This window comes from Pseudomonas sp. GW822-FHT01E03, assembly GCF_058802985.1.
This window is the reverse complement of the sequence record NZ_JBXAOQ010000007.1, coordinates 56,576-170,627: the sequence shown is the minus strand read 5'-3', so window position 1 is coordinate 170,627 and position 114,052 is coordinate 56,576. Positions and strand designations below refer to the sequence as shown.

General features: G+C 60.1%; 105 protein-coding genes and 1 pseudogene (2 of these 106 cut by a window edge). 57 read left to right on the top strand and 49 right to left on the bottom strand.

All coding sequences use genetic code 11. The features are described from left to right. On the top strand, positions 1-451 hold the end of the coding sequence (locus AC1RP7_RS16030; protein WP_349736873.1) for an NAD(P)/FAD-dependent oxidoreductase. The gene continues 833 nt to the left of window position 1, outside the view; the window shows 451 of its 1,284 coding nt (coding positions 834-1,284); its start codon lies beyond the left edge, outside the window; it ends in the stop codon at positions 449-451. A gap of 171 nt (positions 452-622) precedes the next feature. On the opposite strand, the gene AC1RP7_RS16025 is transcribed toward AC1RP7_RS16030, so the two are convergent. Then, positions 623-1,405: a DeoR/GlpR family DNA-binding transcription regulator gene (locus tag AC1RP7_RS16025; RefSeq protein WP_090456143.1), complete on the bottom strand. Its 783-nt coding sequence runs from the start codon at positions 1,403-1,405 to the stop codon at positions 623-625. Between the two features lie 442 nt (positions 1,406-1,847). Here AC1RP7_RS16025 and speF point away from each other — a divergent pair, with 442 nt between their 5' ends. After that, positions 1,848-4,031, top strand: coding sequence for an ornithine decarboxylase SpeF (gene speF, locus AC1RP7_RS16020; protein WP_090456145.1), 2,184 nt, complete (start codon positions 1,848-1,850; stop codon positions 4,029-4,031). A gap of 49 nt (positions 4,032-4,080) precedes the next feature. Here speF and ppk2 read toward each other — a convergent pair whose 3' ends face one another. Beyond that, the gene (gene ppk2, locus AC1RP7_RS16015) at positions 4,081-4,899 is read right to left on the bottom strand and encodes a polyphosphate kinase 2 (protein WP_150814409.1); all 819 of its coding nucleotides are present in this window, start codon (positions 4,897-4,899) and stop codon (positions 4,081-4,083) included. A 22-nt stretch (positions 4,900-4,921) separates the two neighbouring features. Continuing rightward, positions 4,922-6,679: a SulP family inorganic anion transporter gene (locus tag AC1RP7_RS16010; RefSeq protein WP_493182647.1), complete on the bottom strand. Its 1,758-nt coding sequence runs from the start codon at positions 6,677-6,679 to the stop codon at positions 4,922-4,924. 382 nt (positions 6,680-7,061) lie between these two features. Here AC1RP7_RS16010 and AC1RP7_RS16005 point away from each other — a divergent pair, with 382 nt between their 5' ends. Next, the gene (locus AC1RP7_RS16005; RefSeq protein WP_090456151.1) at positions 7,062-7,514 is read left to right on the top strand and encodes a hypothetical protein; all 453 of its coding nucleotides are present in this window, start codon (positions 7,062-7,064) and stop codon (positions 7,512-7,514) included. Between the two features lie 280 nt (positions 7,515-7,794). After that, positions 7,795-8,742 (top strand): helix-turn-helix transcriptional regulator, encoded by a 948-nt coding sequence (locus AC1RP7_RS16000; protein WP_256353532.1) that lies wholly within the window; start codon positions 7,795-7,797, stop codon positions 8,740-8,742. Between the two features lie 248 nt (positions 8,743-8,990). Here AC1RP7_RS16000 and AC1RP7_RS15995 read toward each other — a convergent pair whose 3' ends face one another. The 3 genes from AC1RP7_RS15995 to AC1RP7_RS15985 form a co-directional block, all read right to left on the bottom strand. Next, the gene (locus AC1RP7_RS15995) at positions 8,991-10,910 is read right to left on the bottom strand and encodes a tyrosine-protein phosphatase (RefSeq protein ID WP_493182644.1); all 1,920 of its coding nucleotides are present in this window, start codon (positions 10,908-10,910) and stop codon (positions 8,991-8,993) included. Between the two features lie 277 nt (positions 10,911-11,187). Continuing rightward, the gene (locus AC1RP7_RS15990; RefSeq protein WP_191622236.1) at positions 11,188-11,691 is read right to left on the bottom strand and encodes a hypothetical protein; all 504 of its coding nucleotides are present in this window, start codon (positions 11,689-11,691) and stop codon (positions 11,188-11,190) included. A 117-nt stretch (positions 11,692-11,808) separates the two neighbouring features. After that, positions 11,809-12,255, bottom strand: coding sequence for an anti-virulence regulator CigR family protein (locus AC1RP7_RS15985; RefSeq protein ID WP_349736859.1), 447 nt, complete (start codon positions 12,253-12,255; stop codon positions 11,809-11,811). Between the two features lie 341 nt (positions 12,256-12,596). Here AC1RP7_RS15985 and AC1RP7_RS15980 point away from each other — a divergent pair, with 341 nt between their 5' ends. Both AC1RP7_RS15980 and AC1RP7_RS15975 read left to right on the top strand, forming a co-directional pair. Further along, positions 12,597-12,833 carry a hypothetical protein gene (locus AC1RP7_RS15980; RefSeq protein WP_090456158.1) on the top strand — a complete coding sequence of 79 codons (237 nt, stop codon included), beginning with the start codon at positions 12,597-12,599 and terminating at the stop codon, positions 12,831-12,833. Between the two features lie 190 nt (positions 12,834-13,023). Then, positions 13,024-13,761, top strand: coding sequence for a hypothetical protein (locus tag AC1RP7_RS15975; protein ID WP_090456159.1), 738 nt, complete (start codon positions 13,024-13,026; stop codon positions 13,759-13,761). Between the two features lie 33 nt (positions 13,762-13,794). On the opposite strand, the gene AC1RP7_RS15970 is transcribed toward AC1RP7_RS15975, so the two are convergent. Then, positions 13,795-14,598, bottom strand: a complete 804-nt coding sequence (locus AC1RP7_RS15970) for a hypothetical protein (protein WP_150814403.1) — start codon at positions 14,596-14,598, stop codon at positions 13,795-13,797. A gap of 648 nt (positions 14,599-15,246) precedes the next feature. Here AC1RP7_RS15970 and AC1RP7_RS15965 point away from each other — a divergent pair. Beyond that, positions 15,247-15,540: a fructose-bisphosphate aldolase gene (locus AC1RP7_RS15965; RefSeq protein ID WP_493182642.1), complete on the top strand. Its 294-nt coding sequence runs from the start codon at positions 15,247-15,249 to the stop codon at positions 15,538-15,540. Between the two features lie 210 nt (positions 15,541-15,750). Then, positions 15,751-16,458, top strand: a complete 708-nt coding sequence (locus AC1RP7_RS15960) for a CatB-related O-acetyltransferase (protein WP_492624317.1) — start codon at positions 15,751-15,753, stop codon at positions 16,456-16,458. Between the two features lie 128 nt (positions 16,459-16,586). Here AC1RP7_RS15960 and AC1RP7_RS15955 read toward each other — a convergent pair whose 3' ends face one another. The 4 genes from AC1RP7_RS15955 to AC1RP7_RS15940 form a co-directional block, all read right to left on the bottom strand. After that, positions 16,587-17,135, bottom strand: a complete 549-nt coding sequence (locus AC1RP7_RS15955) for a cupin domain-containing protein (RefSeq protein WP_007975263.1) — start codon at positions 17,133-17,135, stop codon at positions 16,587-16,589. Between the two features lie 436 nt (positions 17,136-17,571). Continuing rightward, on the bottom strand, positions 17,572-18,855 hold the full coding sequence (locus tag AC1RP7_RS15950; protein ID WP_493182640.1) for an NAD(P)/FAD-dependent oxidoreductase: 1,284 nt from the start codon (positions 18,853-18,855) through the stop codon (positions 17,572-17,574). Positions 18,856-18,906: 51 nt separating this feature from the next. Next, entirely contained in the window at positions 18,907-20,397 is a 1,491-nt protein-coding gene (locus AC1RP7_RS15945; protein ID WP_493182638.1) for an aldehyde dehydrogenase, read from the bottom strand. Between the two features lie 184 nt (positions 20,398-20,581). Continuing rightward, positions 20,582-21,958 carry a glutamine synthetase family protein gene (locus AC1RP7_RS15940; RefSeq protein WP_090456168.1) on the bottom strand — a complete coding sequence of 459 codons (1,377 nt, stop codon included), beginning with the start codon at positions 21,956-21,958 and terminating at the stop codon, positions 20,582-20,584. Between the two features lie 284 nt (positions 21,959-22,242). Between AC1RP7_RS15940 and AC1RP7_RS15935 the strand changes: the two genes are divergently transcribed. From AC1RP7_RS15935 to AC1RP7_RS15915, 5 genes are all read left to right on the top strand, one after another. Further along, the gene (locus AC1RP7_RS15935) at positions 22,243-23,004 is read left to right on the top strand and encodes a gamma-glutamyl-gamma-aminobutyrate hydrolase family protein (RefSeq protein WP_090456170.1); all 762 of its coding nucleotides are present in this window, start codon (positions 22,243-22,245) and stop codon (positions 23,002-23,004) included. A gap of 366 nt (positions 23,005-23,370) precedes the next feature. Continuing rightward, the gene (potA, locus tag AC1RP7_RS15930) at positions 23,371-24,513 is read left to right on the top strand and encodes a polyamine ABC transporter ATP-binding protein (protein WP_102672777.1); all 1,143 of its coding nucleotides are present in this window, start codon (positions 23,371-23,373) and stop codon (positions 24,511-24,513) included. Beyond that, entirely contained in the window at positions 24,510-25,424 is a 915-nt protein-coding gene (locus AC1RP7_RS15925; RefSeq protein ID WP_150814396.1) for an ABC transporter permease subunit, read from the top strand. The genes potA and AC1RP7_RS15925 overlap by 4 nt, the downstream gene beginning before the upstream one ends. Beyond that, on the top strand, positions 25,421-26,305 hold the full coding sequence (locus AC1RP7_RS15920; protein WP_340316946.1) for an ABC transporter permease subunit: 885 nt from the start codon (positions 25,421-25,423) through the stop codon (positions 26,303-26,305). Before AC1RP7_RS15925 ends, AC1RP7_RS15920 begins: the two co-directional genes overlap by 4 nt. Before the next feature lie 204 nt (positions 26,306-26,509). Then, positions 26,510-27,607, top strand: coding sequence for a polyamine ABC transporter substrate-binding protein (locus AC1RP7_RS15915; RefSeq protein WP_493182636.1), 1,098 nt, complete (start codon positions 26,510-26,512; stop codon positions 27,605-27,607). Positions 27,608-27,876: 269 nt separating this feature from the next. Here the strand turns inward: AC1RP7_RS15915 and thpR are convergent, their stop codons facing one another. Next, entirely contained in the window at positions 27,877-28,419 is a 543-nt protein-coding gene (thpR, locus tag AC1RP7_RS15910; protein WP_493182634.1) for an RNA 2',3'-cyclic phosphodiesterase, read from the bottom strand. A gap of 122 nt (positions 28,420-28,541) precedes the next feature. On the opposite strand from thpR, the gene AC1RP7_RS15905 reads away from it, so the two are divergent. Further along, positions 28,542-28,736 carry a hypothetical protein gene (locus AC1RP7_RS15905; RefSeq protein ID WP_056727280.1) on the top strand — a complete coding sequence of 65 codons (195 nt, stop codon included), beginning with the start codon at positions 28,542-28,544 and terminating at the stop codon, positions 28,734-28,736. A gap of 14 nt (positions 28,737-28,750) precedes the next feature. Here AC1RP7_RS15905 and AC1RP7_RS15900 read toward each other — a convergent pair whose 3' ends face one another. Both AC1RP7_RS15900 and AC1RP7_RS15895 read right to left on the bottom strand, forming a co-directional pair. Further along, positions 28,751-29,104 (bottom strand): DUF1428 domain-containing protein, encoded by a 354-nt coding sequence (locus AC1RP7_RS15900; RefSeq protein WP_102671872.1) that lies wholly within the window; start codon positions 29,102-29,104, stop codon positions 28,751-28,753. 17 nt (positions 29,105-29,121) lie between these two features. Continuing rightward, on the bottom strand, positions 29,122-30,186 hold the full coding sequence (locus AC1RP7_RS15895) for a hypothetical protein (protein WP_493182632.1): 1,065 nt from the start codon (positions 30,184-30,186) through the stop codon (positions 29,122-29,124). Between the two features lie 383 nt (positions 30,187-30,569). On the opposite strand from AC1RP7_RS15895, the gene AC1RP7_RS15890 reads away from it, so the two are divergent. Beyond that, on the top strand, positions 30,570-30,830 hold the full coding sequence (locus AC1RP7_RS15890; protein WP_493182630.1) for a hypothetical protein: 261 nt from the start codon (positions 30,570-30,572) through the stop codon (positions 30,828-30,830). Positions 30,831-30,868: 38 nt separating this feature from the next. On the opposite strand, the gene AC1RP7_RS15885 is transcribed toward AC1RP7_RS15890, so the two are convergent. After that, on the bottom strand, positions 30,869-31,105 hold the full coding sequence (locus tag AC1RP7_RS15885) for a hypothetical protein (protein WP_090456183.1): 237 nt from the start codon (positions 31,103-31,105) through the stop codon (positions 30,869-30,871). Positions 31,106-31,284: 179 nt separating this feature from the next. On the opposite strand from AC1RP7_RS15885, the gene AC1RP7_RS15880 reads away from it, so the two are divergent. From AC1RP7_RS15880 to yghX, 6 genes are all read left to right on the top strand, one after another. Further along, entirely contained in the window at positions 31,285-33,048 is a 1,764-nt protein-coding gene (locus AC1RP7_RS15880) for an L-lactate permease (RefSeq protein WP_493182629.1), read from the top strand. A gap of 220 nt (positions 33,049-33,268) precedes the next feature. Continuing rightward, complete coding sequence (gene glcD, locus AC1RP7_RS15875; protein ID WP_218497694.1) at positions 33,269-34,768, top strand: glycolate oxidase subunit GlcD; 1,500 nt, start codon at positions 33,269-33,271, stop codon at positions 34,766-34,768. Continuing rightward, positions 34,768-35,832 carry a glycolate oxidase subunit GlcE gene (gene glcE / locus AC1RP7_RS15870; RefSeq protein WP_493182628.1) on the top strand — a complete coding sequence of 355 codons (1,065 nt, stop codon included), beginning with the start codon at positions 34,768-34,770 and terminating at the stop codon, positions 35,830-35,832. Before glcD ends, glcE begins: the two co-directional genes overlap by 1 nt. Positions 35,833-35,835: 3 nt before the next feature. After that, complete coding sequence (glcF, locus tag AC1RP7_RS15865; protein ID WP_493182627.1) at positions 35,836-37,053, top strand: glycolate oxidase subunit GlcF; 1,218 nt, start codon at positions 35,836-35,838, stop codon at positions 37,051-37,053. Positions 37,054-37,072: 19 nt separating this feature from the next. Then, entirely contained in the window at positions 37,073-37,474 is a 402-nt protein-coding gene (locus AC1RP7_RS15860; protein WP_218497701.1) for a heme-binding protein, read from the top strand. Between the two features lie 150 nt (positions 37,475-37,624). Continuing rightward, positions 37,625-38,512 carry a YghX family hydrolase gene (yghX, locus tag AC1RP7_RS15855; RefSeq protein WP_493182625.1) on the top strand — a complete coding sequence of 296 codons (888 nt, stop codon included), beginning with the start codon at positions 37,625-37,627 and terminating at the stop codon, positions 38,510-38,512. 140 nt (positions 38,513-38,652) lie between these two features. Here yghX and AC1RP7_RS15850 read toward each other — a convergent pair whose 3' ends face one another. Together AC1RP7_RS15850 and AC1RP7_RS15845 are read right to left on the bottom strand one after the other, a co-directional pair. Beyond that, positions 38,653-39,306 (bottom strand): peroxiredoxin, encoded by a 654-nt coding sequence (locus AC1RP7_RS15850; protein WP_056727305.1) that lies wholly within the window; start codon positions 39,304-39,306, stop codon positions 38,653-38,655. Between the two features lie 123 nt (positions 39,307-39,429). Then, entirely contained in the window at positions 39,430-40,368 is a 939-nt protein-coding gene (locus AC1RP7_RS15845; protein ID WP_493182623.1) for an aldo/keto reductase, read from the bottom strand. 129 nt (positions 40,369-40,497) lie between these two features. Here AC1RP7_RS15845 and AC1RP7_RS15840 point away from each other — a divergent pair, with 129 nt between their 5' ends. The 5 genes from AC1RP7_RS15840 to AC1RP7_RS15820 all read left to right on the top strand — a co-directional run bounded on the left by AC1RP7_RS15840 (position 40,498) and on the right by AC1RP7_RS15820 (position 44,560). Beyond that, positions 40,498-41,286: an alpha/beta hydrolase gene (locus AC1RP7_RS15840; protein ID WP_493182621.1), complete on the top strand. Its 789-nt coding sequence runs from the start codon at positions 40,498-40,500 to the stop codon at positions 41,284-41,286. Positions 41,287-41,419: 133 nt separating this feature from the next. Next, positions 41,420-42,049 carry a hypothetical protein gene (locus AC1RP7_RS15835; RefSeq protein ID WP_150814595.1) on the top strand — a complete coding sequence of 210 codons (630 nt, stop codon included), beginning with the start codon at positions 41,420-41,422 and terminating at the stop codon, positions 42,047-42,049. A gap of 19 nt (positions 42,050-42,068) precedes the next feature. After that, positions 42,069-42,734 (top strand): helix-turn-helix transcriptional regulator, encoded by a 666-nt coding sequence (locus tag AC1RP7_RS15830; protein ID WP_429521484.1) that lies wholly within the window; start codon positions 42,069-42,071, stop codon positions 42,732-42,734. Positions 42,735-42,909: 175 nt separating this feature from the next. After that, positions 42,910-43,770, top strand: a complete 861-nt coding sequence (locus tag AC1RP7_RS15825) for a CAP domain-containing protein (protein WP_150814604.1) — start codon at positions 42,910-42,912, stop codon at positions 43,768-43,770. Between the two features lie 388 nt (positions 43,771-44,158). Next, entirely contained in the window at positions 44,159-44,560 is a 402-nt protein-coding gene (locus AC1RP7_RS15820; RefSeq protein ID WP_493182618.1) for a GFA family protein, read from the top strand. A gap of 253 nt (positions 44,561-44,813) precedes the next feature. Here the strand turns inward: AC1RP7_RS15820 and AC1RP7_RS15815 are convergent, their stop codons facing one another. After that, entirely contained in the window at positions 44,814-45,446 is a 633-nt protein-coding gene (locus tag AC1RP7_RS15815; protein WP_090457930.1) for a Vgb family protein, read from the bottom strand. A gap of 34 nt (positions 45,447-45,480) precedes the next feature. Beyond that, on the bottom strand, positions 45,481-46,701 hold the full coding sequence (locus AC1RP7_RS15810) for a helix-turn-helix domain-containing protein (RefSeq protein ID WP_493182616.1): 1,221 nt from the start codon (positions 46,699-46,701) through the stop codon (positions 45,481-45,483). An 84-nt stretch (positions 46,702-46,785) separates the two neighbouring features. Between AC1RP7_RS15810 and AC1RP7_RS15805 the strand changes: the two genes are divergently transcribed. Beyond that, complete coding sequence (locus tag AC1RP7_RS15805; protein WP_493182614.1) at positions 46,786-47,544, top strand: DUF899 domain-containing protein; 759 nt, start codon at positions 46,786-46,788, stop codon at positions 47,542-47,544. A 1,605-nt stretch (positions 47,545-49,149) separates the two neighbouring features. Continuing rightward, complete coding sequence (locus tag AC1RP7_RS15800) at positions 49,150-49,587, top strand: hypothetical protein (RefSeq protein ID WP_493182612.1); 438 nt, start codon at positions 49,150-49,152, stop codon at positions 49,585-49,587. Between the two features lie 183 nt (positions 49,588-49,770). Here AC1RP7_RS15800 and AC1RP7_RS15795 read toward each other — a convergent pair whose 3' ends face one another. From AC1RP7_RS15795 to AC1RP7_RS15785, 3 genes are all read right to left on the bottom strand, one after another. After that, positions 49,771-49,965 (bottom strand): response regulator transcription factor, encoded by a 195-nt coding sequence (locus AC1RP7_RS15795; RefSeq protein WP_493182610.1) that lies wholly within the window; start codon positions 49,963-49,965, stop codon positions 49,771-49,773. Between the two features lie 625 nt (positions 49,966-50,590). Further along, the gene (locus tag AC1RP7_RS15790) at positions 50,591-51,673 is read right to left on the bottom strand and encodes a sterol desaturase family protein (RefSeq protein WP_493182608.1); all 1,083 of its coding nucleotides are present in this window, start codon (positions 51,671-51,673) and stop codon (positions 50,591-50,593) included. Positions 51,674-51,750: 77 nt separating this feature from the next. Further along, entirely contained in the window at positions 51,751-52,413 is a 663-nt protein-coding gene (locus AC1RP7_RS15785) for a hypothetical protein (RefSeq protein WP_493182606.1), read from the bottom strand. A 151-nt stretch (positions 52,414-52,564) separates the two neighbouring features. On the opposite strand from AC1RP7_RS15785, the gene AC1RP7_RS15780 reads away from it, so the two are divergent. The 3 genes from AC1RP7_RS15780 (at position 52,565) to AC1RP7_RS15770 (ending at position 55,257) form a co-directional block, all read left to right on the top strand. Beyond that, positions 52,565-52,936, top strand: a complete 372-nt coding sequence (locus AC1RP7_RS15780) for a DUF3302 domain-containing protein (RefSeq protein WP_090456221.1) — start codon at positions 52,565-52,567, stop codon at positions 52,934-52,936. A 3-nt stretch (positions 52,937-52,939) separates the two neighbouring features. Beyond that, positions 52,940-53,899 (top strand): HlyD family secretion protein, encoded by a 960-nt coding sequence (locus AC1RP7_RS15775; protein WP_150814616.1) that lies wholly within the window; start codon positions 52,940-52,942, stop codon positions 53,897-53,899. Positions 53,900-54,687: 788 nt separating this feature from the next. After that, positions 54,688-55,257: a DJ-1/PfpI family protein gene (locus AC1RP7_RS15770; protein WP_090456228.1), complete on the top strand. Its 570-nt coding sequence runs from the start codon at positions 54,688-54,690 to the stop codon at positions 55,255-55,257. A 70-nt stretch (positions 55,258-55,327) separates the two neighbouring features. Here AC1RP7_RS15770 and AC1RP7_RS15765 read toward each other — a convergent pair whose 3' ends face one another. Further along, a complete protein-coding gene (locus tag AC1RP7_RS15765) occupies positions 55,328-56,143 on the bottom strand; it encodes a lytic transglycosylase domain-containing protein (protein WP_090456229.1) in 816 nt (271 codons plus the stop codon). 415 nt (positions 56,144-56,558) lie between these two features. Between AC1RP7_RS15765 and AC1RP7_RS15760 the strand changes: the two genes are divergently transcribed. Beyond that, the gene (locus AC1RP7_RS15760; RefSeq protein WP_090456231.1) at positions 56,559-58,460 is read left to right on the top strand and encodes a potassium transporter Kup; all 1,902 of its coding nucleotides are present in this window, start codon (positions 56,559-56,561) and stop codon (positions 58,458-58,460) included. A 285-nt stretch (positions 58,461-58,745) separates the two neighbouring features. Beyond that, on the top strand, positions 58,746-60,041 hold the full coding sequence (cls, locus tag AC1RP7_RS15755) for a cardiolipin synthase (protein ID WP_223503007.1): 1,296 nt from the start codon (positions 58,746-58,748) through the stop codon (positions 60,039-60,041). A 118-nt stretch (positions 60,042-60,159) separates the two neighbouring features. Here cls and AC1RP7_RS15750 read toward each other — a convergent pair whose 3' ends face one another. The 7 genes from AC1RP7_RS15750 to AC1RP7_RS15720 form a co-directional block, all read right to left on the bottom strand. Beyond that, positions 60,160-61,224, bottom strand: coding sequence for a GGDEF domain-containing protein (locus AC1RP7_RS15750; protein ID WP_492585915.1), 1,065 nt, complete (start codon positions 61,222-61,224; stop codon positions 60,160-60,162). A 124-nt stretch (positions 61,225-61,348) separates the two neighbouring features. After that, positions 61,349-62,764 (bottom strand): purine-cytosine permease family protein, encoded by a 1,416-nt coding sequence (locus tag AC1RP7_RS15745; RefSeq protein WP_492624206.1) that lies wholly within the window; start codon positions 62,762-62,764, stop codon positions 61,349-61,351. 512 nt (positions 62,765-63,276) lie between these two features. Then, positions 63,277-64,317, bottom strand: coding sequence for an ABC transporter substrate-binding protein (locus AC1RP7_RS15740; RefSeq protein WP_090456239.1), 1,041 nt, complete (start codon positions 64,315-64,317; stop codon positions 63,277-63,279). A 35-nt stretch (positions 64,318-64,352) separates the two neighbouring features. Then, positions 64,353-65,522, bottom strand: a complete 1,170-nt coding sequence (argE, locus tag AC1RP7_RS15735; protein ID WP_493182603.1) for an acetylornithine deacetylase — start codon at positions 65,520-65,522, stop codon at positions 64,353-64,355. Beyond that, a complete protein-coding gene (locus tag AC1RP7_RS15730) occupies positions 65,515-66,189 on the bottom strand; it encodes a DUF1028 domain-containing protein (protein WP_493182602.1) in 675 nt (224 codons plus the stop codon). Before AC1RP7_RS15730 ends, argE begins: the two co-directional genes overlap by 8 nt. A 10-nt stretch (positions 66,190-66,199) precedes the next feature. After that, positions 66,200-66,610 carry a RidA family protein gene (locus tag AC1RP7_RS15725; protein ID WP_003201555.1) on the bottom strand — a complete coding sequence of 137 codons (411 nt, stop codon included), beginning with the start codon at positions 66,608-66,610 and terminating at the stop codon, positions 66,200-66,202. Next, the gene (locus tag AC1RP7_RS15720; RefSeq protein WP_191625446.1) at positions 66,610-67,971 is read right to left on the bottom strand and encodes a flavin-containing monooxygenase; all 1,362 of its coding nucleotides are present in this window, start codon (positions 67,969-67,971) and stop codon (positions 66,610-66,612) included. The genes AC1RP7_RS15725 and AC1RP7_RS15720 overlap by 1 nt, the downstream gene beginning before the upstream one ends. A gap of 276 nt (positions 67,972-68,247) precedes the next feature. On the opposite strand from AC1RP7_RS15720, the gene AC1RP7_RS15715 reads away from it, so the two are divergent. The 7 genes from AC1RP7_RS15715 to AC1RP7_RS15685 all read left to right on the top strand — a co-directional run bounded on the left by AC1RP7_RS15715 (position 68,248) and on the right by AC1RP7_RS15685 (position 78,047). Further along, positions 68,248-69,624: a pyridoxal-phosphate dependent enzyme gene (locus tag AC1RP7_RS15715; RefSeq protein WP_090456244.1), complete on the top strand. Its 1,377-nt coding sequence runs from the start codon at positions 68,248-68,250 to the stop codon at positions 69,622-69,624. Next, complete coding sequence (locus AC1RP7_RS15710; RefSeq protein WP_493182600.1) at positions 69,621-70,799, top strand: trans-sulfuration enzyme family protein; 1,179 nt, start codon at positions 69,621-69,623, stop codon at positions 70,797-70,799. The genes AC1RP7_RS15715 and AC1RP7_RS15710 overlap by 4 nt, the downstream gene beginning before the upstream one ends. A 286-nt stretch (positions 70,800-71,085) precedes the next feature. Continuing rightward, entirely contained in the window at positions 71,086-71,937 is an 852-nt protein-coding gene (locus tag AC1RP7_RS15705; RefSeq protein WP_090456250.1) for a putative selenate ABC transporter substrate-binding protein, read from the top strand. Continuing rightward, entirely contained in the window at positions 71,934-72,731 is a 798-nt protein-coding gene (locus AC1RP7_RS15700) for a phosphonate ABC transporter ATP-binding protein (RefSeq protein ID WP_349736748.1), read from the top strand. The genes AC1RP7_RS15705 and AC1RP7_RS15700 overlap by 4 nt, the downstream gene beginning before the upstream one ends. Further along, positions 72,725-73,552, top strand: coding sequence for a PhnE/PtxC family ABC transporter permease (locus AC1RP7_RS15695; RefSeq protein WP_154947371.1), 828 nt, complete (start codon positions 72,725-72,727; stop codon positions 73,550-73,552). The genes AC1RP7_RS15700 and AC1RP7_RS15695 overlap by 7 nt, the downstream gene beginning before the upstream one ends. Next, positions 73,549-74,316: a phosphonate ABC transporter, permease protein PhnE gene (phnE, locus tag AC1RP7_RS15690; RefSeq protein WP_493182598.1), complete on the top strand. Its 768-nt coding sequence runs from the start codon at positions 73,549-73,551 to the stop codon at positions 74,314-74,316. Before AC1RP7_RS15695 ends, phnE begins: the two co-directional genes overlap by 4 nt. A gap of 398 nt (positions 74,317-74,714) precedes the next feature. After that, positions 74,715-78,047 carry a P-loop NTPase fold protein gene (locus tag AC1RP7_RS15685; protein WP_493182596.1) on the top strand — a complete coding sequence of 1,111 codons (3,333 nt, stop codon included), beginning with the start codon at positions 74,715-74,717 and terminating at the stop codon, positions 78,045-78,047. Positions 78,048-78,153: 106 nt separating this feature from the next. Here AC1RP7_RS15685 and AC1RP7_RS15680 read toward each other — a convergent pair whose 3' ends face one another. Next, complete coding sequence (locus AC1RP7_RS15680; RefSeq protein WP_493182595.1) at positions 78,154-78,354, bottom strand: hypothetical protein; 201 nt, start codon at positions 78,352-78,354, stop codon at positions 78,154-78,156. Positions 78,355-78,537: 183 nt separating this feature from the next. On the opposite strand from AC1RP7_RS15680, the gene AC1RP7_RS15675 reads away from it, so the two are divergent. Continuing rightward, the gene (locus AC1RP7_RS15675) at positions 78,538-78,951 is read left to right on the top strand and encodes a MerR family transcriptional regulator (RefSeq protein WP_349736743.1); all 414 of its coding nucleotides are present in this window, start codon (positions 78,538-78,540) and stop codon (positions 78,949-78,951) included. Here AC1RP7_RS15675 and AC1RP7_RS15670 read toward each other — a convergent pair. Both AC1RP7_RS15670 and AC1RP7_RS15665 read right to left on the bottom strand, forming a co-directional pair. After that, complete coding sequence (locus tag AC1RP7_RS15670; protein ID WP_349736741.1) at positions 78,917-79,897, bottom strand: NAD-dependent epimerase/dehydratase family protein; 981 nt, start codon at positions 79,895-79,897, stop codon at positions 78,917-78,919. The genes AC1RP7_RS15675 and AC1RP7_RS15670 overlap by 35 nt on opposite strands. A gap of 72 nt (positions 79,898-79,969) precedes the next feature. Beyond that, positions 79,970-80,899 carry a LysR family transcriptional regulator gene (locus tag AC1RP7_RS15665; protein ID WP_349736739.1) on the bottom strand — a complete coding sequence of 310 codons (930 nt, stop codon included), beginning with the start codon at positions 80,897-80,899 and terminating at the stop codon, positions 79,970-79,972. A 238-nt stretch (positions 80,900-81,137) separates the two neighbouring features. On the opposite strand from AC1RP7_RS15665, the gene AC1RP7_RS15660 reads away from it, so the two are divergent. Then, positions 81,138-81,563: an ester cyclase gene (locus AC1RP7_RS15660; RefSeq protein ID WP_493182593.1), complete on the top strand. Its 426-nt coding sequence runs from the start codon at positions 81,138-81,140 to the stop codon at positions 81,561-81,563. A 257-nt stretch (positions 81,564-81,820) separates the two neighbouring features. Here the strand turns inward: AC1RP7_RS15660 and AC1RP7_RS15655 are convergent, their stop codons facing one another. Further along, positions 81,821-83,956 carry a calcium-binding protein gene (locus AC1RP7_RS15655; RefSeq protein ID WP_493182591.1) on the bottom strand — a complete coding sequence of 712 codons (2,136 nt, stop codon included), beginning with the start codon at positions 83,954-83,956 and terminating at the stop codon, positions 81,821-81,823. Positions 83,957-84,319: 363 nt separating this feature from the next. Next, a complete protein-coding gene (locus AC1RP7_RS15650) occupies positions 84,320-84,781 on the bottom strand; it encodes an HvfA family oxazolone/thioamide-modified RiPP metallophore (RefSeq protein WP_407516486.1) in 462 nt (153 codons plus the stop codon). Positions 84,782-85,044: 263 nt separating this feature from the next. On the opposite strand from AC1RP7_RS15650, the gene AC1RP7_RS15645 reads away from it, so the two are divergent. Then, entirely contained in the window at positions 85,045-85,413 is a 369-nt protein-coding gene (locus tag AC1RP7_RS15645; protein WP_493182589.1) for a type 1 fimbrial protein, read from the top strand. A gap of 105 nt (positions 85,414-85,518) precedes the next feature. On the opposite strand, the gene AC1RP7_RS15640 is transcribed toward AC1RP7_RS15645, so the two are convergent. After that, the gene (locus AC1RP7_RS15640; RefSeq protein WP_493182587.1) at positions 85,519-86,535 is read right to left on the bottom strand and encodes a M14 family zinc carboxypeptidase; all 1,017 of its coding nucleotides are present in this window, start codon (positions 86,533-86,535) and stop codon (positions 85,519-85,521) included. A gap of 167 nt (positions 86,536-86,702) precedes the next feature. On the opposite strand from AC1RP7_RS15640, the pseudogene AC1RP7_RS15635 reads away from it, so the two are divergent. Beyond that, a pseudogene (locus AC1RP7_RS15635) lies at positions 86,703-87,188 on the top strand (TetR family transcriptional regulator C-terminal domain-containing protein); the annotation flags it as partial. Here the strand turns inward: AC1RP7_RS15635 and AC1RP7_RS15630 are convergent. From AC1RP7_RS15630 to AC1RP7_RS15605, 6 genes are all read right to left on the bottom strand, one after another. Then, a complete protein-coding gene (locus AC1RP7_RS15630) occupies positions 87,144-88,148 on the bottom strand; it encodes a DMT family transporter (RefSeq protein ID WP_489338722.1) in 1,005 nt (334 codons plus the stop codon). The pseudogene AC1RP7_RS15635 and the gene AC1RP7_RS15630 overlap by 45 nt on opposite strands. Then, positions 88,148-88,846, bottom strand: a complete 699-nt coding sequence (locus AC1RP7_RS15625) for an ABC transporter permease subunit (protein ID WP_154908666.1) — start codon at positions 88,844-88,846, stop codon at positions 88,148-88,150. The genes AC1RP7_RS15630 and AC1RP7_RS15625 overlap by 1 nt, the downstream gene beginning before the upstream one ends. Positions 88,847-88,851: 5 nt before the next feature. Further along, entirely contained in the window at positions 88,852-89,565 is a 714-nt protein-coding gene (locus AC1RP7_RS15620; protein ID WP_150814382.1) for an ABC transporter permease, read from the bottom strand. 170 nt (positions 89,566-89,735) lie between these two features. Then, positions 89,736-90,518, bottom strand: coding sequence for a transporter substrate-binding domain-containing protein (locus AC1RP7_RS15615; RefSeq protein ID WP_090456270.1), 783 nt, complete (start codon positions 90,516-90,518; stop codon positions 89,736-89,738). Positions 90,519-90,545: 27 nt separating this feature from the next. Further along, positions 90,546-92,549, bottom strand: coding sequence for an aminotransferase class I/II-fold pyridoxal phosphate-dependent enzyme (locus AC1RP7_RS15610; RefSeq protein WP_493182585.1), 2,004 nt, complete (start codon positions 92,547-92,549; stop codon positions 90,546-90,548). Positions 92,550-92,706: 157 nt separating this feature from the next. Continuing rightward, positions 92,707-94,125 carry an MFS transporter gene (locus tag AC1RP7_RS15605; RefSeq protein ID WP_493182584.1) on the bottom strand — a complete coding sequence of 473 codons (1,419 nt, stop codon included), beginning with the start codon at positions 94,123-94,125 and terminating at the stop codon, positions 92,707-92,709. 244 nt (positions 94,126-94,369) lie between these two features. Here AC1RP7_RS15605 and AC1RP7_RS15600 point away from each other — a divergent pair, with 244 nt between their 5' ends. Further along, complete coding sequence (locus AC1RP7_RS15600; RefSeq protein WP_493182583.1) at positions 94,370-95,254, top strand: LysR family transcriptional regulator; 885 nt, start codon at positions 94,370-94,372, stop codon at positions 95,252-95,254. 232 nt (positions 95,255-95,486) lie between these two features. After that, positions 95,487-95,906 carry an organic hydroperoxide resistance protein gene (locus AC1RP7_RS15595; RefSeq protein WP_340317038.1) on the top strand — a complete coding sequence of 140 codons (420 nt, stop codon included), beginning with the start codon at positions 95,487-95,489 and terminating at the stop codon, positions 95,904-95,906. A 173-nt stretch (positions 95,907-96,079) separates the two neighbouring features. Here AC1RP7_RS15595 and AC1RP7_RS15590 read toward each other — a convergent pair whose 3' ends face one another. Then, positions 96,080-96,532, bottom strand: a complete 453-nt coding sequence (locus AC1RP7_RS15590; protein ID WP_223531989.1) for a cupin domain-containing protein — start codon at positions 96,530-96,532, stop codon at positions 96,080-96,082. Between the two features lie 183 nt (positions 96,533-96,715). Then, entirely contained in the window at positions 96,716-97,231 is a 516-nt protein-coding gene (locus AC1RP7_RS15585) for a winged helix-turn-helix transcriptional regulator (RefSeq protein ID WP_340317040.1), read from the bottom strand. A gap of 99 nt (positions 97,232-97,330) precedes the next feature. Between AC1RP7_RS15585 and AC1RP7_RS15580 the strand changes: the two genes are divergently transcribed. Next, positions 97,331-97,963 (top strand): cysteine hydrolase family protein, encoded by a 633-nt coding sequence (locus AC1RP7_RS15580; RefSeq protein ID WP_090456283.1) that lies wholly within the window; start codon positions 97,331-97,333, stop codon positions 97,961-97,963. Between the two features lie 270 nt (positions 97,964-98,233). Continuing rightward, positions 98,234-98,647: a DoxX family protein gene (locus tag AC1RP7_RS15575; RefSeq protein ID WP_218496475.1), complete on the top strand. Its 414-nt coding sequence runs from the start codon at positions 98,234-98,236 to the stop codon at positions 98,645-98,647. A 71-nt stretch (positions 98,648-98,718) separates the two neighbouring features. Here the strand turns inward: AC1RP7_RS15575 and AC1RP7_RS15570 are convergent, their stop codons facing one another. Both AC1RP7_RS15570 and AC1RP7_RS15565 read right to left on the bottom strand, forming a co-directional pair. Beyond that, a complete protein-coding gene (locus AC1RP7_RS15570; RefSeq protein ID WP_407516494.1) occupies positions 98,719-98,886 on the bottom strand; it encodes a hypothetical protein in 168 nt (55 codons plus the stop codon). Further along, complete coding sequence (locus tag AC1RP7_RS15565; protein ID WP_090456285.1) at positions 98,870-99,103, bottom strand: hypothetical protein; 234 nt, start codon at positions 99,101-99,103, stop codon at positions 98,870-98,872. The genes AC1RP7_RS15570 and AC1RP7_RS15565 overlap by 17 nt, the downstream gene beginning before the upstream one ends. Before the next feature lie 337 nt (positions 99,104-99,440). On the opposite strand from AC1RP7_RS15565, the gene alr reads away from it, so the two are divergent. Next, on the top strand, positions 99,441-100,670 hold the full coding sequence (alr, locus tag AC1RP7_RS15560; RefSeq protein WP_090456287.1) for an alanine racemase: 1,230 nt from the start codon (positions 99,441-99,443) through the stop codon (positions 100,668-100,670). 409 nt (positions 100,671-101,079) lie between these two features. Here the strand turns inward: alr and katG are convergent, their stop codons facing one another. From katG to AC1RP7_RS15545, 3 genes are all read right to left on the bottom strand, one after another. After that, positions 101,080-103,293, bottom strand: a complete 2,214-nt coding sequence (katG, locus tag AC1RP7_RS15555; RefSeq protein WP_090456289.1) for a catalase/peroxidase HPI — start codon at positions 103,291-103,293, stop codon at positions 101,080-101,082. 313 nt (positions 103,294-103,606) lie between these two features. Continuing rightward, entirely contained in the window at positions 103,607-103,804 is a 198-nt protein-coding gene (locus tag AC1RP7_RS15550; RefSeq protein WP_007976534.1) for a YbdD/YjiX family protein, read from the bottom strand. A gap of 2 nt (positions 103,805-103,806) precedes the next feature. Further along, positions 103,807-105,864, bottom strand: a complete 2,058-nt coding sequence (locus AC1RP7_RS15545; protein ID WP_090456291.1) for a carbon starvation CstA family protein — start codon at positions 105,862-105,864, stop codon at positions 103,807-103,809. 406 nt (positions 105,865-106,270) lie between these two features. Here AC1RP7_RS15545 and AC1RP7_RS15540 point away from each other — a divergent pair, with 406 nt between their 5' ends. The 8 genes from AC1RP7_RS15540 to AC1RP7_RS15505 all read left to right on the top strand — a co-directional run. Continuing rightward, positions 106,271-107,629 (top strand): cache domain-containing protein, encoded by a 1,359-nt coding sequence (locus AC1RP7_RS15540; protein WP_349736726.1) that lies wholly within the window; start codon positions 106,271-106,273, stop codon positions 107,627-107,629. Between the two features lie 39 nt (positions 107,630-107,668). Next, positions 107,669-108,301, top strand: a complete 633-nt coding sequence (locus AC1RP7_RS15535) for a response regulator (protein WP_090456295.1) — start codon at positions 107,669-107,671, stop codon at positions 108,299-108,301. Positions 108,302-108,438: 137 nt separating this feature from the next. Beyond that, positions 108,439-108,801, top strand: a complete 363-nt coding sequence (locus AC1RP7_RS15530) for a hypothetical protein (RefSeq protein ID WP_492624221.1) — start codon at positions 108,439-108,441, stop codon at positions 108,799-108,801. Positions 108,802-109,014: 213 nt separating this feature from the next. Next, positions 109,015-109,605 (top strand): amino acid synthesis family protein, encoded by a 591-nt coding sequence (locus AC1RP7_RS15525; RefSeq protein ID WP_007978708.1) that lies wholly within the window; start codon positions 109,015-109,017, stop codon positions 109,603-109,605. 44 nt (positions 109,606-109,649) lie between these two features. Continuing rightward, positions 109,650-110,483 (top strand): alpha/beta fold hydrolase, encoded by an 834-nt coding sequence (locus tag AC1RP7_RS15520; RefSeq protein ID WP_090456298.1) that lies wholly within the window; start codon positions 109,650-109,652, stop codon positions 110,481-110,483. After that, a complete protein-coding gene (locus AC1RP7_RS15515; protein ID WP_090456300.1) occupies positions 110,480-111,961 on the top strand; it encodes an aldehyde dehydrogenase in 1,482 nt (493 codons plus the stop codon). The genes AC1RP7_RS15520 and AC1RP7_RS15515 overlap by 4 nt, the downstream gene beginning before the upstream one ends. Before the next feature lie 12 nt (positions 111,962-111,973). Continuing rightward, on the top strand, positions 111,974-112,459 hold the full coding sequence (locus AC1RP7_RS15510; RefSeq protein ID WP_218496465.1) for a flavin reductase family protein: 486 nt from the start codon (positions 111,974-111,976) through the stop codon (positions 112,457-112,459). 147 nt (positions 112,460-112,606) lie between these two features. Continuing rightward, positions 112,607-114,052 carry the 5' portion of an NAD-dependent succinate-semialdehyde dehydrogenase gene (locus AC1RP7_RS15505; protein WP_407516565.1) on the top strand. 6 nt of this gene lie beyond the right edge of the window, so only the first 1,446 of its 1,452 coding nucleotides appear in the window; its start codon is at positions 112,607-112,609; the stop codon falls past the right edge of the window.

Here is a 114,052-nt window from a genome sequence, read left to right as displayed (position 1 = left end):
GGCGGTCTATGACTGCCGCTTCGTGCTCGATTACTACCGCCTCACCGCTGACGGTCGCCTGTTGTTCGGGGGCGGCGCCAACTACAGCGGCAAGGATTCGCGGGACATCGCCGCCGAGCTGCGTCCGTGCATCGAGCAGACCTTCCCGGCGCTCAAAGGCGTGGCCATCGATTACCAGTGGAGCTGCGCGATGGGCATCGTGATCAACCGCATCCCACAACTGGGCAAGCTGTCGGACAACGTCTGGTATTGCCAGGGCTACTCCGGCCACGGCATCGCCACCACCCACATCATGGGCGAAATCATGGGCCGTGCGATCACAGGAAAACTGGAACAGTTCGACACCTTCGCCGCCTGCCAGCACATCCGCGTGCCCATGGGCGACCTGCTCGGCAACCCGATGCTCGCCGCCGGCATGTGGTACTACCAGATGCTTGAGCGACTGCGCTGAGGTTACTGGCCAATACATTCAACATGGATGTTGTTTGTGCTGGCCTGGAGATTTGTGGTCGACATCGATTCCTGTAGGAGCGAGCCTGCTCGCGATGGCGGTGTCTCATTCAGCAGTGATGTCGGCTGAAAGTACGCCATCGCGAGCAAGCTCGCTCCCACAAAGACCCACTCAAGCCTGCACCACCTCGATCCCCAGCGCCCGGTAATCTTCAACATTGCCAGACGCCACATGCCGTTCGGTGATCAGCGTGTGCACGCGGTTGCAAGGCGCGACGACAAAGGGTTCCACCGCCCCGAGTTTGTCCGCCGTGGTGACGGCAATCACGTGAGAGGCACAGTCGAGCATCGCCTGTTTCACCGGCACTTCATCAAAATGCAGTGAGCTCAAGCCCACCTGCGGGTGAATCGCGCAAACCCCGGTAAACAGCAGATCGGCCTTGATGCCCGCCAGCAACCGCAGGGTTTCGTGACCGCTGGCCGACATCGTCGCCGGGTTGAGCTGGCCGCCCGCCAGAATCACCTTGATGCCTTTGTATTCGGACAAGGTGATGGCGGTCATCGGCGACGCGGTGATCGCGGTAATGGCGATGTCCGCCGGCAGCGAACGCGCGATCTGCAAGGTGGTAGTGCCGGAGTCGAACACTACGATCTGACCGTCTTGCACCCGTCGCGCAGCCAGTTGCGCCAGATGGGTTTTCACCTCATCGGTTTCACTGATCCGGGTGAAATAGTCCTTGCCCGTGTCCTTGGGACGCGGCAACGCCCCGCCATGCACCCGCTGCACCAGGCCGACACTGGCCAGTTCCGCCAGATCCCGGCGGATGGTGTCTTCGGACACCGCGAAATGCTGGCTCAACTCCGAGGCCATGACCTTGCCGTCACGTTCGAGGATCAACAGGATTTTTTGCCGGCGTACGGATGGAAGTTCGGCAGCGGAATGGTTGTCGTGCATGTTTTTGCCCGTTTATGCGTGAAATTGCGCTCTTCGGCGAGATTAGCCAAAGCACGGGACAAACACAAACGGGCGGCCGGGCAAACACCTCCAAGTATCATTTTTTTCGATCTTTCAAATCATTACGCCGAATTTTTTATTTTGCTGTGACCTGTTCAAGATGGCGCCGTCACTCATGTTTCGGATGGAAACCTCATGAATATCAATTTTGCTTTTGCGTGCATGATCGTGGTCTCGTTCACGATTGCGCTGGTACACGCCTGATCGACAGGTCGTGAGACGTCAAGTTGTGCAAGGTCGCGGTAAAACGCCTGACAGATCAGAAATATGCTCTATAACCAGTGGTGACATGATTTCCGATCAGGGGAACTGGAAGGCTCCCTCGGAAGTTGCTCTCTAAAAAAGCCGCGGACAAATGAGTGCCCGCCAGGAGACACCACCCATGAAAGCTCTGAAAATCGCCGCCAGTGATGGCGCCTCCGAATGTTTCCTGAACGCCCGGGAGGTAGTCCCGCTCAGTCAAACCGACTTCACCGACGTCGCCGTGGCCGTGGTGTCGGTCAATGATGTGTTGGCTGGAGCGTTGGACGTCATTCAGCGCACCGGTTTTGATGTGCCGATTTTCCTGGTGCCTTCCCCCGGCACCAGCACCCGCCCCCGGGAAGTCTACAAACACCTCAATGACGTGCTGCTGCAAGTGAACGGCATCTTCGACCTGTCCCCCAGTAACGTCGAATACCATGGCAACCAACTGGAGACAGCGGCCAAAGCCTATGAAGAAAGCCTGCTGCCGCCCTTCTTCGATTCGCTCAAACGGTACACCGAGGCGGCCAACGCGACCTTTGCCTGCCCCGGCCACCAGGGCGGCCAGTTCTTTCGCAAGCATCCGGCGGGGCGGCAGTTTTTCGATTTCTTCGGCGAGACGCTGTTTCGCGCCGACATGTGCAACGCCGACGTCAAGCTCGGCGACCTGCTGATCCACGAAGGCCCGGCGCTGCTGGCGCAGAAACATGCCGCGCAGGTGTTCAACGCCGACAAGACCTACTTCGTGCTCAACGGCACCTCGGCGTCGAACAAGGTGGTGACCAACGCCCTGTTGACCCCCGGCGATCTGGTGCTGTTCGACCGCAACAACCACAAATCCAACCACCAGGGCGCGCTGTTGCAGGCCGGCGCCACACCGGTGTATCTGGAAACCGCGCGCAACCCCTACGGCTTCATCGGCGGCATCGACGCCCACTGTTTCGACGAAGACTATCTGCGCGAACTGATCGCCGAAGTCGCCCCGGACAAGGCGCAACTGCCACGGCCGTTCCGCTTGGCGATCATTCAATTGGGCACCTATGACGGCACCGTCTACAACGCCCGGCAAGTCGTCGACCGCATCGGCAAGCTGTGTGACTACATCCTGTTCGACTCGGCGTGGGTCGGCTACGAGCAGTTCATCCCGATGATGAAAGACTGCTCGCCGCTGTTGCTCGACCTCAACGAGAACGACCCGGGCATCTTCGTCACCCAGTCGGTGCACAAACAGCAGGCCGGTTTTTCCCAGGCCTCCCAGGTGCACAAGAAGGACCGCCACATCAAAGGCCAGGCGCGCTATTGCAACCATCACCGGCTCAACAACGCGTTCATGGCCCAGGCGTCCACCAGCCCCTTCTACCCGCTGTTCGCTTCGCTGGATGTGAATGCGCGCATTCACTCGGGCCGCAGCGGCCTGCGCCTGTGGGAAGACTGCGTGAAGTTCGGCATCGAAGCGCGCAAGTTGATCCTCGAAGCCTGCACCATGGTCCGCCCGTTCGTGCCGGATACCATTGAAGGGCGCGCCTGGGAAGACTATCCAACCGAAGACATTGCCAATGACATCCGCTTCTTCGAGTTCCATCCCAAGGACCGCTGGCACGCCTTTGCCGGCTACGCCGAGAAGCAGTACTTCATCGACCCGTGCAAGTTGCTGTTCACCACGCCGGGCATCGACCCGGTGGATGGCAGCTACACCGACTTCGGCATTCACGCCGGCATCCTGGCCAACTTCCTGCGCGAGAACGGCATCGTTCCGGAAAAATGCGACCTCAACTCCATCCTGTTCCTGCTCACCCCGGCCGAAGACTGGGCGAAGATGACCCACCTGGCCGCGCAGATCGCCCGCTTCGAGCGCTTCATCAGCGATGACGCACCGATGAGCCGGGTGCTGCCGGCCATCTACGCGCAGCATCAGGAGCGCTATCGCAACTACACCATTCGCCAGCTCTGCCAGGAAATGCACGACCTGTACCGCCACCACAATGTGCAGCAGTTGCAGAAGGACATGTTCCGCAAGGAACACTTCCCGAAAAAGGCCATGAACCCGCAGCAAGCGCAAATCGAGTACATCCGCGGCAACGTCGAACTGGTGGCGCTGGCGGATGCCGACGGACGCATTGCGGCCGAGGGTGCGTTGCCTTATCCGCCGGGGGTGCTGTGCGTGGTGCCGGGTGAAATCTGGGGCGGCGCGGTGCTCAAGTACTTCCTGGCGTTGGAGGAAGGCATCAACCGCTTGCCCGGGTTCACACCGGAGCTGCAGGGCGTGTACCTGAAGCAGGAAGGCGGTCGTACCCGAGCGTATGGGTACGTGATCAAGGCCTGATGGCATGCAGCAGGAGCTGGCGTGGGCCGGCTCCTGCCCAATGCATCGATCAGAATTTTTCCGGGATGTACTTGAACGGATAGTTCGGATCCCGATAGTTTCCGGGACTTTGGCGTTTGGGCAGTTTCACTTTTGCCCGCGGTATTTCTTCATAAGGAATACTGTTCAGCACATCACTGATGATGTTCAGTCGCGCCCGTCGCTTGTCATTCGAGTTGGCGACCCGCCACGGGGCGAATTCGGTGTCGGTGAATTTGAACATGTCGTCCCGGGCACGGGAGTAGTCGTACCAGCGGTTATAGGACTTGAGGTCCATGGGTGACAGCTTCCAGATCTTGCGCCCGTCGGTGATACGCGACTTGAGGCGTCGGGTCTGCTCCTCCTGGCTCACTTCAAGCCAGTACTTGATCAGGATGATTCCCGATTCGACCAGTGCCTGCTCGACGCGCGGCACCCCGGTGAGAAAGGTGTGCACCTGCTCGTCGCTGCAGAACCCCATGACCCGCTCGACACCGGCGCGGTTGTACCAGCTGCGATCGAAGATCACCACTTCACCGGCCGCCGGCAGGTGCGGCAGATAACGTTGCACATACATCTGGCTTTTTTCCCGCTCGGTCGGTGCCGGCAGCGCCATCACCCGGAACACCCGCGGACTGACCCGTTCGGTCAACGCCTTGATTGTCCCGCCCTTGCCGGCGCCATCACGGCCCTCAAAGACGATGCAGACCTTAGCGCCCGAGTGCTGCACCCACTCCTGCAGCTTGACCAGCTCGACATGCAGCCGCGCCAGTTCCTCGAGATAATCCTTGTTCTTGAGCTTGCCGCTTTCGATCGGTTTGCTTTTGGTTGCCGCCTTCTTCTTTGCCATGCCCGTTACCTCCTTCAATGCGTCACATAGCGTCCGGAGTGCCCCCGGCCGCGTTCATTGCGCGTCGACTGCGCTGATAATATTCAACCGCCTGTTCCAGGTTCAGGAACATGCGCGCCTCGCCCAGCACATGGCCCAGGGGTGCCTTGATGACCATGTCCCATACGCCCGGACTCATGCCCACCAGCCACAGTGAAATGCCTTTCTCACTCATGCGCTGCTCCGCGCCGGTGAGCATTTTCAGCGCGGTGTATTCCAGGTCGAACACACTGCGCAGGTCCAGGACCACGACCTTGGGATTCGCCACGTCAATCAGCGGCCGGATCTTGTCGGCGATGCGCTCGGCATTGGCGAAGAACACCCGTCCTTCGGGCCTGAGCAACAGCAATCCGTCAAAGTGTTCGTCGTCTTCGTTGTCGGTGGCCTGCGGACGATAGACGTTGGTACCGGGCTTGCGTCCAAGTACGTGCACGGGCGGGTCGGAGACCTGGTAGGCCAGGGCCAGCAACGAGACGATAATCGCCACGACGATTCCTTGCAGCGTGCCCAGCAGCATCACGCCGATCATGGCCACCACGGCCCAGGCAAATTCGGTACGGCGAACCGACAGGATTTCGCGAAATTGCGCCGGTTCGATCAGGCCCACCGAATACACGATCACTACGGCGGCGAGCGTGGCGTTGGGCATCAGGCCAATGAGCGGTGCCAGCAGCAGGCAAGTGCCCAGCGCCAGTGCGGCGGTGACCAGTGCGGCCAGTTGCGAACGGGCGCCGGCCAGGCGGTTCACTGCCGTCTGGGTGGTCCCGCCACCGGCGACCATGGCCCCGAGAAACGCGCCACCGATGTTGGCAACGCCTGTGGCCAGCAGTTCCCGATTCGGTTGTGGCGCGGGCTCGTCACTGCGAGCGAAAGCGCGCCCCGCCGCGATGGTTTCGGTGAAACTCATCAGCGCGATACCCATCGCCGAGGACCACAGGGTTTCGGCCATCGACCAAACCGGCAGGGTCGGTGCGGGCAATCCGATCGGCACCACGCCCACGGCGGACACACCAAAGCGCTCCAGACCAAACAGGCTCATGCCGATGATGCCAAGCGCCACCGCAATCAAAGGTGCGGGCAGCCGGGGCGTAAAACGCTTCATGCCCACCAGCAGCAGGACCATGAACACACCGACCGCCACGGTCGGCAGCGAGGCATGGCCGACGCTCTGGACCGTGGCCACCAGATTGTGCAGGAAGCCGCCTTTGTCGATGTGCGTGCCCAACAGCTTGGGCAACTGGTCGAGCACGATGACCACGCCGATGCCGGCCTTGAAACCCACCAGTACCGGCTCGGAAATAAAATTGGCGACGAAACCCAGGCGCAGCAGCCCCGCGACAATCAGGATCGCGCCCACCATCAGGGCCAGCGTGGCGGAACCGGCGAGCAAGGTCGCCGCATCGCCTTCGGGGCTGATCTCGCCCAACGCGGAGCCGGCAAGAATGGCCAGGGTGGTCGTGGTGCTGACGCTAAGCGGGCGCGACGTGCCGAGCACGGCATAGATCACCATCGGTACCAGCGCCGTGTACAGCCCGACCTGCACCGGCAGGCCGGCAATGGTGGCGTACGCCAGCGCCTTGGGAATGACCACGGCCGCTGCCGTCAGCCCGGCGACCACATCGCTGCGCAGCCAGTCTGGCCGGTAGCTGCCGAGCCACTCCGGGATCAACAGGCTGCGCAAGGTTCTCCGCTGTGGAGTGCCTGGAATCCGCTCTTGCGGATGGCTGCCTTGTTGATTCATCGGTCACTCCAGTGGCAAATCTTCCATGCGGATGATGAGTGGGCTCGACAGACCGCACAATCCTTTAACTGCACGCGCAACCATTGCAAACCCTCAAAGGCATCGAAGCGCGTGTGCCGGCGGGCAATCAGCTCAGGTTGAGGAAATTCCAAGGGTGGGGCATGGGTTGAATACACCGGCAAACGTCCGGGCAATCGGGCTCGGTAGATTACAAATGTAGCCGGTTTGCGCGGCGATGAAGGGATTCGTTGATTGAGCCCGAATACCTCCAACACGTCCTTCCTGAAAGTGGAAGCCTCGTATGGACGACGTCATGAAAGCGATAAATGAGCTATACCCGCTAATTCTCCCCATTGCAGTTCTTCAACTCAGGAGTTTGGCAATGAAGCTCAAAACCTCACTGGCAGCACTCGTGGTTGCGGCAAGCCTTTTCGGCTGCACCACTTCTTCGACCCACGGCGTGAACGTTAACCTGGTCGCCACCCGGCAAAACGCCGGTCAGATCGGCACCGTCACCTTGACCGACTGGGACAAGAAAACGGGGCTCAGTTTCTTCATCAGCGGTGCTCCAATGGGGGTTACGCTGCCCCTGCGTCTTTACTCTTTCATCAATAACGGCACCTGCCAGCAACCCGGGTCTGTCGCCTACGCGATGAACGACACCGTCAACACCGAACGCCAACCCGTACGCGGCTGGTCTTTTACCAGAACCGCGCCTGTGCCGTTGCAAACCCTGCTTGACGGCAAGTATTCGGTGGTCGTGCGAACGGCTTCGACCGATGGCAACGTCGATATTTTTTGCGGGGATATCAAGGCAACAGAACCGGTGAAATAGCCGCGGCCATTGCAGGCCGCCCACGCCCCGGTACCGCTCGTGCCACCCGTTGTCCGGTGCGAGCGGTGGCGTCGGGTGAACGGAGCCGGCGGCGACAGTGGCAACAACCGGTAACAAACCTGTCATTAGTCACTGATAACGTCCTAGCGCTTTCCCGAACCGCATCCGTTCGAACTCCGATCGGCAGTTCCCCGTACCGGGCTTTGCCCAACCGCTCAAGGTGACACTACAGGTGTACTCAAGCACGACGCGCAAGCAAATCATCATCAGGTCCAACGACATGAGCTGTGACGACTTTGGCGCGTTGTTCTTGAACCTGTTCGGCAACCTTTACTCCGACTCTGCGCCGCCGCCAAAAAGCATCAGCATCGGCGGGGTCTACGGCAGACACGAAGGTGTCAGCTTTCGTCGCATGCACTTTCACGGTGACTTCACGGTGGCATTTCCCGCCCCCCTTGATGAAATCACGTTCGTCATTCCCACCGCCGGCAAGATCATCTTCAACCACGTCACCGAGTCGGTTGGCTTCGCCCAGATCGGCCTGGCCATCGACAAGGCCGAGGTCCGCTCGGCGCGCTTTGTCGACAATCATGCGCAGCACGGGATTTCGATCAGTCGGGCGCTGATCACCGAACGACTGTCGATGTTGCTCGGCAAGCCGATCCTGCAAAAAATCTGTTTTGAGCCCGTGGTGGATCTGAGCGTCACCGCCTTGCAGGGCATCAAGGCGCTGGTGGACCTGGCCACCGGAACCGAGTTCGACCTGCTGATCAATACGGGCTCGCTGATGCCCTCACGCCTTCGCGAAATGCTGGTCGACGCGGTGCTCGAAACCTGGCCGCACAACTTCACCGAGGCCCTTCAGCGCCCCTCCCCACTGATAGCGCCGCGACATGTGAAACTGGCCGTCGAGTACATTCAGGCGCATCCCGACCGACTGGCCAGCGGTACCGAACTGGCGCAATTGACCAACGTCAGCCTGCGCGCATTGCAGGAGGGTTTTCAGCGTTTCATGGGCACCTCGATCGTTGCCTATCAGCGCCAGGTACGCCTGGAACGCGCCTTTGCCGCGCTGTCCCAGGGTGTGTCGCCTTCGGTCACGGACGTGGCCTTGCAACACGGTTTCAGCAATGTCGGTCGGTTTTGCCAGTATTTCCAGAGTGCCTACGGCATCAGTCCCGCAGACGTGAGAAAAGGCCGGAGAACGCGACCCATGGCGACCAATTGAGGATGTGTGGGAGCGAGCCTGCTCGCGATGGCGTAGTGACATTCAACATCCATGTCGACTGACACGGCCTCTTCGCGAGCAAGCTCGCTCCCACCATTGATCGGTGTCGAACACAAATCCCACGTACGACAAAAAACCACTGTGGGAGCGAGCTTGCTCGCGATGGCGGTATGTCAGCCACCCTCTTCGTCGGCTGCTAGTCCGCCTTCGCGAGCAAGCTCGATCCCACAGATTGTTTGATCTGATCGTCAGAACAGATAACTGGCCTTCAGGCCGCCATTGAAGCCGTGGCTGTCGCCGCCACCACTGGCGCCGACTTGCGCCCCTACGCTCCACGGACCAAGGTTGGCCATGACGTTGACGCCACCAGTGAACTGGTCACGGTTGTCGAAGGCGGCTTGCTGTTCGATGTCCAGGCCCAGCAGTTGCCCTTCGCTGTCGACTTCATGGTCGCCCAACACATGCTCGTAGCCCACTTGCACACCCGGCACCACTTGCCAGGCACCGAGGCTGACAGGTGCAAAGGATGCGTTGAGGTTGGCCACCGCGCTCTTGCGGGTCTCGTGGATGCCGCCGACGTCCAGGGCCAGTTCGCTGCCCTTTTCCTGGAAGCCCGACAGGTTGACGTGGCTGACCCGCACGCCGAGGCTCGGCTCGAGGGTCACGCCGTTGACCGGCACACGGTAACCGAGCGCCAGGGTCGCGCCGGTGAGGTTGCCATGGCTGTCGCCCCTGGCCGTGCCCAGACCGCCGCCGAGTTCGCGCTTGCTCTCGTAATCGAGATAGCCCGCGCTGGCATTGGCATCCACAAACAGGCCACGTTCCAGAGCGTTCGGCGCAAAGCGTGCGCCGACGCTGAAGAAGGTCAGGTCGGTATCGGCCTCGCCACCTGCACCACCGACATTGCCGCTGCTGTAGCCGAAGCCGGCATGGGCGCTGAGCTGTTCGGAAAAGCGCTGGGTCAGGCCAATCATCATGCCCTGGCTATGCTCGTTGCTGCTGGAGGCCTGGGACGAACCATCCGTGCCCAGGTACCCCGCCAGGGCGGTGCTCCACAGGCGATATTGCCCGGCCTTGAGGTCGATGCCGCTGGTGAACGGCGCGGCGGCCTGTTCGATCATCGCGCCCTGACGCAGCAGGTAGCTCGCGGCGTCGGCGTGCACCTGACCGCCGACGGTGGACTCCACGCCCCCGAGGCTGCCCGCATCGATGGCCGACTGCAGGTAGTAGTTGTAGGCGCTGTAGGTGCCCGACAGGTTGCTGTTCTGCAGTTGCTGCAACAACTGCGCGCCGGCCGCGGCGTTGCCGGCCAGGTCCGCTGCGCCAGGCAGGCTGTTGTAGAACACCATCTTGCCGCGCAGCACGTAGATGGTTTCCTGGGACAGGCCGAGGCCTTGCTTGAGGTAGTTATCCATCGTGCCGTACTGCGCAGTCACCTCGTCCAGGCCGGCTTGCAGATAACTGGCCTCCACACCGATCAGCGGCCCATAGATGGTCGCCAGGCTCGGTGGCAGCGCCGCCAGAGTCGCCTGGATACGCGCAGCGGTGTAGTCGTTGGTCGCCAGGTAGTTGCTCATGATGGTGGCATCATCGACCCCGGCGATGCTTTGCAGCACAGCAGCGGTCCAGCCCGTACGGTCCTTGCCGGCGGTGCAATGGAACAGCGCGGCGCCGTCGACCGTGGCCAGCTCATTGAACAGCTGGTTGAACTCGCTGCGCATCCCAGGGTTGCGGACGAAATCACGGTTGGTGTCCTGCATCATGGCGGTGGCTTCGGCGGCGCTGTGGAACGCAACGTTGGTGATGTTCGCACCCGACGTGGAGCCACCGATGATGTCGATGTTGGTGTACGTCGCACCCGTGGGCATCGTGTCGGGCGTGGCGGCGATTTCGGTTGGCGTGCGCAGGTCGTAGACCGCCTTGATGCCCATACCGTTGAGGGTTGCCAGATCCGCCGCCGATGGCGTCAGCGCGTTGGAGCGGTAAAACACCCCGCCACGCATCGTGCCGTCATTGGCCGTCGAATACGCGGTGGTGAGACCGGCGACATCGCGCAAGTTATCGATGCTCTTCAGGCGAGGAGTGTTGAGGGGGACAGTCTCGGCCGCCTGGGCGGCAGCGATGGACAGGCTCAAAACAGACAGCGAACACACAAGTCGTTGGAACACAGTGCAGCCTCATTGAAATCGCGTTGGGCTGACTAATATCTACAATGAAATGGCGTTGAACATGACAAATCGCCCACGAACGCAAATCACTGCGCGATATGTCCCGGCGGCTCGTTTTCTGTCCGTGTAATGCCCGCTGGGGGGCTGGTTGTGAGTGATGTGCCTGGCGGGGAACGAGGTGTGTGGTGGCCGGTGGTCAATTTCCAGGTATAAAAAAACCCGCCTTCCAGCGGGTTTTTTGCTTTTCAGAAACTGATCTGTCTCTGTCGCCGCGAACTCAATGGGTTTTTTTTGAGGTCGACTGCCCGGCTTTACTCAAGCCCTTGGTGTTGTGCTCACCCGGCGTCGAGGCCGAAATAGCCCTGGCCTTGGAGATGCCGCGAGTATCTTTGGAATGGGCGATGCCTGAGGTCGTGGTGCCATGACCGTTATCATCGTTGCGCTCACTACCGTAGTGGTTCCCGCTCAGGCCATGGTCGCGCACGGATTTGCCGGCATGGTCGCTGTTCAGCCCGTTGCCGCGGCCGTTACTGCCGGAGTGGCCTGTACCGGCGTGTCCGCCCCCCATACCGCCGCCGTGGCCTGCGCCGTTTCCGCCGCCATTACCACCGCCATTACCACCGCCATTTCCGCCACCGCCGCCGCCACCGTTTCCACCGCCACCGCCATCCTTCGCGTATGCGGAACCCATGATCGACAGGCCATCAGGGAGTAACGGAGCGGCTGCAAGCATCATGGCGCATGACATTACAGCAACGAGACTCTTGTTTTTAAAAAGCATGATTGCTTCCGTAGGAGGTTGATATCGCGTGACGTATGACGCGATATCCCTGGAACAGTTCAAGTGCCACGACAGACGGCTGGAGCACCCTCAGTCAACGGGAAGACCTTCCACACGTTAATCAAACGCACCGTCGAGAATTTCATAGACAAGCCCGGTGGCCAGCGCAACCAGGATCAGGTCCGTACCGACTTGCTGCCATTCGTAGCCATCGTAGTGGGGCAGCCTGCCGACCAGCCGGCCATCCAGTTTTTTGGCGATGCCGGGTGGAAGCGGCTTGCCACGGGCAAGGTTCTTTTGAATGCCCGGTGGCAAATCAGGCCCGGGGCTCCAGTAGCCCGTGTTCACGCCAATGATCTGGAGCACGCTGCTGCGGTTGATGCTCGGGCCATTGCTCCAGTCCCCGCCGCCGGAATTCTTGTTCTTGTTGCCATGACTGCCCTGGTTGCCATGGTTGGCCTTCCCGCCACCTTGGCCGTTACCGGGATCAGCCAGCGCCGTCGCCGAGCCGCTGATCAGGGTCAAACAGGTGATTGCTGCAATCAAAGATCGAGACCTGAACATGAGTCACTCCTTCGTGGTGGGAAATGTTCCCTGAAATTTAGACGCTATTGACGTAGTTGGTTCCATCGAGTCACAGAGCCATGAACCGTCTGCGCTCATCCGCTCGAAGCCAGGTTTCACGTCCGGGCATTCGCCGCAACGTTCTTCGATGTGAATCCACGCTTGATACGTCGCAGATACTTCAATGCGTGGCGCTGTTGCCCGATTGTTACCTCAGCGCCGCAGTTGTCACTTCTGCGCCGCCGAACTGGCCAATAGAGTATGGCCGTCAGTGTGGAACTGGGTCGCCGACTTGTCGGCCCGCGTTGGCACCGATCCCCCCATCACGGAAGAGGTGAATCATGAGTTTCGTCAAAGTGGAAAAAAACCAGAGCAGCGCCCCGTCGGATGCCGACATGAAAAAAGCCATGGTCGAGTCGGGCGGCAAGCCGGGCGAGGTCACCGGGACCAATGCCGCCCGCACCCTGACCTACACCGGCGTGGTCAATCACACGGTGTACGAGAACAAGCTGATCGAGATCGCCAAGGGCAAACGCACCAGCTGGAACTTCGTCTGGGCCGATGCCCGGGCCGCCTGAGGTCAAGGCGGGGCGGCCGATCGGCTGCCCCGCTGACTCGGCCCCTGATACACCCCCGATACCCGCTTGTAACACCAAGACACTTAGCCGCCCTGCCCCTCGCCCCTAGAGTGAAGCCGTCAATGGACTGCAGCGCCAAGCGCCAGCAGCCCATTGTTTGCCCAACACACCACCAAGGAAGAGGGAAACCATGAGCAAATCAATCGCTGTCAGCCAAAAGAGCCAGCAGCTTCACAATGATGTGCAAGAAGCCGTCAAGTCGATCATGGGTGCAACGCAACTGAAAGCGGCGGATTACGGCCGGGTACTGAGGTCGGCCCTGGCGGCTTCGCAAAAAACCGTCACCATCGAAATCGCCGCCGGCGACCTGGCGCAGCTCAAGAAGTCCGGCTACAAGCTGTGCTTCGCCAAGAAGGTGGGTGACGCCGACTACAACGTGGTCTGGCAGTCCTATGACGCTTACCTGAGCAACAACGAGTTCAGCTGGACGCCTCAATATCAGCTGTTTGCGTCCAACCTGTTCAAGGCAAATGTGCAGGTCAAAGTCTCGACCAACATCGTCAATATCGGCCTGGGGCAAACATCGACACTCGATGAGCACGGTCTGCTGAGTTCGGCGGTTACCGGGGGACCGAACATTTCCATGACCTTTGTAAACGACTACGCCCCCATCCATCCGGGTATCAACCAGTTATCTACCGGTATTGATGGCAATCAGGTCAGCACCCCCATTTACGTTGCGGTGGATCAGGTGGTCACCGGTGAAACCGTGCTGACGCCGGTGGAAACCATCCTCGTGTGGTTCGAACAGAACGTACAGACCAGCACCATGTTCAGTACCTCACGCTCCAAGGCGATCGAAATCGACTTGACGTTCGATAACACCGCAGGTCGCCTTTACGAAGGCGGTCAGTGGAAAACCGTGTAACCGTCATGCCGGGGCAACCTTGCGGTTGCCCTTTCACTCCTCTTTGCCCGCCGTGGCGAAGTAGCCCGTCAGCGAGCGACAGATCGACTGCGCGAGGTCCTCCTGGGTGGCGATGCCATGGGGTCGATCACGATCGAACTGCGCCGACCAGCGAATCCGCCCCTGCGCCACATCCACCAGGCGCAATGACGCTCGCACTCGCGAAGGCTCGACCCGCACGCTTCCCTCCAGGCAATAGCTGTAACGCCCGCCGCGCTTGAAGTCCGGTACCGGCTCGCTGTTGCGTGCCACCCGCATCAACACATGATTGGTCCCGGTCTGCGCCTGCTCGAACGACTCGAACAGTCGGCAGCTCAACTCCTCGCACAAACCCCGGGTAAAGTCATCGCCATCGCGGGTAAGGCAGGTAAACGGCTGGATCTGGACCACAGGATGGCGAGTGCCGACGCCCTTGGGCCGCAGCCGCTGGTAGGTCAAGCGATAACACCCGGGTGGAATGCTGAAGCGCACCGGGTCCTGCTGGCCGTTGCCGGCGTAATGCGCTGCGAGCTTGCGCCGCAAGCGCCCCACCTGCACTCGAACCACCGGATCGTCGCCCGTGCAATACACCGCCGGGTCACGACGAAACACCGCGATGCCGATGGCGTGTTCGGTCAGCGGCGTATTGCAAGCCTGAAGGTCGTGCTCGACCAGAAAGCGCAACAGACTGCCCATGCGCCTGGACTTGGCAAACAACGGGCTGACCAGCAACAGCGCCAGCACCCGCTCGATTTCTTCCCGATCGAGCGGCTCGGGTCTCCCCGCCGCAGTCGAATCGGCCATGCTTTTGATCACCATCGCCTGCCTCCGTGCAGGTTGCCGACAGGAATGGATGTCGCACTCCGTGATTACCCTTGCAGCGTGAGCAGGAATGGAACTCGGGCACTGCAACGACCAAGCGTAGCAGCCGTGTTGATATCGGCAGGCAATTGCGATGGTAGCAACCCGCCATCCGACGAACGTTCAATCTTGACGTCTGGAAAATTTGTAGGACTTGTCCCTTTGTGGCGAGGGAGCTCGCTCCCGCTGGGCTGCGAAGCGGCCCTGATCCTTTGCAACTCATTTCCTCAGACCCATCGCAGTGCCCGGTTTTACGGTGGCAGAGCCGTCGAACTGGAGCAAGCTCCCTCGCCACAGGGGGCATTTGGCGTCCTACAGGCCGGTTGCAGTGCTGGAGATCGACACCTAATGTGCGCCCGTCGCTGACTTGAATTGGCGACAGGGTTTCGCAGCCCTGTAGATACGTGTAGTAACCTTGCAGTCCATCAAGCCGATGACGGTCGCATCTGCGCCCGCATGTCGCTTTATGGTGGCTGTGTGTGGGAGATCTTCGGGTCTGCCGGGTTCCTCGTATCCTCGGTCTGCGAACCCGCACATAGCTACCACCCCATTCGAATCGCAGCGACCGGGAGTAGTTCTTCTTACAGATACGAGGAAGTTTTACTTATGACGACTAACAGTCCGGATCCCCGCTTCACCCCCATGAAACAAATCTCCACCAGCTACCCCGTCCTCCTCATCGACAGCGACGCCCCGCTGCGCGAACTCCACAACTGCGCCGCCGAACGCCTCAACGCCGTCCTGCAATACCTCAACCTCATGGCCTGCACCAGCCTCCCCGACTACGCCGAAAACGACATCAACACCGTGACCAACATTTCGCGGATTCTGCTTCAGGATGTGCGGGATGTGTTTGGGGTGATCGAGCAGCGAGGGTTTGAGGGGCCGAAGAAGCAGTGACATTGTTCAAGCAAAAAAAACCCGCATTTCTGCGGGTTTTCAATGGCCACCGTTCAGTTGGCTACAGCAGCCATCAGCAGACTGAAACGCGCAAAAACCGTTTTTGAGTAACGTCTAAAAAGTTCATCTACCCCGGCCGATTCATTTAGACTCGCCGTTGGCTCATGGGGCCGGGCCATGCCCGATAACGGATATCCAAGACAGCGGTTCATGAAAACAATAATTAGTTACTTGCGAAATAGTTACTGGAAAAGATGGATCCGCAAACACAAATGCAAAGTGGCGGGCGGTTTATTGTCGCTGCACAAAAGATCGACAGTGACCCTAGAAGAAGGCGTGACGCTTGGGCATGTGGTCATAGAGTCAAAAAAGCTGGAAATCGGTGCGCATACTTATATCCGCAGTGACTGCGTCCTTTCGGCGGTCTCATCCATTGGCAGGTTTTGCTCCATTGGCAGCAGCTGTTTTATCGGCCAACAAAAGAGCTCGCATCCGCTGGACTGGCTCAGTTCACATCCCTTTCAATATACCGACACTGCGCTGGTTTACGACCCGGAGGTTGCGGACATCACGATAGGGCATGACGTCTGGATAGGCCATAGCGCGATGATCCTGGAAGGCGTGACCATAGGCACCGGCGCTGTCATCGCAACCCGCGCCCTGGTTGCCCATGACGTGCCACCGTACGCCATTGTTGCTGGCACCCCGGCAAAAGTTGTCAAGTATCGGCATACACCCGAGTTGATTGAGGCGCTGATCAACAGCAAGTGGTGGGATGTTGATGTCGAGGTACTCAAGACATTACCGCTCAATGACCCGCAAGCCACTTTATCTCTGTTGGCCACCCTGCAGAAAGAAACGCGTGCCGACTACCAACAGATCGAAATAACCCGCAAAGGGTGCAGTATTTCGTCTTGAACATTGGAAATGACCAACACTGCACATTCAAGATGCCCGGCCAAACCAGATTCAAATTATAAAAAAACCCGCATCAGAGGCGGGTTTTAACGGCTGGATCCTGATGATCCCTGCCCGAAAAGCGGTTATCAGAAGTTCGCCGGTGTATTGGCGCTGATGATTTCCGCCTCATCTGCCCCGATATTGCGAAACCGGTGCGGCAAGGTCGTCGGGAAGTAATAGCCGTCCCCGGCGTTGAGCACACTCACCTGGCCATCCACGGTCAACTCCACGGTACCCCGGGTCACCAACCCACACTCCTCGCCTTCGGAATGCACGATCGGCTCTTCGCCGGAGCTTGCGCCCGGTGCGTATTGCTCGCGCAGAAGGCGCATCTGCCGGCTTGGCACGGACGCGCCGATCAGCAGCAAGCGCAGGCCATGGCGGCCGAGGTCAGGCTGTTCGTTGGCGCGGAAGACGTACTGGTGTTCGCGCGGCGGCTGATCGAAGGTGAAGAAGTCGGCCAGGGACATGGGGATGCCCTCCAGCAATTTCTTCAGGGAGCTGACGGAAGGACTGACCCGATTCTGTTCGATCAGGGAGATGGTTGCATTGGTGACGCCGCTACGCCGGGCCAGCTCGCGCTGGGACAGTTTGTAGCTTTCGCGTACTAATTTGAGTCGTGAGCCCGTGTCCATGACAGCCTTATGTGCCAACCCGTAGGAGCGAGCTTGCTCGCGATTGCGATCTGACCTTCAACATTGATGTCGACTCAACCAACGCTTTCGCGAGCAGGCTCGCTCCTACAGGGATAATGGAGGGGTGGAGTGCAGGCGCGGATCACGCCGTTTTCCGGTCCCGGAAACGTGAAAGGCGGCTATTAAATCACGTTTGTTGGTAATGCTCAGCAGGTTCGATAAACGGCTGAAAAAAAGAACCTGTTGATGATAATTCTGGGTCAAGACACAAGACCTGTGGGAGCGAGCTTGCTCGCGATGGCGGCGGGTCAGTCAACATCAATGTCGAATATCAGACCGCTATCGCGAGCAAGCTCGCTCCCACAGGGGATTTGGTGTTTCTGGTATTAAAAAGCCGGCGGCACCCTTTGGGGAGATGCCGCCGGCGAGGTAAAGCTTAGATGCCGAAACGGTCACGCAGCGAGTAGTACACCGCGCCGAGGGCGGTCAACGGCGCCGAGAAGGTACGCCCGCCGATCATCGGCATGTGCGGCAGCGAGGCAAACGCATCGAAGCGTTCGGCGTCGCCACGGATCATTTCCGAGATCAGTTTGCCGGCCAGGTGCGAACAGGTGACGCCGTGGCCGCTGTAGCCCTGCATGTAGTAGGCGTTTTTCTCGATACGGCCGAATTGCGGCATGCGCGACATGGTCAGCAGGAAGTTGCCGGTCCAGCGGTAGTCGATCTTCACGTCCTTCAATTGCGGGAAGGTCTTGAGGATCTTCGGGCGGATCAACTGTTCGATGTCGTCCGGCTCGCGAGCACCGTAGACCACGCCACCGCCGTACAGCAGGCGGTTGTCGGCGGTCAGGCGGTAGTAGTCGAGCAGGTAGTTGCAGTCTTCCACGCAGTAGTTGTTGGTGATCAGGCTTCGGGCCTGCTTTTCAGACAACGGCTCGGTGACGACGATCTGCGAACCGCACGGCATGCTCTTGCTGGTCACGCGGTTGTCCAGGCCTTGCGGCAGGTAGGCGTTACCGGCGATCAGCAGGTACTTGGCCTTCACCACGCCTTTGGCGGTGCGCACGGTGATCGGCTCGCCGTAGGTGATTTCCACCGCCGCCGACTGCTCGTAGATCTTGCCGCCCAGGCCGATGATGGCCGAGGCCTCGCCCAGGGCCAGGTTCAGCGGGTGAATGTGGCCGCCCTGCATGTCCAGCAGGCCGCCGACATAGGCATCGGAACCGATTTCGCGCTTGATGTCGGCCGCGTCGAGCATTTTCAGGTTCTTGTTGCCGTAACGTTCCCAACTCTTCTTCTGTTCGGCCAGGCCCTTGAGTTGCTTTTTGTTCATCGCCGCGAAGATGCCGCCGGGGCGGTAGTCGCACTGGATGTCGTAGTGCTGTATGCGCTGACGGATGATGTCGGCGCCTTCGAAGATCATGCTGCCGAGGACTTCGGCAGTCTTGTCGCCGTAGCGCTCTTCGATGACATCGACGTCGCGGCTATAGGAGTTGACCAGTTGACCACCGTTGCGACCGCTGGCGCCGAAACCGACTTTGGCCGCTTCGAGCACGGTCACGCTGTAGCCCGCTTCGGCGAGAAACAGGGCCGAGGACAGGCCGGTGTAGCCGGCGCCGATCACGCAGACGTCGCAGTCCACCGCCCCTTCCAGCAGCGGGAAATCACCGGTGAAGTTGCGGGTGGCGGCGTAGTAGCTGTTTACATGTGCTTGTTTCATACAGTTCTCCGATGGCCGCCGACAGAGCCGGCGACCGTCGCTTTATTGTTATCAGAGCTTGATCCAGGTCGCCTTGAGTTCGGTGTACTTGTCGAACGCGTGCAGCGATTTGTCCCGACCGTTACCCGACTGCTTGAACCCGCCGAACGGCGCGGTCATGTCGCCGCCGTCGTACTGGTTGACCCAGACGCTGCCGGCACGCAGGCCACGGGCGAAGGTGTGGGCCTTGCTCAGGTTGCTGGTCCATACACCAGCGGCCAGGCCGAAGATGCTGTCGTTGGCAATCGCCAGGGCTTCATCGAAGGTGTCGAAGGTGATGACCGACAGCACCGGGCCGAAGATTTCTTCCCGGGCGATGGTCATGGCGTTGGTCACGCCGTCGAAAATCGTCGGTTCCACGTACTGGCCACCGGTGTCTTCGAGGGTGCGGCTGCCGCCGGCGATCAGTTCGGCGCCCTGCTCTTTGCCGATGCCGATGTAGCGCAGTACGTTGTCCAGTTGACGCTGGTCGACGACCGCGCCGACGGTGGTCGCAGGGTCGAGGGCGTGGCCCGGTTTCCAGGCTTGCAGGGCTTCCACCAACAATGGAATGAATTGCTCGCGAATCGAACGTTCCACCAGCAAGCGAGAACCGGCAGTGCAGACTTCACCCTGGTTGAAGGCGATGCCACTGGCCGCCGCCTGTGCTGCCGCGCGTAGATCCGGCGCGTCGGCGAACACCACGTTCGGGCTCTTGCCCCCGGCTTCGGCCCAGACGCGTTTCATGTTGCTCTGCCCGGCGTAGACCATCAGCTGCTTGGCAATCGCCGTGGAGCCGGTGAAGGCCAGCACGTCGACGTCCATGTGCAACGCCAGTGCCTTGCCGACGGTGTGGCCGTAGCCCGGCAAAACGTTGAACACGCCTTTCGGGATGCCCGCTTCCAGCGCCAGCTGCGCGATGCGGATCGCGGTCAGCGGAGACTTTTCCGAAGGCTTGAGGATGAACGAGTTGCCCATCGCCAGGGCCGGGGCGAATTTCCAGCTGGCCATGATCAGCGGGAAGTTCCACGGCACGATGGCCGCGACCACGCCGGCCGCTTCGCGGGTCACCAGGCCCAGTTGATCCTGGGGCGTGGCGGCGACTTCGTCGTAGATCTTGTCGATGGCTTCGGCGGTCCAGCGGATCGCGTTGGCGGTCGCCGGAATGTCGATGCTCATGGAGTCACTGATCGGCTTGCCCATGTCGAGGGTTTCGAGCAGGGCCAGTTCTTCCTGGTTCGCCAGGATCAGGTCGGCGAAACGGATCAGGATACGCTTGCGCTCGGCCGGGGCCAGGTTGGCCCACACGCCGGACTCGAAGGTGCGGCGCGCCACGGCGACCGCTGCATTGGCGTCGGCTTCGTCGGTGCTGGCGACGTTCGCCAGGAAACGACCGTCCACGGGGCTGATGCATTCGAACGTCGCGCCGCTGGCGGCTGCGCAGTATTGGCCGTCAATGAATGCGCGACCTTCGATGGTTAGGGACTGGAAGCGCTGCTCCCAATCGCTGCGAGTGTTTGTCATGGTTGTGACTCGACGCAGGGGAATAAGAATCTGAAAAGAACCGCAATCCCTGTGGGAGCGAGCTTGCTCGCGATAGCGGTGGGTCAGACGCCATCCATGTTGAATGTGATGGCCTCATCGCGAGCAAGCTCGCTCCCACAGGGTTTGGCGGTGCACACAGGATTTGTGTGTGCCGCCAACGCCGTCAGACAGTGTGCAGGTACCAGTTGTACTCAAGGTCCGAGATGGAGTTCTCGAACTCGGCCAGCTCGCTTTCCTTGCACGCCACGAACACGTCGATGTACATCGGGTCGATGTAGCGCGCCATGACTTCGCTGTCGTCCAGCTCGCGCAGTGCGTCGCGCAGGTTGTTCGGCAGGCTCTGCTCGTTCTGCTCGTAGCTGTTGCCTTCCACCGGGGCGCCCGGTTCGATCTGGTTGGTCAGACCGTGGTGAACACCAGCCAATACCGATGCCATCAGCAGGTACGGGTTGGCGTCGGCACCGGCTACACGATGCTCGATGCGCACAGCGTCCTTGGAGCCGGTCGGTACACGCACGGCCACGGTGCGGTTATCGATTCCCCAGCTCGGCGAGTTCGGTACATAGAACTGTGCGCCGAAACGACGGTACGAGTTGACGTTCGGGCAAAGGAACGCCATCTGCGCCGGCAGGGTCTCGAGCACACCGCCGATCGCGTGTCGCAGCGCGGCGTTCTGCTCGGGATCCTCGCTGGCAAAGATGTTGTTGCCTTCTTTGTCGAGAATCGAAATGTGCACGTGCAGACCGTTACCTGCCTGGCCCGGATACGGCTTGGCCATGAAGGTGGTGTCCATCTCGTGGTCATAGGCGATGTTCTTCACCAGACGCTTGAGCAGGACCGCGTAGTCGCACGCCTTGATCGGGTCAGCCACGTGATGCAGGTTGACTTCGAATTGCGCCGGGGCGCTTTCCTTGACGATGGCGTCAGCCGGGATGCCCTGCTCTTTCGCGCCTTCGAGGATGTCTTGCAGGCAATCGACGTATTCGTCGAGGTCGTCGATCAGGTACACCTGGGTCGACATCGGACGCTTGCCGGACACCGGCGAACGTGGCGATTGCGGACGACCGTTCACGTTGTCCTGGTCGATCAGGTAGAACTCCAGTTCGAACGCGGCGCAGATGGTCAGACCCATGTCGTCGAACTTGCGCACGATATTGGCCAGCACTTCACGCGGGTCGGCGAAGAATGGCTCGCCTTCGATTTCGTGCATGGTCATCAACAGTTGCGCGGTCGGGCGCTTCTGCCATGGCTCGATGCTGAGGGTGCCGGGGATCGGGTAGCAGATCCGGTCGGCATCGCCGATGTCCAGACCCAGGCCGGTGCTTTCCACCGTGGAACCATTGATGTCCAGAGCAAACAGAGAGGCCGGCAGGTTGATGCCTTTCTCGTAAACCTTATGAAGACTGGTGCGCTCGATGCGCTTGCCGCGCACCACACCGTTCATATCCGCAATCAGAAGGTCGACGTACAAAACCTCAGGATGTTTCTTAAGGAATGCGTTTGCTTCGTTGAGTTGAACGGCACGCAGAGGGACCGACATGATGCACCTATTTTTTTACTGTTAATTATTATGTTCACCGCCCTTTCACGAGCCCAGTCAATCCGAAAGGCAAAGTGAAGTCAATAGCGAACACCTGGCCTTTCAACGTTTATTTTCGGGCCTCTCAGGGGGACGAGAGTGCCAGATACGCCCTCAAACACGCGTAAACCCTGAAGATCGGACGTGCGGCGTTTAGAATTTTTTACATGAGAGTTGTTAATTAAAATCAACAAGGCTAAGCTCCGGAAAAGCTCGTTCAAGTGTGAAACTTCGAGGTGATAAAAATGGCACTCAAGCCATTGATCGGCGTTACTGCGTGCGTCAAACAGATTGGCCTGCACCCCTACCACATCAGCGGTGACAAGTACTTGCGTGCTGTCAGCGTTGCGGCGCGGGGGCTGCCTGTCGTTATTCCTTCCTTAGGCGACCTGACCGAAATCGATGACCTGCTGCCGCAGCTCGACGGTCTGTTGCTGACCGGCTCGCCGTCGAACGTGGAACCCTTCCACTATCAAGGCCCCGACAGCGCCCCCGGCACGGATCATGATCCGGCGCGGGATGCCACCACCCTTCCCCTGATCCGCGCCGCTATTGCAGCGGGCGTGCCGGTGCTCGGCATCTGCCGTGGTTTCCAGGAAATGAACGTGGCGTTCGGTGGCAGCCTGCATCAGAAGGTCCATGAGCTGCCTGGCTTGCTCGACCATCGCGAGGCCGACCATCCGGACCTGGCCGTGCAATACGCACCCGCCCATGAGGTGAATGTGCAGCCCGGCGGTGTGTTCGAAGCGCTGGAGCTGCCTGCGGTGTTCCAGGTGAACTCGATTCACAGCCAGGGCATCGACCGCCTCGCGCCCGGCCTGCGCGCCGAAGCCGTCGCGCCCGATGGCCTGATCGAGGCGATCTCCGTCGAGCACAGCAAGGCCTTTGCCCTCGGCGTGCAATGGCACCCGGAATGGCAAGTGCTGAACAACCCTCCTTATTTGAGTATTTTCCAGGCGTTCGGCGAAGCCTGCCGGCAACGGGCGGCACTGCGTCACTCGAGCTGACGACCTGATACCCACATTCAACGATTGACTGCCCAACGCGAGCGGGCAGGCGCTTGTGCGTGCCCCGCTCGCGAAAACAACACACTGCAATAACAACAAGTACGACCAGGCAGCCAGGATGGCGGCGCCGAATAAACCCGAGCGGTATGGGTGAGTTCGATCAGCAAACGCAAATCCCTGTGGGAGCGAGCTTGCTCGCGATAGCGATGTGTCAGGTGACATCAATGTCGATTGTGCCGGCCTCATCGCGAGCAAGCTCGCTCCCACAGGGTCTGCGTTCTGACCGAAGTCCCCGATACGGGTTTGCAATCCACTATTAAGCCGGGCCGTGTTGGCCGGGCGACTGAAACCTGTTGGGAGTTTCACATGGCAAACGCCTCCAGCATCTACAGGAAGGCTCTTGAGGGTCACCAGGCACCGAAAAAGGTGTTGGTGAAAATCGATCGCGTCACCAAGAAGTTCGACGAAACCATCGCTGTGGACGATGTGTCCCTGGAAATCCACCAGGGTGAAATCTTCGCCCTGCTCGGTGGTTCCGGTTCCGGCAAATCGACCCTGCTGCGCATGCTCGCCGGTTTCGAGCGCCCGACCGAAGGCCGGATTCTGCTCGACGGTGTCGACATCACCGACATGCCGCCGTACGAACGACCGATCAACATGATGTTCCAGTCCTACGCGCTGTTCCCGCACATGACGGTAGCGCAGAACATCGCCTTCGGCCTCAAGCAGGACCGTTTGCCAGCGGCCGAAATCGACGCCCGGGTGCAGGAGATGCTGCGCCTGGTGCACATGACCCAGTACGCCAAGCGCAAGCCGCACCAACTGTCCGGCGGCCAGCGTCAGCGCGTGGCCCTGGCCCGTTCCCTGGCCAAGCGTCCGAAGCTGCTGCTGCTCGACGAACCGATGGGCGCACTGGATAAAAAGCTGCGTTCGCAGATGCAATTGGAGCTGGTGGAGATCATCGAGCGCGTGGGCGTGACCTGCGTGATGGTGACCCACGACCAGGAAGAGGCCATGACCATGGCCCAGCGCATCGCGATCATGCACCTGGGCTGGATCGCCCAGATCGGCAGTCCGGTGGACATTTATGAAGCACCGGTCAGCCGCATGGTCTGCGAATTCATCGGCAACGTGAACGCCTTCGACGGCACCGTGGTCGAGGACCTGGAAGGTCACGCGATCATCCACAGCCCGGACCTGGAGCAGAAGATCTACGTCGGTCACGGCGTCAGCACTTCGGTGCAGGACAAGTCGATCACCTACGCGATCCGCCCGGAAAAACTGCTGGTCAGCACCGTCAAGCCGGATAACCGCTACAACTGGTCCGCTGGCAAAGTGCATGACATCGCCTACCTGGGCGGGCACTCGGTGTTCTACGTCGAACTGCCTGGGGGCAAGATCGTCCAGTCGTTCATGGCCAACGCCGAACGCCGTGGTGCGCGTCCGACCTGGGACGATCAGGTCTACGTGTGGTGGGAAGACGACAGCGGCGTGGTACTGCGCGCATGAAAACCTTCAATCAGCAATTCCTGAGGTGGGTCCCCAGCGGGCGCAAGTTCGTCATCGGGATTCCGTTCATCTGGCTGTTCCTGTTCTTCATGTTGCCATTCTTCCTGGTGATGAAGATCAGCTTCTCGGAAGCAGCCCTGGCCATTCCGCCCTACTCGGAGATCTACACCTTCGCCGAGCAGAAATTCCAGCTGTTGCTCAACATCGGCAACTACACCCTGCTGGGCGAGGATGAGCTGTACCTGTCTGCCTACCTGGGCTCGTTGAAGGTGGCATTTTTCAGCACCGTGATGTGCCTGGTGATCGGTTTCCCGATGGCCTACGCCATCACCAAGGCCAGCAAGGAAGCGCAGAACGTGCTGATGCTGCTGATCATGATGCCGACCTGGACCGCGATCCTTATCCGCGTTTATGCGTGGATGGGCATCCTCAGCAACAACGGCCTGCTCAACGGGTTCCTGATGTGGACCGGGCTGACGTCGCACCCGATCGAGATCCTCAACACCAACATCGCCGTCTACATAGGCGTCGTCTATGCATACCTGCCGTTCATGGTGCTGCCGCTGTACGCCAACCTGGTCAAACATGACCAGAGCCTGCTGGAGGCCGCATCGGACCTGGGTTCGAGCACCTTCAACAGCTTCTGGAAAATCACCGTGCCTTTGGCCAAGAACGGCATCATCGCCGGTTGCATGCTGGTGTTCATTCCGGTGGTTGGTGAGTTCGTGATTCCGGAACTGCTGGGCGGCCCGGAAACCCTGATGATCGGCCGTGTGTTGTGGCAAGAGTTCTTCAACAACCGCGACTGGCCAGTGGCGTCCGCCCTGGCGGTGGTCATGCTGTTGATCCTGATTGTGCCAATTCTGCTGTTCAACCGCAGCCAGGCCAAAGAGATGGAGGCACGGGGATGAAACGCTTCGGATTTTCAAAGTTCATGCTGATTTTCGGCCTGTCGTTTATCTACCTGCCGATGCTGATTCTGGTGATCTACTCGTTCAACGCCTCCAAGCTGGTGACGGTGTGGGGTGGCTGGTCGATCAAGTGGTACGCCGGTTTGCTCGACAACAGCCAGTTGATGGGTTCGGTGCTGCGCTCGCTGGAAATCGCCTGCTACACCGCGATTGCGGCAGTCGCACTAGGGACGCTGGCGGCGTTCGTCCTGACGCGCGTCACACGCTTCAAGGGCCGCACGCTGTTCGGTGGCCTGGTCACCGCGCCGCTGGTGATGCCTGAAGTGATCACCGGCCTGTCGCTGTTGCTGCTGTTCGTGGCCATGGCGCAGTTGATCGGCTGGCCGATGGAGCGTGGCATCGTCACGATCTGGATCGCCCACACCACGTTTTGTGCCGCCTATGTGGCGGTGGTAGTCTCCGCCCGCCTTCGCGAACTGGACCTGTCCATCGAAGAAGCGGCCATGGACCTGGGTGCGAAGCCGTTCAAGGTGTTTTTCCTGATCACCATTCCGATGATCGCGCCGTCACTGGCGGCCGGCGGCATGATGTCGTTCGCCCTGTCGCTGGATGACCTGGTGCTGGCGAGCTTCGTGTCCGGCCCGGGTTCCACGACCCTGCCGATGGAGGTGTTCTCGGCGGTGCGTCTGGGCGTAAAGCCCGAGATCAACGCCGTGGCCAGCCTGATCCTGTTGGCAGTGTCGATCGTGACCTTCATGGTCTGGTACTTCAGCCGTCGTGCCGAAGCCACCCGCAAGCGCGCGATCCAGGAAGCCATGGACCAGACCGCCAGCGAATCCTGGCAGCAACCTGAAAAGAAAATGCTGGAAGCCACCGCCTAAGACGCTGTGGTTTGCTCTTTGTGGCGAGGGGGCTTGCCCCCGTTCGGCTGCACAGCAACCGTAAAACCAGTGCGTTCGGTGTAACTGAAACACCGCGAAATCCGGTTTTGGGGCCGCTGCGCGACCCAACGGGGGCAAGCCCCCTCGCCACAGGTGTTGTGTTCACTGTTTTGTGTTTTTGAATAAAAAAATGGAGTTGTACCGATGAAAATGTTTGGCAGGACTCTGCTGACACTGTCCTTATTGGGCGCAATCGCCACCGGCGCCCAGGCCAATGACAAGGTTCTGCGCGTCTATAACTGGTCGGATTACATTGGCCCGGACACCGTCAAGAAGTTCGAGGAAGAGACTGGCATCCAGGTCACCTACGATGTCTTCGACAGCAACGAAACCCTTGAGGCACGCCTTCTGGCGGGCAAATCCGGCTACGACATCGTCGTGCCGTCCAACAGCTTCCTGGCCAAGCAGATCAAGGCCGGTGTCTATCAGGAACTGGACAAGTCGAAGCTGTCGAACTGGAAAAACCTCAACCCGGTGCTGCTGAAAAACGCCTCCGCGAGCGATCCCGACAACGCCCACGCCATCCCGTACATGTGGGGTTCGATCGGCATCGGCTTCAACCCCCAGAAGGTCAAGGAAGTGCTCGGCGCCAACGCCCCGACCAACTCCTGGGACCTGCTGTTCAAACCGGAAAACGCCGAGAAGCTGAAAGCCTGCGGCATCAGTTTCCTCGATTCGCCGACTGAAATGATCCCGACCGCCCTGCACTACCTGGGCTACCCGGTGAACGATCAGGACAAACAGCACATCGCCGAAGCCGAGGCGCTGTTCATGAAGATTCGCCCGAACGTGGCGTACTTCCATTCGTCGAAATACATCTCGGACCTGGCCAACGGCAACATCTGCGTGGCCGTCGGTTACTCCGGCGACGTGCTGCAGGCCAAGGCCCGCGCCCAGGAAGCCGGGGACAAGGTGAAGATCGACTACATCATCCCGAAAGAAGGCGCCGCCAGTTTCTACGACATGCTCGCCATCCCGCGCGATGCCGCCAACGTCGAGAACGCGTACCTGTTCATGAACTTCCTGATGCGCCCCGACGTGATTGCCGACATCACCAACAACATCGGCTACAGCAACGCGAACGCTGCGGCCACGCCACTGGTCGATGAAGCGATCCGCAACGATCCGGGCTCCTACCCGCCGGAAGCGGTGATGGCCACGCTCTATGCCGTGCCGGACCAGCCGATTGCCGTCCAGCGGATCATGACCCGTGGCTGGACCAAGGTGAAGTTGGGCCAGTAATTCACTCAGTTGATCTGCTGAGCCTGAGATTGCCATCGCGAGCAAGCTCGCTCCCACAGTGGTCCGTGTTGAACCAATGATGTGCGAACGACGCTCCCCCCCTGTGGGAGCGAGCTTGCTCGCGATGAGGCCAGAACAGCCAGCACACATTTCAGCTTTACCCATTTCCGTTCACGCAGCGCCTTACCACCGCTGCCTCTCCTGCAAGTAGAACGGCCTCACCTGGCTCCCTCGGTTCAGGTGAATTTTGGCGCCCTCGGGCGCCTTTTTTATTGGGGATCGATCAAAGGCCATTCGGCCAGCGCCCGATAGCGGCCCTTGTGGGATTCGAACAGGGTGAACCGGTCGGCACGCAGGAAGAATTCCGGCGCCGTTGCGGACTCCGGCACCGGTGCCCGATAGTCCCGCGCCAGGGTCAGGTGCGGACGGTATTCCCTTGGGGCTTGCTCCAGGCCGAACGGCAACATCGCCTGTTCCAGGGCATACACCAGGCGCAACAATGCCGGGGGCGCCTGCTCCGGTGCGAGCACCAGCGCCCCTGCCCTGCGCCACACGTCCAACCGATCCAGCACCACCGTCAAGCGCTCGCCCGGTGTACGGATCGCCGCCGCAGCGGTACAGATATCAGCAATCTGCGCCGTGCCCACCGCCCCCAAAAACTTCAGCGTCAGGTGAAAGTTTTCCACCGGCACCGGCCGTCCGTTGCGCAGTTGCAGCGCACTGCGCCACTGCGCTATCTCCCGGCGCTGGGCCGGGGCGCAGTTCAGCGCAAAGAACAGACGCTTGAACGGCTCGCGGGATTCGTCGTTCATGCCGGACACCTCGTGGGAAGACTGCCTGAGTGTACTCAACACCCGCCTGCCGACCAGCGCATTTCTGTCATCGTGGGGCAGGCGCGTTATAGTTTTAGCATCCCGAAAAACCGGAGGGGGCCATGCGACAGATCATCAGCAAGGAACCATGGTGGGCCAGACCGCCCGAGCCCGGCCAGGATGAACTCAAGCTGGAATGGGGCTGGCTGGTGCACTACAGCGAAGGCGAGCCGCGCTTCGAGTTCATCCGCGAGCGGCCGACGGACGACGAGATCCGCCAGCGCAAGAGTTGCAGGATCACCCCGACGCCGGAGTGACCCCGCGTGCGGCGTCAGGCCTGGAAGAGCAATTCGAACCCGCCGTACACCATGCGCTGGCCATCGAAGGGCATCGGATTGACGTCCGGCTTCATGCGCGGGTCCTGCATCATCTTGTCCATTCCGGCATTGCGCCTGGCCTTGTCCGGCCAGACGATCCAGCCAAAGGCAACGGTTTCGCCTTCCTTGAGCTTCACCGACATTGGAAACGAGGTGACCTTGCCTTCCGGGACATCCTCGCCCCAGCATTCGACCACGCTCAAGGCACCGTTTTCCTTGAAAATCGAGGCGGCGATTTCGGCGTGTTTGATGTATTGCTCACGGTTGGCGGTGGGTACGGCAGCGATAAAACCATCGACATAAGACATGAGTATTTCTCCTTGGGTCATGGGGTGTTCTGCTGGGTAGTCGATTGCGCTGGCGTCCAATCGACAGCGCCGGTACTCAAACCGACCGGTGGTTCAGTACTCACCGCCAGGCTGCCTTCGATCTGCCCCGCCATGTAAAGCGTGCCAGCCATGACGCCGGTGGTCGGGTTCTGCACCAGTTTGAGCCAGGCCTTGTCGAAGGTATTGCCCAGGCTGCTGCGGATCAGCGCCTCGCTGTCGGGCCGGTCATTGGCCTGAATCAGTGCGCGAATGCCCGCCACCCCTATCGTGATCAAGCCACCGGCGAGTCTCCCGGCTGCCGCGGCCACGGCGCTGGCGGCCCCGCGCGGGGCCATCTCGGCTTCCATCCGCCGGCTGGCGCGCCTGGCCACCGGCGCCATCGCGGTGTCAGTCGAACCCACCCCCTTGTCGCCACCGGCCTTGTGGATTTTGTCGACCAGCGCGGCGAAGGCCGGCAAGGTGATCAGCGATTCGGTGTGCACGATCTGGTACAACGAGGCGTCCCGCGCTGGCGGCGGCCCGAGGGCGATGGCCGGGATTTTCTGGATGCGCCCGTTGAGCTGGGCCATCGGCACGCCGTGGCGGGTGGAGGTTTTCTGCAGCTCTTCCTTGAGGATGTCGACGTAGAACGCCGCTGCCAGACCGAGAATCGCATCGGGATCGACTTCCAATGCCGCCGGGGCCAGGACCTTCTCCTGATAGGCTTCGAGCAGGTACGCCGCCAGGCGTTTTTCCGATGCGTCCTGCTCACCCTTGGCGCTGAGGGTGTACCAGCTGACCTTCACCGACAGCCATTCCTGGGTCCAGTAGCTGCTGAACCACGGAATGAAATTCTGTTCGGTCAACTCATAGACCCGTGTGCGCCAGTACTCCATGGCGCCGCGGGCGTAGATTCTGGTTTGCTCGGTGGCTGACTGCGACGCAGCGACGATCTCCCGGTCCACTTGCTGCCAGGTGCTCGTTGAGACGATGACCGGCGCCACTTCCACTGGCGCACGCGGCGGTGTGGCGCACCCCGCCAACACCACCAGCACGGCGACGATCAGCGAACGCAGGCTCAAGATTGCGACTTCCCGCAGTGTGCACCGGACGAAATGCCCGACACTCGAAACCATCGGTTTAAGTATAGGTGGCGGTGCCCTTGAGGCCGCCTTCGCGAGCAAGCCCGCTCCCACCCTGGTCGGCGGTGAACCTGTGGGAGCGGGCTTGCTCGCGAAGGGGTCCGCATCAACAACACAAAAACCACCATCACTTGCGTCGATATTCACCATCGCCGCGATTGCCTTCCGCTTGAACGCCGTCAGCGTAGGATCAATTCCAAGCCAACACGAAACCCCGAATCGGAGGGGAACCTCATGCTGATCCATCTGCTGACCTGCCTGACCCTGACGGCGTTCACATTGAGTGTGTTTGCCTGGTACGTCCTGAGCGAGGAACAAACATCATGATTCACACTGTCACCCTCGCCGTACGTTTTCCGGTGTTCGGCAACAATTTCTACGCGCAGGAATTCGAGTCACGTAAAGAGTTGACTCTTCTGTTCGACGAGAAGTTCGAGGCGTTGCTGATCCCGGCAGCCGATCTTCACTTCAGCAACGAAGTGGTCGGGCTCAATGATCAGTTCCGTTTTTTGAATGACGTGCTGGTCGAGCATCTGCTGGACGTCGAACTGGCAAAAGGCTCGGCCCGTTCGTTCGGGTTCTGACAGCGACCGCCGGTCGCCCGGGCACGGACGGCAACCGCTCACAACGTTCGCTGGCTATTGCCGATCCCCTTGGCAATATCAATCCCCCAATCCATCGCCGCTTCCATGTCCAGCATGTGCGGCCGCGGGTCGTGGTTCTCATCGATGGCCGAGCCGTCCGGCCGATAGACACCGATGAACATGCCCAACGAACCGTCCTTCAATATCTCTGCCTTGACTTTGATGTTGCATCCGTTCGATAGCGTTTCCTTGTGCTCCATATGGCGCTCGGTCATGACTGCATTGCTCCCCTGACTGAATTCAAACCCTACTGGCCATGCTAGCTCAGCCCTCCGGAATGCGCCGATTGGCAGGACCGGAGGCCGGCCCTGACAGCGGCGCAACGCCACCTATACTCAAGGCCACCTTCCCTCAGGGGATCTGCACGTCCAACAATAAAAAGCAGAGGTGGAACATGGTCTGGCAGCAAGTCTACGATCCGTTCGGTAACCCGGTGCTTTCAACGCTCATGGCGGCTGTGCCGGTGGTGGTGATGCTGGCGGCCCTCGCGTTTTTTCATATCAAGGCGCACTTGGCGGCGTTGCTCGCCCTGGTCTCGGCCTTGCTGATCTCGATCTTCGCCTTCGGCATGCCGGCGAACATGGCCGGTTCCGCGGCGCTGTTCGGTGCGGCCAACGGCCTGCTGCCGATTGGCTGGATCGTGTTGAACATCATCTTCCTGCATCGCCTGACCACCGAGAACGGTTCGTTCAAGGTGTTGCAAGACTCCCTGGCGCGCATCACCGATGACCGGCGCCTGCAATTGCTGCTGATCGCCTTCTGCTTCGGGGCGTTTTTCGAGGGCGCCGCCGGTTTCGGTACGCCGGTGGCGGTGACCGGGGCGATTCTGATCGGGCTGGGGTTTTCGCCGCTCGCCGCTTCAGGGCTGGCACTGATCGCCAACACCGCCCCCGTGGCGTTCGGCGCCCTCGGCACACCGATCATCACCCTGGCCAAGGTCACCGGACTGGATGAAATGGAGCTGTCGATGATGGTCGGCCGGCAGTTGCCGTTCTTCTCGGTGCTGGTGCCGTTCTGGTTGATCTGGGCCTTTGCCGGCTGGCGCAAGATGGTGGAAATCTGGCCGGCGATCCTGGTGGCCGGGGTCAGTTTTGCCGTGCCGCAGTTCCTGGTGTCCAACTATCACGGGCCGATGCTGGTGGACGTGATCGCCGCACTGATTTCCATGGCCTGCCTGACCGGTTTCCTCAAGATGTGGAAACCGGCCACCGTGCATACCTCCGCCGCCCTGTCCGGCCGGGTCGACAACTCGAAGATCGACGCCGAGCACGACGAAAAGCCTGTACCCACTGCAACCTTTGCCAATGAAGCAAAACCGGCAGTGATGCGGGCGTGGATGCCGTGGCTCATCCTCACGGTCTTCGTGTTCATCTGGGGCACCCAGGGCTTCAAGAACACCTTCGACACCCGCCCCGCCATCGACCCGCAAACCAGTGCCGCCAAGCTCGATCCTCAGGGCAAGCCGATGCGCGAGGCGAACCCGCTGTTTGCGCCGGTCGTGACCTTCACCACCCTGCACTTGCAGGTCGAGAAAGTCCCGCCCGTGGTGGCCGCGCCGAAAACCGAAGAAGCGGTGTACAAGTTCACCTGGTTCACCGCCACCGGCAGCGGCATTCTGCTGGCGGCGATTGTCGGCGGTTTGCTGATGGGGTACTCGATCCCGCAACTGATTCACCAGTACCTGCGCACTTTGTGGGTGGTGCGTTATTCGCTGATCACCATAGTGGCGATGCTCGCGCTGGGCTTCCTCACGCGCTACTCGGGCCTGGATGCGACCATGGGCCTGGCTTTCGCCGCGACGGGCATTTTCTACCCGATGTTCGGCACCCTGCTCGGCTGGCTCGGCGTGGCGTTGACAGGTTCAGACACCGCGTCCAACGTGCTGTTCGGCGGCCTGCAACGGGTGACGTCCGAGCAGTTGGGTATCAGCCCGGTGTTGATGGCTGCAGCCAACAGTTCCGGCGGGGTCATGGGCAAGATGGTCGACGCCCAGTCGATCGTGGTCGCCTCCACCGCCACCCGCTGGTACGGCCATGAAGGGGAAATCCTGCGCTACGTGTTCTTCCACTCGATTGTGCTGGCGATCCTGGTCGGTGGCCTGGTGACGCTGCAGGCCTACGTCGCACCGTTCAGCCATATGGTGGTGGGCGGACATTGATCCCTGTGGGAGCGAGCTTGCTCGCGATGGCGGAGTGTCATTCAACATAGATGTCGACTGGTCTGCCGCTATCGCGAGCAAGCTCGCTCCCACATCTATGGATGGTGGTACGTCGAGCAGACAACGATCCCATGGACAGCTGAGCCTGACGGGCCAATGATTAAGACAGTGGACCGCGAATACAGACCTCACGCATCAACAAAACGAGTGTCGAGCGCCGATGAACATTCTCTACGATGAACGCGTTGACGGCGCCTTGCCCGACGTCGACAAACAGGCGCTGTTGCACGCCCTGAAAACCCGCTTGCCAGCTCTTGAGATCCTGCATCAGCGCGAGGAAACCAAGCCCTACGAATGCGACGGGCTGTCGGCCTATCGCACCACGCCGATGCTGGTGGTGCTGCCCCGATCCATCGACGAAGTCCAGGGGGTGCTGCGGGTCTGCCATGAACTGCGCGTCCCCGTCGTGGCCCGTGGCGCGGGCACCGGGTTGTCCGGCGGCGCGTTGCCCCTGGAGAAAGGCGTGCTGCTGGTGATGGCGCGCTTCAACAACATCCTGCACATCGATCCAGCCGCCCGTACCGCACGGGTTCAGCCCGGCGTACGCAATCTGGCGATTTCCCAGGCAGTGGCACCCTTCGGCCTGTATTACGCGCCGGATCCGTCGTCGCAAATCGCCTGTTCCATCGGCGGCAACGTCGCGGAAAATGCCGGTGGCGTGCACTGCTTGAAGTACGGCCTGACCGTGCACAACGTGCTCAAGGTCGACATCCTCACCGTCGATGGCGAGCACCTGAGCCTGGGCTCCAACGCCCTCGATTCCCCCGGTTTCGACCTGCTGGCGTTGTTCACCGGATCCGAAGGCCTGCTCGGGGTGATCACCGAGGTCACGGTCAAGCTGCTGCCCAAGCCGCAGACCGCCAAAGTGCTGCTGGCGGCGTTCGATTCCGTGGAAAAAGCCGGGCGCGCCGTCGGCGACATCATTGCCGCCGGCATCATCCCCGGAGGCCTGGAAATGATGGACAACCTGGCCATCCGCGCCGCCGAGGACTTCATCCACGCCGGTTATCCGGTGGATGCCCAGGCCATTCTGCTGTGCGAGCTCGATGGTGTTGAAGCCGATGTCTCAGATGACTGCGACCGGGTGCGCCAGGTACTGCAACAGGCCGGCGCCACCGAGTTACGCCAGGCCAAGGACGAAGCCGAGCGCGTGCTGTTCTGGGCCGGGCGCAAGAATGCCTTCCCGGCGGTGGGTCGCCTCTCGCCGGACTACTACTGCATGGACGGCACCATTCCCCGTCGCGAACTGCCTGGCGTACTGCACGCCATCGCCGAGCTTTCGAACGAATACGGCCTGCGGGTGGCCAACGTGTTCCATGCCGGCGACGGCAACATGCACCCGCTGATCCTGTTCGATGCCAATCAACCCGGTGAACTTGATCGAGCCGAAGCCCTGGGGGGCAAGATTCTGGAGTTGTGCGTGAAGGTCGGCGGCAGCATCACCGGTGAACACGGCGTGGGCCGCGAGAAGATCAACCAGATGTGCGCGCAGTTCAACAGCGATGAGCTGACCCTGTTCCATGCCATCAAGGCCGCCTTCGACCCCAGCGGCCTGCTCAACCCCGGCAAGAACATTCCGACCCTGCACCGCTGCGCCGAATTCGGCGCCATGCACATACATGGCGGTCAATTGCCCTTCCCCGAGCTGGAGCGCTTCTGATGCACGGCCCTGAAGATTTCGATGACAGCCAGTCGCTGCTGGAACAAGTCAATCAGGCGCTGGAAAACGCCACGCCCTTGCGCATCCAGGGTTCCAACAGCAAAGCCTTTCTCGGCCGCACCACGGCCGGGGAAATTCTCGACACCCGCTCGCACCGGGGTATCGTCAGTTACGACCCGACTGAACTGGTGATCACCGCCCGTTGCGGCACACCGTTGTCGCAACTGACTCAGGTACTGGACGCCGCGCAACAGATGCTGCCCTGCGAGCCACCGTCCTTCGGCGACAACGCCACCGTCGGCGGCATGATCGCCTGCGGGCTGTCCGGGCCACGGCGCCCGTGGTCCGGTTCGGTGCGCGATTTCGTCCTCGGCACGCGGGTCATCACAGGGCAAGGCAAGCTGTTGCGCTTCGGTGGCGAGGTGATGAAAAACGTCGCCGGCTACGACCTGTCGCGCCTGATGACCGGCAGTTACGGCAGCCTCGGGCTGATTACCGAAGTGTCCCTCAAAGTGCTGCCCAAACCCCGGCAGTGCCTCAGTATCAGCCTGGAAATGGACGCCGAACGGGCCTTGTTGCGCCTGGCGGAATGGGGCCAGCAGCCGTTGCCGATCAGCGCGGCTTGTCACGACGGTTCACGCCTGCACCTGCGGCTTGAGGGCGGTGAAGGTTCGGTATCGGCAGCCCATGAGCGCCTCGGAGGCGAACGGCTGGAGTCTTGCTGGTGGGACGATCTCAACGAACAGCGCTTGAGTTTCTTCGATGAAGACCAACCGCTTTGGCGCCTGTCACTGCCGCACAACACGCCGCTTCTGTCGTTGCCGGGGCGCCAGTTGATCGACTGGGGGGGCGCCCAGCGCTGGCTGAAATCCGATGTCGAAGCGGCGTACATCCGCCAGGTCGTCGACGAGGTCGGTGGCCATGCCACCTGCTTCAGCCACGGCCTGACCGACACTCCATTCCAGCCTCTGCCCCCGGCCCTGATGCGCTATCACCGCAACCTGAAACAACAGCTCGATCCACGGGGTATCTTCAACCCCGGACGCCTGTACGCGGAGCTTTGAACCATGCAGACGACCTTGAGTGAACGCGCCAGCCAATTGCCCCGCGCCGCAGAAGCCGAAAGCATCCTGCGCACCTGCGTGCACTGTGGGTTCTGCAATGCCACGTGCCCGACCTATCAATTGCTCGGCGATGAACTGGACGGACCACGGGGTCGCATTTACCTGATCAAGCAGGTGCTGGAAGGCAACGACGTCACGCAAAAGACCCAGCAGCACCTGGACCGCTGCCTGTCGTGCCGCAACTGCGAAACCACCTGTCCGTCGGGCGTCGACTACCACAACCTCCTGGACATCGGGCGGGCGGTGGTCGATGCGGCGGTGCCACGCCCGCTCGGTCAGCGCTTGTTGCGCGAGGGTTTGCGGCAGACTGTGCCGCATCCAGAGCTATTCAAGAGCCTGGTCAATAGCGGTCAGGTGTTCCGCGCGCTGCTGCCCGGCAACCTGCAAAGCAAGTTGCCGCGCAATGTCTACCCGGCCAAGCCGCGACCCATGACTCTGCGCGAGCGTCAGGTGCTGATGCTCGAAGGTTGCGTGCAGCCCAGTCTGTCACCCAACACCAATGCCGCGGCGGCGCGGGTGCTGGACCGCTTGGGGATCAGCGTCATCGCGAGCCGCGAAGCCGGTTGCTGCGGCGCCGTGGACTACCACCTGAACGCCCAGGTCGCCGGCCTCGATCGTGCCCGGCGCAACATCGACGCGTGGTGGCCGAGCCTGGAAAAAGGCGCCGAGGCGATTGTGCAGACCGCCAGCGGTTGCGGCGCCTTCATCAAGGATTACGGCCACCTGCTCGCCAGCGACCCGGCCTATGCCGACAAGGCAAAAAAGGTCAGTGCGCTGGCCAGGGATCTGGTGGAAGTGTTGCGCGACGAACCGCTGGAGCAACTCGGCATTCACGCCTCGCAACGTCTGGCCTTCCATTGCCCCTGCACCTTGCAGCACGGGCAGAAACTCGGCGGTGCCGTGGAAGCGCTGCTGACCGGACTCGGTTTCAACCTGACGTCCGTCCCCGACGGGCACCTGTGCTGCGGCTCGGCGGGCACCTATTCGCTGACCCAGCCCGAACTGTCGCGACAACTGCGCGACAACAAGCTCGACGCCCTGGAAAGCGGCCATCCGGAGGTCATTGTCACGGCCAACATCGGCTGCCAGTCACACCTCGACGGCGCAGGGCGAACCCCGGTGCGGCACTGGATCGAACTGGTCGAAGCCAACTTGCCTTAACCGAACCCTGGAGATGCCCATGAACCGCAAAGCTGTCCTGAGCCAGGCCGAAGTCGGCCAGATCATCAAAGCCGCCCGCGCCGAAGCACAGGCCAATCAATGGGCCGTGACCATAGTGGTGGTCGATGACGGCGGCCACCCGCTGGCCCTCGAACGCCTCGACGGCTGCGCACCTGCCAGCGTGTATATCGCTACCGAAAAGGCACGCACCTCAGCCCTCGGGCGACGCGAATCGAAAAGCTATGAGGACATGGTCAACGCCGGGCGCTACGCTTTCCTCTCGGCACCCTTGCTGACTTCGCTTGAGGGTGGCGTGCCGATTGTTTTCGATGGGCAGGTGATAGGCGCTGTCGGGGTGTCGGGCGTCAAGCCTGAACAGGATGCGCAGGTAGCGAAGGCCGGGGCGCAGAGCGTGAAATGAGGTTTTGGCATCACCACTTCCCCCTGTGGGAGCGAGCTTGCTCGCGATAGTGGCAGACCAGTCGACATCTATGTTGAATGACATTCCGCCATCGCGAGCAAGCTCGCTCCCACAGGGTCCGTGTTAAACCAGTCATGAGGAGTTGCAGCAATGACCCGTCTAACTGCCAAAGACTTTTCCCCGCAACTGCTGGAACTGTACGACTACTACGCCCACGGCAAGATCAACCGCCGGGAGTTTCTCGACCGTGCGGCGCTGTTTACCTTCGGTGGTTTGACCGCTGGAGCCCTGCTCGCCGCGCTAAGCCCCAACTATGCGCTGGCCGAGCAGGTCTCCTTCACCGATCCGGAGATTATTGCCGAGTACATCACCTACCCGTCGCCCAAGGGCCACGGCCAGGTTCGCGGTTATCTGGTGCGTCCGGCCAAAGCCACCGGCAAAGTACCAGCAGTGGTGGTCGTGCACGAAAACCGCGGGCTCAACCCGTACATCGAAGATGTGGCCCGGCGGCTGGCCAAGTCCGGCTTCATCGCCCTCGCCCCGGACGGCCTGAGTTCGGTCGGCGGCTATCCGGGCAATGACGACAAGGGCCGCGAGCTTCAGGCCAAGGTCGACCCGGAAAAGCTGATGAACGACTTTTTCGCCGCCGTCGAATGGATGATGAAACACCCTGCCGCTAAGGGAAAAGTCGGTATCACCGGGTTCTGCTATGGCGGTGGCGTGACCAACGCCGCCGCGGTGGCCTACCCGGAACTGGGGGCCGCCGTGTCGTTTTATGGCCGTCAGCCAACGGCCGAGGAAGTGCCCCGGATCAAGGCCCCGGTGATGCTGCACTACGGCGAACTGGACACGCGGATCAACGAAGGCTGGCCCGCCTATGAGCAAGCGTTGAAGGCCGGGGGCAAGACCTATGAGGCCTACATTTATCCGGGCTGCAATCATGGCTTTCACAATGATTCGACGCCGCGCTTCGACGAGGCGGCGGCCAAGCTGGCGTGGGAGCGGACGTTGGGGTGGTTTAAAAAGTATCTGGTTTGACCAGAAGTTGAGGCCGGCAGGACTGGCCTCATCGCGAGCAAGCTCGCTCCCACAGGGTTCGAGTCGAAGCACATATCTGTGAACGACTCAGGAACCTGTGGGAGCGAGCTTGCTCGCGATGGCGGTATGACTGTTGGTGACTACTTCGGCTGAGCCACGGTCCGCAGATACGGCTTCAGGGTCTTGAAGCCATCCGGGTATTTCTTCTTCGCGTCTTCATCGGACACCGAGGTCGGGATGATGACGTCTTCACCCGGCCGCCAGTTCACTGGCGTGGCGACGGTGTGTTTGGCATTGAGTTGCAGGGAATCAAGCAGACGCAACACTTCATCGAAATTGCGCCCTGCGCTCATTGGGTAGATCAGCATGGCCTTGACCTTCTTGTCCGGGCCGACGATGAACACCGAACGCACCGTGGCGTTGTCCACTGCCGTGCGCGCGCCGCCGCTGGCATTGGGGTGGATCATGTCGTAGAGCTTGGCCACCACCAGATTTTCGTCGCCGATCAGCGGGTAGTTCACCGCCGTGCCCTGGGTCTCGGCGATGTCACCGACCCAACGGTTGTGGTCACTGACAGGGTCGACGCTGAGGCCCAGGACCTTGGTGTTGCGCTTGTCGAATTCCGGTTTGAGTTTGGCCAGGTAACCCAGTTCGGTGGTGCACACCGGGGTGAAATCCTTGGGATGGGAAAACAGGATGGCCCAGCCGTCGCCGATCCATTGGTGAAAATTGAGGGTGCCTTCGGTGGTGTCGGCGGTGAAATCCGGTGCTTCGTCGCCAATGCGGATAGCCATGTTCGATCTCCTTGCAGTGATGGACAGGGACGCCGTCAGGGCAGCGAATGCACTTCCCGCGGCATGGACGCGACTCAGTATAGGAGAGGTTCGGCGACTCGCCGCAACGGGTTGAACACGTCGCTAGCCCACCAGCGCAATCAGTTGCTGACGCTGGGCATCGGTGAGCATCGGGCCGAAACCGGCCCGGACATTTTCCGCCATGTAGCGCGGGTTGCCGGTGCCGGGAATCACGCAGGTCACCGCCGAATGTGACAGCAGGTACTTCAGTGCCAGTTGCGGCCAGCTCTTGACCCCGACTTGCGCCGCCCAGCCTGGCAGCGGCTTATCCTTGAGTTTGGCCAGCAAGCCGCCACCGCCAAACGGCCGGTTGCAGATCACCGCCACTCCCCGCTCGCGGCACAACGGCAGCAAGCGTTTCTCTACGCCGCGATCATCCAGGGCGTAGTTGATCTGCAAGAAATCCACTGGCTCGGCCTTGAGTACCGCTTCCACTTCTTCATAGGCCGACGCCGTGTAATGGGTGATGCCGATGTAGCGGATGCGCCCAGCTTCCTTCCAGTGGCGCAGGGTCGGCAGGTGCGTCCGCCAGTCCAGCAGGTTGTGGATCTGCATCAGGTCGATCCGGTCGGTCTGCAGCAGGGCGAAGGATTGTTCCATCTGCGCGATGCCTTCTTCGCGGCCCCGGGTCCACACCTTGGTGGCCAGGAAGGCCGGCGAGCGCGGCTCATGGATCGACAGCAGGTCGCCGGTGGTCTGTTCGGCGCGACCGTACATCGGCGAACTGTCGATCAGCTTGCCACCCTTGTCGAACAACGCGTCCAGCACTGCGGGCAAGTCCTTGTAGGCCGAAGGCTCGACATCGAAGCCTCGGTAAGTGCCCAACCCTACGATCGGCAAGGACTCGTTGCTGGAAGGAATGGCGCGGGTCTGCATGGTCTTGCCTCCTGTTCCCGTCGACGGCACGGGTTGTGCCCCCGCCTGACCGAACGTGAAGACCGCCGAAGCACCGGCAGCCAGCGTGAGTATTGCTCTACGGGTGTACCCCACAGAATGGCTCATAAAACGCTTCTCACCAGTCGCCAGGGTCCGGCCTGTTGCGCCGACAATACGGATAACCCTCGCAAAGGATCGATTGACTACACTCAGAAAGCCTTGTGACGCCAGCCATTTTCAAACCCCGAGCAGTCAATGCCGCCCACTAACGTTAGTCGAATGTCGCGCACCCTGTTGTTACTCGTCGTCATCGTCGCTGCGTTGTACCTGGCGCTGTGCGTGGCGCTGTTCGTTTTCCAGCGAGCGCTGATTTACTACCCGCAACCGCGCGCCGTCGGGACTGCCGCGACGCTGCTCACCCTGCCGACTGCCGACGCACAGGTGCTGGTGTCCATCCGACCGCACGAGGGTCCCAACGCGCTGATTTATTTTGGCGGCAATGCCGAAGACGTCTCGCGCAACCTGCCCGGGTTCTCCCAAGCATTCCCTAACTACGCCCTGTATCTGCTGCATTACCGGGGTTATGGCGGGAGTTCCGGCTCGCCTTCCGAAGAGGCCATTGCCCGCGATGCCATCACCTTGTTCGACCAGGTACATGCCAGCCATCCGCATGTGGCAGTGGTCGGACGCAGCCTGGGTTCCGGGGTGGCCGTGCGCCTGGCCAGCGAGCGCCCGGCGGCGCGACTGGTGCTGATCACGCCCTACAACAGCCTCGAAGGGCTCGCCGCCCGTCAGTTCCGCTGGTTTCCGGTGCGCTGGTTGTTGAAGGACAAGTTTCAGTCCTGGCGGTACGCCGCCCGCATCACCGTGCCGACATTGTTGATCGCGGCCGAGCATGACGAGGTGATTGCGCGCTCAAGCACCGAGCGCCTGTTGAGTCACTTCACCCGTGGTGTGGCGTCATTGCAGGTCATTGCGGGGACGGGCCATAACTCGATCAGTGACAGCCCCGACTACCTCAAACGTCTGCGTGAAGGGTTGTAAAACCTGAGTGCAACGTGCCTTTCCCATGACGAAATACGACCGTTAATCCGAGAGCTCACCCACGCCCAATAAAAACATATTTTTATGCCTATATTGATATTGTCGAACATTCCCACTCTCAGAGGGTGCCGTCATGAATATCAAGATCCTGGCTTTGCTCCTGCTGGCTTTCTGTGCGCAACCGGTCTGGAGCCAGACGCCTGCCGCCTCACCTGCCGCTGCCGACAGCCCCGCGCTGACCACGCGCCTGGCCCTTCGCGACCTTTGGGTCGAACACATTTTCTGGATCAGAAACTACGCGCTGGCCAATCAATCCGCCGACCAGAAGCAAGCCAAAGTGGCGGCGGACCAGGTGGTCGACAACGCCACCAAAATCGCCAACAGCATCGCCCCGCTCTACGGCCAACCGGCAGCCGATCAGTTGCTCAAGCTGCTTGCCGGTCATTGGGGCGCGGTGAAACACTACAGCGATGCCACCGTCGCGAAAGACGCGAAAGGCAAGCAGGCTGCCGTCACCGAGTTGACCGGCAATGCCAAGGCGATTGCGGCTTTCCTGGCCACCGCCAACCCCAATCTGCCTGAAGCCACGCTGGTCAACATGTTGTCGGCCCATGGCGGTCACCACGTCGCCCAGATCGATGAATTCTCGGCACACGATTACACCGGCGAAGCCCGCACCTGGGCGATGATGCGCACGCACATCCTGGCCCTGGCCGACGCCTTGACCGGCGCGCTGGTCAAGCAATTCCCGGACAAGTTCTGATATCGCGCGAGGGCACACCATGCTGGAAGGACTGGGCCGAACACAGCAGGACCTGCTCAACGCACTGCTGCACCATGGGGGCGGCATGAGCATTGACGAGTTGGCTGAGCACCTGGCAGTCACGCGCACGGCGATCCGCCAACACCTGGCGGCGCTGGAGCGTGACGCTCTGGTGCTGCGCGGCGACACCCGGCCGACGGGCCGTCGCCCCGAGCAGTTGTATCAGCTCACCGACCACGCGCGGGAGCAGTTCCCTCGCCATTATCAGCTACTGGCCAGCGTATTGATTGATGAAGTCGCTGCCATCATCGGCCCTGAAGCCCTGGCCTCGCTGATGCGCAGCATGGGCCGCAAGCTGGCTTCGGACCGTGAACAGCAAGTCGTGGATGAAGCCAGGATCGTGCAGCACATGAACCAGGCGGGCTACGAAGCCGAGGTGTTTTTTCGCTCAGGCGGCACCCCGGAAATCGTCGCGCATAACTGCGTGTTCCATCGCCTGGCCGCTGCCCACCCGGTGGTCTGCGAACTGGACCTGGCCTTGATTGGCGCGTTGGGCGGCGGTGAAGTCGAGCACAGCGAGTGCATGGTGCGCGGCGGGCATGTCTGTCGCTTCAGGCTGCGTCCGAGCGAAACCCCGGACGTCGCGACAGAGCCTGCTTCAGGCAATACCGATCAGCCAGCCTAGCGCTGGCGTGACAACCGTTGCTGCCGGTTGCCGACGACCTGACACCCTTCGTCGGACTCATGGCTTCGCCCGCAAATAGACAGGTGCCCGCCGTGAACCTTGTTTCAAGGCACCAGTCATAGCCCAGCGTTTTTCCCCACTTTCTTCGTTGTCATCTCATCAGAGTTGTCCGTCCATGCGCCAAACTGTCGTTGCCTTGCGCTTTTCTTCGCTGTGCCTGTTTTCTCTGCTCCCTGTTTTTGCAAGCCCCGCCCACGCCGATGGGCAACGGCAACTGGTAGACGCCATCAATGACTATCGCGCCCATCCGCAACGCTGCGACCGGCGGCCGACGCAACGCTTATCACCCCTGACGCTCAAGTCGAACCTGGCCCTGCCCGTTGGCTATGGCGGTGGGTTGCGGGACCGGTTAAAGGCTTCCGGCTATCAGGCCACCATGGTGCGGTCCATCCGCGTGGTGGGTGCACGGGATGCCGAAGAAGCCTTCGATATGTTCCAGGACGAGCACTGCGCGGCACTGCTCGACAATCAATACGCCGACATCGGCGTCAGCCGCGCCGGAAGTGAGTGGCAAGTGGTGCTGGCACGGCCGGTGCTCGACGGGAAAACCGGCGATCCACGCAGCGCCGCTCAGGCGTTGCTGGCGCAGGTAAACGCAGCCCGGGCTAAACCGCGACTGTGTGGTCGCCAGCGTTTCGCCGCCGCACGGCCGCTGTCCTGGAGTGCAGCCTTGGGCTCCGCAGCACAAAGCCACAGCAAGGATATGGCCTACGGCAACTATTTCGCCCACCAGGACGCCGACGGTGACATGCCCTCCGACCGCGCCAGGGCCGCTGGCTACCGTGGCCGGCAGATCGGTGAAAACATCGCCGCCGGGCAAGGTTCACCCAGCAAGGCCATGGCCGGCTGGCTCGCCAGCCCCGGGCACTGCGCCAACCTGATGAACCCGATGTTCACCCAGGTCGGTGCCGCTTACGCCGCCAACGCGCGCAGCGACAACGGTGTTTACTGGACGATGCTGTTTGGCGCGCCTTGAGCCGCTGACCGGACCCACCTTGCGGGCATTAAAAAGCCCGCACTGAGCGGGCTTTGTGGGTGAATGTAACAAGTAGGTGGCCGGTGCTGGTCTCCGGCTTACAAGGTTTATCAGGCCTCCCACAAAAGAGTCGTGAAACTGTAATGGAACTCTTCTGCTTCACACGGCATAAGGGCTGGATCCCAGCGCGGGGATCTTTCTAACCGTGTACCCTTCGGAACGCGCCCCACGTCTCCTTGCTATCCTTTTGCGCATCAGTCTGCGTCTTCACCTACAGTTTTGAGGATAGCAAAACAGACACATTTGCCAACCGGGCTTTTAGACCGATTTCGACCAGCAGAAAACATGGCAGGACGGAAAAATACTATCGATCCACGGATGACTTTACATGGATGAGTTTCACCACGGCAGTTGCCTCTGCGGCGCCGTCAAATATCGCTTGTCGACCAAGCTGAAAGCCGTCACCCATTGCCATTGCAGCCAATGCCGAAAGGGCCATGGGGCTGCATTTGCAACCTATGCCAGCGCACCCGCCTCGGCGCTTGGCATCATGACCGGTGCAGATTCGCTGAAGGCGTATGAATCGTCCAGGGGTGTCACACGGCAGTTCTGTTCTCACTGCGGATCTTCACTGTTCTGGACTGACTCGACCGGAGCGTTTTCCGAGTGGATTTCGATTGCCCTCGGTACGCTGGATACGCCGTTCCGACCAAACAAGCAAAAACATGTTTTTGTCAGCTCGAAAGCGGATTGGTACGACATCAACGATCAGCATCCACGAACGGACTGAGTGACTGGAGCGAGCTTGCTCGCGATGAGGTCAGCACATTCAACATTGATATCGACTGACCCACCGCTATCGCGAGCAAGCTCGCTCCCACAGTGATTTCGGTTGCTCGCAGATTTTGCGTACATCCACTAACCCTGTGGGAGCGAGCTTGCTCGCGATGGCGTCAAATCAGTCAACATTGATGTTGCCTGGCACTCTGCATTCGCGAGCAGGCTCGCCCCCACACAGGTTGCACTTGGTAACCCGGCCACACTCATGCAGGCCGGCGCACCACTCTCACCTTGCCGCTATCGCCGCCACCGCAGAACAACCGCTCGCCACCATCGGACTCCAGCCCCGACACGCCCACGCCTTCGGGCATTTTCAGGCTCTGCAGCACTTCGCCCGTTTGCGGATCGATCCGGCGCAGTTCGCTTTCATCGCCTTCCCACGTACCGTGCCACAGCGCGCCGTCCACCCAGGTCACGCCGGTGACGAAACGGTTGGATTCGATGGTGCGCAGGATCTTGCCGTTCTCGGGGTCGATCTGGTGAATCTTGCGTTCGCGGTACTGGCCCACCCACAACGTCCCTTCGGCCCAGGTCAGCCCCGAATCGGCGCCTGCACCGGGAGCAGGAATCGTCGAGAGGATGCGACCGGTGCGGGGGTCGATCTTGTGGATGCGGTCTTCGGCGATCTGGAACAGGTGCTCCCCGTCAAACGCGGTGCCGGCATGGGCAGCGACATCGATCGAGCTCAGCAACTTGCCGCTTTCCGGGTCCAGGGCGTTGATTTTGCTGTTGCATGCGAACCAGACCTTTTCGCCGTCCCAGGTGACGCCGCACACGTGGTCGACATCGGCAAACGGGCCATATTCACGAATGATTTCAGCAGTTGCGTGTTTCATCTGGCATTCCTCGATGGGGTTGGTGCCGTTCATCCTAGCCACCGGGCAGCGGTGCCGGGAGTAACAAGGTCGTCGCGAATCCCGGCACGGGCGGCGTCATCCAGCGCCGCGCGCGACCACGGCCAAACCACTGCACCTTGCCCTGCTCCGTCAGCTTATCGAGCGCCCGTTGCACCGTGCGCTGGCTGGTACCCAGCGCCAGTGCCAGGGCGGAACTGGACCACGACTCGCCATCGGCGAGGCAGGCAAACACCGCGGCAAATTTTTCCTCGACCGGTTGCGCCAGCGTCACCACCTGCGTACACACCGGCGATTGCAGGGCATAACCGCGCGCTGTCGCGATGACGCCGGCCAACGGCCTGAGTGCTTTACGCAGCCTGCCGATTTCCACACGAAGCCGGGCGCGATGGGATTCATCCGAAAGCTTCAGACGGAACGCCCGGGCGATCAACACTTCCCGCTCAACGTCGGCAGGCCACGCCTCGGCCAACACACGGGCGAGCACGAACAGGATCGGCCGCGTCGCGAGCGACACCGACATGCCACAACCGCGCACAACGTACCGGCAGGCATCCACCACCAGTGACGTTGAACAGAACAACGCTTCAACATCATCGAGCAACAGCGGCCGTACTTCACCCTGGGCAATCAGGCGTGCCGCGGGGGCATCGAGCAGAAACACAGCGTGTTGGACCTCAGCCATCAGGGCGGCAATCCCGGCTTGACCGGCAGCCTGCCCGGCCCTGTTCAACGCCTCCCGCGCCGCGTGCGATTGCAGGCGCCGAATGGCAATCCCCGCCAGCACCAGTTCATGGGTTGCCCGCAAGGCCGGTGGCAATGGGCCGGGGTCGAGTCCGGCCAGCAACTGCTGTGCCTCATCGAGCTGACCGATCAGCAGCAGACGGCGGATTTGCAGATAACGCGCATGGGCGGCATTGACCCGGTCACCGTGGTGTTCAAGGGTGACCCGCGCCGTTTCGAGCGCCTTGACCGGCCACCCGAGCTCCCGCGAAGCCAGGGCGATTTCGGCCTCAGCCACCACACAGCGCGCCCGGGCCAGCACTTCCTTGGGCGCAAAGGCCCGTTGCGCCCGCTTGACCAGCGCCCTGGCCCGCACCAGATCGCCCAGTTGCGCCATGGCGATACCGCGCAGGGCCAGGGCCGGCGCATCGTCGCGCAAGGCCACGCGGTCCAGTGCGCCCAGCGGATTGCCCGCCGCCAGCGCCTGTGCAGCTGCCGTGATCATCGAGTCCATCGAAATCCCGCCACGCTTGTCACTCCCATCATTCGATACCCGGGTTTAGTCTAAATCACGACCTTTCACCAGGAGCGTACAACGATGAACACCCACAAAACCGCGACCCGGGAACAGTGGCTGGCGGCACGTTTGCAACTGCTTGAAGCGGAAAAGGCGCTGACCCGACGCAGCGATGATGTGGCCAGGCAACGCCAGGCATTGCCATGGTTTCGCCTCGACAAGATGTACCGCTTCAATACCGACAACGGCAGCGCCACTCTGGCCGAACTCTTTCAAGGGCGCTCGCAACTGCTGGTCTACCACTTCATGTTCGGCCCCGACTACACGGCCGGCTGCCCTTCCTGCTCAGCCATCGCCGATGGCTTCGACCCCGTCGTCGTCCACCTGGCGAACCACGACGTGACCCTGATGGCGATATCCCGCGCACCCTTGGAGAAACTGCAGGCCTACAAGCGCCGAATGGGCTGGACCTTCCCCTGGGCCTCGACCGCCGATAGCGACTTCACCGCCGACTTCAATGTCTACTTCACCGAAGCGCAGCAGTGCGAAGGCTTGATCGAATACAACTACCAGCGTGGCGGCCATGCCATGGACGCCAGCCAGATCCCGGAACCGGTGAAACAGTTCGCCGCGACCTGTGGCACCGATGCGCCGACCTATACCCGCGACCGGCCGGGGTTGAGTACGTTTGTGCTGGAGGACGGCGAGATTTATCACACCTACTCCACCTACGCGCGGGGCCTGGACGGATTGTGGAGCATGTACCAATGGCTCGACCGCGCGCCCAAGGGACGCAATGAAACGGGGCCTTGGTGGCGTCGGCATGATGAGTACAGGTGAGCGCCCGCGGTGTCGCTGACCGCCGATGAAAACGTCCGCCAGTTTGTCCATTAGCACGAGCTTGGTCTGTGAGATCCAGCGCCGGGTCGCCCATTCCTGCCATTCCTCGGCACGGTTAAGCGTGTATCGCGGCACGAAGTCGCCGAGGAAGCGGCCGAGGTTGTGCAGCGTCACTTCATGGTCGGCGTTAGCTATTTGCACTAGTAAACCCTTCAGGGCCACTACTATCGGCATGGTTTTCTGACTTATACACGAGCGCTTTTTTACATGTAACAATTTGAAATAATAACCAAACTTTGGTTTCCAGGTTGCGGACCAATGCAAATTGAATATAAGCAATGAGGAGCTCGCGCATTTGCCAGCTTGGAAAGTTGAATCAGGAACGCTTTCCGTAGGAATTATCTTAATTGAAAAATGGAAAAATTACTTAAGCTGTAAGACGAAGCCTACCTGACAAACGCCCTACGCGAGTTCAAAGGATTTCACACAACGCTTTCCTTACATAGACGAACTCAAATCAACCTCGAACAAATACGTACCCCCTACACATGCAGGATGGTATTTCGCCTCTTTCATGACAGTATAAATAGACCCTTGAGTTCATATTGCTAGGTACTACTGCGTAGAGCAGAAGATTCAAAGCAGAACATAAAGCTCCATCTTTAACAATACGACACCTAATAGTAGGTACTGTATTTTTACAACTGGAATTCAAATCCACCTCGGATAATGTGCTTTGGACATAGATGATATCGTGAAAATGACTCTTTCACTCGGAATTGCTTTATTCATTTCGCTCACGGCAAAGGGTTGCGCATCATTTATAAATGCAAAACTCGGCCGCAACATCATCCAGCGCAAGCACATACAGTCCGTAATTTTACCAACTATCATTTCAGCCGTAGTTTATTTTGTTCCAAGATTGATGATTCTTCTTGGTTTCCATGAACAATAACAACTCATCCTCGGCATACAGCAAGTACGGCAAGCGGGTTGTCACACTAGTGACAATGCGATGTTTTCGAGGCCAGTACAGAAACATCATCACAGCAAATGAAAATCATCGCCGATGTCGATTCTGCTTTACTTGCAAACGCAAAAAAATGCATCTTGCAAAGTTATCACTTGCAAGTAAAACGGCCTCATTGACACAGGCGATACCATGTTAATAATTACTTCGCTCGCAATGGCTTTATTCTTAGGACTCGCGACAAAGGGCTGCGCATTACTTATAAATGCAAAATTCGGCGACAACATTCGAAGCGAACACCTCCACATATTCGCCACACCAATTATCGTCTCCATTATAATTTACTCCGCTCCAAAATTGACGGTTTTTATAGGCTATCAACCTTGATAACTAATTTCTAACGTACAACAATACAGTGAGCGGAGTGAGTTCGCAGCCATGGCGGGAGAAGAGATTTATAACACATGGCAACCAAGCGCCTTTCCAAGTGGCTTTCAGGAACCTTCTTTCCCCCTCAAACGCAATCTGGCTCTGATAGTTAAACAACCCAGGATCTATTGGACGTACCTTAGCTCAGTACGAATACGCCGGACAGAACTCAAACCATAATAAAACATGATAGAGAGATGAAGTACATGAACAGGGATACTTTGAAAAGACTTAAGCTAAGAGACCAAATATCAGCAGACCCTCTTAAATTCTTTTCATTAATTGAAAAATCTGTATTAGCTTACATACTGATAGGTTTGGTTTTTATTGTTATGAATAAAATAGGCCTAATAGAAGCAAACTTGAGCATCAACATTGCATGCGGAACCATAGGCTATTTAGTCATAGCAACCAAACAAATCTATCATGACGAAGCCCTTTCCGAACTAACAAACCATGCCAATGTAAATCCAGACAAACTGAAGAGCACAATGCTCGCCATCGATTATTCAGAAAAAAAGACGGCGCTTACTACCCCAAGAAAAAAACGCTTAGTATTTTTTACTTCTGTAAATCCGAGATCATCACTTACAAATCCAACAATGAAGCGACTATCTTTACGGGACCACACAACAAGCTACTAAAGCTTTCAAATATAATCGCATGAGATGCATACAACTGAGCACTCTATACAAGACACGACACAAGCCACACCTACTAATTACGTTACCCTGCCAACGACCAAACGACGGCACTGCATCTATAGCTGTGACCATAGGTGCAGCACCGCTGCACAAGTAAAAACAGTAACCCCCTGAGAGTCAAAGCTATTGTTCATCTTTCATCTCTGCGGCTATTAGCGCGAGCTCAACACGACTTGCTATATTAAATTTTTTAAATGCTGAAGATATGTGATCCCTGACAGTGTAGTTACTGATCCCCAACTGCTGGCCGATTTGCTTATTAGTCAGACCATTGACCAATAATCGCATCACATCACGCTCCCTTCTTGTTATTTTCATTTATTGCTCCGTACAAACTCATTCAAATCGCGCCTTGCAACTTCAAAATTCAAGAACAGGTGCACTGCTCCTGCTATTGCTTTGAAGCCAAATAGCTACGAACGAGACGAACGGAAGAATTAAAAATTTACCGTGACTTTGTAACCGTTTGCGAAACCAATTATTATTCAAGCGAAGATTTGCCAAGCCGAGAGAAAGTGGCGCAACCAGTTTGATACCAAACAAAAGGTTAGGGTTGGATGTGTGACATCAAAGACTCCGCTGTTCCGACTTGAAGCGCTGGCCTCGCGACAAGCTAACTGGCTCGGTGAAATCTAGCTTGTCAGACCCATTTCCTTCACGGCACGTACGTCGTTGACTTCGTCCCTCTCGATAAACTTCTGGGTAAATTCGGTGCGTGAGAAAATCGATAGCAATTGAGCATTTCAAGCACTGGACACCATGAACCTTCCCAAGGTCAACGCCGCACCTAATCACGCCGGCGGAATCGTCGCCAGCATACCGATCAGGATGGTCAACAGCAGAAAACCGCCGAGAAAAATCGTCATCTTGGCCATGGGGCCTCCCACACTATGAATTGGCGGTACAGGGGCGGCGTGTGCTGCCCGAGCGGCGTACCGAAGACTTATTGTGGGCTGGCGGCTGTATCCGTTACAGAGGCAGATTGCGCTGAAAAATACGGATCAGATCCGTTTTCAGGCTGTGCTTTCGGGGGTTTTCCCGGAAGGAGTTTGCGGGCGATGTCCACGAAAGGCGTGACGATCAACCCTTGCAGCGTCAGGTAACGCTCGTGATCCTGTTCACCGGTGCCGAAGTGAATGGCCTCGGGTGTGGACCGGGTGACGTAGAGCGTGCCGAACATCCAGTCCCACAGTGACAGATTGATGCCGAAGTTCTTGTTGAAGTGTCGCGGCGCATCGCTGTGATGAATCTGGTGTTGCGCCGGGCTGCTCAGCACCCGTTCCAGCACCGGCCCGAAGGATAACCAGACATGGCTGTGACGCAGGTTGGCCGCCAGGCCATTGAAGATGAACACCATGTAGGTCACGCCAAACAAGGTATAGCGGCTGATCTCCCCGCCGCAGGCGTACCAGAAGACCCCGGCAAATGCGCCGACGCAGATGATATCCGTGAGCTTTTCGACCACTTCTTCCAGAAAGTGCACGCGGCTGGCCGTCGCCGGCACCAGCACGGGCGCCGAATGATGGACTTTGTGGAAGGCCCACAGATACCGCGAATGGAAGGCGCGATGGCCCCAGTAATGGCTGAAATCCTTGACCAGAAATACGCCCAGCCCATAGAGCAGGGTCAGCGCCAGGTTCTCTTCCACTTGCGTACGCGCGCCCCACAGCTGGGTGAAGAACGCGATGTAGTCCGCTGAACGCAAGACGTACGGATCGACCAGGCCGACGATGGGCAGCACCAGGGCAACCTTGAGGATGGCGAGTACGAAGTAGTAGCGGTAGTCGAGCAGCGCCGAGCGATGCAGGTACACCCGGCAGCCGCCGATGAACTGCCCGAATGAGCGCGCGTCGGTCAAGCCCCGGGATTTGCGGTAGCGGAACAGGCAATAGGCGACGCTGTAAGACATGCAGAGAAAGGCTAGACCGAGTCTGCCGTTGAAGTCGAAAATGCCCAGGAACTGCCGGGTGACCGGCTCGAATACCCACTGGGATAAATGAAGATGGATTGCGGCGAGAACATCCATACCGGGCTGCCCGACGTAAATGGAAGAGCAATTGTAAATGAGAACGAGTCTTTAGTGTGTTGAATGATGCCCGGTTTTTATCCACCCAGCGCAATGATTGCAAGGATCAGCACGCCCCCCGTGGCGGCCATGATCACCCCACCCTGCCATTGCGTGGCGCCAGCGTATCTGGCGAGCAGCCAGCCTGCGATGAACAGCACCACAAGCCCGATCAGGTTGGACAGGCGGATGGCGAGCGCCGTCTGATCGAGCAGTATGAACGGCACCACCAACGGAAATGTCGAGCACACGACCAACAGGAAAACACCGAGGGCGCCCCTGAAGTCGCTCCAGCCGAGGCCGGCCCTGATCGGCAAGGGGGGCTGCTCGAGCAGCCGACGGCGCAACAACTCCAGGCCCTCACTGCCGGCCGCCGTCGCGAACTGCAACGGCAACACTTGCGCAACGAGCGCCTGACCGGCCGCGGCGTCCGTGCCATTACGCAAGGCCATGTACAGCTTGATCCTGCGCGTGCGCTCGACCAGTGCGCGCAACAGGTACATGACCGCATCGGCCAGTCCCCAGGCGAGATTGCAGCCGAGCGCGGCAATCATCATCGTGCGTTCGGCGGCCTGGTCTGCCGTGGCCACGCTGATGGTGCCGGTGAACGTCATGGCCATCAGCAGGCCGAAGATCACCTCGGTAATGCGCTCGACAGGGTCAAGTACAGGCGCCCTCTCGAATTGAGCTTTGGTTGGCATGAACTCACCTCGTCGGAGTGTGCTTGCACGATATCGGTCGACGCTTCGGCCAGGCACCGGTTGTTCCGGCTGGATATCCGCATCCCCGTCAAGTGTAGATTGAACGGCTACACTCAGGCGCACACGCTATCTGCTTCAAGAGGACTGGTTCATGCTTGAATACTTCGCCCTGGGCGTACTGATATTTGTAGGACTCTTCTTGTTCTACGGGATCATCCTGCTCCACGACATCCCCTATGAAATTGCCGTCCACCGCAACCACCCTCACCAGGATGCGATCCACGCCACCGGCTGGGTCAGCCTCTTCACCTTGCACGCACTCTGGCCGTTCCTGTGGATCTGGGCGATGGCCTATCGGGAGGACCGGGGCTGGGGTTTCAGTGACGGACATTCACCCAAAAGTCATGTGGTTCACCTCGAACAACAGGTCGCCGAGCTGCAAGGCCGGATCGAGCGCCTGGAGTCAGCGATGGGTACGGCACAGAACCGTGTGCCAACGGACAATCTCGGCGAGGGCATTTGAGCCATGGATCTCTTACTCATTCTGACGTATGCCGCTCTCTGCGTAGCCATCTTCAAGATCTTCCGCATCCCCCTGAACAAATGGACGGTGCCCACGGCGGTGCTGGGCGGGATCGTGATTATCGGCACGCTGATTTTCACGATGAACTACAACCACCCCTACTCCGAGGTGGCGCGTTCCTATTTCGTATCGGTTCCGGTGATACCCGTGGTCAGCGGCCAGGTGATCGATGTATCGGTGAAGACCAACCAGCCCCTGGAAAAAGGCGATGTGCTGTTTCGCATCGACCCTGCGCCTTTCGAATACCGGGTGAAATCCCTCAAGGCACAGCTGATTGCCGCCCAGGCCGATCGCGCCCGGATCACCGAGCTGATCAAGCGTAACTTCAGTACCCAACGGGAACTGGATATGGTGGTCGCTCGCAGTGATGACCTGAAGGCACAACTGGACAACGCGCAGTACGAACTCGACAACACCACCGTCCGTGCGCCGAGCAAAGGCTTCGTCACCCATGTTTCACTGCGTCCGGGCATGATGGCGACCAAGTTGCCGCTGCGCCCTTCGATGGTCTTCATTCCCGCCGAAGGGCATTACTTCTCTGCGTGGATGCGCCAGAACAGCCTGTTGCGCCTGACCGAGGGCGACGAGGCCGAGGTCGCTTTCGACGGCATTCCAGGCAAGGTTTTCGAAGGCAAGGTCAAGACCGTCGTTTCGGTCATCGCCGAAGGCCAGATCCAACCGTCGGGCACACTGATCAGCTTCACCGGTTCACCACCGGCCGGCCGGGTTCCGGTGATCATTGAGATCACCGATCCCGACTATGCCCAGTACGCCGACCAGATGCCCGGCGGCGCCTACGGCCAGGCGGCGTTGTACAGCCAGCATTTCCACCACATCGCGATGATGCGCAAAATCCTTCTGCGCATGGCGGCATGGATGAATTACATCTTTCCGTTCCACTAACCTGGCAGCATCGGCAACTGGCTCAATCCTTGACTGGGGCCAGTTGCCGGTTCAGCGAACCGGCCTGATCGCGTTATTGCAGCGACTGATCGAGCAGGCTGAGGGTCAGAGGGAGAAGGTCAGACAGTGGATCGCACCATTGTGGTACTGGAAGAATCGACAAGGAGGAGCGAAGCAGCGAGGGTCGGCGCTAAATAATCCAATACAGCAGCAGGCGAGAAGCAATCCAGTGCGACGCCTGGATTACCCCCCATGCCAGCAGGGCACACATCAACAGGTAGCCCGCAAGGAACTTGAACATCGCGTCCCTTTCCACGCAACCCTCCCGGCTTTACAGCCCTACAGGGCGTTCAATGCGAATGCGTAACCCATACTACGCCCGCTTCGCCCTTTAAGGTTTCGATTGCCAGAATGGTTTGCAGTTCCACCGGCTGGGTGATTGCACAGACTTGCCCACCGTTTTTCCAGTCATCCCATTTCCCTGTATCAAGCGGCCAGAGGCAAGTTAGTGGTTGTCCTCTACGGTATCTGTTGGAGGTAGCTCCACTCATTTCACCTTCAGACGAGGATGAATCATGCGGATGTGGATGGAGGGCAGGCGAAGAACCGGCAAGTACCTGGTTGAAGAGGTAACTACAGAGGCAACGGCAACTTCATTGATTTTTTCTCACGTCCAGTAACAGTCAGGATGGCGTTGGGATTTTTTTCAACACAATAGACCCGAAGCGGACGTTGAGATCTGTTTGTTGTCGCTTTATGTTGTTCGTTTTCATGGAGGATTCGGACTGATGGCACGCTTGGGCTTGATACTGACACCCGGTTTTGCGGACTGGGAATACGCTTTCATTGCAGGAACCGCATCCCCGTTTTACGGGATCGACGTCAGGTTTTTCACCTCTACTACGGGGCAGTTCCGCTCGCAGGGCGGATTGGCTGTAACTGTGGATAGCAGCTTGCAACAATGCCTGGACTGGAAGCCGGACGTTGTTGTCGTCATCGGTGGAATGATCTGGGAGCGTGCAGATGCACCGGATATTCGGGACTTTCTTCATGCTAGTCGTTCAAGTGGAGCGACCATTGCCGGTATCTGTGGGGGGACGCTGGCACTTGCGAGGGCCGGGCTTCTCGACACGGTCCCTCATACTTCGAACAGCGCTGACTTCTTACAACAGAATGCCGTAGGTTATGACGGGGCTACGCTTTATCGAAGCAGTCAAGTAGCGGTGGTTGCCGACCGCATCATAACTGCTCCAGGTCCTGCTCCCGTTAGCTTTACCTGCGCAGTGTTCGAAGCTGCCGGGTTATCTTCAGAGATCATTTCGCAGTTCAGGTCAATGTTGGCAGCGGAACACGGGTGACCGCTTCGTCCTATAAAAACAGCCGATCAGGTGATGTGTTCGAGGTCCGCTCCTGGCCGGTTTCTGCCTCTCACGGACGGCCGCTATGGTTGCGATAGCGTTCGGTCAAGGACTGCACGAGGGTGACGTAGGATTGCGTTTCGGCGTAGGGAGGCACCCCGTTGTACTGGACCACGGACGCTTCGCCGGCGTTGTAACCTGCCAACGCCAGCATCTGGTTGCCGTTGAAGCGCTTGAGCAGCCAGGCCAGGTAGCGCACGCCGCCACGAATGTTCTGTCGTGCGTCGAACGGATCGTCCACGGCGAAGCGCTCGGCGGTGGCGGGCATCAACTGCATCAGCCCCTGGGCGCCGGCTTCGGAAATGACGTTGGGGCGAAACGCCGATTCGGCATGTATCACAGCGCGGACCAGCGCCCTGTCGACACCATAATGACCCGAAGCGGCTTCGATCTCCCGCCGATAGGAATGGGTGTCCAGGCGCAGTGAGGCGACCTTGAAATCCTTCGGCGCCATGCACAGATAGCAGCCCTTGATGTAATAGAGCTCAAGGACATCGACCCGTGCGGAGATCCCGACGGGGCGCCGGCTCACATATTGACGATTACCCTTGTGGATGAAAGTCCACACCCGAATCCGCACCGCGCCTGGGGTGTCGTCCCGCACAACCCGTGGCAGGGCCATTGCCTTGGCGCCGACACCGGCGCCCGCCATGCCATTGAGGCGAGTGCAGCGGGCGCTGGCGATGGCTTGGCTGGTGTAGCTGATGGCTCCGTCCCTGGCTTGGCACTTGAACATGGCGCTGGCGCACAGTGGAGTGACCAGCACGGCCAGCTCGATGCAGCCAAGAAAGCTCTTGCGAGCCCATCGCCATGCTCTGGAACTCATCACATCGCTCCGCACCGCAGGCGCCGATCAGGCCTGGGGCGCCCGGACCGGGCGCTGCCTTTGGAGGGCCTATTCTGGGTGACCCGCCTTTTGTTCTGATAGTTATACCCCTTGTAACCGGCCTTGGAACTTGCGTTGACGTACGGGCTGACGACGTTCCCAGGCGAGGCGCAGGTCTGATTGCTCGCACGACGCGTCGGGCCGGGGCGGGACAGGCCCAAGCCACTGGATCTGATGTTTCGAATATCTGCCGTAAATTTTTTACGCTTTCTTTACGACTGCTGTTTGCGCCCTCAAAGATACTGGCCGCGACTTTTTAGATCGTCCATGCGCCTTGAAGCTTCAGTGGCCCAGGCACATCGTTTTGCCCAAGGATGGCATGTATTTCCTCCCCGTAATTCGAGAGAAGCGACCCTTGAGTGAAACAGCAATCGGAGCACATGAAAACTCGCAATCCAAAGCGTCAGGAGTGGGCTTGCTCGTCGCCGCGGTCGGAGTGGTTTACGGGGACATTGGCACCAGCCCCCTCTACACGCTGAAAGAAGTATTTTCTGGCCACTACGGAGTTCAGGCCAACCACGACGGCGTGCTGGGTATTCTGTCGTTGGTCTTCTGGTCACTGATTTGGGTCGTCTCGATCAAATATGTGCTGTTCATCCTGCGTGCCGACAACCAGGGTGAAGGCGGCATCATGGCGTTGACGGCTTTGGCTCGCCGCGCAGCCGCCCCTTATCCGCGCATGAGTAAAATACTCGTTCTGCTTGGCCTGTTTGGTGCGGCACTTTTTTACGGGGACAGCATGATCACCCCGGCTATTTCGGTGCTCTCTGCGGTTGAAGGGTTACAGCTGGCGTTTGACGGAATTGAACACTGGGTCGTGCCTTTATCAGTGATCGTGCTGGTGGCGCTGTTCTTGATACAGAAACACGGCACGGCTCGCATCGGCATTCTGTTCGGCCCAGTGATGGTGCTGTGGTTTGTCGTGCTGGGTGCGCTGGGGGTCTATGGCATTTTACAGCGGCCGGAAGTGCTGCAAGCGCTCAATCCATACTGGGGAGCGCATTTTTTCATCGCCCATCCGGGAATCGGTGTGGCCATCCTCGGGGCAGTGGTGCTTGCGCTGACGGGCGCCGAAGCACTGTATGCAGACATGGGGCACTTCGGTCGCAAACCCATTGCCCGCGCCTGGTTCATTTTGGTATTGCCAGGACTGGTACTCAATTATTTTGGCCAAGGTGCCTTGATCCTGGAAAACCCTGAGGCGGTGCGCAATCCATTTTATTTGCTCGCGCCGGGCTGGGCACTGCTGCCGATGGTCGCACTCTCTACACTGGCAACCATCATCGCTTCTCAAGCCGTGATCTCCGGCGCATTTTCCCTGACACACCAGGCCATCCAGCTTGGGTATGTCCCTCGCATGTTTATCCAGCATACCTCCAGCCAGGAGCAGGGACAGATTTACATCGGTACCGTTAACTGGGCGTTGATGGTCGGTGTTGTGCTGCTGGTACTTGGTTTCGAGTCGTCCAGTGCTTTGGCCGCCGCTTATGGGGTCGCTGTAACGGGCACCATGCTGATCACCACCATCCTGTCCTCGGCCGTCGTCCTGCTGCTATGGAAAACCCCGCGCTGGCTGGCCGTTCCGATGCTGCTCGGTTTTCTGCTGGTAGACAGCCTGTACTTCGCGGCCAATGCTCCGAAGATCTTCCAGGGCGGTGCGTTCCCGGTGATTGCTGGCATTGGCCTGTTCATTTTGATGACCACCTGGAAACGTGGCCGCAAGATCATTGTTGAACGGCTGGACGAAACCGCGCTGCCGCTACCACTGTTTATCGGTAGCATCCGCACGCAGCCCCCTCATCGGGTACAGGGTACGGCGGTATTTCTGACAGCCAGGTCCGATGCCGTTCCGCATGCGCTGCTGCACAACCTGCTGCATAACCAGGTTTTGCATGAGCAAGTGGTACTGCTTACGGTGGTGTCTGAAGACAGCCCTCGTGTGAGTGCTGATCGACGGTTTGAGGTTGAAGCGTATGGCGAAGGGTTCTTCCGGGTCAGTCTGCACTTTGGCTTTATCGAAGAGCCCGATGTCCCCTTGGCGTTGAGTCTCTGTCACTTGGCCGAGCTGGACTTCAGCCCGATGCGCACCACCTATTTCCTGAGCCGGGAAACGGTGATCCCGACCAAGCGCATCGGTATGGCCCGTTGGCGAGAAAGCCTTTTCGCCTTTTTACTCAAGAACGCCAACAGCAACCTTAAGTACTTCAAGTTGCCGTTGAATCGGGTGATAGAACTGGGCACACAGGTGGAGATGTAAGGAACTGGCAAGATCGCACTGGCGGTCTTGTTTACTCGGCAGCAAACGACCCATTCCCGAAAGCAACAATCGGCCAAAAGCACTCTCTGACGACGAACCCTGCCCTTGCGCAGTAGTCAAAGCAAGTGACGGCATCGCCACTCGCTATCACCGTCCTCACAAAGAGGGGGCCTGATGAATCTTTTTGCCACATGTAAGGGTGTGTGTGTTCCTCTGGCTCTGTGCATGGCTGTGCTCCTGGCATTTGTGGTTTCCTGCAGTACATTGCCCAGGATAGTGCCCGATATGGCTCGCGCGCCCTCTGCGCCAGTGCAGCTCGACGGGGTACACGGGCCTCTGTCAGCCGAGCGCAGCAAGGCCATTCTCGATCGACTCGAGTCCACCGGCGCAGAGACCGACATCTTCGACGTGCACCTCGCAATCGAAGAGTCCATCGTCGGCAGCCCGCTGACGGAAGGAAACAAGGTCGACTTGCTGCAGGACGGCCCCACCACCTACCAGTCGATGATCAAAGCCGTGGAAGCAGCGCGCGACCACATCAACATGGAGACCTACATCCTCGACGATGATGAAGTCGGCCAGCGCTTCGCCACCGCGCTGATCGCTCGGCAACGGCAAGGCGTACAGGTCAATCTGATCCGTGACAGCGTCGGAACCCTTAAAACATCATCAGCGTTTTTCTCTCAATTGACCGACGCGGGCGTCAAGGTGCTGGAGTACAACCCAGTCAATCCGGTGACGGCCAAAGCGGGCTGGGACGTGAACCAGCGCGATCACCGAAAGCTGCTGATCGTGGACGGCCGTATTGCCTTTCTCGGCGGGATCAACATCAGCAGCGTCTATTCGGGGAGCTCGTTCAACTCTTACTCAAAGACTCGCCCAAATGGTGATTTGCCCTGGCGCGATACCGACTTGCGCATCGAGGGGCCTGTGGTTGCGGAACTCCAGAAGCTGTTCATCGGAACCTGGGCTACCCAGAAAGGCGAACCACTCGCAGCTCGCCACTACTTTCCGCCGCCCGAGCGCAAAGGCACCGAGGTGGTGCGGGCCATCGGAAGCTCGCCAAATGAGCCGTTCAGCCTGATCTATGCCACGCTGATTTCGGCGCTGCGTAGCGCGCAATCCGAGATATGGCTGACTAACGCCTACTTTATTCCCGACCCGCAGTTGCTGGCGGCACTCAAGGAGGCTGCAGCACGTGGCGTCGACGTCAAGCTGGTGCTGCCCAGCAGCACCGATTCGTGGCTGGTGTTCCATGCTGGACGCGCCTACTACAGCGAGCTGCTGAAAGCCAACGTCAAGCTTTACGAACGCAAAGACGCGCTACTCCACGTCAAGACAGCAGTAATCGATGGCGTGTGGTCGACTGTCGGCTCCACCAACCTCGACTGGCGTAGCTTCCTGCATAACGATGAAGTCAACGTTGTTGTGCTGGGCGCCGGGTTTGGAAAAAAAATGCAGGCGGCATTCCTGGCCGATCTCGCCAAGTCGAACGAAATCAAGATGGAAAAGTGGCAGAGCCGCTCGCTCGGTGTGAAAGCCAAGGAGCAGATGGCGCGCCTTTGGGAGTACTGGCTCTGAGTTGAGTGGCGTGTCACCGGGATGTGCTGTTCTGCACCCTGATGGGTATGTCGCTAACCCATGCCCAGGAAGCAGCGTAGACTTTCGCCAGCGACCTTGACCCCCGTGAAACTGAAATCTACGACCCGACCGCTACGGCAGGCTGCTGACGCACCTGATTGCGCCCGTTGCGCTTGGCCTGGTATAGCGCGTCGTCTGCGCGGGTCACCAGGCTTTCCGGTGTATCGCCGGGTTGTGCATGGGCCACGCCGAACGAGGCGGTGATGGTGTCCAGCACCGTGTCGGTGCCCCGGGCCTTGACCCGCAGCGACTGGATTTTCAAACGCAGGCGCTCGGCAAAAGCGCCCGCGGCGGCCAGGTCCGGACAATCCTTGAGCACCACGCAAAACTCCTCGCCGCCATAACGTGCCGCGAACGCTTCGCCAGGCAGCGAATCGCGCAACACCCGGGCGACATGCTGAAGTACGCGGTCGCCCAAGGGGTGGCCGTACTGGTCGTTGAATTGCTTGAAGTGGTCGATATCCAGCATGACCAGCGCCACGCCCGTCGCCACGTTGCTCAAGGCCTGTTCAAGCTGGCGGTTGAAGGTGGTGCGGTTGAGCAATTCGGTCAGGCCATCGAGGGTCGCGGCCAGTTGGGCGCGCTCCAGCTTGTCACGCAGGCTTTTGATTTCATGCTGTGCCGATTGCAACTGGGCGAGGAAGTGTTCCTGCTGCCCCTGCATCAGCCGGGTGCTCTGTTGCAGTTGGGTCAGGATGCTCGGCAAGCGCTCGCTGGCTGGCTCTTCGAGCATCTGCAGGTATTGGCCGAGGCTGGCCTGGAAATCCTGGTTACCCTTCACGCTGCGCGATACATCGCGCTCCATGTCGTCGACCAGATTGATCGCGTCCTGCTGCCCGGAGCGGGCGTCCGCCAGTTCATCGCGGATGATGTACTCGCGAAACAGCTTGGCGGCCGACTCCGGCGGGAAGTAGTCGAAGTCGTTGACCACCCGGTCCAGGTGCCGATTGAGCTCCGGCTCCTGGCCCTTGCTGTAGGTGTACCAGAGCGCGTAGTGCACCGGGTTGGGTGGAATGTTGTGACGAACCATCAGCGGCACTGCCTGCTTGAGCAATGCCGCCGCCTCGCGGGAGTCTTCTGGATACAGCGCTAGAACAGTCGCACGCGTGTCTGATTGGCTCATGGTTTCACTATGATTGTTATCATTGGCGTTTGGCAAACTTGCTGAGCATAGCCATACGCCCGGCAAACGACCATCCCGAATTACACAATCATTTCAACCCGGTACGCCTGTGCCACAGGCCCGATCAACTGTTGGTCGGCATCAGACTGGCCATGTTCTGGCGCCGACGATAAGCCGTATCACGGTTCGCCAGCCAGTAGTACAGCGGTGTGGTGACCACCAGCCCGACCAACCAGGATAAATCCGCACCATCAATGTGCACGGCCACGGGACCGGTGTATATCGGCGTGTTCATGAACGGGATCTGCACCACGATGCCGATGGCGTAGGCCAACAGCGCCTGCGGGTTGAAGCGGCCATAGATGCCGCCGTCGACGCGGAAGATCGAGGCGATGTCGTACTCACCCTTGTGGATCGCGTAGAAGTCGATGAGGTTGATCGCGGTCCACGGCACCAGCACCACCAGCAACGCCAGTACCAGGTCGACGAAATGCCCGATGAAATCCGCCGAGGCGCCGATGGCCGCCACGCAGCAACCGGCCAGGATGATCAGCGACAGTACCGCCCGGCTCGAAGCAGTCGGAATCCAGCGGTGGGCGAAGGTTTGCAGCAAGGTGATCACCGACAGCACGGCGCCATACAGATTCAGGGCGTTGTGGCTGATCACGCTGAGCAGAAACAGCACCAGCATCAGCGGGCCGATGGCGCCGGTCGCGAGTTTCACCGCATCCATGGTGTCCATACCCACCGGCGTGGCCAGCACGGCGACGGCACCGAACACGAAGGACAGGATTGAACCCAGCGAGGAGCCGAGGTAGGTCGCCCAGAACGTCGAACTGACCTTCACGTCTTTGGGCAGGTAGCGCGAGTAGTCGGACACGTAGGGCGCGAATGCGATCTGCCACAGCGCCGCCAGCGACACCGTGGCCAGCCAGCCGGAGATGTTGAAACTGCCACGTGTCAGGAAGTCATCGGTCTGCACGTGGGTCAGGATGTAGCCGAAGCCGAGCACGATGCCGAGGCCCAGCACCCAGGTGCCGATGCGATTGAGCACGTGGATGAAGCGGTAGCCAATGATGCCGATGATCCCCGAGCCAAGGCCGCCAAGGACGATGCCGACCGACACCGGCACGCTCTCGACCACGCCATGCAGCGACTTGCCGGCCAGGACGATGTTGGAAGCGAAGAAACCGATGTACATCACGCCGGCAATCACCACCACCAGCAACGCGCCCAGCGAACCGAACTGAGCGCGACTCTGGATCATCTGCGGAATGCCCATCTGCGGGCCTTGCGCCGAGTGCAGCGCCATCAGCACACCGCCGACCAGGTGGCCGACAATGATCGCGACGATGCCCCAGACCAGATTCAGGTGAAACAACTGCACGCCAAGCGCGCCGGTAACGATGGGCAACGGCGCGATATTGCCGCCGAACCACAGGGTGAACAGATCTTTGACCTTTCCGTGGCGATCCTCAGGGGGGACGTACCCGATCGTGTGTTTCTCGATGAGCGGGGCGGATGAAGCGGTGGTGGACATGACGAACTCCAAGGCAAGGATGAGTACGTGTTCGTACTTCGGTGTGCGCGGGCATACCTGCGCATTTCTTGTTGGAGGCGATCATGGACAAAGAGCGAGAGGAGGAAAATTAGTTAATTTGTGCCTTTAAACCTTAAAAAAGATTGCGCGGTTTTCCGGAATAACCGGCAGAAAAAACCAATAAAAATAAAATACTGATCAGAACACCATGACAACTGAACGACGAAATCCCTGTGGGAGCGAGCTTGCTCGCGATGGCGGAGAGTCAGCCAACGAAGATGTTGAATCTGACGGCCTCATCGCGAGCAAGCTCGCTCCCACAGGGTCCTTCGTCCGAATTGACTACCATCGTCATTCCGTGAAGACGGCAAAGCATGAACCCGAGGTATTGCACTGCGCTTTTTGTGGGAGCGAGCTTGCTCGCGATGGCGGCGGCACATCCAACATCGATGTGACTGAAGTACCGCTTTCGCGAGCAAGCCCGCTCCCACAGGGGTTATGCGGTGCCTGTATCAGCGCGCAGCCCAGGCATTGAAGCGCTGCTCAAGCTCCTCGCCATGGTCAACCCAGAACTCCGCGTCCACGGCCCGCGCGCCGGCCAGGTTGGCCTCTGCGGTCGGCAGTTGGTCCTGCACATCCTTGGGCAGCAATGGCAGGGTCTGGCGATGCACCGGCCCGTAGGGGATGGTTTCCGAGAAGACTTTTTGCGTCTGCGGCTGGCTGGCAAAGGCGATGAAGTTTTCCGCCAATGCCTTGTTCGGCGTGCCTTTGACCACCGCCCAGTATTCCGGGTCGTACAGGCTCTGCGGCCAGACGATGCTCAATTTCATGCCTTCCTTCTGCGCCGAAGCGATCCGGCCGTTGTAGGCCGCGCTCATCACCACGTCACCGGCCACCAGCCATTGCGCCGGCTGCGCGCCCGCCTCCCACCACTGGATGTTCGGCTTGATCTGGTCGAGCTTGGCAAAAGCCCGCGTCACGCCTTGCGGGGTTTTCAAGACCTTGTACACGTCGTCCGCCTTGACGCCGTCGGCGAGCAACGCGATTTCCAGGGTGTACTTGGCGCTCTTGCGCAGGCCGCGCTTGCCCGGGAAGTCGGCGACGTTCCAGAAGTCGGCCCAGGACTGCGGCGCCTTGGCCTGCTTGCTCTGGTCGTAGGCCATGACCATCGACCAGACATAGGTTGCGACACCGCACTCGGTCAGCGCACCCGGCACGAAGTTCGCCGAATCACCAAAGCGTCCCGCATCGAGCTTCTCGAACAGGCCCTCTTCGCAGCCACGCAACAACTCGGGGCTTTCGACTTCCACCACGTCCCAGCTGGTGTGACCGGCGGAGACCATGGCCTTGATCTTCGACAGCTCGCCGTTGTACTCCCCGGCGATGATGTTGCCCGCGCCGCTGGCGTTGAAGGGCTGGAAGTAGGCCTTATCCTGGGCCTGTTTGGTAGCACCACCGAAGGAAATCACGGTGAGGTCCTGGGGGGCCGCCCACACACTGGCACTCAACAACGCCAGGGCAAACGGAACACTGCAACGCAAGGATCTGGACATGGATCGCTTCCTCGGGGCTTGTCGGCCCGTTGTTGTTATGGGTGTTCGGATTCACTCAAGTAAGCCGCCAGGCGATCCATCAAGCGGTCACAGGCCGCCATCTGATCAACGCTGACAAATTCATCGGGCTTGTGCCCCTGGTCCATGCTGCCGGGACCGCAGACCACCGATGGAATCCCGGCCTGATCGAACAGCCCGCCTTCGGTGCCAAAGGCCACGGTGCTGAACTCGTCGCTGCCGCACAGCTGGGCAATGAGGCGGGCCGCTGCACTGTCGGCGGGTGTCGCCAGGCCGGGATAGGCCGAGATTTTTTCAAAGCGGATACCGGTATCGGTGTCCACGGCCTGCATGGCCGGCAGCAACGTTTGTTCGGCGTAGTCCTGCAACTCATCGACGACCACTTGTGGGGCGAAGTCCGGCAAGGCGCGGATCTCGAAATCGAAACGGCAGTCCGCTGGAACGATGTTCAGCGCCGTACCGCCCTGGATCACTCCGACCTGCACGGTCGAGAACGCCGGGTCGAAGCGCTTGTCGTGCAATTGCGGGCGAGCCAGTGTGGCGCCGATGTCACCCAGCCGACCGATCAGGCGCGCGGCCTGCTCGATGGCATTGACCCCGTAAGGTGCGTAGGCCGAATGACAGGCGGCGCCGCGCACGTGACACCGCATCGCCAGTTTGCCCTTGTGACCGAGCACCGGCTTGAGTTCGGTCGGCTCGCCGATCAAACACAGCGCTGGTGCCGGGATGCGTTGGGGCAGCACTTCCAGCAAGCCGCGCACGCCGAGGCAACCGACCTCCTCGTCATAGGAAAGCGCCAAATGCACCGGGCGCTTTAAAGGGCTGGAGAGAAACATCGGCACAGCGGCCAGCACAGAAGCCAGATAGCCTTTCATGTCCGCGCTGCCGCGACCGTAAAGCTTGCCGTGCGCCTCGCTCAGGCAGAACGGTTCGACCGTCCAGGCCTGGCCGTCCACCGGCACCACGTCGGTGTGCCCGGACAGCACGATGCCGCCAGCCACACGCGGGCCGACCGTGGCCAACAGATTGGCCTTGGTCCGCTCGGCGTTGTAGATCAGTTCGCAATCCACGCCCAGTTCGTGCAGGTAGTCGCGCACGAACTCGATCAGCTCCAGGTTCGAATCGCGGCTGACCGTGGCGAACCCGATCAATCGCGCGAGCATGGCGCGGCTGCGCAACTCACTCATCGCCGGGCACTCCATACGCGGGGGCCAGGGTCGGATTGAGGGCGCGGGTCAGATAGTCCTGCAATTGCGGCTCGTAGGCCGTCCACAGTTTGCCCAGCTCGCCAATCGGGTTTTCCTCGGCCCAGTCCACCCGCAGGTCGACAATCGGCCAGGTCAGGTCACCGACCACCGACAGCGCTGCCGAGTGCACCGCGCCGGCTTCGCCGCCAGCGTCCTGCCCGGCCTGCAAGGCGCTCATCAGCCGGGTGGCGAGGCAGCCTTCGCTGCTTTCGAACGCCGCGACCATCGCCTCGATCACCCCACTGTTGGCCAGCAGGTTGCCGGCCGCCACGCATTGGTCACCGGCCACAGCGTTATTGATGCCCAGGGCATGGTTGCCACTGAACACCGCCGTGCGCCCGTGGGCGTCCACCACCGCCACCTGGCGATATTGGCTGTAGCCGTTGCGGGTCAATGAGTGGTCCAGCGCCTGGGGCGGCGCCGAGCCGTTGGCCAGTTCATCGAGGATCTGCGGGCCGAGGGCCGGCAGCGTGATGTTCTGGCTCGACACCGCGCCGACACCGGCCCGCAGCCACGGGCAGCGCGCGCCGACGGCAATGCTCGAAGAGCTGATGGCAATGCCCAGCTGGCCGGTCTCGGCGCAGCGACCCACGATGGAAAAAGTCATGGCGAATTCCTTATTCAGGGATGACAGCGATCACATCAATTTCCATCAGCCACTGCGGCTGGCCGAGGGCGCTGACCACAAGACCCGTGGAAATCGGGAACACGCCCTTGAGCCACTTGCCGACCTCCTGGTACACCGGCTCGCGATAGCGTGGGTCGATCAGGTAGGTGGTGGTCTTGACGATGTGGCTCAGGTCGCTGCCCGCCTCTTCCAGCAGTTGCTTGACGTTGCGCATGGCCTGCTCGGCCTGGGCGCGCGGATCACCGAGGCCCACCAGTTGGCCGTTGAAATCGGTACCGACCTGACCACGCACATACACGGTGTTGCCGGCGCGCACGGCCTGGCACAAATCGTTGTCCAGCGTCTGGTTCGGGTAGGTGTCTTTGGTGTTGAACATGCGGATGCGGGTATGAGTAGGCATTAACGAACTCCCATGAGGCTGGCTTTGTGAATAGGTGCACGGGCGGCTTCGGCTTGACGCTGGGTCGCATCCCGGTAGTTGAGATAGGTGTGCTGTTTAACGATGTGGTCGGCGATGTGCTTGGCGTCGTGCCAAACGCCCCAGATAAACGCGGAGCCACGACGGGACTGCCAAGGCAACCCCACGAAATACACCCCCGGCTCGGCCGACACACCGCGCTGGTGCTGCGGCTTGCCGTTTTCCTTGAAGGCATCGACCTTCAGCCAGCTGTAATCGGTGGAGTAACCAGTGGCCCAGATAATCGTGGTGACACCGGCCTTGAGCAGATCCAGCTCCAGGATTGGATTGGTCACGCAATCCGGGTCCGCCAGCATGGCCCGGGCTTCGGGTTCCAGTGGCAGGTCCAGGCCATTGCGTTCGATGTAGGCGTCGGCCTTGTCGAGCAACGCCAAGTAGTTTTCATCGCCGCGCTGGATGTTGTCAGCGAGGTTGTTTTCGAAACTCACCACAGCACCGTTAAACGCTTGGGTCAGGCCAACCAGGGTCATGCCTTGGTGAGCCAGCCGGCGGAAGTCCACGGTATGGCCGCCACGGGCACCGCTCACGGCGATGGTCACGTGTTCCTTGCCCGGTTGCATAGCTTCGGCATCCCACTCGCCAAGCACCCCCAGCCACCAGCAGAAATCACGGTTGCGATAGGCTCGCGGCGGACGATCGTGGGCGCCCACCGACAGGTAGACCTGCTTGCCGGAACGTTGCAGTTCATCGGCGATCTGCACGCCCGAGGAACCTGCACCCACCACCAGCACCGCGCCTTCGGCCAGTTGCTGCGGGTTGTAGTATTGGGCGGAGTGAATCTGCGCGATGCCGGCGATTTGTGGGGCAATCGGCGGAATGGCCGGACGCTGGAACGGACCGGTGGCGACCACCACATGCCGGGCCTCGATCACGCCATCAGAGGTTTCAACGGTGAAACCGGGACGGTCGGTGTTACGTTCGACTTTCTTCACGTCCACGCCGGTACGGATCGGCGCGTTGAACTTGCGGGCGTAGGCTTCGAAGTACTCAGCCACCTGCTCTTTCCCGGCGAAGGCATCCGGGTCCAGACCGTCGAACTCCAGCCCCGGGAAGCGGTCGTGCCAGGCCGGGCCGTTGGCGACCAGCGAATCCCAGCGACCGGTGCGCCAGGCTTCGGCGATACGATTGCGCTCCACAACGAGATGAGGCACACCGAGCTTGCTCAGGTGTTCACTCATGGCCACGCCGGCCTGGCCGGCGCCAACAACAAGCGTATCAATTTCGGTTTTATCAACTGTCATGGCTGTGCACTTCTGAAAGGTGGTTTGATTCAGGTCGGTCATGGCTGCCGCCTCGATTCTGATCACTGTTGTTCTTCTGCTTCGGCTATCGGTGTCAGGGTGTTGGCCGCATTCTGTTCGGAGCCGGGAAATAGCGAAATTATGTTTTTTGTGGTTGCTGGCGAGGAAAAAGCGTCGAGCCGACCGGTCGGCTGTGCAAAGTTGCGGGAGGCCTGATCCCGGCCTATGGTCCTAGCGATGCAATGCCGGCGATTGACGCCTGATGGCACAGCGCCGGTCGATGTCCACCCAGTGCGAATAGCGCAAGGAAGTGACGACATGACTGACAACTCCCGCCCTGCCGTGCTCGAACTGATCGGCAATACACCTCTGGTACGCGTCAGCCGATTCGATACCGGCCCGTGTACGCTGTTTCTCAAACTCGAATCCCAGAATCCCGGCGGCTCGATCAAGGACCGCATCGGTCTGGCGATGATCGACACCGCCGAACGCGATGGCCGCCTGCGCCCCGGCGGCACCATCGTCGAAGCCACCGCCGGCAACACCGGCCTCGGCCTGGCCCTGGTCGGCCGCGCCAAGGGTTACCGAGTGGTGCTGGTGGTGCCGGACAAGATGTCCACCGAGAAGGTCTTGCACCTCAAGGCCATGGGCGCCGAGGTGCACATCACCCGCTCCGACGTCGGCAAGGGCCATCCCGAGTATTACCAGGACGTCGCCGCACGGCTGGCAGCGGAAATTCCCGATGCGTTCTTCGCCGACCAGTTCAACAACCCGGCCAACCCGCTGGCCCACGAATGCAGCACCGCGCCGGAGATCTGGGCACAAACCCAGCATGATGTGGACGCCATCGTCGTCGGCGTCGGTTCGGCCGGCACCCTCACCGGGCTGACCCGTTTCTTCAAACGAGTACAGCCGGACCTGGAAATGGTCCTGGCCGACCCGGTCGGTTCGGTGATGGCCGAATACAGCCGCGGTGGCACCCTCCCCACCCCCGGTTCCTGGGCGGTGGAAGGCATTGGCGAAGACTTCATCCCGTCGATTGCCGACCTGTCCAGCGTGCGCCACGCCTATTCGATCAGCGACGAAGAAAGCTTTGATCACGCCCGCCAACTGCTGCGCGCCGAAGGGATTCTCGGCGGTTCGTCGACCGGCACCTTGCTGGCGGCGGCGTTGCGTTACTGTCGCGAACAGACCCAGCCGAAACGGGTGGTCAGCTTCGTCTGCGACACCGGTACGCGTTACCTGTCGAAGGTCTACAACGACCAGTGGATGAACGATCAGGGCCTGCTGCAACGCAAGCACTACGGCGACCTGCGCGACCTGATCGCGCGGCGCTTCGAGGATGGCCGAGTGATCAGCGTCGGCCCGGATGACACGCTACTGACGGCTTTCCAGCGCATGCGCCTGGCGGATGTCTCGCAGCTGCCGGTGCTGGTGAAGGGGCAGCAACTGGTCGGCGTGATCGACGAGTCCGACATCCTGCTGGGCGTGCATGAAGATGTTGCGCACTTTCGCAGGGCCGTCTCCAGCGCCATGACCGACAAACTGCAAACCCTGTCCCCCGATGCCACGCTGGCTGAACTGGAAGCCGAGCTGGGCCGTGGACTGGTGGCGATCATCCAGGATGCCTCGGGCTTTCACGGCCTGATTACCCGAACCGACATGCTCAACCATTTGCGGAGATCCCTGCCATGAGTCAACAGGATAAAAACGCCCCGCCACAGGGCTTCGCCACCCGGGTGATCCACGCCGGGCAAGCGCCGGACCCTTCGACCGGGGCGTTGATGCCGCCGATCTATGCCAACTCCACCTACCTGCAGCAAAGCCCCGGGGTGCACAAAGGCCTGGACTACGGGCGTTCGCACAACCCGACGCGATGGGCGCTGGAACGCTGCGTGGCCGACCTCGAAGGCGGCACCCGGGGCTTGGCCTTCGCCTCGGGGCTGGCGACCATTTCCACGGTGCTCGAACTGCTCGACGCCGGCTCGCACATCGTTTCGGGCAACGACCTGTACGGCGGCACCTTCCGCCTGTTCGACAAGGTGCGCCAGCGCAGCGCCGGGCACCGCTTCAGCTTCGTCGACCTGACCGACCTGGCGGCGTTCGAGGCGTCCCTGCAAGACGACACACGCATGGTCATGGTCGAGACCCCGAGCAATCCGCTGCTGCGCCTCACCGACCTCTCCGCCATCGCCCGCACCTGCCGCGCCCGCGGCATCATCTGCGTGGCCGACAACACCTTCGCCAGCCCGTGGATCCAGCGCCCGCTGGAGCTGGGCTTCGACATCGTGCTGCACTCGACCACCAAATACCTCAACGGTCACTCCGACGTGATCGGCGGTATCGCCGTGGTCGGGCAGAACGCCGAACTGGCCGAGAGCCTGGGCTTCCTGCAAAACGCCGTCGGCGCCATCGCCGGCCCGTTCGATGCCTTCCTCACCCTGCGCGGCGTGAAGACCCTGGCGCTGCGCATGGAGCGACATTGCAGCAACGCACTGGAGCTGGCGCGGTGGCTGGAGCGCCAGCCACAAGTCTCACGGGTCTACTACCCTGGCCTGCCGTCGCACCCGCAACACGAATTGGCCCAACGGCAAATGCGCGGTTTCGGCGGGATGATCTCCCTCGACCTCAACAGTGATCTGGCCGGTACCAAACGCTTCCTTGAAAGCGTGCAGATCTTCGCCCTGGCCGAAAGCCTGGGCGGCGTGGAAAGCCTTATCGAACACCCGGCAATCATGACCCACGCCACCATCCCGCCCGATACCCGCGCGGAACTGGGGATTGGCGATGGGTTGGTGCGGTTGTCGGTGGGCGTCGAGGATGTCGAGGACTTGCGGGCCGATCTGGCGCAGGCGTTGGCAAGGATGTAAATCACCTGAATGGTGGGACACCGCAAAACCTGTGGGAGCGGGCTTGCTCGCGATGGACTCAAGAGCGCCGCGTTCAGTCAGTAAACACGCGGCATCGTTAACGACCATCGCGAGCAAGCTCGCTCCTACAGGTTTTTTTAGGCCATCACTCCTGTTGCAACGCTGGTCAAGCACGCAAGAGCCCCTATAATCGCGCCATTTTCGTCTACCCTCACGAAGCGTCGTGCAGCAATCAGCTTGTGCGGGGCGCATCGACATTTTTCCGCTATTGAACCGGAGAACTTCCATGCTCAAACGTACCCTGGCATTGGCCGTCGGCCTGACCCTATCCTTTTCCACCCTGCTGGCACAGGCCGCCGATACCCTCAAGGTCAGCGCCATTCCTGATGAAGCCCCCACCGAATTGCTGCGCAAGTTCAAGCCCCTGGGCGAGTATCTGGAGAAGCAACTGGGCATGAAGGTCGAGTTCGTGCCGGTGTCCGACTACCCGGCGGTGGTCGAGGCGCTGGCCACCGACCGTATCGACATGGCCTGGCTGGGCGGCTTCACCTTCGTGCAGGCGCGACTGAAAACTGGCAATGCCATTCCACTGGTACAGCGTGAGCAGGACGCCCAGTTCACCAGCAAATTCATCACCGCCGACCCGGCCGTCAAGTCGCTGGCCGACCTCAAGGGCAAGTCGTTCGCCTTCGGCTCGGTCTCGTCGACGTCGGGCAGTTTGATGCCGCGCTACTTCATGCTGCAGGACGGCATCAAGCCGGAAACCTACTTCAGTCGCGTCGGTTACTCGGGCGCCCACGACGCCACGGTCGCCTGGGTTCAGGCTGGCAAAGTGGACGCCGGCGTACTCAATGCCAGCGTCTGGGAAAAACTGGTCAAGGCCGGCAAGGTCGACACCGACAAGGTCAAGGTCTTCGCCACCACGCCGGCCTACTTCGATTACAACTGGACCGTGCGCGGCACCCTCGACCCGGCCCTGGCTGGCAAAATCAAGGCGGCATTCCTCGCGCTCGACCCGGCCAACCCGGAGCAAAAAGCGATTCTGGACCTGCAAGCCGCCAGCCGCTTCATCGAGACCAAGCCTGAGAACTACAAGGGCATCGAGGAAGCCGCGCGCGCTGCCGACCTGCTGAAATGACCTTGCACCTGAACCGGGTCAGCCTCACCCACGGCAACGGCGTGCGTGCGCTGCATGAGGTCGACCTGCACATCGGCGCCGGTGAGCAAGTCGCAATCATCGGCCCGTCCGGTGCCGGCAAGTCGAGCCTGCTCAACGTGCTGGCCACCGCCCTGCGCCCGGACAACGGCGCGGTCGAGGTACTCGGCGAACACGCCTGGCAGCTCGGCGCGCGTCGGCGTCAGCAGTTGCGGGCGCGCATCGGCCTGGTGCATCAGGCACCACCCCTGCCCCCCCGGCAACGGGTGGTCACGGCGGTGCTGGCCGGAAAGCTGGGGCAATGGGGTTTTGCCAAAAGCCTGTTGAGCCTGCTGCATCCGGTGGATGTTCCAGGCGCACGGGCGGCACTGCTCAAGCTGGACCTGGGTGACAAGCTGTTCGCCCAGTGCCAGCAATTGTCCGGCGGCCAACTGCAGCGCGTGGGCATTGCCCGGGTGCTGTACCAGGCGCCCGAAGTGCTGCTGGCCGATGAGCCGGTGTCGGCGATGGACCCTGTGCTAGCCGGGCACACCCTGTCAGTTCTCTGCCGCCATGCCCGGGAACACCAGGTGACGCTGGTCGCCAGCCTGCATGCGGTGGAACTGGCCCTGGCGCACTTCTCGCGCATCATCGGATTGCGTGAAGGGCAGATCCTGTTCGATCTTCCCGCCAGCGACGTCGACCACGATTTGCTCGACAAGCTCTACGCCAACGAGCAACTGCTGTCGCCGCCCGCGCCAGTGGCGCCCTTGAGCCTGCAGATTCCACGATGCTGACCCGCGATACACGAGACCCGGCCACCCTGCCCCGCCTGTTGCTCAGTTTGTTGGCGCTTGCCCTGTTGTGGCCCGGTATTCATTTCAGCGAACTGGACCTGGGCGTGCTGCTCCAGGCTGACAGCCAGAGTGAAATGGGCCGGTTTGTCTCGGCCTTCTGGCCACCGGCCCATGGCGAAGAGTTCCTCCAGTTGCTGTGGCAAGCCACGTTGCAAACCCTGGCCATCGCCACCGCCGGCATGGCCCTGGCCTTGCTATTGGCCATCCCCGCCAGCCTGCTGGCCAGCCGGGCGCTCTCGTTGTCGGCGGCTTCGCGCAGCGGTCGCCCGAGCGCCTTGGGCCGGTTGTTGCGCTGGCCGGTGCGCGGGTTGCTGATCTTCCTGCGCAGCGTGCCGGAAATCGTCTGGGCCTTGCTGTTCGTGCGCGCCGTCGGCCTTGGCCCGACGGCCGGGGTGCTGGCCATTGCCATCACCTACAGCGGCATGCTGGGCAAGGTCTACGCGGAAATTTTCGAGTCGGTCGACCAGCGCCCAGCCCACTCACTGATGCAAGCCGGCAGCAGCCGATTGGCGGCGTTCTGCTACGGCATCCTGCCCAATGTCGGGGCGGAGTTGCTGTCGTATACGGTATATCGCTGGGAATGCGCGATCCGCGCGTCGGTGGTGATGGGCTTCGTTGGCGCCGGCGGGCTGGGCCAGCAGATCGATTTGTCGTTGCGCATGTTCGCCGGTGGTGAAGTGGCGAGCATGTTGCTGACCTTTTTCGTCCTGGTGCTGTTCGCCGATCAGATCAGCCGCCTGTTGCGCTGGAGGTTCGCATGAATCGCCTTTTCAACCTGCTGCTGATCCTGTGCATTGGTACAGCGGTCGTCGCTTCGTTCAGCTACCTGGGCATCGACCTCGGCGAACTGACGGGCAGCGGTAACCTGAAGCAGATGGGCGCCTACGTGCTGCGTTTTCTCAGCCCGGACCTGAGCGCCGGCCATCTGCAAGCCATCGGCCGTGGCGCCGTGGAAACCATGGCCATGTCGGCCCTCGGCACCCTGCTCGCGGCGGTATTCGGCCTGGTGCTGGCTTTGCCAGCGGCCGGTCGTTTCGGTTGGCCACTGCAGAGTGCGTCGCGCCTCGTGCTTAACGCCCTGCGCGCCATTCCCGAACTGGTGTGGGCCGCGCTGATGGTGCTGGCAGCCGGACTCGGCCCCAACGCCGGGACCCTGGCATTGGCCATGCACACCACCGGGGTGCTGGGTCGATTGTTCGCCGAAGCGCTGGAAAACACCCCGCCGCAACCGGCCGAAGCCATCCGTCTGCAGGGCGGCAACGTCGTCTGGGCCTTCTGTTACGGCACCCTGCCCAACCTGTTTCCGCAGCTGTTGGCGTACATCCTGTATCGCTGGGAAAACAACATCCGCATGGCCAGCGTGCTGGGTTTTGTTGGTGCCGGTGGTTTGGGGCAGATGCTTTATGTCAGCCTCAGCCTGTTCCAGGAAGCCCAGGCCAGCACGGTGATCCTGGCGATGTTGGTGCTGGTGTTTGCCGTCGACGGACTGAGCAGCTGGAGTCGCCAGCGCTGGGTCAAGGCGTGATGGGGAACTGCATGGATTTGCTCACCTGATTGCATCGACCTGAGCAACCATTTGTATGGAGTTGACTGCCGCGTTTTATGGCTATGATCGGCGGAAAACGATCCATAGCTGCCGGTGGATACTGGCAGAAACCGGCCATTAGCTGTCGTTCGCAAAAGCGTCTACCGAAGACCACTAAGTGCGCTTAGCCTGATGAAGCAAGCTTTAAGCGCACTATCGTCAGCTACAGGCTGAGCCAAGGAGCATTTTCCTACCGTCCAACGCAGATATTGCTGTTGTACCGAGGCAACGCATGTGGCAGCTTGCCACATGCAGGATATGCCGCTATTTTGTGTTTGCAAGTCTACAAAATACTACATATGGTGTTTTGGCGCTTCTTCCGCACAAAAAGGACTTCTATGCAGTTGATCAATTTCCATACCGAACACCCTACAAGCCAGGATGTTTTCCCAGGTGGTAGTCACGACAAGGTGGCGAGTGCAATCCACGGCCACCTGCTGAGCGCGACACCATCCAAGGTAGTCGGCCTCGACGGTGAGTTCGGCTCGGGTAAGAGCTCGATCCTGTACATGCTGAAGGCAAAGCTGACTGCTGCTGACCCCGATTACAGAGTATGGTTTTTTGATTGCGAACAAAATTATCAGGGCTCGACGAAGAGTAATTTCATCGAGCTGTTCACCGATGAGGTTCTCAAAGAGGTACCTCACGTCAGCAAGGCAGCGCAGGCCCTGAAAGCTTCGCGGGACAGAGCGTTGGGACGCCTGTTCGAGTACACCAAGAAAACGACCAGCCGTGTTAGTGCGTGGGCTTTGGCGCTGGTCGCCAGCCTGTTTTTCGCCGCCACTTCATTTCGCGAAATCTTCGCGCTCACTCGTAGCACCCAAGAAGCACCCGCTTGGCTGATTGCAGTTCATTGTTTCTCGCTACTCAGCCCCGTGCTGATTTTGCTTGCAGCCAAGGTTTGGCATTGGCGCGTGGATGTAGGGGGGCAGCGTTGGAGTCTGCTCAGCCTCTTTAAAGGTTCCAGCGACGACCACATCAATGAAAAGATCGAGGTGGGCAAGGAGGTGACGCCACTGGATCTCAAGAGGACGTTACTTGAGCAATTGAAGGTCGTTGAGGACAAGCATTTCGTCATCATCCTGGACAACCTGGATCGTTTGCCGAAAGACAGCCTGCGATCAGTGTGGAGCGATCTTGAGATCTTCATCGCGGTGGCTGCTGAAGCTGCGAACCTGACCGTCATCGTTCCGTTCTGCTCGACGAAGGTTGCCGAATACCTGAAGGCGGACGGTGATCGTCGATACGATGCCAAGGACTTCATTGCGAAGAAATTTCCGGTCGTATTCCGGGCGCCTCCTGTCATCACGTCCGGCTGGAAAGATGGTTTTCGTCAGCTCTGGAGCCATACGTTCCCGGCTGCTGGACAAAGCCTCATCGAGCAGAGCGCCCAGTTGCTGCAGCGCCATAGTCCGATGGCTAACAACCTTGTTACTCCCCGGCTGCAGAAGAAATTTATCAACGACATTGCGACGACGGCGCTCGTGGTAGGGGATCAGATCAGTCTCCTGGCCATTGCTGCCCATCTACTCCTCTGCAAGTACGCGGAGCTTACTTTGCCAGAGATCCTGCGCACTGATGGGTTTTCTGCAGAGTATGAGAAGGAGCTCGGTACATCTCAGGCCGAGCTGGTCGGCGACACTAAAGCCATTTTGAGTTCCGTTCTTGGGAATACCATGGAGACGGGGTGGCAGATCCAGTTTCTGCAAATCCATTACCTGACGACCGGTAATATTGCGATCGCAGAACTCCTGGATACACCGCTTGGGGAGGCTTTCGCCACCCAGGATCATGACGCTTTGGCCAGGCTCACCTCGCTGTTCGGTTTCTCCGATGCTATGAAGCGGCTAATCGCGCAGCGACCGGTGCTCGCCTCGCTGCTGCCAACCATCTCCGCCGCGCACCAAGCGCAGGGTGGGGAGTGGATCAGCCAGCTGCTGGAGCTGCTCAACACAGGGCAACTGGATCTGTTCAGCGAGTCGAAGACGGGGTCTGAAGAGTTCTACGAAGCTGTTCGATATTGCAAAGGCCAGGGGCTGGATGGGAGTCTGCTGATGGGTCATGGCGATGAGCTGAAAGCCAATCTGGTGAAGATCCTCAACTCCAGCTTCGATCAGGAAGAGCTTGAACCGGCTCGGATGCTCTTGGTGGAGTATGACCTCTACCTACACGCTCAGGATCTCGAGTTCGATAAGGTCGTCCTGAAACGAGCAGAATATGTTATGCATTTGCTGCCCGATATCAAGGAGTTGCGAGTCATCAGCGCCCAGGCGCTCACCTTCGGCAACGCAGGTTTGGCAGACGCGCATTTGCAGCTAGCATCATGCCCAGATTACCCGCTTGACCTAGTGCCCTTGCCAGCTGAGAGCGTCGTGCCTGCGTTGGAATGGCTGCACGCAGAGCGTCAATTTGGCAGCGGCCTGTCCGGTGGGATCAAGGCGACTGATGTGGCGACGCTGGCAAAATTCACTGGCGCTGCCGGTGAAATAGAAAATGCAGTGTTAGGCTTGGCATTAGCCACGAATGTTGATCAGGTCATCGGTGGTGCCATCACGACGTTGCTTGCAAACAACGCCAGCCCCCTGATCAAAGCCGTGGCGGCTATCACCTATATCCGCCAGGCTGACGCCGAGGCGTTAGCCAAATTGGACGATTTGGACGGCGTTTTCGAAACTCCGGTCTTTCGATCGCTCGCGAATGCAACGCTTAACACAGCTGCCCTATTCGCGTTGCTGTCCGACGAGCAAGTCGGCAAATCGATCGCTGGATACCTTGCCCACCTTATCCAGGAGAAACGTATTGGAACGTTGCACTGTGATTGGGTGGCCGTACATTTCAGCATACTGACCCAAGCCGTTGAGACCTATGGGTTGTCGGAAGATGACGTCTTGTCCTGGCTTAGCCCATGGGATGCTTTCATCGAAAAAAATTGTCAGGATGTTTTGAAGGCGGATGCCCTATTAATCAAGCATGTACTGGGCTCGGGTGCGCTTGCCTTCCCTAAAACGCGGGATAGCGTAATCAAGCAACTGACAAGCGAAGAGCGGACTGAAGATGACTGGGTTCAGATCATCTCGACAGGTGCGAAGCAGCACCTCGCTATCGTCGAGGCGATAGTCCAAGAGGATATCCCCGTAGCGACCATTTCCGCTGTCAGCGATGCCTTGATCGAGGTTCTCAACACTATTGCCAACGGTGCGGCACCAGCCCCATGGGGGCAGCCTCAGTACGCCATGATGGACGCCCTGCTGCAGGTTCTTGATGCCCAGCAACGCGGCGTCATTGGGATTCGCCTGAGAGCGATGCTATTTGCCGAGTCCGTGGAGCCCCAGGACTTCGCTGTGCCGCTGGCGAAGTACGGTAATCTGATTCCAGATATTCAGCCGTCCAATCCGCATGAGGTACTACGGGTCGTGCTGTTCCTGGCCCACCTCAGCCGGAACCCTGGAAACGCTCCGGCCTTGGCCAAATTCTTCGATGCGAGGGCTGAGCAGATCGCTGCGTTCAAGTACTCTGCCGAGCTCAGGAAAACGATGGGGGAGGCAGTGGCCAAGTTGTCCGAGATCACTCCGGCTTTGTACAAAAGGTTTGCCCAGGCCAAAGGGTTTGTACGACTCATTCAGTCGCTGAAGAGAGGAACGCTCGATAGGGAAACTGAACGCGATGAATGACGTTGAGCACTCATAACGCTTAACAAAAAAGGGGACGGATTTATTCTCCAGGTAAAATAAATCCGTCCCCTTTTCGATCATGATCGGCAGAAAACGACTGTGGACTCTATGCGACGGTAAATTCGCCCGACTTTGGCGCGGCGTTGTCTTTGGGCTTACCCACCACGTAGTGCACCTGGATGCGCGCCGGGTCGGTCACACTCGATGCTGACATCACCGCCAACAGCTTCCAGCCGTCCTGTAACGCCATGTTCACCTCGCGGTAATTGGTCAATTCATTCACGACGTGGGCTTCATCTAACTGCATCGTTCTGCCTCCTTTGGATACTCTCAGCGTAGCAGGGTCTCGACTAGCGGCGCGGGGGTTCCTTTCTGGTTGAGCGAAGTGGGACTTTCTCACTTCGGTTCGGATCGTTACGGTTATACCAGGACAACATCTGGCCACAGCCAGTAAACTACGGGCCGGGCTGGAGGAGAGAGAGGGCGGTGTATGTACATAGGTGAACTTGCCAAGCTGTCGGGGTGCACTCCCAAAGCCATTCGTTTGTATGAGCAACTGGGCCTGCTGACCCCACAGCGCCATGGCAGTTATCGACTGTACACGGCCCATCACTTGACGCTGGTGCAGATGATCCGCAGCGCCCAGGCGGTGGGGTTCAAACTGGGGGAGATGAGTGAGTTGCTGGCAGCCAAGAAACATCAGGCACCGTTTCCCCTGGCACTGGCCAATCAGGGCATTGAGGTCAAGCGATTAGAGTTGCAAGCGCAGATCCTGGCCTTGCAGAATCGGGAGCAGCACCTGACGCAGTTGCAACAACAGATCAACCAGAAATTCGCCCCCACGTCAGCGCCTGGTGCTACACCCGGTATCAGCGCGCCAATAGGTGCGCAAACGCCTGCTTGAGGGCGTCCTGCGGCGAGCGCGGCTGGTAGCCCAACTCATTGATGGCCTTGTCGATGCAGTAAACCTGGCGCACCCCATAAAACATCCGCACCTGGCTGAGCAGCAATTCGGCTGGCTGACCGGTGTACCGTGCCCGCTGCTCTTGCAGCCAGGCGATCAGTAACAGCAAGGCTTTTGGTGCGCGGCGCGGCAGACGATAGCCGGGGCAAAGCGTATTGAGCGCCTCGATTACCTCAGACAGTGATGAAGCCCGCTGATTGGCCAGTATGTAACGCTGGCCGGGGCGGCCTTTTTCAGCAGCGCGGATCAGGCCATCGGCCACGTCGCGCACATCGACAAAGTTAAAATGAAAGTTCGGGTCCAGCACCAGTTTGCGCGCCAGCACGGCCGCAAGAAATCCCATAGTGTCGGTCAGCCGCGTGGCATGAGGGCCGATGATTGCCGAGGGCAACACTGCGACCATCGGCAGGTCATAGGCCTGAGCAGTGTCCCAGGCGGCGCGTTCAGAGAGGATTTTTGAGAGGTAGTACGGGTTTTGCCGATCGGTGTTCCAGTTGTTTTCATTTAGACGCTGGCCGTTGTGTCCCACCGCTGCCACGGAGCTGACATAGACCACGCGCCGGACCCCGGCCTCTGCGGCGGCGCGCAGTACATTACGCGTACTTTGCACGTTGACGTCGACGATCTCGGCGTGTGGATTCCTCGCCCAGTGTTTGAACACTGCCGCCACCTGGTACAGCACGTCCACCCCTTGCAGGGCCTGGCGCAGTGAGTCAGGGTCTTGCAGTTCGGCGCGTACCACCTGGCAGTCGAGCCCGTTCAGGGCTGTGCTTCGGTCCGGATCACGGACCCCCGCACGCACTTGTTGCCCTCGGGCGAGCAGCGCCCGGACCAAGGTGTTGCCCAGATGCCCATTGGCACCAGTGACCATCGATAGCGTATTCATGGATTGCCTTATCCGCTGACTGCAGAAGCTGAAATAGATAAGGCAGGGTACGGGTTGCCCTAAGGGACAGAGTCAAGCGCTGGCGTGCATAACCTCTCTTAGTGCGTCCAATAAAGCGCAAGCGGCAGGTGACAATGTAGCGTCTGCCAGTCGGGAAACACCGATCTGCTCCAGAATTAGGGGTTCGAAAGCCGGGAGGCGAATCAACTCCTTACTGTGTGCGGGGTCAGAAATAACTGATTGCGGCAATATTCCAAGAAGATCAGTCTGCTTTAATAACCAAAGTATATTAAAGAATGATGCTGTTTCTATGGTTGCATGTGGTGGACTGATGTCCTTTCGATGAAAAATATCATCGAACTGCTTCCGTAAAGTAGTTTCTATTGGAGGCAGAATCCATGCTTCGCGCGCGAGTTCTTCCAGTTTAGCCCCTGGTTGCTGAGCAAGAGGGTGGTCACGGCGCGCAACGATGATGGCGTTTTCGCTAAAAAGCGCCTCCTGAGCGACAACGACGCTTGAGCTGACATCGGAAAGTCTCCCAATCAAAAAGTCCAATTCGCCCGAGATGAGTCGAGGTATCAGTTCGCCGCTTACCCCATCGACTATTTTGATGCGGATGCTTGGTCGGCTTGCCCACAGTCGTGCGATGGCGGCAGGTACAAGATAACTTGACCCTGTTAACACGCTTCCTATGGCAACACGCCCGGCATGCCCCTTTCCAAGAGCGTCGATTGCTTGGGATACATGATCCAGCTGGGCAAGAATCATCCGGCTGCGCTGCACAAAGTCCCGACCAAGCTCTGTAGGCGTAACCCCTCTACGATTCCGAGTGTAGAGCTGAGCCCCTACAGCCTCCTCCAGATCCTGCAATAGCTTGCTCGCCGTGGGCTGTGAGAGGTTCAGCGAGCGTGCGGCGTGCAAGACACTGCCATATTCAAGCAATGCAATTGCCAAGCGGAAATGCCTGACTGTCGCCCATTTTTCCAACCGTTCCAGACTCATGTGGTATTCCGTTAGCCGATAGCATGTCTAATATATTATAGATTTACGAATACCATAACCCCTCCTAGAATGTGCCTGACGCGCTGGGTCGTTCCAACTAAACACTTGCGAAGTGTGCAAAAGTTCTTGTTCGTTTCGATGTAACGTCTCTCGGATACGGCTCCTTTTGAGTGGGGCGGCCTTTATAAAAGCAGTTGAATTTATGGCTTGTTATCAATGTGAGAGAGGTAAGTGTCGCATGAACGTCAAAAATCTAGATACGGTGAAGAACTACTTTAAATACTGTGTGGATGGCAAGAATGTTGAGCGAGTTTCAGAGTATTTCGATGTCGATGTGGTCGTGCATCGACCGGACTGCGATGCTCCGATAGGTGGCCTGGAAAACTTCAAACGAGCCTTGAGCGCAAATGTTCTCGAGCGATATAAGACAATTAAAACTACGTTCAGCAAGGAAGTTGTTACAGATGACGTTGTTGTAGTCGCGTTGACACATTGTGCAACCGGTTCGAATACATGGCACGGATTTAACGTAGAAGGCAAGAGCTTGACGTGGACGGCCCTGACGTACTTCCGGTTTAACAAAGAGGGTAAAGTGGTCGAGGAGATCGTTGAACGGAACGAACTGTTCATGGCAAAGCAACTCGGAATTATCAGTTACGAGTAACATTTAGTTAGATCCCAAGGGAGCCAAGTCCACCGTGGTGGAAGTATGTTCTCCACGGTGGTCAGAGGCTGCTTTTGGCCGATTTCTGCCTTCCTCGACCGGCTGAAATCGACCCGACATTCGGAGTAAAAAATAGATCAGTCCCCTTTCCCCTTCTGGTTTCACTGCTACCACAAAGCTCCAGCCAAGCCCCAGGCCCAGACGCGAGCGACTCGGCATGCTCACGCCATCCCCCGGCGTGAGCATGCGCCGATCACTCAGGTAAAGGCGAAGTCCGCCTCGGTGATCGCGGCCTGTGGGACGCCGGTCAAGGTGATGCTTCCCACATCCGGCTGGCCAGCGACGGTAATGAATGTCTCACCGAACTGTTCTCCAATATCGAGACTCGCGAAGGTGAAACCGCTATTGCTCAGGTCGATCAGGTCAGTGCCGTCCTCGAAGTCGAAGATGGTGTCCGCTCCCCACACCGCACCGAACTGGAACTTGTCCGCACCGAGGCTCGGCTCGAAGAAGACGTCACCGACCATGAAGTCGTCGACGCTGCTGCCCACCAATACGTCGGCGCCTACGCCGCCTTCCATGACGGCGCCGCTGGCGCCCGCGGTCAGGGTGTCGTTGCCGGCGTCACCGTCGAGGTTGGACTGGAAGCCGAAGGGGTCGTCGCCCCCGAACAGATGGTCGTCGCCATCGCCGCCACTGGCATTGGCGAATTCCTGGACGATCAGGGTGTCGTTGCCGGAACCGCCGAGCAGCTCGTCGAAGCCCAGGCCGCTATCGATGACGTCGTCACCGCTGCCGCCATCGAGGAAGTCGGCTCCTTCCAGACCGAAGATCTGGTCATTACCGCCCAGGCCGAAGATGCGATCGTCGCCATCGGTGCCGGTGAGCACGTCATTCCCCTCGGTGCCGGCGGTGATGAGGATCGTGTTACGACCGAAGTCGCCCGCCGTCAGGTTGTGCGTGCCCTGCAGGCGCAGGGTGAAGTCGAGGCTGTCGAGCACACCGTCGTCGTTTTCGTCGGCGATCAGCCAGGTATTGCCAGGGCGCAGGCTGTAGAACAGGTCGGTCACGCCGTTGCCACCGCCCACCAGTACGGCGCCCAGTTGCGGATTGACATTGACCTGGCCGCGGAAGAAGAACTCATTGTTGAGTTCCAGGGTGTCGCCGCCCACTACGCCAGCGCCCTGGAAGTCGACCAGGGTGTCGAAGGTGGCGAAGGGCGAGCTGGGGTTGAAGCCGGTGAAGAACTCGAATTCGTCGTCGCCGGTGCCACCGGTGAGACTGTCCTGGCCACCTTCACCCATGATCAGATCGTTGCCGGCGCCGCCATTGAGCATGTCGTTGCCGGGGCCGGCGAACAGTTCGTCGTTGCCGTCTTCGCCGAAGATCTGGTCATTGCCGTCGCCGCCGAAGAAGTCGTCGTTGCCCACGCCGCCATTGAGGACGTCGTTGCCGTCGTCGCCGTCGAGGGTGTCGTTGCCTTCGCCGCCATTGACGACGTCGTTGCCAGCGCCGCCGGACAGGGTGGTGTCGTTGCCGGCGCCACCGTTGATGATGTCGTTGCCCTCATTGCCGGTCAGAAGGTCGCGGTCGGCGCCACCATTGATAATGTCATTGCCGGTGCCGCCGGAGATCCGGTCGATGCCCGCGTCACCGTTCAGGGTGTCGTTGCCGTCGCCGCCATTGATGATGTCGTTGCCGCCATTGCCGTTGATCACATCGCCGCCGCCCAGGCCGAAGATGGTGTCGGGATCGTTGGTGCCATTGATCACATCGCCGCCTTCAGTGCCGCGCAGGACGAAGGCGGTGGTGCCGAAGTCGCTCCTGTCCAGGTTGTGGACGCCGTCCAGCTGCACAGCGAAGTCAGTGGCGTCGAAGATGCCGTTGTCGTTGGAGTCGGCGAACAGCAGGGTGCTGGCGGCACCGAGGGCGAAGAAGACTTCGGTGAAGCCGTTATTGCCGAAACCGAGGCTGGTTCCCACCGTGGGTACGTCGTTGCGAGCGCCCTGGAAGACCAGGCGGTTGGGGAAGCTGGAGAGCCGCAGGATGTCGCCGCCGACCTGACCTGCACCTTCGAAGTCGGTGACGCGGTCCTGGCTCAGGGAGCTGGACTCGTTACCGGTTTCCACGGTCCAGAAGTAGCTGTCGATGCCGGCACCGCCGGTGAGGATATCGGCGCCTGATCCGCCGTCGAGAGTATCGTTGTCGTTGCCTCCGAGAAGTGTGTCGTTGCCGAGGTCGCCGAAGAGGTCATCGTTGCCGTCACCGCCGTCGACATTGTCGTTGCCGCCAAGGGCAAACACGCTGTCGTTGCCGGCCAGGCCGGTTATTTGGTCGTCTTCCTCGGTGCCGAGCAGAAAGTCATCACCCAGGGTGCCAGGGATAATAGCCATGGTTCTACCCTCCGTTGATGGAGATGGTAAGCGTGAACTGCGTTACAGCGGGTTGAGGCTAATTAGACAACTCCAAGGGAACGCAAGTGCGCCACTTTGACCTGACCGTTTATCGCGAATGCAGCCGCGTGTTGATGAGCCCTGTAGCATTCGCCAACCCTCCACCGCTGCAACATGGCTAGCTCCAGAGTTCCAGGGCAGGAGGGGTTGAAAAGCGGTTATTGCCCGGTGAAGTAATGAAATATTGAGAAACACATAAGTCTTCCTTGAGTGAACTTTCACAACGTTCTCCCATACAGTACTGTCCACGCAAAAAACCCTTCCTGCGTTTCAACACAGGAAGGGTTTTTTGTTTGCGACCGATCAGTCTTTAGCCTGGCTCAACTTGGTGAACAGTTCCGTCGGTACTTTCTTGCCGTTGGAAGTGAACTGGTTAGTGCGGAACTTGTATACCTCACCCTCGGACAGGAAACCATCGCTGTTGGTGTCCATCGCCTTGAATTCCTCAGTGCCCTTGGGCGCCACCGCCAGCAGTTCCTTGAGCGACACGCGGCCGTCATCATCGGTGTCGGTGCGCGCGAAAGAAGCATCGCCGCACTTGCCTTCACCGCACTTGCCCTCGGCCTGGGTCTTTTGCGCGCCGGCTTCGCTGGCACCGCACTTGCCTTCGCCACACTTGCCTTCGCTGGTCTTTTCCGCAGAGGCCAGTTGATAGCCCTGAGGCAAGGCTTCAGCGGAAAACGCAGTGGAAGCGAAGTTGATACCGCCGACCAGTGCAACAGCGAGCAGGCCAATACGGGTTTTGTTCGACTGGATACGAGACATGTTGATACTCCGGATCATTTGCGCGGCTGGACCACTATTGGTCGTGCCACAAGGGTTGATAAACCTGGTTGCGAGCTGCGTTGTGCCTCTCGCTTTGGCAGGTCCATTTGGCCCCAGTGGTGTATCCGGGCTGTATCCGTGGGGAGCTGGTTTTGTATGGCCGTACGAAGATGTGGCGCCCTGATACACGGCGATACAACAAAAGCCTCAAGCTTCTAGAGTTCATTGACGACCTAGACCTTACAACTCAAGGAGCGTTAAGCATGAACGGCAAACGTATAGCAGCGGGATTGAGTCTTTTGTTCGCACTCAGTGGTGCGTGCCTGGCGGCGCCGGGCACCATCAGGTTTCAAGGCAGCATTGTCGAGCCGGGCTGTCAGTCACGCGTGGGTACGCACGGCACATTCGAACTTTACCAATGCCCGGCCCAGAGTCGCGCGATGGGGATTGAGGCAGACGCCATCGCGCCAACCGCCAGTGTGAGCGCCGTTGGTCAATCCAGCGTCAACGTCAAACTGCTCGCTGACAGTAGTCGGGAAGGTCGCTATTTCGATCAGCAGTATGCGTTGGTGGATGATGCAGGCTCCCCTGTCCGCTCGGGGAGCTACCTGATTACCCTCAGCATTCCCTGACAACTGAGCCGGGCTGATGTTGGCTGAGGCTTACACCGAACCTGTGGCGAGGGGGCTTGCCCCCTCGCCACAAATGTCATGACACTACAATTGCGAAGGTGAGGCTTAGTTCGGGTCCAGCAACCCGCCGCTCCAGTTGCGCGACACCCGGCTGCCGGTGAATTTCGCCACGCCCATACCCTGCGAGATAAGTCGATCGCGATAGCGCGTCACCAGGCGCCCCGCTTGTTCGGCGTACAACACCACTTCGGAAGACGGATCACCCGGGCGCCCGAGAATCCGTGCAAAGCGCTGGCCTTCCTCGACGAAATCCCCCAGCTCTTTTTCGAAGATCAGCACCCCGGGTTGCGGGGCGAGGATGGTTTCCATGTGGCCCATTTCCACGGCTTCGACGGGCCATTCTGCAGGCGCTACTGACTCATCGATGACACCGCAACCGCACAGCCAGTTGTACAGTCCTGTGGCATCCTGTTCGGCAAAACGGTCGCTGACATCGCCCTGCCCGCGCAGCTCCAGGGTCGCAGCCATGCGCCCCGCTGTGACTCCGTCGCGTATCCACGGGGCAATGATGGTTTCCTCGAAGGAGCCATCGCCGCCGTCATCCCAGATGATCGCCACGTCCATCTTCATCGCCGCCGCCAGTTCGCGGCCACGGGGCCAGAAACTGCGGTGCACGTAAAGGTACGGTAGCGCCTCGTCGTCGGTGTGCAGGTCAAGCATCACATCGGCCGGGGCGGCCAGTTGCACCAGTTTCTTTTGCCATTGCTGAACGCAGGTCGAAGGTCGCGCCATGGCCGCCGACTGGTCGAACGAGCGATTGAAGTTATGCCCGGTCGCGTCGTGATAACGACCAAGGATCCGCCCCTGGCGAAACTGCCCGATGCCCAGCGGATTGGCCTGCGGCACCACGGTGATGTTGCCTTTGAGCCGGCCCTGGGTTTCGGCGGTGTGCAGTCGTTGCATCAGCAAGTGCAGGACCAGCATCCCGGCGATTTCATCGGCGTGTACGCCGGCTTGCAGATGCACGTTTGGCCCGCTGCCGTCGCCTGCATAACGCCAGGCACCGACCCGCACGGCATCGCCATTGTTGTTGCGAACACTGAACGAAATATCCTGCGGCATTGGCTTCCCTCCCGTCATGAATGCTGAAAAACGTGGTATCGCTGCTGTAGCTGGTGATTGAACAGACGTTCAACTAAGCTCGGATTCGTGGAACCTCACCCAAGGACAACCCTGTGACAACCGATGCCCCGAAAAACCGCCGCGCCGAACCCGATGAGCGTCGCGAAATGCTGGTGGCCGCCACTCTGCGTTGCCTGGGCCGCGACGGTCACGCCGGGATTTCCGTACGGCGCATTGCCACCGAAGCCGGCGTGTCCGTGGGGTTGCTAAACCACCATTTCGGCAGCATCGAGGCACTGATCGCCGACACCTATCAGCGGCTCGCGAACGAACTGACCACCGCCCTGCTCCAGGAAATCGAGCAGGCCCAGACACCCGCGCAAAAGATCGATGCCTTCCTGGAAGGCTCGTTCTCGCCCAGGGTCATGGACCCGAAACTGCTCGGCGTGTGGGTGGTGTTCTGGAGCCTGATCCGTCACTCCGAACACGTCAGCCAGTCCCACGAAAAAAGTTACCGCGCCTACCTCGACCTGATCCGCCAGTTGCTCGACGGGCTGGCCGCCAGCGAAGGTTTCGTGATTCACGACACGCGCCTGGCCGCCATCGGCTTATCGGCGATGCTCGACGGGCTCTGGCTCGAGTGGTGCCTGAACCCCGAGACCTTCAGCGCCGCCAACGGACTCCACATCTGCCGTTGCTGGATAAAGGGGCTGCGTCACGGAGCATTCAGCACCGACGACATCCTGTGAAGAATGCCGGCCGAAGATCATCGCCAGGGTGCCACTGACGGCGATCAGCCCGGCGCCGATCATCAGCGACATGTCCATCAGCGTGCCCCAGACCAGGCTCGACAGCGCAAACGCCCAGATCAGCCCGGTGTATTCGAACGGCGCGAGCAGGGTCGCGGTGGCGCGGCGGAAACTGGCGAACAACAGGAACTGGCCGATGCCACCCACCAGGCCGGCGCCGAGCATGCCCAGCCAGGCGGGCGTCGGTGATGGCGTGTGGGTCCACGGCAGGGCAACCGCCATGCAAATCACGAACACCACGTTGGTGATCAGCATCTGCTCCAGCACTGAGGTCTGCTCATCCACCTGGCGCAGCTGGATATAGGTAAACGCCCAGCACATCGCCGCCAACAGGGTCAGGACGATCGGCAACGGATCGGTCATGTTGTCGGGGCGACAGGCAATGACCACCCCGACAAAACCGATGATCAGGCTGAACCACTGCCAACCGCTGGCGCGCTCCTTGAGGATCACCGCGGCCAGCACCGTGACCATGATCGGCGCGGAAAAATACAGGGTGGTCATCTCGGCCAGGGTCAGGTCCCTGGCCGCCGTGTAGTACAGCACCCAGGCGACGATCGACAGCAAACCGCGCACCACCAGCAAGCGCCGGCTCGGTGAACGCCAGGCCCGCTGGATCAGGCGCAGGCGCCCCGCCAGCAACACCGCGGCGACCACCACCAGGCTGCGCCAGAACAGGATGGTCACCACCGAATAATCGGCCACCAGCCATTTGATGACCGCGTCCTGCAAGGCCAGGAACGCGTAGCCCAGGGTGCACAGGCCAATGCCCTGCAGCGAGCGGTCAACCGTTGGCGAACTCATCAGGCCGACCTGCGCACGGGCGTTCCGCGCCGTTCGGCAAAGGCAAACAGCGCTTCGATCAGGAACGTCAGGCAGACGTAGACGGCGGCCACCAGCAACAAGGGTTCGTACACCTGCAGGGTCTGCGCGCGGACCACGTTGGCGGCGCCGAGCAGGTCGATCACGGCGATGGTCGAGGCCAGCGCCGTGGACTTGAGCAGCATCACGGTTTCCCCGGCCAGGGTCGGTAACAGCAGGCGCAGGGCTCGGGGCAAGCGCACTCGCAACAACGACTGGCGCGCCGTCATGCCAAAGGCCGACGCGGCTTCCATCTCACCCTTGGGCACCGCCAGCAGGCCACCGCGAATCACTTCGCCGACATAGGCCCCCATCGACACCACCAGGGCGAACACGATGTACCAGTAGCCATCACGCAGGTACGGCCAGAGAAAGCTGCCACGAATCAGCGGGAACTGGGCAAACAGGCTGCCCAGCCCGTAGTAGTAGATGTAGATCTGGATCAGCAACGGCGTGCCGCGCGTCACGCTGGTGTAGAACAGGCTGACCTTGGCGATCACCTTGTTTTTCGAAATCCGTGCCAGCGCCACCAGCACCGCCAGCAGGTAACCGAACACACTCGATACCAACAGAATGACGAGGGTGGTTTGCAGCCCCCGGCCCAACAGTGCCGCGTATTCAACTATCCACGCTGGAATCATTTCATTCACTCAGCCAAAGGCATCCAGCGACGAATACGTCGCTCAAGCCGACCCGACAGATAGTTCGACGCCAGCGTCACCGCGTAATACAACGCGGCAGCCGTGAGGTAGAACAACAGATAGTGGCGCGTCGAACCCGCGCCTTGCTTGGCGGTGTACAGCAGCTCGTTGGTGCCGACCACGCTGATCAGCGCACTGTCCTTGATCAGGTTGATCCACAGGTTGGCCATCCCGGCCATCGCATACGGCGCCATGATCGGCAGCGTGACTCGACGGAACAGCCCAAAACCACTCAGGCCGAACGCCTTGGCCGCTTCGATCTGGCCGAAGGGAATCGCCTGGATCGCCGCGCGGAAAATCTCCGAGGCATAGGCGCCCTGCACCAGCCCCAGCACCACGATGGCCGCCAGCGGGCCGCTGACATTGACCACGCCGTAGCCGAGTCGGGTCATCAGCGAATTGAGGAGCATGGAGCCGACGTAGTACAGCAGCAGAATCAGCAGCAATTCCGGAACCGCCCGGAACAACGTGGTGTAGCCGCGCATCAGCGCTGCAATCGGCTTCGGCGCGCCGAGCTTGAGACACGCCACCACCAGTCCGATAGCCAGCCCGAGGACAAAGGCCCCGGCGGAAATCTGCAGGGTCATCCAGAGCCCCTTCAACAGCGCACTGCCCCATCCCTGCTCAGTGAAATTGATCAGATCGAACATTGCCGGCATTTCAGTCTCCAGTTGGCGGTTAGAAAGCACCGCCAGACCCTGTGGGAGCGAGCTTGCTCGCGATAGCGGTGGTTCAGTCAACTTGGATGTTGACTGTCATGCCCTCATCGCGAGCAAGCTCGCTCCCACAAGGATTTGCGTTTTCCAAGGGTTCGCGTTCGACCTGGCTGTCAGAACGCAGGCTTCACGCTGGTGCCGAAGTAGCTCTGGGACAGGTCGTCGTAGTCCTTGCTCGCCAGCAGCTCCTGGATGGCCTTGTCCAGTTTGGCCTTGAGTTCGGTGTCGTCCTTGCGCAGGCCGGCACCCACGCCTTTGCCGAAGATCGGGTCATAAGGCACGGTGCCGAGGTAGGCCAGGTCCTTGGCATCCGGGGTCTTGATGAATGCGGCCATGGCAGTGCCGTCGGCCATCATCAGGTCGATGCGCCCGGCAATCAGGTCGGCGTTGGCCGAGTCCTGGGTGTCGTAGTACTTAACGTCGGCGATTTTTTCGTAGTAGGTCTTCAGGTAGCTGGCGCTCACGGTCGAGTTCTGCACGCCGATGATCTTGCCCTTGAGGTCATCCGGGTACTTCTTCACCGACGCCTCTTTCGGACCGACGACGGCAATCGCCGAATCGTAGTAGGCCTTGCTGAAGGCGATCTGTTTTTCCCGTTCTTCGGTCACCGACATCGAGGAAAAGATCACGTCGATCTTCTTCGCCAGCAACGACGGAATGATGCCGTCCCACGCCACTTCCTTGATTTCGCAATCGGCTTTCATTTCGCTGCACAGCTTGTGGATCAGATCGACTTCAAAGCCCTTCCACTCACCATTGGCCTGTTTTTCGGTGTATGGCGGATAGGGTTCGGCTGCCACCGCGAACCTGATCGGTTGCGCTTGGGCCGCGCTCATGCCGGCCAGCAATACGCAGGCCGCACCGGTCAACCAGTTTGCAAAACGTCGATTTCCCATGTTGTTTTCCCGTCTTTTTATGATGAGTTAGCGAGTCTGATGAGCGTTGACGAATTGTCGGCAACGCTCGCTGCGTGGGTGTACGAACACTTCGTCCGGCGAACCGGTTTCCTCGATCAGCCCTTGGTGCAAAAAGGCGACTTTGGAAGAGACATCGCGTGCGAAAGCCATTTCATGAGTCACCAGGATCATGGTCCGGCCTTCTTCGGCGAGGGAGCGGATCACCCGCAGCACTTCCCCGACCAGTTCCGGGTCGAGTGCCGAGGTGGGTTCATCGAACAGCATGACCTTGGGCCGCATGGCCAGGGCCCGGGCGATGGCCACCCGTTGTTGCTGTCCCCCGGAGAGAAACGCCGGGTACTCGTTGCGCTTGGCCGCCAGCCCGACGCGTTCGAGCAGGGCTTCGGCCCGTTCAGTGGCCTCCGCACGGCTTTCACGCAGGACCTGGGTCGGCGCTTCGATGAGGTTTTCCAGCACCGTGCGATGGGGCCAGAGGTTGAAGTTCTGGAACACCATGCCCAGGCTGGAACGGATGCGCACAAGCTGTTTAGCATCCGACACCAGCGGTGCGCCGGGGCGATTCTGGTTAAGGTGAATGCTTTCGCCATCGACCAGGATGCGGCCCTGGTCCGGCACTTCGAGCATGTTGATGCAGCGCAGCAAGGTACTTTTGCCCGAGCCGCTGGCACCGATCAGGGAGATCACTTCGCCCTCGCGGGCAGTCAGGGAAACCCCCTTGAGCACTTCGATATTGCCGAAGCGTTTGTGCAGGCCATCGACCTCGATCATGGTCCTGGCCGCGGCCGGTTCGACGGTCGCGGTGCTGGTCACCGTGCCGATCACCGGCCTGGGCGCTTCACCATTGAGTACCTGGACAAAGCCGCGAATGCGCTGGCAGGCCTGGGCCAGTCGCTCGTCACTCAGGGTGAACGACAGCCGTACAAACCCTTGGGCCGGCTCACCGAATGCCGCGGCATCCAGCACCGAGACACCGGCTTCGCGCAGCAGGCGCCAGGCGAATTCCAGCGAGGTCAGGCCGGTGCCGCGCACATCCACCAACACGAACATACCGGCATCGGGATTGAGCACGCTGATGCCCGGGCAATCTGCCAGGCCGGACACCACCAGATCACGGCGCCGACGATAGATCTCGCGCATGCCGTGGGTGACTTCATCGTGGGCCTGCACGGCCTTGAGCGCCGCTTCCATGACAAACCCGGGCAGGCCGTACAGCATGCTCAACACCAGGGTTTCGACATGGTTGACCAGGGCTTGATTGGCCACGACCCAGCCGATGCGCCAACCGGTCATGGCATGGGATTTGGACAGGCTGCCGATCACCACGCAGCGCTCGGCCATGCCCGGCAACGCTGCCAGGCTGAGGTGTTCACGCTCATAGGCGAGGCTCTCGTAGACCTCGTCCACCACCACCCACAGGTCATGGGCAATGGCGAGGTCGGCGATGGCTTGCAGTTCTTCACGACCCAGCACCACGCCGGTGGGGTTGTTCGGGTTGGAGAAGAAAATCGCCCGGGTGCGCGGGGTAATGGCCTTGGCCAACACGGCGGCATCGAGGCGGAAACCCGAGTCCGCCGCACAAGGCACCCGCACCAGCGTGGCGCCGGACGCCTTGAGGGTCGCTTCGTAGGTGACGTACATCGGATCGAAGGCAATCACTTCGTCGCCGGCACCGAGCAGGCACATCGAGATGGCGAACAAGGCGTTCTGCGCACCTGCCGTGAGAATCACGTTGGTCGCCTGCAGTTCGCGGTCGATCAATTGGCTGTAGCGGCCGGCAATGGCCTCGCGCAGGGCCTGGCGACCGGCGATTTCGGTGTAGTGGGTATCCCCTTCGCGCAGGGCGTGGATGGCGGCATCGGTAATGAAATCGGGAGTGGGGAAATCCGGGTCGCCGACGCTGAGGATGATCACGTCCTCGCCATTGCGCTGCGCAGCGTTGGCCGCGTAGTGGATATCCCAGGCAGCAACGCCTTGGCCACTGATCCGTTCAACAAAGGGTGAAAACCGCATGCCAGTGCCTCGTTCGAATTGAAGAAACGCAAGCCCGCAACCAGCCGGGGGAAGGTGGCCCTCAACATAGTCCAGACTGAACACTCGTTCAACAGAAAACTCGCGAGGCTTCGCGTTCAGCGCAAACAGGTCGTTTTCACGACAGTCGCGCCGTTTTTCAGCACGGCGCGATCAGGCGACGTGAAACGATTTTGCTGACTGCGCCAATCGCCAGGGCGACGAGGATCAGCCCGGCGGCGACCACGAACGTCAGCCGCATTCCCTGTGCGATGGCTTCGGGTTGCGCTTGCAAAACATCGTTGCTGGCCGAACCGAAGGCGAACACTGCGCCCATCACGCTAGCGCCGGTGATCAAGCCAAGATTGCGCGACAACCCGAGCAAACCGGACACCACGCCACGCTGCGGCGTCGCAATATTCGACATGACGGCGGTATTGTTGGCCGCCTGGAACAGCGCGTAACCGGCGGTAATGACCGCCAGTGGCACGATGTAGCCGAGCGCACCAAAGCCCGTCGGCACGGCGGGCAGGATGCAAGCGCCGGTCAACATGGCAATCAATCCGAGCATGCTGGATCGATGCGCGCCCAATCCGTCGACCCATCGACCCGCCGGAATCCCGGCCAGTGCAGCGACCAGCGGCCCCGTCGACATCACCAGGCCAACGCTCGCTGCATTCAATGCCAGTGCGCCGGTGAGATAAAACGGCCCCACCACCAGGGTGGCCATGACCACGGTCGTCACCAGCATGCTCATGACGAAACCTGCGCTCAACTGAGGATTGCGGAACATCGTCAGTCGAACCAGCGGTGACTCGGCTGTACGCTCGACGAACACAAACACGCCCGCCCCAACCATCGCCACCAGCAACAGTGCCGTGTTCAGCGGACCAAAACCGCCACGCCCGAGGGTCATCGCCAGCGCATAGGCCAGCAGTGTCAAGACCAGTACCAGGGTGCCGAGGACATCGAAACCCGCTCGATCCGCCCTTTTCCCACGGCAATCTTTCGGTAAAAAACGATGCGCGAGCCCAATCGCCAAAACACCCAACGGCACATTGACCAGAAAAATCGCCTGCCACCCCAGATTGGCAATCAAAAAACCGCCGAGGGTCGGGCCGAGCGATGTGCCAATCGCCGACATGGTGCCGAGCAGGCCCATCGCGCTGCCCATTTTTGCCTTGGGCACTGCCTCGCTCACCAGCGCCATGGTCAACGCCATCATGATGGCCGCGCCGATGCCCTGTAAGGCCCTTGCGGCTATCAGCAACCACAGACTGGCCGCCAGGGCGCACAGGAACGAGGCGACGGCGAACACCGCAATGCCGATCAGCAGCAATCGCCGACGGCCAATGATGTCGCCGAGCCGCCCGACACTGACGATCAACGCCGTGATCGCCAGCAGGTAAGCGAGCACCACCCATTGCACTTGCTGGAAGGAGGCCGAGAACGCTGCGGCCAGTGTCGGTAAACCAACGTTGGCAATGCTGGTGCCCAGGGACGACAGCAACATGGATAACGACAGGCTGGCCAAGGCGCCCCGAATCGATATGGACTTCATTTTCTCGTGACTCCGCAAATAGGTTGTCTCGAGCCTAAGCCCGCACCTAACATGGCGGAAGACGCAGCATTTGCACTTTATACGTGCATACAACGCCACACTCAAAAATGTGGGAGCGAGCCCTGTGGCGAGGGGGCTTGCCCCCGTTTGAGTGCGTAGCACTCACAAGATCTTTGGTGCATCAGAGATTTTGGGGCTGCTTCGCAACCCAACGGGGGCAAGCCCCCTCGCCACAGGGCTCGCTCCCACAGGAATTGATTCGATGCCAGATCTGAATCTGTTGATCACCCTGAACGTGTTGCTCGAAGAAGGCAGCGTGGCCCGCGCCGCGCAGCGTTTGCGCCTGAGCCCCTCAGCCATGAGCCGGGCGCTGGCGCGGTTGCGCGAAACCACGGGTGATCCGCTGCTGGTGCGGGCCGGTCGCGGACTGGTTCCCACGCCCCGGGCGCTGGAGCTGCGTGAACGCGTCGGCGCACTCGTGCAGGATGCCGAAGCCGTCCTGCGCCCCGCCGAGGCACTGAATCTCAATCAACTGGCGCGCACCTTCACCCTGCGCACCAGCGATGGCTTCGTGGAAAATTTCGGACCACCACTGATCGCCCGCCTCCACCAGGAAGCACCCGGTGTCCGCCTGAATTTCGTGCAGAAGCTGAACAAGGACAGCACCCTGCTGCGCGACGGCTCGGTGGACCTGGAAACCGGTGTGATCGGCGAATCGACCAGCCCGGAAGTGCGGACCCGGATGCTGTTTCGCGACCGGTTCATTGGCGTGGTGCGCAAGGGTCATCCACTGGCTCGAGGCGAGATGACAGCGGTTCGTTATGCCGCCGCCCGGCACATCCTGGTCTCGCGTCGGGGCCACGAAAAGGGCGTCATGGACGATGCCTTGAATGAGCTGGAACTGACGCGCGACATCGCCACCATTGTCGCTGGCTTCTCTTCGGCGATTGCTTTGGCGCGGGCTTCGGACCTGGTCGCCAGCGTACCGCAGCGGCACGTCGGCAACCTGTGCCAGGGAATGCATTGCTTTGCCCTGCCGTTCCCCACGCCACCGATCACGGTTTCGATGCAGTGGCACCCGCGCATGGACGCCGACCCGGCGCATCGCTGGCTGCGCGGTTGTGTGTGGGAAGTTTGCAGTCAATAACACCACCGGGACACTGAGTGTGGAACGCCAAGCTTGACCGCCACACCCTCCCCAGTCGAAGGCATTCAAGCGGTTTGTATCGAACTGTACTTCCTCCCGGCCACCTTACACAGCGATACAAATCCGCCAGGTTCAGGACATATGTGCAGTACATGGAAATGAAAAAGTGTGGCGCATCGGAAAGCGCAGGTTTTCCGAGCATTCCAGCGACCCACTGACAGGAAAAACCACCATGATCAATGCAATCGATACCGTGCTGTACACCGGCAAGACCCACACCACCGGCGGCCGCGACGGTCAGGCGCGCAGCACCGACGGACGTCTGGACATCAAGCTTTCGCCTCCCGGCTCTTCAGGTGCCGGCACCAATCCTGAGCAACTGCTGGCGGCGGGTTGGTCGGCTTGTTTCATCGGGGCGATGGGCAAGGCATCCGTCGCGCTGAACGTGGCCTTGCCGAACGACGTTGCGGTGGATGCCGAAATCGATCTGGGCAAGTCCGAAAACGCTTTCTTCCTTCAAGCCCGTCTGAATGTCAGCCTGCCGGGCCTGGACCCGACCATCGCACGCAAGGTGGTGGAAATGGCGCATCAGACTTGCCCGTACTCCAAAGCGACCCGCGGCAACATCGACGTCGAAATCAATCTGGTTTGACCGATGCAAAAAAGCCTAGCCTGTCGTCTTGATACCGGTCAGGCCAGGCTTTTTGAACACCGCAATTGCTGTAGGTGTAGGAGCGAGCTCGCTCGCGATGGTCTCAAGAGCGCCGCGCATAGCCAGCAAGCGCGCGTTTTCGTTAACGACCATCGCGAGCAAGCTCGCTCCTACTACTCCTTCAGGATCAGCAGCGGTTCGCCTTTCTTCACGATGTAGGTCGCCAGTTCCGAGGCCTTGCCTCCACCCACGTTCTTCGCCACATGGGCGACGCCGTCAGGGATGTACAACGAATCACCGGCCTTGAGCGTCACCGGTGCCCGACCTTCCAGTTGATACTCAAAGGTACCGCTGATCACGTGCGCCACCTCTACGCCCGGGTGAGCATGTTTGGGCGAAGTCACGCCCGGATCGAAGTCCACGAGCACCTGAAGGACTTCGCGATCGGCGGCGCCCAGGTCTTCGCGTACCAGGTCGGTGCGATGCAGGCCCTGCTGCCAGCTTTTCATCGCCGGGGCCGGCTGTGTTTCCTGGGCTTGAGAGAGACTCGCTACAGTAGCGAGCCCTGCGGCGGCCAGAGCCAGACCAAGCTTGCCGAGGGTGTGACGGGTGTGGGTACGCAACATTGTCTTTCCTCCAATTGAACCACGCCAGGCCGCGCCGAAAGTGGCGCGGTGCCGGTGGTTCCATTTGAAGGCCGCCGTGTATCGCCCGGGTGTCGGGAAACGGCGGTTTTGTATGCCCCGGTAACGGCGGGCGTTGCGGATACCTGCGGATACAAACCCGCAGCTGCGGGCACGTCGTTGGTCTTATTCCCCCGCCGCCCCGCGACTGCCCTTGAAAGCGTCGCGCCGGGCGCTGCGTTCGGCGACATAGGCGGCACTCGGCTCACTGATCAGGTCCGCGCGGCGCAAGGGCTGCCCGCAATGGGCGCACATCGGTCCGAGCCCGGCCGGCTCGCCGCAACTGCGGTGGGTATAAACCACCGCCAGGCCTTCCTCGGGCGACTTGCACCAGGTTTCACCCCAGGCCCGCAACGCCAGGACCACCGAGTAGAACGCGTCGCCTTTTTCCGTGAGGTGATATTCGTAGCGTTTTGGCCGCTCATTGTAAGCGCGGCGCTCTACGAGCCCGTCGGCCTCCATGCTCTTCAAGCGCGCCGCGACCATTTGCGGCGTAGCGCCGGTCTGCGCCTGGATGTCATCAAAGCGATGGCTACCCATGAACAACTCCCGCAACACCAGCACCGTCCAGCGGTCGCCAACGATGGCTTCGGCCCGGGAAATCGGACACAGGGTTTCAGAAACGGTTGTTTTCACCGACATGCGGTATTGCCTCTTTCCTATTTACTATGATTATCATATTAACGTAGATTCTGAGCAACTACACTTCACCATCCACGGATTGTTTTGCGGAGAACCGTCATGCCCAACGCCACCTACCCTCTTGACCGGACTGCCTATCTGCTGGTCGACCCCTACAACGACTTTCTGTCGGAGGGCGGAAAGATCTACCCCTTGATCGAGCCAATGGCCAAGCAAGTCGGCCTGCTCGACAACCTGCGCACGCTTGATCGCACCATTCGCGCGCTCAACATCCCGGTGGTCATCGTACCGCACCGCCGCTGGGAAAAAGGCGACTATGAAAACTGGGATCACCCAAGCCCCACCCAGTGCAAGGTCATGCATATGCATCACTTCGCACGGGGTGAATGGGGCGGCGAATGGCACCCCGACTTCGCGCCGAAGGACGGTGACATCGTCGTGCAGGAACATTGGGGCTCCAGCGGTTTTGCCAATACAGACCTCGATTTTCGCCTCAAACAAAAGGGTATCACCCACGTGATCATCGTCGGCCTGCTGGCCAATACCTGCATCGAGGCAACCGCCCGTTACGCTCAGGAACTCGGCTATCACGTCACCCTGGTGCGGGATGCGACCGCGGCCTTCATGCCGGAGATGATGCATTCGGCCCATGAGCTGAACGGTCCGACCTTCGCTCACGCCATCCTGACCACCGATGAACTGGTTGCCGCGCTTGCACAGGCAGGTGAATGATGCTGTTGACCGGCACCTTGAGGTCTCGCTCCCACCCATCACGCTTGGCGCGCTTATTGATTGCACCGTGGGTGATGCCCTGGGCAGATGCGATCTCACGGGTGGAAAGCAATCCGGCCCGGGAGGCACGTTCAATTGCCTCCCAGTCGGGTTGCTTGGTTGTCATGGGAATCCTTCAGATTCCTACCAGAAGAGAGTGCGTTGTCGTGCCCAGGCGAACTTCCAGGCGGCAGCTAATATAAAACTGCCCATCACAAAAGGAAGGTAGTCATGAGATACAACCTGTTCGAGAATCAGAGAAACGAGATCATCCTGCTCGCGCGCATCCTTCTGATGATCCTTTTCATCATTTCCGGCTGGAGCAAACTGACCAACTTTGACGGTACCGCTACTTACATGAGCTCTCTCGGCGTGCCCATGCCCATGGTCGCTGCGGGGATTGCGGTCGTCATGGAGTTCTTTGTCGCTATAGCGATAGTCGTGGGTTTCTACACCCGCCCACTCGCATTTCTCTTCGTCTTGTTCGTACTCGGTACTGCTCTAATCGGACATCACTTTTGGACTATGGTTGACCCAGAGCGCGCAGCCAACATGACCCAATATTTCAAGAACCTCAGTATCATGGGCGGCTTGCTGCTGCTGGGCATTACTGGTCCTGGCAAGTATTCGATTGATGGCAGATAGCTTCGCGAACATCACTCGAGCCTTCCCGGTATCCGCGACACAATTTGCTAATTCGCGAAACGTGTCGCGAATTAGCTCTCGTCTGCCTTTCGCTCAGCCCAGCGCTTGCCAAGCTGACGAGCCTGCTCTACGCCGAGCACGCCGATGAAGCCAGCCGTTGCGAATGACCAGGCAATGCTGAAGCCGAACTCATTCACCGTCAGGCATGAGAGGCCGACCCTCTTAGCTTTCACCATCATGCACAGTGACCCTAACTCCCGTAGCGACAATCTCGTACTCAGTTTCGGAAATTTTATTCACGGCACCACCAAATTGCATTTCGAAATGCTTCAGACCTTCATGTCGAACCATGCCGTTTGGCGAGCGCTCAATGGTCTCGTCCTGATAGATGTTAATCACGTACTCCAGGTTATCTGTGCCAACCCCAACTATTTTTCCAACATATTTATCTGCCATGTCCGAACTCCTTGCGTGAAATCTCAAAGTAGCTGGTGCAGGCAGATGAATCCACAGCATTGAACAGTTCACTTCACCATGATGTTGGTCTGCACCTGAGCGTGCAGGCGAGTGACGTTGGTCATGCCCTCTCCAATGTCGCGACATGAATTTCTGTTGTGCGGTAACCGTTCCGGCAACAAACCTTCCTGATGCCATCGCTTGGGGTCAAGCTGAGCGCGAACAAATTCCTTACATGTTTTTACATCTTCGAACCCGGCGTACAACGGCAACTTACATCGCCTTCCAATAATCGGCACCGGAATAATAAAAAGACCGATTACATGGAGAGTTTCAGATGCCCTTTACCCGTACTGTTCTAGCGTTGTCCCTCGGCCTGGTTTTTTTACAGAGCAATGCCCAGGCGGCGGCGCCGCTGTCGCTCGCTAACGGCAACTCCGAGCTGACTGCGCAAATCAGTAATGCCTGGATAGAAATCAATAAGACCGCGTTAGAGCACAATATCCGTACCCTGCAAGCCGAGCTCGCCGGCAAGTCGAAACTCTGTGCGGTACTGAAAGCCGACGCTTATGGTCATGGTATCGGGTTGGTGATGCCTTCAGTGATCGCGCTGGGTGTACCGTGTGTGGCGGTCGCCAGTAACGAAGAGGCGCGAGTGGTTCGCGAAAGCGGCTTTAAAGGCCAGTTAATCCGTGTTCGCACCGCCTCCCTGGGGGAGCTGGAAAATGCTCTGCAGTACAACATCGAGGAACTGGTTGGCAACCTCGATTTCGCCCGCCAGGCGGCCGATCTTGCACATAAACACGGTCGCAAACTGCAGGTGCACATCGGTCTCAACTCAAGCGGCATGAGCCGTAACGGCGTGGAAATGGCTACCGAGCAGGGTAAACAAGACGCGCTGGCGATCACCAAACTGCCAAATGTCGAAGTGGTTGCGATCATGACCCACTTCGCCGTGGAGGATAAGGACGACGTACGCAAGGGCCTGGCAACCTTCAACGAACAAGCGGCCTGGCTGATGGACGTGGCCCAGCTCGATCGCAAGAAAATCACCCTGCACGCGGCCAACTCCTTCGCCACCCTGGAAGTACCCGAATCGCGCCTGGACATGGTGCGCACGGGCGGCGCGTTGTTTGGCGATACCGTCATCTCGCGCACTGAGTATCGGCGCGTGATGCAGTTCAAGTCGCATGTGGCCTCGGTCAATAGCTATCCCGCTGGAAACACCGTGGGTTACGACCGTACATTCACCCTGTCACGTGATTCGAAACTGGCCAACATCACGGTCGGTTACTCCGATGGTTATCGCCGCGTGTTCACCAATAAAGGCGTGGTGTTGATCAATGGTCATCGCGTGCCGGTGGTGGGCAAGGTTTCGATGAACACCGTGATGGTCGATGTCACGGATGCACCCGACGTCAAGGCGGGTGATGAAGTAGTGCTGTTTGGCAAACAAGGCGCAAGCGAAGTCAGCCAGGCTGAAGTCGAAGAGATCAACGGTGCGCTACTGGCCGACCTCTATACCGTCTGGGGCAGCGCAAACCCGAAAATACTGGTCGAGAAGTAATCCCGCCATTATCGTAAATCACAGGGCGCGATCATTCGGGCACAGCTTTGCCGAGCGCTGACAAGCTCCAATGTAGGAAAGGGACTGACAGGAGAGAGCTCGCTTTCTCTTGTCGGAAGGTGACCATCATGCCTTGGCCAGACGCTTGCGATTCGCGAAACGTGTCGCGACTTACTTGGCTCGCCGATCGATCCCACCGGGCGTCTTGTCACAACGCAAGTCGTATTGGTTTGAAGCTGTGTGGATTGCAGGGTGCATTCGAGCAGATGAACGGGCAACAAAAAACCCGGCACGGTGGCCGGGTTTTTGTGTTGAGTGTGTGTATCGATCATAGCTTGCAGGAACCACATTAAAACTACCCATGCCAGCCCACCAAACATCAACAACCAGCGTTATGACAACATCCCCTCTAGACAGTGCGGTTTAAGTCGAATCGGTCCAGGTTCATCACTTTGGTCCACGCAGCGACGAAGTCCTTGACGAACTTCTGCTGCGCATCGGCGCAGGCATAGACTTCAGCCAACGCACGCAACTGCGCATTGGAACCAAAGACCAGGTCAACCCGCGTCCCCGTCCACTTCACTGCACCGGTTTTGCGATCACGCCCTTCATACTCTTGCTGGGCATCCGACACGGGCTTCCACTCCACGCCCATATCCAGCAGGTTGGTGAAGAAGTCGTTGGTCAAGGCTTCCGGACGCGTGGTGAACACACCGTGTTTGCTCTGGCCGACATTGATGTCCAACCCGCGCAGGCCACCCAGCAATACCGTCATTTCCGGCGCACTGAGCGTCAGCAGTTGTGCCTTGTCGATCAGCAATTTTTCGGCCGGTACACGGTACTGTTGCTTCAGGTAATTACGGAAGCCGTCGGCAATCGGTTCAAGGAATCCGAAGGACTCGACATCGGTCTGTTCCTGGCTGGCGTCCATGCGTCCCGGGCTGAACGGCACCGTCACACTGTGGCCGGCGTTTTTCGCAGCCTGTTCGACACCCGCGCCACCGGCGAGCACGATCAGGTCGGCCAGGGAGATTTTCTTGCCATCGGTTTGCGCGCTATTGAACTCGTTCTGGATGCCTTCGAGTTTGGCCAGCACATTGGCCAGTTGCTCTGGCTGGTTGGCCTCCCAGGACTTTTGCGGTGCCAGGCGCAGACGCCCGCCGTTGGCACCGCCGCGCTTGTCGGAGCCACGGAAGCTGGAAGCCGCCGCCCAAGCTGTAGATACAAGCTGCGAGACCGACAGGCCGGACGCCAGCACCTTGCTTTTCAGGCCCGCCACGTCACTGTCATTGACCAGCGGATGATCGACGGCAGGGATCGGGTCTTGCCACAGCAGTTCTTCGTTCGGCATTTCCGGGCCGAAGTAGCGTGAGAGCGGCCCCATGTCACGGTGAATCAGCTTGTACCAGGCACGGGCGAAGGCGTCGGCCAACTGGTCTGGATTAGCCAGGAAGCGCCGCGAAATCGGTTCATAGATCGGGTCGAAGCGTAGCGACAGGTCCGTGGTCAGCATGGTCGGATCGCGCCGTTTGGACGGATCGTGTGCATCCGGAATGGTGCCGGCACCCGCGCCGTTTTTCGGCTTCCACTGGTTTGCCCCCGCCGGGCTCTTGGTCAGTTCCCATTCGTAACCGAACAGGTTCTCCAGGTAGTTGTTGCTCCACTGGGTTGGCGTGGTGGTCCAGGTGACTTCCAGGCCGCTGGAGATGGTGTCGCCACCTTTACCGGTACCGAACGTGCTCTTCCAGCCCAGGCCCTGCAGCTCGAGGCCGGCGGCTTCGGGCTCAGGTCCGACATGATCGACGGGACCTGCACCGTGGGTTTTGCCGAAGGCGTGACCGCCCGCGATCAGCGCGACGGTTTCCTCATCGTTCATTGCCATGCGCGCAAAGGTTTCACGGATATCTATCCCGGCGGAAACCGGATCGGAGTTGCCTTCAGGGCCCTCCGGGTTTACGTAGATCAGGCCCATCTGCACGGCTGCGAGGGGGGTTTCCAGAGTGCGCTCTACGGGATTTTGCCCGGCATCCTTGCCATAACGCACGTCGCCACCCAACCACTTGCCTTCAGCCCCCCAGTAGACGTCTTCGTCCGGTTCCCAGACATCGGGGCGGCCAGCGGAAAAACCAAAGGTCTTGAAGCCCATGGATTCCAGTGCGACGTTGCCGGCGAGGACGATCAGGTCGGCCCAGGAGATTTTGTTGCCATACTTTTGCTTGATCGGCCAGAGCAGCCGACGGGCCTTGTCGAGGCTGACGTTGTCCGGCCAGCTGTTGAGCGGCGCAAAACGTTGCTGGCCGGAACCGGCACCACCCCGACCGTCACCGGTGCGATAGGTGCCTGCGGCGTGCCAGGACATGCGGATAAAGAAAGGCCCATAGTGACCGAAGTCCGCCGGCCACCAATCCTGGGAATCGGTCATCAGCGCAGTCAGGTCGTTTTTCAGCGCCTGGAAGTCCAGGCTCTTGAAGGCTTCGGCGTAGTTGAAGTCGCCTCCCAGCGGGTCAGACTTGGGCGAGTGTTGACTCAAGATCTTCAGGTTCAGTTGGTTCGGCCACCAATCGCGGTTCGTCGTGCCACCGCCAGCGGCGTGATTGAACGGGCATTTCGATTCAGTTGACATGGCATCTCCTCTTGATTTTGTTTTCAGCTAACCACCTTTGAGCGTGGCTCCGGATCACCGATTGATGAAATAGCTTTTCGGTATGGGATCCATAGCCTTGAGGCTATGACAGCCCCGCGATCAGTCGCTCCAGACCCTCCATTAAAGTCCCGGTCGGGGAAACTGTCGCTTCATCTTTGGAGATAGCTGATAAACAGTTCAAATCAGTAACGAGTTGCACAGTGGATGAGCAGCATTGGCTGCAAGGACGTTGTCATCAGGGCATTCCTGTATTCAATAAAAAACCGGCCTTTCAGCCGGTTTTTTATGTCACTCAACAGCACTTCGGTCCGGCTTTACTGCCGTAACGGGCCTCCTGGCGCTCGCGGAAGAACGCCTCGTAGTCCATCACCGGTTTGTCCGGGTGCTTGGTCTGCATATGCTCGACGTAGTTGTCGTAGTCGGGCATGCCGACCATCAGGCGCGCGGCCTGACCGAGGTATTTACCGAGGCGACTCAGGTCATTGAACATGATCAGGCATCCGGCAGCGCTTGATATGGCGCTTCTTTATCCGTGCGTTCCTTGGTGCCCCAGGCAGCGATGCCGACCTTGAGCGCAAAGAACAGGATGCTGAACACCACGAACAGGAACAGCGCAGTCAGGGTCGCGTTGGTGTAGGCGTTGAAGATCACATGCTGCATCTGGTCGATGCTCTTGGCCGGGGCCAGCACCTGACCATTGGCCAGCGCATCGCTGTACTTCTTCGCCAGGGCCAGGAAGCCGATCGCCGGGTTGGCGTCGAACAGCTTGATGAAGCCCGCTGTCGTGGTGCAGATCAGCAGCCATACGGCCGGCAGCAAGGTCACCCACACATAACGCTGGCGCTTCATCTTGATCAGCACCACGGTGCCGAGCATCAGCGCGATACCGGCCAGCATCTGGTTGGAGATACCGAACAGCGGCCACAGGGTGTTGATGCCACCCAGTGGATCGATCACGCCCTGGTACAGCAGATAACCCCACATGGCCACGCAACCGGCGGTGGCCACCAGGTTGGCGGTCCAGGATTCGGTGCGTTTGAGCGCCGGCACGAAAGAGCCGAGCAAGTCCTGGAGCATGAAGCGACCGGCACGGGTACCGGCATCCACTGCGGTGAGGATGAACAGCGCTTCGAACAGGATCGCGAAGTGGTACCAGAACGCCATAGTGTTTTCACCCGGCAGAACACTGTGCAGGATCTGCGCGATACCGACCGCCAGGGTCGGCGCACCACCGGCACGGGCCAGGATGGTGGTTTCACCGATGTCATGGGCTACGGCTTGCAAGGCTTCCGGGGTAATGGCGAAGCCCCAGCTGCTGACGGTTTGCGCAACGGTCACCGCATCGGCACCGACTACAGCGGCCGGGCTGTTCATGGCGAAGTACACACCCGGATCGATCACCGACGCGGCAACCATGGCCATGATGGCGACGAACGACTCCATCAGCATGCCGCCGTAACCGATGTAGCGGGCATGCCCCTCACTGGCAAGCAGCTTGGGCGTGGTGCCGGAAGCAATCAGCGAGTGGAAACCGGAGACCGCGCCACAGGCGATGGTGATGAACAGGAACGGGAACAGACCGCCCTTCCAAACCGGACCGGTGCCGTCGACGAACTGGGTCAGGGCCGGCATTCTCAGCTCGGGCATGGTCACCAGGATGCCAATCGCCAGGGCGACGATGGTGCCGATTTTCAGGAACGTCGAGAGGTAGTCACGGGGTGCCAGGATCAGCCACACCGGCAATACCGCCGCCACAAAACCGTAACCGATCAGCATCCAGGTGATCTGGATACCGGTAAAGGTAAAGGCTTTGGCCCACACCGGATCCGCGGCAATCTGCCCGCCGAGCCAGATCGAGCCCAGCAGCAACAGCACGCCGATCACCGAGATTTCACCGATGCGGCCCGGGCGGATGTAGCGCATGTAGATGCCCATGAACATCGCGATCGGGATGGTCGCCATTACCGTGAAAATGCCCCAAGGGCTTTCGGCCAGGGCCTTCACCACGATCAGCGCCAGCACCGCGAGGATGATGACCATGATCAGGAAGCAGCCGAACAGCGCGATGGTGCCGGGGATGCGGCCCATTTCCTCACGGACCATGTCGCCCAGGGAACGACCGTTGCGGCGGGTGGACATGAACAGGACCATGAAGTCCTGCACCGCACCGGCCAGCACCACGCCGGCGATCAGCCACAGCGTGCCGGGCAGGTAGCCCATCTGCGCCGCCAACACCGGGCCGACCAGCGGACCTGCACCGGCAATGGCCGCGAAGTGGTGACCGAACAGGACATGTTTGTTGGTCGGCACGTAGTCCAGACCATCGTTATTGAGCACAGCCGGAGTGGCTCGATTGGGGTCGAGTTGCATCACTTTGTTGGCGATGAACAGGCTGTAGTAGCGGTAGGCAACGAGGTAGATGGCGACGGCTGCGACTACGATCCACAGGGCGTTGATCGCTTCGCCGCGGCGCAGGGCCACGACACTCAGCGCAATCGCTCCCAGGACAGCCACGGCAAACCAGGCGAGGTGTTTAGCCAGACGGGGCATAGCGTGTCTCCTGCCGACAGCCAGTGACTGCGGCGGTAATTTTTATAATTGTGTCCGCAGTGCGGAGCTGGCCCAATATCTGCGCATGTCGTCCACAAATAAATCCGCGTTACTACGTACGTGGCGTCTACGTAGTTCTACGTAGATGACGCCGATCTCATGTGGGTTCACCACCGGACCCGGGGGACATCCCCGATCAAATGTGGGAGCGAGCTTGCTCGCGATAGCGGGCTGTCAGACACATCAATGTTGAATGTGCCGCCCTCATCGCGAGCAAGCTCGCTCCCACAGGTTCTGTATTTCAACTGAATGGCATCCCGGCCGCCGGTCATTCCGTCCAGCAACGCTACTGGCCGAACACCTCTTTGGCATATGATCCCGAGCCTTCGCGCGGGCAGGAGTCAACATGCAGCTCAAACACAAGATCGTCGCCCTCGGGATTCTGCCGCTGGTGCTGGCCATTGCCGTCATCTGCGCGCTGGTGATTTCCCTCAATCGCCAATTGGGCGATCAGCAGGCACAACTGATCGAAGACAGCATTCTGGCGAGCAAGCGCGCGGAGCTGAAAAACTACGTGGAAATGGCCCAGAGCCTGATCGCGCCCCTGTACGACGACGGCCACGGCGATGCCCGTGCCCAACAACAAGTGCTGGAAGAACTGCGCAAGCTCAGCTTTGGCATCAACGGCTACTTCTTCGTCTACGACCACGAAGGCCGCAGCCTGATGCATGCGCGCCAGTCGGAACTGGTAGGCCAATACTTGTGGGACATGAAAGATCCCCACGGCCTGCCGGTGATCCAGGCGCTGCTCAAAAGCGCGCAATCGGGCGAAGGTTTTCAACGCTATGCCTGGAACAAACCCTCCTCCGGCCAGGTGACCGACAAGCTCGCCTACGTGGTGATGCTCGATCGCTGGGGCTGGATGCTCGGTACCGGCATCTACCTCGAGGATGTCGAACGCGCCACTCAGCAGGCCCGTGCCGAAGTGGCCATGGGCATCCGCAAGACCATGATGGCGATTGCCGTGGTCGCCCTCGTCGCGGTGCTGTTCGTATTCGCCACCGGCATGACCCTCAACGTCAGCGAACATCGGCTGGCGGACAAGAAACTGCAGCGCCTGACCCAGCGCATCGTCAGCCTGCAGGAAGAGGAACGATCACGGGTGTCCCGCGAGTTGCACGACGGCATCAGCCAGGTGCTGGTCTCGATCAAGTTCCAATTCGAACTGGCCAGCCATCTGCTGGAACGCGGACAGGCCCACGACAAGGGCTTGAGCACGCTGAAAGACGCCACCGAGCGCCTGGGCGATGCCATCGGCGAAGTCCGCAGCCTCTCCCACGACCTGCGCTCATCCCTGCTCGACACCCTCGGCCTGCCGGCGGCCATCGGCCAATTGGCTGCCGAATTCGAGCAGCGCAGCGGGCTGACCGTGACCTATGACGAAAATGAATTCGACTGTCAATTGGTCGACGGCGCGGCTGTTTCGCTGTTCCGAATCGTCCAGGAAGGCCTGACCAATATTGAACGCCACGCCCAGGCGAAGAACGTGTCCATTACACTGCGCGGCTGCGACGACTCCGTGCGGCTGACGGTGGTCGACGACGGTATCGGTTTCAACGTCGCCCAGGTCGAACGTCGTCAGGCCGGCATTGGCCTGCGTAATATCCGCGAACGCGTCGAACATTTTGGCGGGCGCTTCGAATTGATCTCGATGCCGGGCAGAAGTGAGCTGGACGTACTGTTGCCAATGAAACCAGACGCATAACGCTGACCCGACCCAAAACTACAAGAGTGAATAGCTGCGATGAACCTGCCCTCCCCGATCCGCGTCGCCCTGGTCGACGATCACTCCCTGGTCCGCGACGGAATCAAGGCGCTGCTGGCCGTGATGTCGCCCCTGGAAATGGTCGGCGAAGCGGAAAACGGCGCCGCGGCCATCGAGATGGTTGGACGTTGCCAGCCGGACCTGCTGCTGGTCGACATCAGCCTGCCGGACATGAACGGCCTGGAACTGACCCGCGTGCTGCGCAGCCAGTACCCGTCGCTCAAGGTGCTGGTGCTGAGCATGTACGACAATTACGAATACGTCAGTGAATCGGTGCGCTCCGGTGCCAGCGGCTACGTGCTGAAGAACGCCCCGTCACGGGAAATCATCGCCGCCATCGAGGCCATCACCAGCGGGGGAACCTTCTACAGCGCGGAAATCGCCCAGCGGCTGATCGCCGACAGGAACACCGACAACGAACTGACCCCTAGGGAAAGCCAGGTGCTGTCGAAGATGGCGCAGGGGTTGAACAACAAGGAAATGGCCCGGGAACTGGACATCAGCGTGCGCACGGTGGAGACACACCGCTTGAGCATCCGGCGCAAGCTCAACATCGACAAGCCGGCGGCGCTGGTCAAGTACGCCATCGATCACGGGCTTATTTCCCGCTAGTACCGCTCCCACAAGGGGCATCGAATCCACCATTGACTGCGTCGATAGTCACCATTGATTCAATGAAGTTCTCTTAAAAAATCCACGGCGTAACATCTGCTCCATACCAACCCATCAGCACCCCGGAGCACACCATCATGAAACGCCAAACCCTTCTCGGCATCGCTTTCTCGGTTTTCGCAGTTAACGCTTTCGCCGCTACCGCCGCTCAACCTGTGGTCGCTGAAGGCGGCTCGGATCGTCTGATTGAAAGCCGTGTGGCCGAGGGTGGTTCCGATCGCCTGATCGAGAATCGAGTCGCCGAAGGTGGTTCGGATCGCCTGCTGGAAAAACGTGTTGCCGAAGGCGGCTCCGACAAGCTCCTGCAAAACCGCGTCGCTGAAGGCGGTTCCGACAAGCTCCTGCAAAACCGCGTAGCCGAAGGCGGTTCCGACAAACTGCTGCAAAACCGTGTAGCCGAAGGCGGTTCGGATCGTCTGATCGAAAGCCGCGCTGTCTGAATGCAGTGCTTTACCGCAGGACTCGACGAAAAACCCGGTCTCATCAGCCGGGTTTTTTTACGTCTTTTATAAGTCCTTCCCGACACGCATAGCGCCTCGCCCGCCCCCCCTTTTATCGCCATCCAGCCAGAAACTCCGTTCGGGGGACTTGTGCTTCCGGTATTATGGTATACCATCAGACGCACAGACACCCAAACCTCTACGGAGCAGCTCATGAGTTTCGAAATCCGCAAGATCGTCAGCTATGTCGAAGAAACCTTTATTGAAGGCGGCAAAGCCACCGATAAGCCCGTGACCATGGTCGGTCTGGCCGTGGTGATGAAGAACCCCTGGCTGGGCAACGGTTTCGTCGAAGACCTGAAACCACAGATCCGCGCCAACTGCTCCGACCTCGGCGCACTGATGGTCGAGCGTCTGGTGGGCATCATTGGCGGCGCCGAGAAAATCGAGGCGTACGGCAAGGCTGCGGTGGTCGGCGCCGACGGCGAAATCGAGCACGCTTCGGCGGTGATCCACACCCTGCGCTTCGGCAACCATTACCGCGAGGCGGTCAAGGCCAAGAGCTACCTGAGCTTCACCAACAAGCGCGGCGGCCCGGGCACCTCGATCCAGATCCCGATGATGCACAAGGACGACGAAGGCCTGCGCTCGCACTACATCACCCTGGAAATGCAGATCGAAGACGCGCCGCGTGCCGACGAAATCGTCGTGGTCCTGGGTTGCGCCGACGGCGGCCGCCTGCACCCGCGCATCGGCAACCGCTACATCGACCTGGAAGAACTGGCCGCCGAAAAAGCCCAGTAACCGGCCAGCAGAACGACAACAAGAAGGCATTGCAGGAGCGCTCCATGATTCGGCTCACCGCTGAACTCACCCCGGCTGGCACCAGTTACCTGGCGACCGGCCAAGGCCAGCCCGTGGTCTTGATCCACGGCGTGGGCCTGAACAAAGAAATGTGGGGCGGCCAGATCGTTGGCCTGGCCACGAAGTACCGCGTCATCGCCTACGACATGCTCGGCCATGGCGCCAGCCCGCGACCGGAGAACGGTACGCAACTGCTCGGCTATGCCGACCAGTTGCTGGAGCTGCTCGACCACCTGCAATTGCCCAAGGCAACGGTGATCGGTTTTTCCATGGGCGGGCTGGTGGCGCGGGCCTTTGCCCTGCACTACCCGCAACGCCTGGAAGGCCTGGTGGTGCTCAACAGCGTGTTCAACCGCAGTGCCGAACAGCGTGCCGGGGTCATCGCCCGCACCAGCCAGGCTGCCGAACACGGGCCGGACGCCAATGCCGAAGCCGCACTGTCGCGCTGGTTCAGCCGTGAATACCAGGCCGCGAACCCGGCGCAGATCGCCGCGATTCGCCAGACCCTGGCCGGCAATGACCCTCAGGGCTACCTGACCACTTATGAACTGTTCGCCACCCAGGACATGTACCGCGCCGACGACCTGGCCAGCATCCAGGTGCCGACGCTGATCGCCACCGGCGAACTGGACCCCGGCTCAACCCCGGAAATGGCCCGGCAACTGGCCGAACGCATTCCCGGCGCGACCGTTGCCGTACTCGCCGAGCAACGGCATATGATGCCGGTAGAGTCGCCGCGCCTGGTCAACCAGCTGTTGCTGGAGTTTCTGCAGACCGCGCACTCCAAACAAAACCAGATCAAGGGGATCGTTGCATGACACTCGCACGCTTCCAGATGTGCATCGGCGGTGAATGGGTCGATGCCCTGTCCGGCAAGACCTTCGAAAGCCTCAACCCGGCGCTGGCCGAACCCTGGGCTGAACTGCCCGATGCCGACGAAGCCGATGTCGAGCGTGCCGTGCAGGCTGCGCAGACGGCTTTCGACAGCCCGGCATGGCGCGGTTTGACGGCTACCGCTCGCGGCAAATTGCTGCGACGCCTGGGCGACCTGATCGCCGAGAACAAAGAACAACTGGCGCAGCTCGAAAGCCGCGACAACGGCAAGCTGATCCGCGAAACCCGTGGCCAGGTCGGCTATTTGCCGGAGTTCTTCCACTACACCGCAGGCCTGGCGGACAAGCTCGAAGGCGGCACCCTGCCGCTGGACAAGCCGGATCTGTTTGCCTACACCGTGCACGAAGCCATGGGTGTGGTTGCCGCGATCATTCCGTGGAACAGCCCGCTGTACCTGACCGCGATTAAACTCGCCCCAGCCCTCGCCGCAGGCAATACCATCGTGATCAAGCCGTCGGAACACGCCTCGGCAACGATTCTTGAACTGGCGCGCCTGGCACTGGAAGCCGGGATTCCGCCGGGGGTGGTCAACGTCGTCACCGGTTACGGCCCGAGCACCGGCGCCGCCCTCACCCGCCATCCGCTGATCCGCAAGATCGCCTTCACCGGCGGCGCGGCGACGGCTCGGCATGTGGTGCGCAGCAGTGCCGAGAACTTCGCCAAGCTGTCGCTGGAACTGGGGGGCAAATCGCCGAACATCATCTTCGCCGACGCCGACCTCGACAGCGCGATCAACGGCGCCATCGCCGGGATCTATGCCGCCTCCGGGCAAAGCTGCGTCTCCGGTTCGCGCTTGCTGGTGCAGGACGAAATCTACGATGAGTTCGTCGGTCGTCTGGTGGAACGCGCCAAGCGCATCCGCATTGGCAACCCGCAGGACGACAGCAGCGAAATGGGCCCGATGGCCACCGCGCAGCAACTGGCCGTGGTCGAAGGTCTGGTGGCCGATGCCATCGCCGAAGGCGCGCGCCTGCGCCTGGGCGGCAAGCGTCCAGAGAATCTGGGTGACGGCTGGTTCTACGAACCGACGCTGTTCGAGTGCGACCGCAATTCGATGAAGATCATGCAGGAAGAAGTCTTTGGTCCGGTGGCTTCGGTCATCCGTTTCAAGGACGAAGCCCAAGCGCTGGCGATTGCCAACGACTCGCAGTTCGGCCTCGCCGCCGGCATCTGGACCCGCGACCTGGGCCGCGCCCATCGCCTGGCCCGGGACGTGCGTTCGGGGATCATCTGGGTCAACACCTACCGCGCGGTCTCGGCCATGGCTCCGATCGGCGGCTTCAAGAACAGCGGCTATGGACGCGAAAGCGGCATCGATTCGGTGCTGGCCTACACCGAGCTGAAAACGGTGTGGATCAACCTGTCCCAGGCACCGATGCCTGATCCCTTCGTGATGCGCTAGGAGTCCTGGAAAATGATCGAACCCGGCATTTACAAAGACGTGATGAGTTCGTTCCCGTCCGGGGTCACGGTGGTCACCACCCTGGACCCGGACGGCGGCATCGTCGGCATCACCGCCAGCGCCTTCAGTGCGCTGTCGATCGACCCGGCACTGGTGCTGTTCTGCCCCAACTACGGCTCCGACACCTACCCGGTGCTGCGCGACAGCAAGCAGTTCGCGATTCACCTGCTGTCCGCCGACCAGACCGCCGAGGCCTATGCCTTCGCCGGTAAAGGCAAGGACAAGGCCAAAGGGATCGAGTGGCACTTGAGCGAACGGGGTAACCCGATCCTGGCCAAGGCTACGGCGATCATCGAGTGCGAACTGTGGCGCGAATACGACGGCGGCGATCACGCGATCATCGTCGGCGCGGTGAAGAACCTGATCCTGCCCGCGCAACCGGTCACGCCGATGATCTACCACAAAGGCAAACTGGGCCCCCTGCCCACCCTGGCCTGACACTGCTTTTCTGTGGGAGCGAGCTTGCTCGCGATGACGGTGTATCAGTCGACATAGATGTTGAATGTCAGTCCGCTATCGCGAGCAAGCTCGCTCCCACAGGTACTGCACCAGACAGTTAAGTCTTCATTCTTTCCAGGAGCCGGCATGAGCCCAGCAGCCTCGCAATTGTTCCGTCAGCAGGCCTACATCAATGGCCAGTGGCTGGACGCGCCGGATGGCGCCTGTCAGGACATCTTCAACCCGGCCACCGGTGAACTGATCGGCCAGGTGCCGAACCTCGGCGCCGAGCATGCGCGCCTGGCTATCGAGGCCGCCAACAAGGCCTGGCCGGCCTGGCGCGCGCTGACCGCCAAGGAGCGCAGCAATACGCTCAAGCGCTGGCATGCCTTGATGCTGGAAAACGCCGACGCCCTGGCACACATCCTCACCCTCGAACAAGGCAAGCCACTGGCCGAAGCCAAAGGCGAAATCCTCTACGCCGCGAGCTTCATCGAGTGGTTCGCCGAAGAGGCCAAGCGCATCTACGGCGACACCATTCCCAGCCACAAGGGCGATGCGCGCATCGTGGTCAGCAAGGAGCCGATTGGCGTCGTCGCGGCCATCACGCCGTGGAACTTCCCGGCGGCGATGATCACCCGCAAGGCCGGCCCGGCACTGGCGGCCGGTTGCCCGTGCATCGTCAAGCCGGCTCCGGAAACTCCGTTCTCGGCACTGGCCATGGCTGCGCTGGCGGAACAGGCCGGGATTCCAGCGGGCATTTTCAACGTGATCACCGGCGATGCCATCGCCATCGGTGGCGAGCTGACCGGCAGCAGCCTTGTGCGCAAACTGTCGTTCACCGGCTCCACCGCCATCGGCAAACTGCTGATGGCCCAGTGCGCGCCGACCCTGAAAAAAGTCTCGCTGGAGCTGGGCGGCAACGCGCCGTTCATTGTCTTCGACGATGCCGATCTGGAACGCGCGGTTGACGGCGCGCTGATCGCCAAATTCCGCAACGCCGGGCAGACCTGCGTCTGCGTCAATCGCTTCCTGGTGCAGGCCGGCATCCACGACGCCTTTGTCGCACGCCTGGCCGAGCGGGTTTCGCAACTCAAGGTCGGCAGTGGTTTCGATGATGGCGTCACCCAAGGGCCACTGATCAACGAGCGCGCCGTGGCCAAGGTCGAAGAACACGTGCAAGACGCTCTGGCCCACGGAGCACAACTGTTGTGCGGCGGCGAACGCCATGCGCTGGGCAATGGATTCTTCCAGCCGACCGTGCTCATCGGCGTCACCACCCGGATGAAAGTCGCCCGGGATGAAACCTTTGGCCCGTTGGCCGCCGTGTTCCGTTTCGACACCGAGGCCCAGGCCGTCGAGATGGCCAACGACACCGAATTCGGCCTGGCCGCCTACTGCTACACCCGCGACCTGGGCCGCGCCTGGCGCATGAGCGAGGCGCTGGAGTACGGCATGGTCGGGATCAACGAAGGGCTGATTTCCACTGAGGTCGCGCCATTCGGCGGGATCAAGTCCTCGGGTCTGGGCCGTGAAGGGTCGAAGTACGGCATCGAGGATTACCTGGAACTCAAATACACCTTGATGGGCGGC

Excerpts from the sequence above, each read along its gene's own strand:
- AC1RP7_RS16025 (WP_090456143.1), bottom strand. The coding sequence starts at position 1,405 with ATGCACGACAACCATTCCGCTGCCGAACTTCCATCCGTACGCCGGCAA.
- speF (WP_090456145.1), top strand. The coding sequence starts at position 1,848 with ATGAAAGCTCTGAAAATCGCCGCCAGTGATGGCGCCTCCGAATGTTTC.
- ppk2 (WP_150814409.1), bottom strand. The coding sequence starts at position 4,899 with ATGGCAAAGAAGAAGGCGGCAACCAAAAGCAAACCGATCGAAAGCGGC.
- AC1RP7_RS16010 (WP_493182647.1), bottom strand. The coding sequence starts at position 6,679 with ATGAATCAACAAGGCAGCCATCCGCAAGAGCGGATTCCAGGCACTCCA.
- AC1RP7_RS16005 (WP_090456151.1), top strand. The coding sequence starts at position 7,062 with ATGAAGCTCAAAACCTCACTGGCAGCACTCGTGGTTGCGGCAAGCCTT.
- AC1RP7_RS16000 (WP_256353532.1), top strand. The coding sequence starts at position 7,795 with ATGAGCTGTGACGACTTTGGCGCGTTGTTCTTGAACCTGTTCGGCAAC.
- AC1RP7_RS15990 (WP_191622236.1), bottom strand. The coding sequence starts at position 11,691 with ATGCTTTTTAAAAACAAGAGTCTCGTTGCTGTAATGTCATGCGCCATG.
- AC1RP7_RS15985 (WP_349736859.1), bottom strand. The coding sequence starts at position 12,255 with ATGTTCAGGTCTCGATCTTTGATTGCAGCAATCACCTGTTTGACCCTG.
- AC1RP7_RS15980 (WP_090456158.1), top strand. The coding sequence starts at position 12,597 with ATGAGTTTCGTCAAAGTGGAAAAAAACCAGAGCAGCGCCCCGTCGGAT.
- AC1RP7_RS15975 (WP_090456159.1), top strand. The coding sequence starts at position 13,024 with ATGAGCAAATCAATCGCTGTCAGCCAAAAGAGCCAGCAGCTTCACAAT.
- AC1RP7_RS15970 (WP_150814403.1), bottom strand. The coding sequence starts at position 14,598 with ATGGTGATCAAAAGCATGGCCGATTCGACTGCGGCGGGGAGACCCGAG.
- AC1RP7_RS15965 (WP_493182642.1), top strand. The coding sequence starts at position 15,247 with ATGACGACTAACAGTCCGGATCCCCGCTTCACCCCCATGAAACAAATC.
- AC1RP7_RS15960 (WP_492624317.1), top strand. The coding sequence starts at position 15,751 with ATGAAAACAATAATTAGTTACTTGCGAAATAGTTACTGGAAAAGATGG.
- AC1RP7_RS15955 (WP_007975263.1), bottom strand. The coding sequence starts at position 17,135 with ATGGACACGGGCTCACGACTCAAATTAGTACGCGAAAGCTACAAACTG.
- AC1RP7_RS15950 (WP_493182640.1), bottom strand. The coding sequence starts at position 18,855 with ATGAAACAAGCACATGTAAACAGCTACTACGCCGCCACCCGCAACTTC.
- AC1RP7_RS15945 (WP_493182638.1), bottom strand. The coding sequence starts at position 20,397 with ATGACAAACACTCGCAGCGATTGGGAGCAGCGCTTCCAGTCCCTAACC.
- AC1RP7_RS15940 (WP_090456168.1), bottom strand. The coding sequence starts at position 21,958 with ATGTCGGTCCCTCTGCGTGCCGTTCAACTCAACGAAGCAAACGCATTC.
- AC1RP7_RS15935 (WP_090456170.1), top strand. The coding sequence starts at position 22,243 with ATGGCACTCAAGCCATTGATCGGCGTTACTGCGTGCGTCAAACAGATT.
- potA (WP_102672777.1), top strand. The coding sequence starts at position 23,371 with ATGGCAAACGCCTCCAGCATCTACAGGAAGGCTCTTGAGGGTCACCAG.
- AC1RP7_RS15925 (WP_150814396.1), top strand. The coding sequence starts at position 24,510 with ATGAAAACCTTCAATCAGCAATTCCTGAGGTGGGTCCCCAGCGGGCGC.
- AC1RP7_RS15920 (WP_340316946.1), top strand. The coding sequence starts at position 25,421 with ATGAAACGCTTCGGATTTTCAAAGTTCATGCTGATTTTCGGCCTGTCG.
- AC1RP7_RS15915 (WP_493182636.1), top strand. The coding sequence starts at position 26,510 with ATGAAAATGTTTGGCAGGACTCTGCTGACACTGTCCTTATTGGGCGCA.
- thpR (WP_493182634.1), bottom strand. The coding sequence starts at position 28,419 with ATGAACGACGAATCCCGCGAGCCGTTCAAGCGTCTGTTCTTTGCGCTG.
- AC1RP7_RS15905 (WP_056727280.1), top strand. The coding sequence starts at position 28,542 with ATGCGACAGATCATCAGCAAGGAACCATGGTGGGCCAGACCGCCCGAG.
- AC1RP7_RS15900 (WP_102671872.1), bottom strand. The coding sequence starts at position 29,104 with ATGTCTTATGTCGATGGTTTTATCGCTGCCGTACCCACCGCCAACCGT.
- AC1RP7_RS15890 (WP_493182630.1), top strand. The coding sequence starts at position 30,570 with ATGATTCACACTGTCACCCTCGCCGTACGTTTTCCGGTGTTCGGCAAC.
- AC1RP7_RS15885 (WP_090456183.1), bottom strand. The coding sequence starts at position 31,105 with ATGACCGAGCGCCATATGGAGCACAAGGAAACGCTATCGAACGGATGC.
- AC1RP7_RS15880 (WP_493182629.1), top strand. The coding sequence starts at position 31,285 with ATGGTCTGGCAGCAAGTCTACGATCCGTTCGGTAACCCGGTGCTTTCA.
- glcD (WP_218497694.1), top strand. The coding sequence starts at position 33,269 with ATGAACATTCTCTACGATGAACGCGTTGACGGCGCCTTGCCCGACGTC.
- glcE (WP_493182628.1), top strand. The coding sequence starts at position 34,768 with ATGCACGGCCCTGAAGATTTCGATGACAGCCAGTCGCTGCTGGAACAA.
- glcF (WP_493182627.1), top strand. The coding sequence starts at position 35,836 with ATGCAGACGACCTTGAGTGAACGCGCCAGCCAATTGCCCCGCGCCGCA.
- AC1RP7_RS15860 (WP_218497701.1), top strand. The coding sequence starts at position 37,073 with ATGAACCGCAAAGCTGTCCTGAGCCAGGCCGAAGTCGGCCAGATCATC.
- yghX (WP_493182625.1), top strand. The coding sequence starts at position 37,625 with ATGACCCGTCTAACTGCCAAAGACTTTTCCCCGCAACTGCTGGAACTG.
- AC1RP7_RS15850 (WP_056727305.1), bottom strand. The coding sequence starts at position 39,306 with ATGGCTATCCGCATTGGCGACGAAGCACCGGATTTCACCGCCGACACC.
- AC1RP7_RS15845 (WP_493182623.1), bottom strand. The coding sequence starts at position 40,368 with ATGAGCCATTCTGTGGGGTACACCCGTAGAGCAATACTCACGCTGGCT.
- AC1RP7_RS15840 (WP_493182621.1), top strand. The coding sequence starts at position 40,498 with ATGCCGCCCACTAACGTTAGTCGAATGTCGCGCACCCTGTTGTTACTC.
- AC1RP7_RS15835 (WP_150814595.1), top strand. The coding sequence starts at position 41,420 with ATGAATATCAAGATCCTGGCTTTGCTCCTGCTGGCTTTCTGTGCGCAA.
- AC1RP7_RS15830 (WP_429521484.1), top strand. The coding sequence starts at position 42,069 with ATGCTGGAAGGACTGGGCCGAACACAGCAGGACCTGCTCAACGCACTG.
- AC1RP7_RS15825 (WP_150814604.1), top strand. The coding sequence starts at position 42,910 with ATGCGCCAAACTGTCGTTGCCTTGCGCTTTTCTTCGCTGTGCCTGTTT.
- AC1RP7_RS15820 (WP_493182618.1), top strand. The coding sequence starts at position 44,159 with ATGGATGAGTTTCACCACGGCAGTTGCCTCTGCGGCGCCGTCAAATAT.
- AC1RP7_RS15815 (WP_090457930.1), bottom strand. The coding sequence starts at position 45,446 with ATGAAACACGCAACTGCTGAAATCATTCGTGAATATGGCCCGTTTGCC.
- AC1RP7_RS15810 (WP_493182616.1), bottom strand. The coding sequence starts at position 46,701 with ATGGACTCGATGATCACGGCAGCTGCACAGGCGCTGGCGGCGGGCAAT.
- AC1RP7_RS15805 (WP_493182614.1), top strand. The coding sequence starts at position 46,786 with ATGAACACCCACAAAACCGCGACCCGGGAACAGTGGCTGGCGGCACGT.
- AC1RP7_RS15800 (WP_493182612.1), top strand. The coding sequence starts at position 49,150 with ATGAACAGGGATACTTTGAAAAGACTTAAGCTAAGAGACCAAATATCA.
- AC1RP7_RS15795 (WP_493182610.1), bottom strand. The coding sequence starts at position 49,965 with ATGAAAATAACAAGAAGGGAGCGTGATGTGATGCGATTATTGGTCAAT.
- AC1RP7_RS15790 (WP_493182608.1), bottom strand. The coding sequence starts at position 51,673 with ATGGATGTTCTCGCCGCAATCCATCTTCATTTATCCCAGTGGGTATTC.
- AC1RP7_RS15785 (WP_493182606.1), bottom strand. The coding sequence starts at position 52,413 with ATGCCAACCAAAGCTCAATTCGAGAGGGCGCCTGTACTTGACCCTGTC.
- AC1RP7_RS15780 (WP_090456221.1), top strand. The coding sequence starts at position 52,565 with ATGCTTGAATACTTCGCCCTGGGCGTACTGATATTTGTAGGACTCTTC.
- AC1RP7_RS15775 (WP_150814616.1), top strand. The coding sequence starts at position 52,940 with ATGGATCTCTTACTCATTCTGACGTATGCCGCTCTCTGCGTAGCCATC.
- AC1RP7_RS15770 (WP_090456228.1), top strand. The coding sequence starts at position 54,688 with ATGGCACGCTTGGGCTTGATACTGACACCCGGTTTTGCGGACTGGGAA.
- AC1RP7_RS15765 (WP_090456229.1), bottom strand. The coding sequence starts at position 56,143 with ATGAGTTCCAGAGCATGGCGATGGGCTCGCAAGAGCTTTCTTGGCTGC.
- cls (WP_223503007.1), top strand. The coding sequence starts at position 58,746 with ATGGCTCGCGCGCCCTCTGCGCCAGTGCAGCTCGACGGGGTACACGGG.
- AC1RP7_RS15750 (WP_492585915.1), bottom strand. The coding sequence starts at position 61,224 with ATGAGCCAATCAGACACGCGTGCGACTGTTCTAGCGCTGTATCCAGAA.
- AC1RP7_RS15745 (WP_492624206.1), bottom strand. The coding sequence starts at position 62,764 with ATGTCCACCACCGCTTCATCCGCCCCGCTCATCGAGAAACACACGATC.
- AC1RP7_RS15740 (WP_090456239.1), bottom strand. The coding sequence starts at position 64,317 with ATGTCCAGATCCTTGCGTTGCAGTGTTCCGTTTGCCCTGGCGTTGTTG.
- argE (WP_493182603.1), bottom strand. The coding sequence starts at position 65,522 with ATGAGTGAGTTGCGCAGCCGCGCCATGCTCGCGCGATTGATCGGGTTC.
- AC1RP7_RS15730 (WP_493182602.1), bottom strand. The coding sequence starts at position 66,189 with ATGACTTTTTCCATCGTGGGTCGCTGCGCCGAGACCGGCCAGCTGGGC.
- AC1RP7_RS15725 (WP_003201555.1), bottom strand. The coding sequence starts at position 66,610 with ATGCCTACTCATACCCGCATCCGCATGTTCAACACCAAAGACACCTAC.
- AC1RP7_RS15720 (WP_191625446.1), bottom strand. The coding sequence starts at position 67,971 with ATGACCGACCTGAATCAAACCACCTTTCAGAAGTGCACAGCCATGACA.
- AC1RP7_RS15715 (WP_090456244.1), top strand. The coding sequence starts at position 68,248 with ATGACTGACAACTCCCGCCCTGCCGTGCTCGAACTGATCGGCAATACA.
- AC1RP7_RS15710 (WP_493182600.1), top strand. The coding sequence starts at position 69,621 with ATGAGTCAACAGGATAAAAACGCCCCGCCACAGGGCTTCGCCACCCGG.
- AC1RP7_RS15705 (WP_090456250.1), top strand. The coding sequence starts at position 71,086 with ATGCTCAAACGTACCCTGGCATTGGCCGTCGGCCTGACCCTATCCTTT.
- AC1RP7_RS15700 (WP_349736748.1), top strand. The coding sequence starts at position 71,934 with ATGACCTTGCACCTGAACCGGGTCAGCCTCACCCACGGCAACGGCGTG.
- AC1RP7_RS15695 (WP_154947371.1), top strand. The coding sequence starts at position 72,725 with ATGCTGACCCGCGATACACGAGACCCGGCCACCCTGCCCCGCCTGTTG.
- phnE (WP_493182598.1), top strand. The coding sequence starts at position 73,549 with ATGAATCGCCTTTTCAACCTGCTGCTGATCCTGTGCATTGGTACAGCG.
- AC1RP7_RS15685 (WP_493182596.1), top strand. The coding sequence starts at position 74,715 with ATGCAGTTGATCAATTTCCATACCGAACACCCTACAAGCCAGGATGTT.
- AC1RP7_RS15680 (WP_493182595.1), bottom strand. The coding sequence starts at position 78,354 with ATGCAGTTAGATGAAGCCCACGTCGTGAATGAATTGACCAATTACCGC.
- AC1RP7_RS15675 (WP_349736743.1), top strand. The coding sequence starts at position 78,538 with ATGTACATAGGTGAACTTGCCAAGCTGTCGGGGTGCACTCCCAAAGCC.
- AC1RP7_RS15670 (WP_349736741.1), bottom strand. The coding sequence starts at position 79,897 with ATGAATACGCTATCGATGGTCACTGGTGCCAATGGGCATCTGGGCAAC.
- AC1RP7_RS15665 (WP_349736739.1), bottom strand. The coding sequence starts at position 80,899 with ATGAGTCTGGAACGGTTGGAAAAATGGGCGACAGTCAGGCATTTCCGC.
- AC1RP7_RS15660 (WP_493182593.1), top strand. The coding sequence starts at position 81,138 with ATGAACGTCAAAAATCTAGATACGGTGAAGAACTACTTTAAATACTGT.
- AC1RP7_RS15655 (WP_493182591.1), bottom strand. The coding sequence starts at position 83,956 with ATGGCTATTATCCCTGGCACCCTGGGTGATGACTTTCTGCTCGGCACC.
- AC1RP7_RS15650 (WP_407516486.1), bottom strand. The coding sequence starts at position 84,781 with ATGTCTCGTATCCAGTCGAACAAAACCCGTATTGGCCTGCTCGCTGTT.
- AC1RP7_RS15645 (WP_493182589.1), top strand. The coding sequence starts at position 85,045 with ATGAACGGCAAACGTATAGCAGCGGGATTGAGTCTTTTGTTCGCACTC.
- AC1RP7_RS15640 (WP_493182587.1), bottom strand. The coding sequence starts at position 86,535 with ATGCCGCAGGATATTTCGTTCAGTGTTCGCAACAACAATGGCGATGCC.
- AC1RP7_RS15630 (WP_489338722.1), bottom strand. The coding sequence starts at position 88,148 with ATGAGTTCGCCAACGGTTGACCGCTCGCTGCAGGGCATTGGCCTGTGC.
- AC1RP7_RS15625 (WP_154908666.1), bottom strand. The coding sequence starts at position 88,846 with ATGATTCCAGCGTGGATAGTTGAATACGCGGCACTGTTGGGCCGGGGG.
- AC1RP7_RS15620 (WP_150814382.1), bottom strand. The coding sequence starts at position 89,565 with ATGCCGGCAATGTTCGATCTGATCAATTTCACTGAGCAGGGATGGGGC.
- AC1RP7_RS15615 (WP_090456270.1), bottom strand. The coding sequence starts at position 90,518 with ATGGGAAATCGACGTTTTGCAAACTGGTTGACCGGTGCGGCCTGCGTA.
- AC1RP7_RS15610 (WP_493182585.1), bottom strand. The coding sequence starts at position 92,549 with ATGCGGTTTTCACCCTTTGTTGAACGGATCAGTGGCCAAGGCGTTGCT.
- AC1RP7_RS15600 (WP_493182583.1), top strand. The coding sequence starts at position 94,370 with ATGCCAGATCTGAATCTGTTGATCACCCTGAACGTGTTGCTCGAAGAA.
- AC1RP7_RS15595 (WP_340317038.1), top strand. The coding sequence starts at position 95,487 with ATGATCAATGCAATCGATACCGTGCTGTACACCGGCAAGACCCACACC.
- AC1RP7_RS15590 (WP_223531989.1), bottom strand. The coding sequence starts at position 96,532 with ATGTTGCGTACCCACACCCGTCACACCCTCGGCAAGCTTGGTCTGGCT.
- AC1RP7_RS15585 (WP_340317040.1), bottom strand. The coding sequence starts at position 97,231 with ATGTCGGTGAAAACAACCGTTTCTGAAACCCTGTGTCCGATTTCCCGG.
- AC1RP7_RS15580 (WP_090456283.1), top strand. The coding sequence starts at position 97,331 with ATGCCCAACGCCACCTACCCTCTTGACCGGACTGCCTATCTGCTGGTC.
- AC1RP7_RS15575 (WP_218496475.1), top strand. The coding sequence starts at position 98,234 with ATGAGATACAACCTGTTCGAGAATCAGAGAAACGAGATCATCCTGCTC.
- AC1RP7_RS15570 (WP_407516494.1), bottom strand. The coding sequence starts at position 98,886 with ATGATGGTGAAAGCTAAGAGGGTCGGCCTCTCATGCCTGACGGTGAAT.
- AC1RP7_RS15565 (WP_090456285.1), bottom strand. The coding sequence starts at position 99,103 with ATGGCAGATAAATATGTTGGAAAAATAGTTGGGGTTGGCACAGATAAC.
- alr (WP_090456287.1), top strand. The coding sequence starts at position 99,441 with ATGCCCTTTACCCGTACTGTTCTAGCGTTGTCCCTCGGCCTGGTTTTT.
- katG (WP_090456289.1), bottom strand. The coding sequence starts at position 103,293 with ATGTCAACTGAATCGAAATGCCCGTTCAATCACGCCGCTGGCGGTGGC.
- AC1RP7_RS15550 (WP_007976534.1), bottom strand. The coding sequence starts at position 103,804 with ATGTTCAATGACCTGAGTCGCCTCGGTAAATACCTCGGTCAGGCCGCG.
- AC1RP7_RS15545 (WP_090456291.1), bottom strand. The coding sequence starts at position 105,864 with ATGCCCCGTCTGGCTAAACACCTCGCCTGGTTTGCCGTGGCTGTCCTG.
- AC1RP7_RS15540 (WP_349736726.1), top strand. The coding sequence starts at position 106,271 with ATGCAGCTCAAACACAAGATCGTCGCCCTCGGGATTCTGCCGCTGGTG.
- AC1RP7_RS15535 (WP_090456295.1), top strand. The coding sequence starts at position 107,669 with ATGAACCTGCCCTCCCCGATCCGCGTCGCCCTGGTCGACGATCACTCC.
- AC1RP7_RS15530 (WP_492624221.1), top strand. The coding sequence starts at position 108,439 with ATGAAACGCCAAACCCTTCTCGGCATCGCTTTCTCGGTTTTCGCAGTT.
- AC1RP7_RS15525 (WP_007978708.1), top strand. The coding sequence starts at position 109,015 with ATGAGTTTCGAAATCCGCAAGATCGTCAGCTATGTCGAAGAAACCTTT.
- AC1RP7_RS15520 (WP_090456298.1), top strand. The coding sequence starts at position 109,650 with ATGATTCGGCTCACCGCTGAACTCACCCCGGCTGGCACCAGTTACCTG.
- AC1RP7_RS15515 (WP_090456300.1), top strand. The coding sequence starts at position 110,480 with ATGACACTCGCACGCTTCCAGATGTGCATCGGCGGTGAATGGGTCGAT.
- AC1RP7_RS15510 (WP_218496465.1), top strand. The coding sequence starts at position 111,974 with ATGATCGAACCCGGCATTTACAAAGACGTGATGAGTTCGTTCCCGTCC.